Source organism: Pseudomonas sp. B10 (assembly GCF_900156235.1).
GTDB classification, from domain to species: domain Bacteria; phylum Pseudomonadota; class Gammaproteobacteria; order Pseudomonadales; family Pseudomonadaceae; genus Aquipseudomonas; species Aquipseudomonas siliginis.
Genome location: NZ_LT707063.1, coordinates 4,330,001 through 4,441,740, shown reverse-complemented (window position 1 = coordinate 4,441,740; position 111,740 = coordinate 4,330,001). Strand labels below are relative to the sequence as shown.

Below are 111,740 nucleotides of genomic sequence, written 5' to 3'. Positions count from 1 at the left end.
GTCGGAAAAGGAATCAGGAGTGACATTGAGAATGCCCATGACATGCGTCTGGGCCAAATCAAGAACCCGGTTGCCGCAAGGCAACCGGGTCAGGGACTGTACAGAAGTCATTTCAAGCCTTAAACGTCAGCAGCCGGACCGCCAATCGGTTTCTCCGGACGCTCGTCCTGCACGACAGGCGGCGGAGGCGTACCGGTGCCACCCGACCAGTCGCGAGGTTCTCGAGGTGTGCGGCCGGCCATGATGTCGTCAATCTGCTCGGCATCGATGGTTTCGTACTTCATCAGCGCATCAGCCATGGCATCCAGTTTGTCACGGTTATCCGTGAGGATCTGCTTGGCGGTGCCGTAGCACTGATCGATGATGCTGCGCACTTCGGAGTCGATCAGCTTGGCTGTCTCACCGGAGAAGCTGGCAGCCTGACCACCACCACCGCGACCGAGGAACACTTCGCCCTCTTCTTCGGCATACATCAGCGGACCGAGTTTTTCCGACAGGCCCCATTTCGTCACCATGTTCCGGGCAATCTGACTTGCACGCATGATGTCGTTGGACGCACCGGTGGTTACACCATCGAAGCCCAGGGTCATTTCTTCAGCGATACGGCCACCGTACAACGAGCAGATCTGGCTGATCAGCGCACGCTTGGACAGGCTGTAGCGGTCTTCTTCCGGCAGGAACATGGTCACACCCAGCGCACGACCGCGCGGGATGATCGACACCTTGTAGACCGGATCATGCTCAGGCACGACGCGACCAACGATGGCGTGGCCGGCTTCGTGGTAGGCCGTGTTCTGTTTTTCTTTCTCGGACATGACCATGGATTTGCGCTCGGCGCCCATCATGATCTTGTCTTTCGCCAGTTCGAACTCTTTCATCTCGACGATGCGTTTGCCGCTACGTGCAGCGAACAACGACGCTTCGTTGACCAGGTTGGCCAAGTCAGCACCGGAGAAGCCCGGAGTACCTCGTGCGATCACTGCCGGAGCAACGTCGTCGCCCATTGGCACTTTGCGCATGTGCACTTTCAGAATCTGCTCACGACCGCGAATGTCCGGCAAGCCAACCACTACCTGACGATCGAAACGGCCCGGACGCAGCAGCGCAGGGTCGAGTACGTCCGGACGGTTGGTCGCAGCAATAACAATGATGCCGTCATTCATTTCAAAGCCGTCCATCTCCACCAGCAACTGGTTGAGAGTCTGCTCACGCTCGTCGTGGCCGCCACCCATGCCGGCGCCACGATGGCGACCTACGGCATCGATTTCGTCGATGAAGATGATGCAAGGGGCGTGCTTCTTGGCCTGCTCGAACATGTCACGGACGCGGCTCGCGCCGACACCCACGAACATTTCAACGAAGTCAGAACCGGAAATGGTGAAGAACGGCACTTTCGCTTCGCCGGCAATCGCCTTGGCCAGCAAGGTTTTACCGGTACCCGGCGGGCCGACCATCAGCACGCCGCGCGGGATACGACCGCCCAGACGCTGGAACTTGCCCGGATCACGCAGGAACTCGACCAGCTCGCCGACTTCTTCCTTGGCTTCGTCGCAACCGGCAACGTCAGCCAAAGTGGTTTTCACCTGATCTTCGGAGAGCAGGCGTGCCTTGCTCTTGCCGAAGCTCATCGGCCCGCCCTTGCCCCCGGCACCACCCTGCATCTGGCGCATGAAGAACATGAACACCGCGATGATCACTAGGATCGGGAAGCTGGCCACCAGGAGCTGAGTCCAGATGCTTTGCTGTTCAGGCTGCTTGCCTTCAACCACAACGTGATTGTCGACCAGATCGCCGATCAGGCCATTGTCCTGAATTGCCGGACGAATGGTCTTGAAGCTGTCGCCATCGGTGCGCTTGCCGGTAATCACATAGCCGTCAACGGCTACGCGCTCGACCTTGCCATCCTTGACCTGCTGGATGAAGTCGGAATAGTTGAGGGTCTGCGGCTCGTTAGGGCTGGAGAAGTTGTTCATCACCGTCACCAGGACTGCCGCGATGATCAACCACAGGATCAGATTCTTTGCCATATCGTTCAATTAACTACCCTCTGAAGCAAGCTCCGCTACTGGCGCGCGCTTCGCATGATATTCACCGGCCTAACTTACTACATTACCTACAACTCTGGCAGGCGCCGTCTGTAACCCTTTGTGAAACACTTTCTACACAATATTCGCTTATGCCCGCAGAGCGAAATATGAAAAACCTATCGCCCTGCCGAAAAACCTCGTTTTACGCATCACCGCCGCGATAACCCCAGGCCAGCATGTACTGCTCACGGGAGCTGCCACGGGAAGAGTCTGGCTTGATCATCTGGATCTTGTCGAATTTCTTCCGAGCGTCCTTCAGATAAACGTCAAACCCTTCGCCCTGAAAAATCTTGATGACGAAATTGCCACCGGGCTTGAGGATCCGTTCCGCCAGGTCCAGCGCCAGCTCACAGAGGAACATGGCCTTGGGCATGTCCACTTCGGGCGTACCACTCATATTGGGGGCCATATCGGAAATCACAAGGTCCACCTGCGAATTACCCACAGCCTCAAGGATTTCAGCGAGCACCGAGTCCTCCGTGAAGTCGCCCTGGATAAAATGCACGTCCGGAATGCTGTCCATTTCCAGGATGTCCGAAGCGATCAGACGACCCTGACCGCCGATCAACCGACTGGTCACCTGGGACCAGCCACCCGGCGCCGCGCCGAGGTCGACCACGCTCATGCCCGGACGGATGAGTTTGTATTTTTCCTGGATCTCCAGAAGTTTGTAACTTGCACGCGAGCGGTAGCCATCCTTCTGCGCCTGCTTCACATAAGGATCGTTGACATGTCTTTTCAGCCAACCAAGGCTTGTCTTGGAACGCGCCATTGGGCACCTCGATGATTAGGGTCGTGATTAGTTGGGCGGATCCACGAACCCTCGGGTAAAATGGCCGCCATTTTACAGAATCCAGACGAAAGGGTCAGATTATGCCGCTCACTCCAGAGCAGAAGAAACAGTACAAATCCATCGGCCACCACCTCAAACCAGTGTTGACGGTAGCGGACAACGGTTTGACTGAAGGTGTTTTAGCCGAACTTGAACGCGCCTTGGCCGATCACGAGCTGATCAAGATCAAGCTCAATATCCTCGATCGCGAGTCGCGCTTGGCGCACATCGCCGAACTGTGCAAGGTCGGCAAAGCGGACCTGGTTCAGGTCATCGGCAAGATGGCTCTGGTCTACCGCAAGAACTTCAGCGCCAACAAGCAGCTGTCGAACGTTCATCGCTTCAAGTGATGCGCAGGGTCAAGGGTGTGCTTCGCGCACCCTGCCACTCCATCCCGGCACCGGCTGCATGACCAGCACCAGCCCGGAAAATCCCAGCACCAGATAACTGAATACCTGCCAGCGCTGCGCATCCGGCCAGCCGACACGCACAGCGACATACATCGCGCACGCGTACAACGCCATCAACAGCACCTGCCCGCGAAAATCCCGCCATAGACTGGCAAGGCCCTCGGCCTGTACCAGCACCAAAGCCTGAAAGATCACGCACAGAGCGGCGAACCCCACCACCAGCACTTCGAATGCACTGGCGACTTCGTCGATCAACAGCGGCGCCAGGCCGATCCGACCCAGCGCCGGCTGCAAACCGATATGAATCAACCATAGGCCACCGACCCAAAGCATCTGGGTCAGTTGCCAAAGCATGGCGCCCGCATGCAGCGGGCGCCTTCTTTCAGATGTGACGAACTTCGACAATCTCGTACTCGATCACGCCGCTTGGCGTTTTGACGGCGACCACGTCACCCTCTTCCTTGCCAATCAAGGCGCGGGCCAGCGGCGAACCGACGGAGATCTTGCCGAGTTTGAAGTCAGCCTCATCCTCACCCACGATGTGGTAAGTGACGCTTTCATCAGTCTCGACGTTGGCGATCTCGACGGTGGTACCGAAAATCACTTTGCCGGTATGAGGAATGGTCGTGACATCGATGATGACCTGATTCTGAATCCGGCCCTCGATATCACGAATACGCGCTTCGACCATGCCTTGCTGTTCGCGGGCAGCATGGTATTCAGCGTTTTCCTTCAAGTCACCCAACTCGCGGGCCGTACCGATGTCCTGGCTGAGCTTCGGACGGACGACCTTGGTCAGGTGAGCATGCTCCTCTTCCAGGGCGCGAGCGCCCTGAACAGTCATTGGGTACTTGGTTATGCTCATGCCTTCAATCCTGCGTGTAGATCCTGCAAGCGGCGCACGGTCTTTTCCGGACCGAACTTCAGCGCTTCGCAGATCGCTTCGCCCGCAGCGATAGTGGTGGTGCAGTAGATCTTGTGCTGCAGGGCGTTGCGACGAATGGAGTACGAATCGGCGATCGACTGACGACCTTCGGTGGTGTTGATGATCAGCGTGACTTCGTCATTCTTGATCATGTCGACCACGTGCGGACGACCCTCGGTCACCTTGTTCACGCGGCGCACTTTCAGGCCTGCGGCTTCGATCAGCTTGGCAGTGCCGGCAGTGGCGACCACTTCGAAGCCCAAGTTGATCAGATCACGGGCCACGCCTGCAACCAGTGGCTTGTCGTCATCGCGCACGCTGATGAACGCGGTACCGCCGGTCGGCAGCACTTCACTGGCGCCCATCTGCGCCTTGGCGAATGCTTCACCGAAGGTGTCGCCGACGCCCATCACTTCACCAGTCGACTTCATCTCTGGGCCGAGAATCGGGTCAACACCAGGGAACTTAGCGAACGGGAACACCGCCTCTTTCACGCTGTAGAAGTTCGGGATGATTTCTTTGGTGAAGCCGATTTCCTTCAGGGTCTTACCGGCCATCACGCGCGCAGCGATCATCGCCAGGGAGACACCGATGCACTTGGAAACGAACGGCACGGTACGCGAGGCGCGCGGGTTGACTTCGATGACGTAGATGTCTTCGCCCTGCAAAGCCAATTGCACGTTCATCAGGCCGACAACGCCCAGCTCCAGGGCCATTTTCTTGACCTGTTCGCGCATCTCGTCCTGGATGTGCGCCGGCAGCGAGTACGGCGGCAGCGAGCACGCGGAGTCACCGGAGTGAACGCCCGCCTGTTCGATGTGCTGCATGATCGCGCCGATCACTACATCTTTGCCGTCGCAGACCGCATCCACGTCCATTTCGATGGCGCAGTTGAGGAAGTGGTCGAGCAGCACCGGGCTGTCGTTGGACACTTGCACCGCGTCACGCAGATAGCGCTTGAGTTCGTCTTCCTTGTATACGATTTCCATCGCACGGCCGCCCAACACGTAGGACGGGCGCACCACCAGCGGATAACCGATCTTCGCCGCAGCACGAACGGCTTCGTCTTCGCTGCGCACAGTGGCGTTTGGCGGCTGACGCAGGTTCAGACGCTCGACCATTTGCTGGAAGCGCTCGCGGTCTTCGGCACGATCGATGGCGTCAGGGCTGGTGCCGATGATCGGCACGCCAGCAGCTTCCAGGGCGCGAGCCAGTTTCAGCGGAGTCTGGCCGCCGTACTGGACGATCACGCCTTTCGGCTTCTCGACGCGGCAGATTTCCAGCACGTCTTCCAGGGTTACCGGCTCGAAGTACAGACGGTCGGAAGTATCGTAGTCGGTGGAAACGGTTTCCGGGTTGCAGTTGACCATGATGGTTTCGTAGCCGTCTTCGCGCAGGGCGAGCGCAGCGTGAACGCAGCAGTAGTCGAACTCGATGCCCTGGCCGATACGGTTCGGACCGCCGCCCAGAATCATGATCTTGTCGCGACCCGACGGCGCTGCCTCGCACTCTTCCTCGTAGGTCGAGTAGAGGTAAGCGGTGTCGGTGGCGAATTCGGCGGCGCAGGTGTCAACGCGCTTGTAGACCGGGAATACTTCCAGCTTCTGACGATGCGTGCGCAGGTTTTTCTCGGTGACGCCCAGCAGCTTGGCCAGACGCTGATCGGAGAAGCCTTTGCGCTTGAGCTTGAACATCAGGTCGCGGTCGATCGAGGACAGACCGAGGGTCTTGACCTTCTCTTCGTCCTTGATCAGGTCTTCGATCTGCACCAGGAACCAAGGGTCAATCATGTTCATGCCGAAGATGTCTTCGACCGACAGACCGGCGCGGAAGGCGTCAGCCACGTACCAGATACGCTCGGCGCCCGGCACGGTCAGTTCGCGCTTGAGCACGCTCATGCTGTCCGGGTTGCTCAGATCGAGCTTCTCGTCCAGACCGCAAACGCCGACTTCCAGACCGCGCAGGGCTTTCTGCAGGGATTCCTGGAAGGTCCGGCCGATGGCCATGACTTCACCGACCGACTTCATTTGCGTGGTCAGGCGAGCGTCAGCCTTGGCGAATTTCTCGAAGGCGAAGCGTGGCAGCTTGGTGACGACGTAGTCGATCGACGGTTCGAAGGACGCCGGGGTCTTGCCGCCGGTGATGTCGTTCGACAGCTCATCAAGGGTGTAACCCACAGCCAGTTTGGCCGCGACCTTGGCAATCGGGAAACCGGTGGCTTTCGAAGCCAGTGCCGAGGAGCGCGAAACACGTGGGTTCATTTCGATCACGACCATGCGGCCAGTGTTCGGGCAGATACCGAACTGCACGTTCGAACCACCGGTCTCGACGCCGATCTCGCGCAATACCGCCAGCGAGGCGTTACGCAGGATCTGGTATTCCTTGTCGGTCAGGGTTTGCGCAGGAGCTACGGTGATCGAGTCACCGGTGTGCACGCCCATCGGGTCGAAGTTTTCGATCGAGCAGACGATGATGCAGTTGTCCTTTTTGTCGCGGACAACTTCCATTTCATATTCTTTCCAGCCGATCAGCGATTCGTCGATCAGCAGCTCTTTGGTCGGCGACAGGTCCAGACCACGGGCGCAGATTTCTTCGAACTCTTCACGGTTGTAAGCGATACCGCCACCGGTGCCGCCCATGGTGAAGGACGGACGGATGATGCACGGGAAACCGAGGGTTTCGAGGACCGCGTTGGCCTCTTCCATGCTGTGGGCGATGCCGGAACGCGGGCAGGCCAGGCCGATGGATTTCATCGCCTTGTCGAAACGCGAGCGGTCTTCAGCCTTGTCGATGGTGTCGGCATTGGCACCGATCATCTCTACGCCGAACTTCTCCAGAACGCCTTCGCGCTCCAGATCCAGGGCGCAGTTCAGAGCGGTCTGGCCGCCCATGGTTGGCAGTACGGCGTCCGGACGCTCTTTTTCGATGATCTTGGCCACGGTCTGCCACTTGATCGGCTCGATATAGGTGGCGTCGGCCATGTCCGGGTCGGTCATGATGGTGGCCGGGTTGGAGTTCACCAGGATGACGCGGTAACCCTCTTCGCGCAGGGCTTTGCAGGCCTGGGCGCCGGAGTAGTCGAATTCGCAGGCCTGGCCGATCACGATCGGGCCAGCGCCGAGAATCAGGATGCTTTTAATGTCTGTACGTTTTGGCATGGTTTGTCACTCAAATCCGCAGGTCAGTCGGCAAGCCGTCTTGATCGATTTCTGAAGTCCCGAAGGGGCCGCCGGAACCGGGGCCGCCCTCGAGGCCTTCTCTCTACAGTCTCAAGGCGAACGCTTAGCGTCGCTTGGCCATCTCGTTGATGAAGCGGTCGAACAGTGGCGCGACATCGTTCGGGCCCGGGCTCGCTTCAGGGTGACCCTGGAAGCTGAACGCGCTCTTGTCGGTGCGCTCGATGCCTTGCAGGGTGCCGTCGAACAGCGATTTGTGGATCGCGCGCACGTTGGCTGGCAGGGTGGCTTCGTCTACCGCAAAACCGTGGTTCTGGCTGGTGATCATCACCACGCCTGTGTCCAGATCCTGCACCGGGTGGTTGGCACCGTGGTGGCCGTGGCCCATTTTCAGGGTCTTGGCGCCGGAGGCCAGAGCCAGCAACTGGTGGCCGAGGCAGATGCCGAATACCGGCGTCTCGGTTTCCAGGACTTCCTTGATCGCCTGGATCGCGTAGTCGCATGGCTCCGGATCACCAGGGCCGTTGGACAGGAACACGCCGTCCGGCTTCAGCGCCAGCACATCGGCGGCTGGAGTCTGCGCAGGCACTACGGTGACGCGGCAGCCGCGCTCGACCAGCATGCGCAGGATGTTGACCTTGACGCCGTAGTCGTAGGCGACCACGTGATATGGCAACTCGGAGGCTTCGATGGTCGCGTGGCTGTCGGTTTTCAGATCCCAGACAGTCGAGCGCCATTCGTACTGGGTCTTGGTGCTGACGACTTTCGCCAAGTCCATGCCCTTCAGGCCCGGGAAGCCCTGCGCAGCGGCGATGGCCGCTTCTTCGGAGATGTTGTCGCCGGCCATGATGCAGCCGTTCTGAGCGCCTTTTTCACGCAGGATGCGGGTCAGGCGACGGGTGTCGATACCGGCGATTGCCACCACGTTGTTGGCTTTCAGGTAATCGGACAGGGACATCGTGTTACGCCAGTTGCTCGCTACCAGCGGCAGGTCACGGATGACCAGGCCAGCGGACCAGACGCGGTCGGACTCGGCGTCTTCCGGCGTGGTGCCGGTGTTGCCGATGTGCGGATAAGTCAGGGTAACGATCTGCTGGGCGTAGGAAGGATCGGTAAGGATTTCCTGATAGCCGGTCATTGCGGTGTTGAACACCACCTCACCAACGGTCTGACCGTCGGCTCCAATGGCTTCGCCGCGAAAAATGCTGCCATCAGCAAGGGCGAGTATGGCTGGCTTAGTCAAGAAGACCTCCCGTAAATAACGCATGAAAGGGCAATCGCAGGTTGTAAAAAAGCGGAGTGACGTATGGACACGTCACCCCGCTTCTTCACTGAAATTATTCTGCGCGCTTTTAGTGGACACACTAAAGCTGTAGCTTACAGAAAAGGGCGTTTTTGGTCCACCGCTAAAGAGCCTTAAAGGCCGGAGAATGCGACAGGTCGTCGCCAAGCGGTAAAAACCGGCGCAAAACGGGACATTTGCGCCGGGTTCAGCAACGACTCAACGCAGGTCGAGTACGTCTTGCATGTCGTACAGGCCCGGCTCGCGACCGTCCAGCCACAGCGCCGCACGCACCGCGCCCTTGGCAAAGGTCATGCGGCTCGATGCCTTGTGGGTGATCTCGACGCGCTCGCCATCGGCAGCGAACAGCACGGTGTGATCACCGACGATATCGCCAGCACGCACGGTGGCGAAACCAATGGTTTCACGCTCACGCGCACCGGTCTGGCCTTCCCGACCGTAGACCGCGACCTTCTTCAGATCACGCCCCAGCGCATCGGCAATCACTTCACCCATGCGCACCGCCGTGCCGGACGGAGCATCGACCTTGTGGCGGTGATGGGCTTCCATGATCTCGATATCGACATCGTCGCCCAGCACGCGCGCAGCGGTGTCGAGCAATTTCAGGCACAGGTTGACGCCAACGCTGAAGTTGGCGGCGAAGACGATCGGAATGTCCTTGCCCGCCTCGGCCAGCAATTGCTTCTCTTCAACACTGAAACCGGTGGTGCCGATGATCATCGCTTTGCCGTGCTTGCGGCAGAACGCGAGATTTTTCAGGGTCACGGTCGGGTGAGTGAAGTCGATCAGCACATCGAACTCTTCAACCACACGATCCAGATCACCGGACAGCGGCACGCCGATACGGCCCAGCGCTGCCAGCTCACCGGCATCCGCGCCGACCAGCGTGCTGTCGGGACGATCGACCGCCGCCGTCAGACCGGCGCCCGGCGTCTGCTGCACCGCTTCAATCAGGGTCTTGCCCATGCGCCCGGCGGCGCCCATCACTGCAATACGTCGCATGCCGACTCCTTACAAATCGCCGAAGAAACGCTTCACACCGTCGAACCAACCGGTGGTTTTCGGCGAGTGGCTGTTGTCGTCGGCCAGGGAGCTGCGAAATTCTTCCAGCAGTTCACGCTGACGACGGTTGAGGTTGACTGGCGTTTCCACAGCGACACGGCACATCAGGTCGCCGGCACCGCCGCCACGCACCGGCGCAACGCCTTTACCGCGTACGCGGAATTGCTTGCCGGTCTGCGTGCCTTCAGGGATTTTCAGCTTGACGCGACCGTCGAGGGTTGGAATCTCCAACTCGCCGCCCAATGCAGCGTCGACGAAGCTGATCGGCACTTCGCAGAACAGATGCTTGCCGTCACGCTGGAAGATGTCGTGTTCGCGCACATTGATCACAACGTACAGGTCGCCAGTCGGCCCGCCCTGAGTACCCGCCTCGCCTTCGCCGGACAGACGAATACGGTCGCCAGTATCAACACCGGCAGGCACTTTGACCGACAGGGTTTTGTACTCTTCGACACGACCGTCGCCGTGGCAGGAGTCGCACGGATCGGAAATGATCTTGCCCTGGCCATGGCAGCGCGGGCAGGTCTGCTGCACCGAGAAGAAGCCCTGCTGCATGCGCACCTGGCCGATGCCGCCGCAGGTCGGGCACGTCGTCGGCGAAGAGCCTTTCTTGGCGCCGGAACCATCGCACGGCTTGCAGTTGACCAGTGTCGGAACGCGGATATTCACCGACGTGCCGCGCACCGCTTCTTCCAGATTCAGTTCCAGGGTGTAGCGCAGATCGCTGCCACGCTGAGCGCCGCCACGGGCACCGCCGCGACCGCCACCGAAGAAATCACTGAAGACATCGCCGAAGATGTCCGAGAAGTTCTGACCACCGAAACCGGCACCGCCGCCGCCCATGCTCGGATCAACGCCGGCATGACCGTATTGATCGTATGCCGCGCGTTTGCTGGCGTCGGACAACACTTCATAGGCCTCGTTGGCCTCTTTGAATGCTTCTTCGGAAGCTTTGTCGCCGGGATTACGGTCGGGGTGGTGCTTCATGGCCAGACGGCGATAGGCCTTCTTCAGGTCCGCTTCGCTCGTGCCCCGCTCGACACCCAATACTTCGTAATAGTCACGCTTTGCCATAAGTTCTTTGCACTCTTAAGGACGTTCGGCAAACCCCTCCTGAGCCTCGCCAAACTCGTTGAGCCCCCATTAAGGCCCGGACCCAACTCACGTCAATTCAACGATCCTGGTCTTGATTGATGCGGTATCTGCGGCGCGAAAAGCAGGAGCATTCCCGGCCATACCGCCAGCATCCGAACGGTGTCGCATGCTGTAAAAATTCGCGTATTCCAGATACGCCAACGCGGGAGGCAAGCTCCCGCGCGGCGACATCCTACCAGTCACCGCCGCAAGGCAGTCAACCGGGCGACCAACAACTTACTTGTGGTCTTTGACTTCTTCGAACTCGGCGTCGACAACGTCGTCAGCCTTCTCAGCCGATTCGCCTTGCGGGGCTGCGCCATCAGCTGGCTGAGCCTGTTCGGCGTACATCTTCTGAGCAACCGGAGCGGAGACTTTCGACAGCTCTTCAACCTTGGCTTCGATGGCAGCCTTGTCGTCGCCTTTGACGGCGGCTTCCAGCGCAACCACTGCAGCTTCGATTGCAGTCTTCTCTTCGGCGGTGACCTTGTCGCCCGCGTCAGCGACCATCTTGCGAGTCGAGTGCACCAGTGCGTCACCCTGGTTACGGGCAGCGGCCAGTTCTTCGAACTTGCGGTCTTCCTCGGCATTCGCTTCGGCGTCACGCACCATGCGCTCGATTTCTTCGTCGGACAGACCGGAGTTGGCCTTGATCACGATCGACTGGGTCTTGCCGGTAGCCTTGTCTTTCGCGCCGACGTGCAGGATGCCGTTGGCGTCGATGTCGAAGGTCACTTCGATCTGGGGCACGCCACGTGGAGCTGGTGGAATGTCGGCCAGGTCGAACTTGCCCAGCGATTTGTTCTGGGCAGCTTGCTTGCGCTCACCCTGCAGAACGTGAATGGTAACAGCACCCTGGTTGTCGTCGGCAGTCGAGAACACTTGCGATTTCTTGGTAGGAATCGTGGTGTTTTTCTCGATCAGCGCGGTCATCACGCCACCCATGGTTTCGATACCCAGGGTCAGCGGGCTGACGTCGAGCAGCAGCACGTCTTTCACGTCACCGGCCAGAACAGCGCCCTGAATCGCAGCACCCATGGCAACAGCTTCGTCCGGGTTGACGTCTTTACGCGCTTCTTTACCGAAGAAATCGGTAACCAGCTTCTGCACCAGCGGCATACGAGTCTGACCACCGACCAGAATCACGTCGTTGATCGCGCTGACGTCGATACCGGCGTCTTTCATGGCAATGCGGCAAGGTTCGATGGTGCGCTGAACCAGGTCTTCAACCAGTGCTTCGAGCTTGGCACGGGAGATTTTCACGTTCAGGTGCTTAGGACCGGTCGCGTCTGCAGTGATGTACGGCAGGTTGACGTCGGTCGACTGAGCGGACGACAGCTCGATCTTGGCTTTCTCAGCGGCTTCTTTCAGACGCTGCATCGCCAGCGGGTCACCTTTGAGGTTCATGCCGCTTTCTTTCTTGAATTCGTCAACGAGGTAGTCGATCAGACGAATGTCGAAGTCTTCACCGCCGAGGAAGGTGTCACCGTTGGTGGCCAACACTTCGAACTGGTGCTCGCCGTCAACTTCAGCGATTTCGATAACGGATACGTCGAAGGTACCGCCACCCAGGTCATAAACGATCACGGTGTGATCGCCCTTGGCCTTGTCCATACCGTAAGCCAGAGCAGCTGCGGTTGGCTCGTTGATGATACGTTTTACGTCCAGACCAGCAATGCGGCCGGCGTCTTTGGTGGCCTGACGCTGGCTGTCGTTGAAGTAGGCCGGAACGGTGATCACCGCTTCGGTCACTGCCTCGCCGAGGTAGTCTTCGGCGGTCTTCTTCATCTTCTTCAGAATTTCAGCCGAGATTTGTGGCGGTGCCATTTTCTGGCCGTTCACTTCTACCCAGGCGTCGTTGTTGTCAGCCTTGACGATCTTGTAAGGGACCATCTGGATGTCTTTCTGCACAACTTCTTCGTCGAAACGACGACCGATCAGACGCTTTACTGCGTACAGGGTGTTGTGCGGGTTGGTTACAGCCTGACGCTTGGCCGACTGACCTACCAGAATTTCGCCATCGTTGGCGTAAGCGATGATCGACGGCGTGGTACGCGCGCCTTCAGCGTTTTCAATAACTTTGGCTTTGCCGTTTTCCAGCACGGAGACGCAGGAGTTGGTAGTCCCCAGGTCGATACCGATAATTTTGCCCATGTTCACTCTCCCGAAACTTTGGATTTTGTTGCCGCAGCAGTGGTGGCTGACTGCGGTAGCACTTAAACGCTTGACTTCTAAATGGGGGCCTTGCGGCTAATTTCAAGCCTGCTCGTCAATCGAAGGCGAAACCGGTGCCGGCGCCTTGCTGACCACGACCATCGCCGGGCGCAGCAGGCGACCATTGAGCTGGTAGCCCTTCTGGAAAACCTTCAACACGCTGTTCGGCTCGACGTCGGCACTTTCCTGCATGGCCATCGCCTGATGGTGAACGGCGTTGAACGGTTCGCCATGCGGATCGATCGCTTCAAGCTGGTAGCGCTTGAGGGTGTCGTGGAACATTTTCAGGGTCAGCTCGATGCCTTCGCGCATCGGGCGGATGCTTTCGTCGTCCGGGCTCGACAGCTCGAGGCCGCGCTCCAGGCTGTCGACGATCGGCAGCAGGTCGCTGGCGAATTTTTCCAGGGCGAACTTGTGCGCCTTCTCGACGTCCTGCTCGGCACGGCGGCGAACGTTCTGCAGATCGGCAGCAACACGCAGAGACTGATCCTGCGCGGCGGCCAATTGCTCTTCGAGCACTTGCACACGGGTCGCCAGGTCGTCACCCGAACCTTCGGGCGCCTGATTGGCATCTGGGTTTTGCGTATCTACTGTCTGTTCGTCAGCCATAGAATTCTCCTTTCAATTTCGTCCGCGAGCCTGACTCGCGCTTCTGCCCCGATATATGGGGCCGCAAAATCAGGCTTCAAGGGCTGAAAACAATTGTCCCTACAAAAAAGTGCTGAATACTCATTCTTGAATGCGCTAAGAAAACTCTCTGATCAAGCAAATCGAGCTAAGAGCGGGCATTGTCAGGCCTGAACAAAACACTGTATAAATAACCAGACATCAAGCCTGGGAGCTGCCTTTATGCTGGTGCACCTGTCCGTACACAACTACGCCATCGTTGAACATCTCGATCTCGAACTTGATCGCGGGATGAGCGTGATCACAGGGGAAACCGGCGCCGGCAAATCGATCATGCTCGACGCCCTAGGCCTGACTTTGGGCGATCGCGCCGACAGCGGCGTGGTTCGCCCGGGCGCCGACAAGGCCGACATTCTCGCCACCTTCGATCTCGCTGATATCCCTGAAGCCAGCGCTTGGCTGGCCGAGCGCGATCTGGAAAACGACGGGCCTTGCATTCTGCGCCGGGTAATCACCTCGGAAGGTCGTTCGCGCGGTTATATCAACGGCACGCCCTGCCCGCTTGGCGACCTCAAAGCCCTCGGCGAGCTGCTGATCGATATCCACAGCCAGCACGAACATCAGTCGCTGTTGAAGACCGACACCCATCGCCGCCTGCTTGACGAGTACGCCGGTGCCACCGATCTGGCGCGTCAGGTGCAGCTTGCCGCTCAACGCTGGCGTCAGACCCGCCAGGAACTGGAGCGGCTCTCCAACTCCGGCGACGAACAGCGCGCACGTCATCAACTGCTCAGCTATCAGCTCGAAGAACTGGAAAACCTCGGTCTCGGCGAAAATGAACTGGAGCAACTGGAGCAGGAACACAAGAACCTGACCAACGCCGAAACCTTGCTGGACATTTGCCGGCAAGTGGTCGAGCAATGCAGCGAAAGCGACTCCGGCAATGTGCTGAATGCGCTGACCGCCAGCCTCAATCGACTCTCCAGCGTGAACAGTTCGGTGGGTGCGCTGGGTGAAGCCAGCAGCCTGCTGACCAGCGCGCAGATTCAGGTGGAAGAAGCAGTCGGCGAGCTCAATCGCTTCCTCGACAATTTCGATGCCGACCCGGCTCGCCTGCAATACCTCGAAGAGCGTCTCGACGCGATCTACACCTTGGCGCGCAAACACCGGATTCAACCGACCGAAGTCGGCGAGATGCAGCAAAAGCTGCTCGATGAAATCGAAACTCTCAACGCCAACGATGAATCCATTGAACGCCTGGGCGAAGAACTGGCGTCCTACGCCCGCCACTATCAAGAGAAAGCGCGCGAGCTGAGCGACCTTCGTCATCAGGCGGCCGGCAGCCTCGCCAGTGCAGTGGAGCAGGAAATCCAGCGCCTGGGCATGCCCGGCGGCCGATTCACCATCGAACTGAAAGCCAACAGCAGCGACGAACTGCTGCCAAACGGGCTGGAACAGGTCGAACTGCTGGTCAGCGCCAACCCCGGCCAACCGCTCAAGGCGCTGGCAAAAGTCGCCTCCGGCGGTGAGCTGTCGCGGATCAGTCTGGCGATTCAGGTCATTACCGCCCAGACCTCCCGCGTGCCGACGCTGGTGTTCGACGAAGTGGACGTAGGTATTGGCGGTCCGACTGCCGAGATTGTCGGCCAGTTACTGCGCCGTCTCGGTGATCGCGGCCAGGTCCTGACCGTGACGCACTTGCCGCAAGTGGCGGCGCAAGGGCATCAGCATCTGTTCGTGCACAAGGTCCGCGACGAGAAGGCGACTCACACCGCTGTCGCGAAGCTCACGAAGAACGAGCGAATCGAAGAAGTCGCGCGCATGCTCGGCGGCATCGATCTGACCAAGGAATCTCTGGCTCACGCGAAAAAAATGGTGGTGACCGCCAAGGCATAACAAATAGCAGAAAGCACGAAGGCGACCCTTGGGTCGCCTTCGTTCGTTTCGCGAATGTGAAATTCGCGCGACATGCTTACTTTTTCTTGCGTACGTACAGCACCAGGTTGTGATCAACCATCTCGAAGCCATGCTTCTCGACGATCGATTTCTGAAGCTTTTCGATTTCTTCGTCGAAGAATTCGATCACTTCACCCGATTCCACGTTGACCATATGGTCGTGGTGGCCACCGTCAGCCAGTTCGAAGACCGCGTGGCCGCCGTCGAAGTTGTGGCGGACCACGAGGCCGGCCGCTTCGAACTGGGTCAGAACACGGTAAACCGTGGCCAGACCAACGTCCTCACCAGCTTCCATCAACGCCTTGTAGACGTCCTCGGCACTCATGTGGCGCTGCTCGGTAGAGTCGAGCATTTGCAGGATCTTGACCCGTGGCAGGGTCACTTTGAGGCCGGCTTTGCGTAGTTCGCTATTTTCAACCATGGTCAGCTTTCTCGCGATGCTGCTTCGCAGCTTCTCTTAATGCGGGTATGATCGGCGTTTACGTTGTCCCAGCCAAGATAGTGGAAGTCGCCCACCGATGCAAAACACCAAGCTCTTGCTAACCAGTTTCACCTTTGTGGGACTGCTCGCACTCGCCGGTTGTTCATTCCCCGGGGTTTACAAAATCGACATCCAGCAGGGCAATGTCGTCACGCAGGACATGATAGACCAGTTACGCCCGGGAATGACCCGGCCGCAAGTACGGTTTATCATGGGCAACCCTCTGCTTGCCGACACGTTCCATGCCGATCGCTGGGATTATCTGTACAGCCTGCAACCGGGTGGCGGTGAACGCCAGCAGGAACGAATCAGCGTTATCTTCAATTCCAACGACCAGCTTGTCAGCCTGTCCGGTGACTTCATGCCCGGCGTGAGCCGTGACGAAGCCATTCTCGGCAAGGACAGCGGCACGACCGTGACCGCGCCTGCTGAAAACGCCGACAAGCCAGAAGCTGAAAAACCAGCCAAACCAGGCTCCTTGCTGGATCAGATCCAGAAGGACGTCGATGGTGTGGAAACCGTACCGGTTCCGACACCAGAGCCGCTGGACACCTCGCCGCAGTAATAGGCGAGGCAATAAAAAACCCGGACATTCCGGGTTTTTTATTGCCTGCCGTTTGGCCTGATCAAATATTCCGCGCTTTGGCCTCGGCAGCCTTCGCCGCACGCAAACGTCGAACTTCTTTGGGATCAGCCAGCAGCGGTCGATAAATTTCGATCCGGTCGCCCGCCTGAACAGGGCGAGAATCCGCGTCAGCCACGACCTTGCCAAAAATCCCCAGCGGGCACTCCGCCAGATTCAACTCAGGAAACTCTGCCGCGATGCCCGATGCGTGCACCGCAGCCCGAACGCTAACGCCTTCAGCCACACTGATCGCACGCAGAACCTGGCGATCAACCGCTGCATACACCACTTCTATCTCGATCACCGGCTCAACCATGCATCTGCTTGGCGCGCTGGCAGAAAGCATCCACCAATTGATTGGCCGCCTGATTGAACAACGGCCCCAGAGTTGCGCGCACCAGCGGCCCGGCATAATCGAACGACAGATCCAGACTGATCTTGCAGGCCTTTTCGTTCAGCGCCTTGAATACCCAGATGCCGTGCAACTGAGTGAACGGGCCTTCTTCAAGATTCATCTCGATCGACTGTCCCGGCACCAGCGTATTGCGCGTGACGAAATGCTGACTGAGGCCGCCCTTCGCTACGCCGACACTGGCACGCATGTGTTCCGGGGAGCTTTCCAGCACTTCAGCCTCCGAGCACCACGGCAGAAACTCCGGGTAACGCGCGACGTCGTTGACCAGGTCGTAGAGAAACTGCGCCGGGTACGGCAGGAGCGCGGATCGTTGGATATGTGTCGTCATGTAAGCGTTACTTCCAGAGCTGAGCGGCAAAGACTACAAGAATGCCGATAGGCGCCACGTAGCGCATCAAGAACAGGGACAGAGCAAACAGAACCGGGTTACGGATGGACAATTCATCCCGTACCGCTTCACGCCCCATCACCCATCCCGCGAACAGCACGAAACACAAGCCACCGAGGGGCAACATGATCCGCGAGGTGAAGAAATCGATCACGCCAAAGAAGTCGAGACCGCTCTGCGCACCCCATTGATAGAGGCTGAACGCCCCGCCTTCGTTCACGAAAAACTTGGCTTCCTTCCAGATATTGAAAGAAAACACGGTGCCCAGACCAACAAACCAGCAGGTGAATGCGAGCCAGAAAGTTACCCAGATGCGGCTGATTTTAGTGCGTTCAACCAGGTAAGCCACCATTGGCTCAAGCAGCGAAATCGCCGAACTCCACGCTGCCACCGCGACCAACACGAAGAACACCACACCCATCAACTGGCCGAAAAATACATTACCAAAAGCAAATGGCAGGCTGACGAACATCAGCCCTGGGCCTTCGCTTGGGTTCAGGCCAGCGGCGAACACAATCGGAAACAGCGCCAGACCGGCCACTAGCGATACGAAAGTATCCAGCAGCGCGACACCGACCACCGTGCCCGACAGCGAGGTGTTCTTCGGCATGTAGGCGCCGTAGATCATGATGGAGCCGACGCCGACGCTCAGCGAGAAGAACGCGTGCCCCATCGCTGGCAGCAGACCGTCGAGGACTTTTTCCGGGTGGAAGTCGAACATGAAATGCACGCCTTCCATGAAATGCCCGGTGGTCATGCTGTAGCCCAGCAGCACCAGAATCATCACGAACAGCAGCGGCATCATGATTCGCAGGCTGCGCTCAAGCCCGGCGACCACGCCTTTGGCGATCACGAAGGCCGACAGCAGCATGAAAATCGTGTGCCAAAGTGTCAGGCGCCATGGATTGGAGATGACATTGCCGAAATAGGCGCCGACCTGATCGGCCGTCGCGCCCTGGAAATCGCCACGGCCCATGTCGACGATGTAATCCAGCGACCAGCCGCCGACCACACTGTAGAAAGACAGAATCAGCAGGGCCGTGATCATCCCGGCAAACGCGCCCCACGACCATTTCGCCGAGTGCCCGGCTTCCAGCGCCAGCACCTTCAGGGCGTTCGCCGGACTTTGCCGGGCGCGCCGGCCGATCAGGGTTTCCGCGAGCATGACCGGGACACCGATAAGCGCGATGCACGCCAGGAACATCAGCACAAAGGCGCCGCCGCCGTAGACCCCGACCATGTAGGGGAACTTCCAGATACTACCCAGTCCCACGGCCGAACCGGTCGCGGCGAGTATGAATACCCAGCGGCTAGCCCAACTGCCGTGGACAGAAACCTTGTCTGTCGACATCGTTTATCACGCCCAAGCGTTAGAAAAAGAGGCCGCATTGTCCGGGATTCACTCAACCTGCTCAAGCGCGCAGCAACACCGTAGCCGACAGCCGAACAACTCCATATAATGCCGCCCCTATGGCTAAACAGAAGAAACACCCAACAGGGACCATCGCGCAGAACAAAAAGGCGCGACACGATTACTTCATCGAGCACAAGTTCGAGGCTGGTCTGGTCCTGGCCGGCTGGGAAGTAAAAAGTCTGCGGGCGAGCAAGTTGCAGCTGGTCGACAGCTATGTGCTGCTCAAGGACGGCGAAGCATGGTTGCTCGGCAGCCACATCACGCCGTTGATGACCGCAAGCACTCACGTCATCGCCGACCCGGTGCGCACGCGCAAACTACTGCTCAACCGCCGCGAGCTGGACAAGCTTGCCGCCGCCGTGCAGCAAAAGGGTTACGCCTGCGTCTGCCTGTCCTGGTACTGGAGCAAGCACATGGTCAAGTGCGAAATCGCTCTGGGCAAGGGCAAGAAGGAATACGACAAGCGCGACACCGAGCGCGAGCGCGACGCCGGTCGTGAGTTGCAGCGTGCGGTGCGCAACAAGGGCAAGGAAGATTAGTTTTCCACCCTGATCGTTCCCACGCTCTGCGTGGGAATGCATCCCGTGACGCTCTGCGTCACAACGCGGACGCAGAGCGTCCATTGCTGTATTCCCACGCAGAGCGTGGGAACGATCGTTTGCAGAACTAACTGACTACATCCCCTTGCGCCGCTCTGCCCGAGCCATGCGCTGCACCTCCTGACGCACCTCTTCCAGCACTTCCTGCACATACAAAATATGTCGGCTGGACACTTCTCGCGCCTGCTCGGCACGCCCTTCGATAATCGCCAGATACAATTCCCGGTGCTGCGAGATCAGCATGTCGCGGGTTTCCGTACGCTGCTTGTACATGCCGCCGATGTTGGTCACGACGTTGCGCTTGAGCAGATCGAATAGTCCGCGAATCGTATGCAGCAACACCGCGTTATGGCTGGCCTCGGCAATCGCCAGATGAAACTTGGCATCCGCCGCGCCCTCTTCCGCCCGGCTGACTTCTTCGTGACGCGAGTAGCAATCCTGCAGCTCTTCGAACGCAGCGGTCAGGCGCTCGCGATCGACATCGGTGGCGCGCAATGCGGCGTAGTAGGCACACGATGCCTCCAGGGTGTGCCGGAATTCGAGCAAATCACGTTGCGCTTCGGGATTGCTTTCAAGCAATTGCAGCAGCGGATCGCTGAACGTCGAACCCAGGCCCTCCACCACATAATTGCCGCCGCCCTGGCGACTGACCAACAAGCCTTTGGCTGCCAGTTTCTGAATCGCCTCGCGCAACGACGGGCGTGATACGCCAAATTGCTCGGCCAGCGTGCGCTCGGCCGGCAGACGTTCGCCCGACTTCAGCGTGCCCTCAAGGATCATCCCCTCGAGGCGCTCGACAATATCGTCAGACAAACGGCGCTGACGTATCTGATCAAAGCCCATAACTCATTTCTCCACGATCCCGACCGCTCGCCGGGGTGTCTATTCTGGCCTATCCGCGCGCCGCCGACACCTGCCAGACGCCACTTCGCCAAAGCGGATCAGTTGCCCTCTGCACCGCATCTTCGACGAAAGTTTCAGAGCGGCAAATTGACACACCGCTACCAAGGCTTTTACCCTAGCCAACAGCGCTTGTAAATTGGTCTTACCAATTATCCAAGATTGCTCACAGTGCCTGACCAACAACAATTAGGGGCCACCCCACCATGCAAACCTGGCAACAGCTCTACAGTCCGCTCGGCAGTCTTGGCGTCTCCGCTCTCGCGGCCGTCATTCCCATCGTGTTCTTCTTTCTCGCCCTGGCGGTGTTCCGTCTCAAAGGCCATGTGGCCGGCAGCATCACCCTCGCGCTTTCGATTGCCGTGGCGATTTTCGCCTTCCAGATGCCAGTGGACATGGCGTTCGCCGCCGCTGGTTATGGTTTCGCTTACGGTCTGTGGCCGATTGCCTGGATCATTGTCGCGGCAGTGTTCCTCTACAAGCTGACGGTGAAGAGCGGTCAGTTCGAGGTCATCCGCAGCTCGGTTCTGTCGATTACCGATGACCAGCGCTTGCAGGTGTTGCTGATCGGTTTCTGCTTCGGCGCATTTCTGGAAGGTGCCGCCGGATTCGGCGCGCCGGTCGCGATTACTGCCGCACTCCTTGTAGGACTCGGCTTCAACCCGCTGTACGCCGCCGGCCTGTGCCTGATCGCCAACACCGCACCGGTGGCGTTCGGCGCGCTAGGGATTCCGATCATCGTGGCGGGCCAGGTCACTGGCATCGACGCCTTCAAGATCGGCGCCATGACAGGTCGCCAGCTGCCACTGCTGTCGCTGTTCGTGCCGTTCTGGCTGGTGTTCATGATGGACGGCCTGCGCGGTGTGCGCGAAACCTGGCCGGCCGCGCTGGTGGCAGGTTTGAGTTTCGCCATCACCCAATACTTCACCTCCAACTTCATCGGCCCGGAACTGCCGGACATCACTTCGGCGTTGGCCAGCCTGATTTCCCTGACCCTGTTCCTCAAGGTCTGGCAACCACGTCGCGCCGCCGGCCAGCACATCGTTGGCGCCGTATCCGCTTCAGTGGTCAGCGCCAGCGTCGGCGGTTTCGGCCAGAAGCGCACCACCGTGGCTTCGCCCTACAGCCTCGGGGAAATTTTCAAGGCGTGGTCGCCGTTCCTGATCCTTACCGTGCTAGTGACCATCTGGACGCTGAAGCCTTTCAAAGCGATGTTCGCCGCCGGTGGTTCGATGTACAGCTGGGTGTTCAACTTCGCGATCCCGCACCTTGATCAACTGGTGATCAAGACTGCGCCGATCGTGGCCAACCCGACCGCGATTCCAGCGGTGTTCAAACTCGACCCGATTTCCGCCACCGGAACGGCGATTTTCTTCTCCGCGCTGATTTCGATGCTGGTACTGAAGATCAATTTCAAAACTGGTCTTACCACTTTGAAAGAGACCTTCTACGAACTGCGCTGGCCAATCCTGTCGATCGGCATGGTGCTGGCGTTCGCCTTTGTCACCAACTACTCCGGCATGTCCTCGACCATGGCCCTGGTGCTGGCGGGTACTGGCGCGGCGTTCCCGTTCTTCTCGCCGTTCCTCGGTTGGCTGGGCGTGTTCCTCACCGGTTCGGATACTTCGTCGAACGCGCTGTTCAGTTCGTTGCAAGCGACCACCGCCCACCAGATCGGCGTCAACGACACCTTGCTGGTGGCGGCCAATACCAGCGGCGGCGTGACTGGCAAGATGATCTCGCCGCAATCGATCGCCGTGGCCTGCGCCGCGACCGGTCTGGTCGGCAAGGAATCGGATCTGTTCCGCTTCACCCTCAAGCACAGCCTATTCTTTGCAACGATCGTCGGTTTGATCACCTTGGCTCAGGCCTACTGGTTCACCGGCATGCTGGTGCACTAAACCTACAAGACGCCTACAAGAAAGACGGAAATAACCGACGCCGGCCCGTGATCCGGCGTCAGCAATTCACCACCGGGTCTGTAAGGCTGCTGAAAGCAATGCGCTTTATATTCGGCAGCCGCAGCAGACGGATAACCGGGCCTACCCGGAGACACGCCTGATGAGCGAGCTTTTTTACAACGCTGTGCCGAACGCGACCCGCGTGGCACCGCCACTGCCCGAACCTCGGCAATACCCCAGCGAGAAACCGTCGCGGGTCTACCTGTTCGGCACGTGTGTGGTCGACCTGTTCTACCCCGAAGCCGGGATGGACGCGATCCATCTGCTGGAGCGCGAAGGGATCCGGGTCGAGTATCCGCAAGGGCAGAGTTGCTGCGGCCAACCGGCCTACACCTCGGGTTACACCGAGCAGGCGCGGACGGTAGCGCGCTCGCAACTGGCGTTGTTTGCCGGGGATTATCCGGTGGTGGTGCCGTCGGGTTCCTGCGCCGGCATGCTGCGCGAGCATTACGCCGACTTGTTCAAGGACGAGCCGGAAACGTTGAAACAGGTGCAGGCCCTTGCGGCTCGCACTTATGAACTGGCCGAATTTCTGCTGTTCGTCTGCAAGGTGCAGCTCAAGGACAGCGGCGAACCGGTGAAAGTCGCGCTGCATACCTCGTGTTCGGCACGCCGCGAAATGAACACCCACCTGCACGGCCGCGAGTTGTTGGCGCAGTTGAGCAACGTGGAGCGGGTCAATCACGACCACGAAAGCGAATGCTGTGGCTTCGGTGGGACATTCAGCGTCCGTATGCCAGACATTTCCGGCGCGATGGTGGCTGACAAGACCCGCGCGCTGAAGGAGTCCGGTGCGCACAAGGTACTGAGTGCCGACTGCGGCTGTTTGATGAACATCAACGGCGCGCTGGAGAAACAGCAGCAAGCGTTGCGCGGGCAACATCTGGCGAGCTTCCTCTGGCAGCGAACCGGAGGTGCGCAATGAGCACCTCAACGATTATTCCTACGGTCGCCGTAGAAGAAGATTTCCGCACCCGGGCACACAACGCCTTGGGTGATCAGCAGCTGCGGAACAACTTCCGCACTGCCATGGATTCACTGATGACCAAGCGGGCAGCGGCTTTCAGCGATGCCCACGAAAGAGAACACTTGCGCGCACTGGGCAATTCGATCAAGGCCCGCGCGCTGTCCAGGTTGCCCGACCTGCTCGAGCAACTGGAACAGAACCTGACCCGCAACGGTGTGACAGTGCACTGGGCGGAAACGGTGGACGAAGCCAATGGCATCGTCCTGTCGATCATCCGCGCTCACGAGGCGCGGCAAGTGATCAAGGGCAAATCGATGGTCAGCGAAGAGATGGAGATGAACCATTTCCTCGAGGCTCGGGACATTGAATGTCTGGAGTCCGACATGGGGGAGTACATCGTCCAGCTCGACCACGAGAAGCCTTCACACATCATTATGCCGGCGATCCACAAGAATGCCGGTCAGGTCGCGTCCTTGTTCCACGACAAACTTGGCGTGGAATACACCAAGGACGTTGACCAACTCATTCAGATCGGTCGCAGGGTCCTGCGGCAGAAATTCTTCGAAGCCGACATCGGCGTCTCCGGCGTCAACTTCGCCGTCGCCGAAACCGGCACCCTGCTGCTGGTGGAAAACGAAGGCAACGGGCGCATGACCACCACCGTGCCGCCGGTGCATATCGCCGTCACCGGCATCGAAAAAGTCGTGGAAAACCTGCGCGACGTGGTGCCGCTGCTGTCACTGCTGACGCGCTCGGCGCTGGGCATTCCGATCACCACTTACGTCAACATGATCTCCGGCCCGCGCAAAGAACACGAACTCGATGGCCCGCAGGAAGTGCATCTGGTGCTGCTCGACAACGGTCGCAGCCAGGCTTTCGCCGACAGTGAATTGCGCCAGACCCTGAACTGCATCCGCTGCGGCGCCTGCATGAATCATTGCCCGGTGTATACCCGAGTGGGCGGCCACACTTATGGCGAGGTCTATCCGGGGCCGATCGGCAAAATCATTACCCCACACATGGTCGGCCTGGCCAAGGTTCCGGACCACCCGAGCGCGTCCTCACTGTGCGGCGCCTGCGGTGAAGTCTGCCCGGTGAAGATTCCGATCCCCGCCATCCTGCGCCGTCTGCGCGAGGAAAACGTCAAAGCCCCGGACGCACCGAATCAGGTGATGCGTGGCCAAGGCAGCAAGTATTCGCGCAAGGAGCGCTTCATCTGGAACGCTTGGGCCAGACTCAACAGCTCGCCGACGCTGTACCGCTTGTTCGCTTTTTTCGCCACGCGCCTGCGCGCCCTTACGCCGAGCAATGTCGGCCCATGGACGCAAAACCACAGCGCACCAAAACCGGCCGCGCGTTCGTTGCATGACATGGCCCGCGAGCATCTGGCCAAACAGGGAGAGCGTCGATGAGCGCCAAGCAAAATATCCTCGGCAAGCTGCGGAAAAGTCTAACCGGCACCACGCCAATTGCCGACAACTTCGACGTCGATCTGGTCACCCAGCTCTACACCTACAGCGCCGAGCAACGAATCCCGCAACTGCGCAAACTGATGGAGGCGGTGCACACCGAAATCCACCTGACCTCGGGCGCCGAGTGGCCGGCATTACTGGCGCAACTGCTGCGCGACCGCCAATTGCCGAGCCTGCTGATCGCACCGAATACGCCGCACGGGCAACGCATCGCACAGCACTGGGCGAACAATCCCGAGCTGCCAGAACTGAAGTCCTACGACCGGCCGATGGAAGCGTGGAAAGCCGAACTGTTCAACGACACCCCGGCCAGCCTCACCGGCACCCTCGGTGCCATCGCCGCGACCGGCAGCCTGATCATCTGGCCAACCCGTGAAGAACCGCGCTTGATGAGTCTGGTGCCGCCGGTGCATTTCGCCCTGCTCAAGGCCAGCGAAATCCGCGACAACTTCTATCAGGTGCAAGAGGAATTCGAATGGGCGCAAGGCATGCCGACCAACGCGCTGCTGGTGTCCGGCCCGTCGAAGACTGCCGATATTGAACAGGTCCTGGCGTATGGCGCGCATGGCCCGAAAGATCTGGTCGTGCTGATTCTGGAGGATCAATGAGTCTTCCTGCTGCTTTCCTGCGTGATGCCGAGCGACTGATTCCAGCAGACCGGCGCTTCGACGATCCGCTGTCGACCCTGGCCTTCGGCACCGACGCCAGTTTCTATCGACTGATCCCGAAACTGGTGATCCGCGTCGAGTCTGAAGACGAAGTCGTGGCGCTGCTGCAACTGGCCCAGCGCGACAAGGTGCCGGTGACCTTCCGCGCCGCCGGCACCAGCCTGTCCGGGCAGGCGATCAGCGATTCCGTGCTGATCGTACTTGGGGATAACTGGAATGCCCGCGAGATTCGCGGCCAAGGCACGCAGATCCGCCTGCAACCGGGCGTGATCGGCGCGCAGGCCAACGCATGGCTGGCGCCGTTCGGACGCAAGATCGGCCCGGATCCGGCGTCGATCAATGCCTGCAAGATCGGCGGCATCGTCGCCAACAACGCCAGCGGCATGTGCTGCGGCACCGCGCAAAACACCTATCACACGCTGGCCGGGATTCGCTTGGTGCTGGCCGACGGCACGCGCCTCGACAGCGAAGACCCTGCCAGCGTCGCGGCATTTCGCTCCAGCCACGGCGACCTGCTCGAACGCTTGGCGACATTAGGCCGCGAGACCCGCGCCAACGCTGCACTGGCCGCAAGAATCCGCCACAAATACCGTCTGAAAAATACCACCGGCCTGTCGCTCAACGCCCTGGTGGATTTCGACGAGCCTGTGGATATCCTGAGCCACCTGCTGGTCGGCTCCGAAGGCACGCTCGGCTTCATCAGCGCGGTGACTTACGACACCGTCATCGATCACCCGAACAAGGCCTCGGCGCTGATCGTGTTCCCCGATGTCGAGACCTGCTGCAACGCGGTGACCGTGCTGAAAAGCCAACCGGTATCCGCAGTGGAACTGCTCGACCGACGCAGTCTGCGCTCGGTACAGGACAAAAAAGGCATGCCCGCTTTCGTACAGCTGCTGTCGGAAAATGCCTGCGCGCTGCTCATCGAATCCCGCGCCGCTTCGTCGACATTGCTGCAGGAACAACTGGCGCAAATCATGGCGTCCCTGCGCGATTTCCCCGTAGAGAAGCAGGTCGACTTCACCGAAGACCCGGTGGAAAACGCCCGCCTCTGGGCCATCCGCAAAGACACCTTCCCCGCCGTCGGCGCCGTGCGCAAAACCGGCACCACAGTGATCATCGAAGACGTGACCTTCCCGGTCGAACAACTGGCGATCGGCGTCAATCGCCTGATCGAGTTGTTCGACAAACATGCCTACGACGAAGCGATCCTTTTCGGACACGCACTGGAAGGCAATCTGCACTTCGTCTTCACCCAAGGCTTCAACAGCCCGGAAGAAATCGCACGCTACCAAGCGTTCATGGACGACGTCGCGCAACTGGTTGCAGTGGAATTCGGCGGCTCGCTGAAGGCCGAACACGGCACCGGTCGCAACATGGCGCCCTTCGTGGAACTGGAATGGGGCAGCGACGCCTATCAACTGATGTGGCAGCTTAAACGCCTGCTCGACCCCAACGGCATTCTCAATCCCGACGTGGTACTCAGCGAAGATCCGCAGATCCACCTCAAGCACCTGAAACCGCTGCCGGCGGCGGACGAGATTGTGGACAAGTGCATCGAGTGCGGTTTTTGCGAACCAGTCTGCCCATCGAAGGGCCTGACCCTGAGCCCGCGCCAGCGCATCGTGATCTGGCGCGATATCCAGGCGAAAAAACGCGCCGGCGTCGACACCACCGAACTGGAAAAAGCCTACGACTACCAAGGCATCGACACCTGCGCCGCGACCGGCCTGTGTGCGCAACGCTGTCCTGTAGGCATCAACACCGGCGAACTGGTGAAAAAACTCCGTGGCCGACACGCCAAGCATCAGAAAACCGCAGACTGGATCGAAGGAAATTTCGCCAAAACCCTGCAAGGCGCACGCTTCACCCTGCATGTCGCCAACGGCGCGCGAATGATGCTCGGTGCGCCGCGTCTGGCAAAGTTGTCGGCGACGCTGACGCGCTTGTCCAAAGGCCAGGTACCGTTGTGGACCAACGCCATGCCCCAACCGGAAAAAGCCATTCGCTTCAGCCCGAGCGTGGCCGACGAGCGCCCGCGCGTGGTTTATCTGGCGGCGTGCGTCTCGCGGGTCATGGGTCCGGCGGCGGGTGATAAAGAACAAATGTCGCTGTACGACAAAACCCGTGGCCTGCTGGAAAAGGCCGGTTACCAGGTCGTCTTTCCCGACAACCAGGACAACCTCTGCTGCGGCCAGCCGTTCGCCTCCAAAGGCTACGCCGAACAGGCCGAGCACAAACGTCAGGAGCTGATCAGCGCACTGCTCCACGCCAGTCGCGGCGGCCTCGACCCGATCTATTGCGACACGAGCCCATGTACGTTGCGGCTGGTCCAAGACATCGGCGAAACACGACTGGATCTGTACGATCCGGTGCGCTTCATCCGTACGCATCTGCTGGATCGTCTGGACTTCACACCGCAGGAAGCGCCGATTGCCGTCCACGTGACCTGCAGCACTCAGCACTTGGGCGAAAGCCAGGCGCTGATCGATCTGGCGCGCAAATGCAGCAACTCTGTGGTGATTCCCGAAGGCATACATTGCTGCGGATTTGCCGGCGACAAAGGCTTCACCACACCGGAGCTGAACAGCCATTCGCTGCGTACGCTCAAGGACGCCGTGCAGCACTGCAGCGAGGGCATTTCCACCAGCCGCACCTGCGAAATCGGCCTGACCCAGCACGGTGGCATCGACTACCACGGACTGGTTTATCTCGTGGATCGGGTGACACGCGCGAAGGCTGTCTGAAAAAAAATAGAACTCTTGAGCGTGACGGCAATCCACAGAACAGGCCCCGACAAATCGGGGCTTTTCCTCCATTCGGTGGCTCGCCCAGCGGTCAGCGAAGCCTGGATCCCTCAGTTCAAGGAGATACACATGAAGCGTTCTGTACTGTTAGGTCTGTTCGTTACTGCCTCGATGATGGCGTCCACTTCGTTCGCCGCAGACAAACCTGCCGATCTGTGCGATGCCAACATCCAGACTATCAACAACGCCAAAGGGCAGTTGTCGGCGAATCCGGAATTGAGCCAGCGCGCCGAAACCAGCGTGAGCAAGGCCCAAGCGCTGAAAGCGGAAGGCAAAATCGACGACTGCGTTGCCGAAACCTCGCAAACCATCGTAGAGCTGCGTAAATCGACCGGTACCAACAACTGATACATGCTGACGAGCCAACCTGCGGGTTGGCCTCGTCGGCAGATTGACGTACACTGTGCACGCTTGTTGCCCGATCAGATTCACCGGGCAATGAGTTCGGGGCCGTTTAGGATTCGACGCCGGTTGCGAAACTCTAGGTGCATGCCGACTTGGTAACAGAAGTCGTAAATCCACTGTTGCAACTACTTATAGTTGCCAATGACGACCAATACGGTGTTGCTCTCGCTGCTTAATTGCAGCTGACAATGCTCCTGGTACCTTCGGGTCCAGCAATCATCAGGGGATGTCTGTAAACCCGAAATGATTGTCATATAGAACAGAATCGCCGTGCAGTACGTTGTGGACGAAGCGGCTAAAACTTACACAACTCGCCCAAAGCACCCTGCCCGTCGGGTCGCTGAGGGTTAACTTAATAGACACGGCTACGCATGTAGTACCGACAGCGGAGTACTGGCGGACGGGGGTTCAAATCCCCCCGGCTCCACCAAATAAGCGTTACAAATCAGGCACTTAGCGTTTATCGCAAGTGCCTTTTTTGTGTCTGAATGGGTGGTTTTGGCTCAGTTATGCCAGCTTAATGACAGCCTTAGGCACAACTCCAAGGGGAAATATCATGGTCTCGGCAAGCATCAAGGTCTCTTTTGAATTTCCAGAGGATGAGGCAGTTCAAACAGGCCTTCGTCCTTTCATCTATCTGGACACATTGGATCTGGTAGACGCGGCAATTGAGGGCGGCGTACCTGACCACTCACCAGTGATCGGCCTCATTCACCAGGCAGGGGAATGTTTCGATGTCCAAAGTCTGCTGGAGGGCTACGTTATGTCACACGTTGCCGAGAGCCGATCGGCTGCCGCTTATGAGATCGCTGAATGGCTAGAGGCGCTAGCGAAAATGTTTCGCAAAGGTGGTGAGGATCTCGAGTTGAGTCTAAAGCCTCGCTCGAGTCCGAGTCCGAGATTTTGAATTCAGGACGTATCAGCCGCCCAAACATACGAACGTCGACTGATCACGTTCATACACGAAACCGGAAATCGATCCTTCAGAAATGATGGATGGGGTCGATAAAAAAAAGAAATCATACGGAGTGGGAGCAGAGGCTAGACTCCCATCACACAGCGGAACCATCAAGCGGATGGATCCAAAGTTAAAGCGAACCTTCGGATTCGCCCACTGGTCGGATGGTGTAAGCGATGCATTGTGTTTACTAGTGTTGACACAATTTGTTAATTGACAAGCAGGTTAGCTTGCTCATAATCGCCATCCGGAGTTATCCACAGGTACGTGGGTACTTTGTCGTATCAATTAGAGGAATAGCGCCATGTCTAGCAACCCATTCGTTCTCCTGTGCTACGCGCAGAAGAAAGGCGGTTTGTGGATTGCCGCGTGCCCACAGTTCACCTTAGCGGCACAGGGAGTCGACTTTGATGAAGCCAAAGGCAAACTGGAAGCACAAATCAAGTCGTACATTGTCGAAGCGTTGACAGTGGATCGCGAGCACGCTGCTCAACTTCTTGGCCGCCAGGCCCCCCTGCTGATGCGCCTTCAATATCGTGTTCAAGCCTTCTGGTCGTCGATTCGGCACGGGCGTAGCAAGCGGGTACGATTCTTTGAAGAGCCAGCTCTACAGTACGTCGGCTGCTAAGGATCCAGAATGTTCGCAGGGAGGCACAGGCCGCTCACCTATAGAGAGGTGATAGCGGTGTTGAAGGAGCTAGGATTCTCCTTCCGAAATCAAGAAGGCAGTCACGAGCAATGGGTACGAGAAGGTGATCCTTTCCGCAAAGTTACCGTCGACAAGCCAAAACAGCCGTTTCATGGCGACTTGATCAAATATATGTGCCTCCAAGCAGGCGTATCCAAGAAAAAATTCTACTCCCTTGTGAAATAGCCCGGCTCTGGCCGGGCTTTTTACATTCCCCCAATTGATTTTGCATACGCCTGACACGCCTGTAGCGCGATCAGTCCACGGTCGCCGGTGTCGGTGATGGCGATAATTCGTTGAGCATGCGCTGGGTCAAGTCGGGCGCGTATGGCTGCATGATCCACGCCGCTGGCGCCGGTGGCTTTTGGCACGTCACAGCCACTGGCTGAATCCGCGTCGATGAGGACTGACAGCCGCAGATCAGCAGTGGCAAGGCGATCGCGCAGGCGATCCTGGTCACGTTGGGCATCGCTCAATTTCCTGTAATGGGTTTGCTCACTGGTCGCCAGCTTCTGCTCGAGCGCCAGGCGCTTGTCCTGCTCGGCCTTCTGCGCATCGGCGCCCGCCGTCGCGAGCCGATTCAGCGTCTCGCCATTGAGCTTGGCCTGCTCGGCGAGCTGCCGGCCGTAGCGCCAGTCCTGAAACTGCCAGGCGCTGCCGAAGCCGGCGAGCACCAGCGCCAGCACGCCGACCAACCGCCACGGGGCGGTCACGCCAGCACCTCGAGCGCCTTCTTCCAGAGCGCCAGACGATCCTGCAAGCCGTTCAACCCGCCATTGATACGCCGAGTGATGGTGTTGAACTCGTCCCGATCGGCCAAATCGTTCAGTCCCTTCTGCTTCCAGAACCACGCCGCCGACATCGCGGCATGCTGCGGCAGCTCGAGCAGCTCAGGGTGATTGATCAGGTCCAGGCCCAACGCCTCTCCGCACTTGGCATAGTTCGCCCGCCCGGTGATCTGGACCAGCCCCCGACCGCAATACTTCCGACCATCGCCCAGCACGGTATTGCCCAGGTCTTCACGCCCCTCGTACCCACGCTGGGCAACGGTCGGCCCCCAGATCTCGCGGACGTAGCGCAGCTGGCCAGACTCATGACCGACCTGCGCAATGAACGCGGCCGCGCGCTTCGGCCCGACGATCTGGTAATGCTGCATCGCGGTGTTTAGTGCGGAAACAAAAACGCCCGCTTGAGTGCGGGCGTTCGGCAGGATCTGCAGCAACTGCTGCTGGGTGATCGGCATGGCTTTCTCCAGGCAAAAAAATACCCGCTCGATGGCGGGCTCTGCGACTCAGCTTGCTTTATAGCGCGTTCGACTTCAGGACTTCGATTTCGGCCTTCAGGGTTTTTATCGCGGACACCAAATACGGAATCAGCCCCGTGTAATTGACTCGCCAGATATCCTGCTCATTTTCCGGGTCTGCGGGAGTAACCAGCAATGGCGTGACCTCAAAAAGCTCTTGGGCAATTACACCTACTTCATGGTGCGGATAGTCCTCCGAGTCGAGAAAGTCCCGACGGTCGAACTCGACAGGGCGAATCCGCATGATCCGTTCAAGGCCATCGACAATGTCGACATCGTTCTTTTTCAGCCTCCGGTCAGAACCCTGCGAAACCGCACCCGGCACGTTCAAATTACCCGAGTACGTGTAGTACATCGTCGGGCCGCCGACGGTGTTGTTGATGTTTACGGATCGCCACGTAAACCCGCCATTACCTCCCCCTTGGTTGCATATAAAGTCGGCCGTACCGGAAGCCCCCACGATTCCGGTATTCCACATGAGCCATAACCCTTGGGCATTAGCGTTGTTCGAACCGTTGATTTTCGCCGAATTCAAACCGGTGATATTTATGATGTCGGAATTGTTTCCGGCTGATGCAGCCCCGATATTTGAACGAGCTCCTGCAGCAGTGTTAGCGCCAGTACCACCCTGCCCAATAGAAAGTGCAGTCGTTAGACCCGAAAGCGATGTGATGTCGCTGTTGGTTCCCTTCAATGCACGGCCGGTGATTTGCGCCTGGAGCTTGCCCATCGCCGCCAGAACAGTGTCTGTCGAAGCAATGACCGCCGAGGTTGCAGTGGTCAGGCCGGTCAGCACCGACTGCAGTACTCTGGCCCCGGTGAAATATTTGTTCGTTGCGCCTTCTGGTACCACATCCGAATTCAGCGTTTCCGACCCCGTGCCACCTTTGGCAACCGGCAAAATGTCGTAATTGCCGGTGGTACCGAGCAAGGCCAGCTTTTCGCCGTAGTCGTTGAGAATGGCGCGCACCTGGTCGGATAGATCCTTCTGGTAGCCCTGCACCGGCATGATCGAGTAGAAGCCACCGGTAGCTGTAGGACCTTCGTAGTCAGGCGCGATCGACAACGCGGTGTTGCTGGCGATATTGGTCACCTCGTACCAGCGCCCGTCCGGGCCGCGAAATCCGTCGCCGACACGGCTGTTGGCAATAAATGCCGTGCCTGCGCCGATCACTGCATTGGAATTTTGGGTGACAGAGACCGTTCCCGTCTTGTACCAGGGCATTGTGTATCTCCAGAAATAAAAGGGTCAGGCCAGCAATTTGGCGCAGAGGAATGGGCGATGGCCCTGATTGGTCCAAGCGTTGGAGGCCAGGCTGTACATCAGGATTCGGCCGTTGGCGTAGTCAACGCCGAGTGCGCATGCACCACCCGACGAGTTGTTATGGCAGGTCATGGTGAATGGATTGATGGAAACGTATTCACCGACGCCAAGCGCCTTGGTGATGCCCCAGATGTACCGCTGCCCCACGCTCAGTTGCTCGGCGCCGAGATAAGTCCAGTCACCCGCGGCGAAGGTCACAACCACAGCGGGCGCGCCGCTGTCGTAACAAAGCGTTCCGCTCGCATCCCATAGACGCAGACCGTAAGCGGCCGTACCCATCGAAGCCCATGCTGCGACGAAATACTGGCCGCTCAAGGACTCATTGACCTTCGAGGCGTTCATCGAAAAGCCAGTCCAGTTACCCGGACCACCGGTGAACCACACCGAATACGGCACCTGAATCAATCCGGTCTGATCCGGCCGGATGAAGACCAGTGGCGGGTCTTGGCTGGTCACCGCGCGCGGGAATGTGGCCGTTGCGGCGGCCACCCCTGAATAAGATCCTCGCGTCAGCATGCAAAGCCGCGGCGCCTCCGAGTCGATCTGAACGAAAGCGTTATCATTGATGCTCTGGAATCCGAAGCTCATGTCGCGAACCTTATGGCGTAGGCCTTCGAAACGATCCGCGACTGCAATGTCGAGGCGCTGGATGACGGGTTTTTCGGGAGCACAACCACCTGGCCTACCGCGGTGGTCACGAAAGGGTACGAGCGAATGTTTCCCGACGAGTCGTTCTCCGAAGGCTGCACGTCCTGTGCCCTCGTCGGGATGATCATGAACACACAATTGGCTGGATTGAAGCCGGGGATATTCAGCGTGTAGCTGGGCACGGTCCCGCTGAAATCAATCACGCCTTGCCAGATCACCTGGTAGGTGAAGCTGTTGGTGTCCATAGCGAGCTGACCGCTCTCGTTAAAGACACGCAGTCCAAATAGCGCCATTGATTACCCCAGATAGCCGAGACGAACACGCAGGACGTTGTTGGCGTCGTAGACCGAGACGTTCAGTGAGTTGATCACCAAGCGCCCCTGCCCTGGAACGATGCCGTTAATTTCAAGCGTGCCGTCTTTGTTCAGAATCCAGCCTTGCTGGCCGGCGATGTAGTTCGTGGAGCTGATGTAGCTGCCGATCTTGGCGTTGGTAATCGTTCCATCCTGGATGAACGCCGAGTTCATGAACACCTGTCCACCCTGCACTGCGAACGGCACCGCAATGGCGCCGCCGGCGATGGTGTTGACGATGGCGAAGCGGTCGGCGCTGACCAGGAACTGGCTTTGCAAGCCGGCTGGTCCGTTTTCAATTCCAAGGCCAACGCCGGCCGCGATGTACTGCCCTGTGCCTGAGTTGTATTGCATCTTCACCGACCAGCTCGCAGTGATTTTCCCATTCACGTCATTGACGATCGACGTGTTCTGTTCAATCGCCGTTTGCTGGTTGCCGACCGTTGTGCTCAGCTGAATCAGTTGCTGTGCTGTTGCCTGCTGGTTAGTAACAACAACCTGCTCAAGCTCGGTGATGTTCGCCGCGTTCGCTCCGATTTTGGCGTCGAAGGTTGTCAGGCGTCCCGCCATTGCCTCGTTTTGGGAGGCTCGAACCTTCGATTCGGATGCGAGCGACGCGGTGCTGGTGTGGCTTTTGATCGCGTCTGCGAGATCGCCAGCCCCGTCATCGTCCCGAGAGGAGGCGCGAAGGGCTTCGAACGCTGTGGCTTGAGCGGTGACCACGCCGTCGAGTTCGGAGATCTCCGTGGTGTTGGTCGCTACCTGCAGCGCAAGACCATTCGCCGTTTCCACTGTCTGCCCAACGTCGAGCCAGTAGAGCGGGTTTGGCGGTGGCGTTTTGGTGGGTACCGGGCCGGTGGCTTGATAGATCCGCTTGCCCTGCACCACCAGGTCGTACTCTTCGTAAGTGTCATCAGGGTTGTAGCCCTTGAGCCCGTCGAGCGCGTCGATCTGCTCCTGCAGCCCTGGGATCAGATCTATTTTGTCGACGATGTCCTGCCCGAGCTCGGTCTCTCCGATCTGCCCTTTGATCAGTTCAAGGATAGGACCGGCGTTGGAGCTGGCCTGCCCCATCACGCCAATCCCTTCTGGGTACCACGGACCGACGTTGCCGGTACGATCCACCAGCCGCGCCCAGAAGAAGAACGTGGCGCCCGCCAGCAGGCTTTGCATGCTGTAGTCGCTCTGCGGGTAGGCCAAATCAGCAAGCTTCGTCGCAGCCTCTCGAGACGGCGAGGGGCCATACCAGATCTCGGTGCGCTGGGTGTCTTCTGCGCCAGCGGGGAAACCCCACTTGAGTTCGATCCCGAACAACAAAGATGTCGCAGTCAGGTGCGTGACCGCCGGCGGCAAGCCGGTTTTACCCAGCAGATCCGTCAGCACCGAGTTGGTCGGCACCGACGAGACATTCATGGCGCTGACCGCACGAACTCGCGCCAGATACTGCCCTGAATAGATCCCGCGAACATCGACCATCAGCTCACCGGTACGCGGAACCTTGATCCACTCTCGAGCGCCCCACCGCCATTCGACGTCATAACCCACCGCGCCCGGTGCGGCGTCCCATGCGATGCTCATGCTGGTGACGGCAATGCCCTGCTCAACCACCACGTTCTGGCTGATCAGCACTCGCGCCGGGGCTTCCTGCGTGCCGATCGGAATGCCACTGATTGGTCGGGTGTCGACGACGGCGCCGTTGTCGATGAACGCGAACTTGCTCGGCTCATGCTGGATGACCTCGAGCTGATACTGTTGCCACTCAGGACGCGTAACGTTGCGGACGTAGAACTGCATCACCTTCAGGTCGTCGAAGTCGATCACCCAGCCGCACTCCGGCTCTGGCACTTCGCTGTAATTCGCGGCCACGGTGACGGCCCGGCCGTTGACCGAGCTGATTACCCGCGCTTCGGACTTTCCGCTGGGCAGGTTGAGGTAGAGCCTGGCGCCCGTCGGCATCGTCAGATCGCGATCGAGGGTGATAACGCGTCCGGCCGCAGAAGATACTCGCCCGCCATTCGCCCGCCCCGCCAGCATCGGATCGCCAACGGAAATGATTTGGCCGGGCTTGGGAATGCCGCCATCAAGTCCCACACGAAACGTCGCGCCCCTTGTCTGCAACTGCTCGGTTACCAGCGCCCACTGGCCCGCGCGTTGCGCCTGGCCAAGAGACGTGCACCCGAACGCGTCCACGCTGAGTTCGCGAACGGAGCCGAGCTCACTCATCGCTTCGTTATCGAATACCGGCTCCTTGTCGGTTTCGAAGCCCTGCGCAGGGTTGTCCCAGGACACCATTGCCGTGGTGTGCCGATCGCGCCAGCGGGTGCCGTCGTATTTGATGGCGCCGTTGTTGAGGATCTGCGACGGGCTGTAGCTGAAAACGGGGTCGCCTGGCATATCCGCATTGACGACGATCTGACTGCCGTCCCAGTACGCCATGCCGTGGAAGATCGAAGCCAAATCCTGCAGCACTGCGTAGGCTTCGGCCTGCTTTTGGAAATACAGGTTGCAGGTGAAACGCGGCTCCTGTCCGCCCTTTCCGTCCGGCACCATCTGATCGCAGTATTGAGCGATCCGGTACAGCGACCAGCGGTCTACCATCGTGGCGTCAATGCGTTCGCCGAGCCCGTAATACGGATGCAGTACCAGGTCGTAGAAAACCCAGGCCGGGTTGTTGGTATAGGCCTCTTTGAAAGTCCCGTCCCAGATACCGCCGCTGGTACCGGTGCCGCCGGTGGCGTAGGTACGCGTGACCGGGTCATAGTTCGAAGGCACGCGCACGATGCGGCCGCGCATCAGCACGGCGATCTTTGCGATATCGCCGCCGAACTGTTGGGCGTCGTACTCAATACAGCCGACGGACGTGAGCGGGTATTCCTGATCACTGTCGACCAGCTCGGCGACAGCCTCGATGAACATGCTGTCCTGCACCAGCGAACTGTTGGCTTCCGGAGTGAGCCGGCGCGCCCGCAGCGTCCACTGGTTGCCGTCCGGCAGCTCAATCCGGTGGGAGCGCTCGTACTTGGTGACGTTCTTGCGATCGACAAAGGAGGTCAGCACCGTCACGTAGGGGCCGTTGTCGGTTGAAACATCGATGGCGTAGTCGATCCGCACGCCGTTGATGTTGCCGCTGGCGTCCTGAGATTGAAGCGTCGGCCAGCTCAGGCGCACGCGCGCGGCGTCGATCATGGAGTTGTTGATGCTGTACAGCCAAGGCGTCGACGTGCGCAGCTCTTGGCCGACGGCTATTTCATTGCTGGACTCGGTGACCCCTGCCAAGCGCTCTTGGTGAAGCTCGCCGGAGCGGAACTGCCATTTCACGCCGGGATAGTTGATCGTCCCGTCTTGCGCCTGGATCGGCGTCCCGTCCAGCCGCACGGAGCGCAGGCCGTCGACCGGCCCAACAATCGGTCCCCAGCTCCAGATGTACACCAGCCGGGCGGTGGCCAGCGACGGAACGCTGTTCGACGCAATGCTTGGCTGCTTTGGCTTGGACTGACCGCCCTTTGCCCCGCTGACGGCTCTCCGCTTCTTCGCAACTGCGCTCATGCGCTTCTCCAAAAATGCAAAAACCCGCCGAAGCGGGTTGGTTGTTCCTGATGATTCAGACGTTGTCTTGGGTGTAAATGCCCCCGGACTCTACGGCGCCGCCGATCTCTCGCTCGCCGTACAGCAGCGGATAAGGATTCCCCTGGGCGATCGTGGTCACTGCTGAGCCGAAGCCATAGCTTGGATTGTTGCCGTCTTCGTTCTTGTCGGCGGTGTTGGCTTTGGTAGTCGGTGACAGCATCTGCACTACGCCGCCCAAGCCGACCGCCGCACCGGTGGCGAGCAGCCCCATGCCGAGCGCGGAGGTGGTGCCGCCGGTGAACAAGCCGGCCACGATCAGCGCCACACCCAAGATCGTTTGGAACACTCCGGCCGACTTGCTGCCCTGAATGATCGGCATGATGCGGATAACTTTCGCGCCAGCACCGCGCAAGTCGAGCTCCTCTTCGCCAATGTTTCGTTCGTCGAGGAACACGGCAAACACCAGCCCTCGCTCCTCGGCGGTGCGCAGAAACTTCTCGAACCCCGGCTTCATTTGGCACAGCGCGCTCATCGCGTCCCGGAACCCGAAGAGATCCAGCCGGTACTCGCGGCCGAAGCGCTTGCCCAGAACGCCGCCGAGTTTGATGGTCGTCATGGTCATGGTCGGTAGTCCCTGTGTCGCAAGATCAGTTTTACGCGGTTGGCCATCGACCAGCCGTAAACCTCCCGGCTGGCGGGCCGGCCAGGCATGTGGTGGTAAATGAATGGCCCTGACCCGCCGAGCGCGGGTGCTTGCTCACTGGCAAAGTGCGGGTTGTCACCGAGATAGATGGCAGCGTGATTTGGGTGAAAACACGGTCGCCCGATCGTCGGCACCTGCAGCACCAGCATGTCGCCCCGCCGCGCCTCTTCAACTTCATAAAAGCCGGCGGCCTTGAAGTTGTCCTCGTACAGGCTCGGCCCGTTCTCGTCTTCCCACCAAAGGTCGTGGCGTTCGAAATTCGGAAGCTGCAACCTGCCCTCGCGCGCATACCAGTCGCGGCAGGCGCCCCAGCAGTCGAGCAGTCCGTGGGAGAAATCGCGGCCCAGCAACGGCGCTTCGAAGCCCGACGGCTTGAACCATTCGAACTCGCCGCCCGGCCATCCGACGATGCCCCACGGCAGTTCGTGCAACTCACAGCTGACACGGTCGGCCATGCTCGGCGCCGGCGACTTGTCCGGGTGGCTGTGGATGATGGCCAGCACCTCGCCCAAGTCCTCGGCGGCAGCCTGGTCGCGCTCGTCGATCTGGAAATTCTCCCGATCCGACTTAGCGCGATTGGTGCACGGCACGTACTGGCGACCGGTCGAGGTTTTCACCAGCAGCCCGCAAGCCTCGCCCGGGTAAGCGCGCTCCGCATGGGCGCGGATTTCGTCCTGCAGCTTTTGATTGATGCGCATTGGTTACCTCGAACTTGCAATAAGGCTTGCACCCATGGAGCCGCCGAAGCGACGCGTGTTGCCACGCAGCTTGCAGCTGCTCCACCAACCGCCGCACTGGTCGAGCGCGGGGTTGTCGGTGGGTTCGTTTTTCTTGGTGAACATCGCGGCACCGGTGTAAGCGCAGGCCTCGCCGCGGTAACCACCACGGCATGCCCACCGGCAAAGCTTGGTGATCTGCTGGGACGGCAACATCTGCCCTTCCATGTCGGTAGGACTGGACATCGAGAACGTCAGCGAGTCGAACGTCTCCTCGGTCTTCTGCTCGATGTACCAGATGTTTTTCCGGCTCTGGTTGCTTGCGGTGGGGTTGCCGTCGGGGAAGTTGGCGGCGTCCAGGTAATGGCGGAAGGTTTCGATGACCGTGAACTTCGCGCCCGCGAGGTCGCGGAACTGCAAGCACAGGGCAGTGATCGCGCCGCGCACGCCGCCAAGCTCGTTGGCGATTTGCAACGTCGGCGCCGCGGGCCGCCCGTCCCCACGAATGTCGAATCCTTTCGCTGTGATCTGCAACGGCGAGTAGAGCTGCCCTTGCCAGACAATGTCGCCCTCCTGTGCATGGCCGTGGAACCGCCAGAGGTTGGCGCCCAGGCGTGTAGCGTCGAGCTCGAACAGCCGGATCTGGTTGCCCGGTTCGAGCTTTTGAATATCGGCGTTGTAATTCATGGGGCTCCAGAAACAACAAACCCCGCACTCGGCGGGGTCGGTCATTGCTTTCAGTCAGGGCGTGTAGACCTGCTTGAAGGCGAAAGTGAGAGTGAATAGTCCGGGGCCAACAGCGCGTGGCTTGTATCCGTTGCACCGGTACCGCCCACGGACGCCGCCTGGTGGCGTCCAGAGGAACGACTTGTAGCCTTCATGCCGATCGAGGAAAGCCCAGATCAGCGGCAGCTCCTCCCCCTGTTCTATGGAGCCGGTGTGCGTGAGATTCCAGACCTGGCTTTTCGTGTTGATGCCGATGCCGCCGGCCTGCACGTAACCGTCGCCAAACTCGTTTTCCCAAGTCCGCTGGGAAACGTCGCCATCGGCGCCCACCTCAACATCGTAGATAAATTCCTCGGCCATCAGCCTCGCCTCCAGAGTCGCCCGCCTTGGCGCATCTCCCGATCAAGAAACTGCCCCATCCGAGCCTCAAGCGCAGCACCAATCGAATCGCCCTGCGCCTGTGCTTCCTGATTGCTCATGCCTGGCTGAGCCTGAACGGTCACTGGCGCGTTGAAAATGATGGGCGCCGGCGCCGACGCGGGCGAACCACTACCGGCGCTCGAGCCGGATTGCCCGACCAAAGCGGCCTTCCCGTTGCTCAACGCTTCCAGGGTGCCCACTCCAATACGCGCTGTCGCGTCTGCGTTGAACACGTATTCGCCACGGTGAACCGGGCCGGCGATCTCGTCTCGACGACCGTCACCGGTGTAGCCGCCCTCCATGAAGCCAGCGCCAGCCATTGCGGTCATGCCAACGGCGGAAGCAAGCGGACCCGTTACTGTCAGAGCCGTAGCCATCGCCGCCGGCGCAGCGGCCGGGCCGATGATCGGGATTGCGGCTGTCGCGGCGTAAGCATTCAACCCCGCCTGCAACGACATAGCCGCGGCGTTCGCGCCGAGCGTGCCTGCGGCACTCGCCTGCGTGGTTTTACCGACAAGCATTTGCACGCCCTGGTAAATCAGCCACTGCGCCGCCATGTCACCCAGCGCCTTCAGCATCGACTTCGCGAAGTTGCCGACCATATCCCCCAGCGCATCGCCGGCATCCTCGGCACCGCTCGCCACATCGGCGAGGAAGGTGCCCAGCTCACTGGTGCCAGTGTTCAGCGCGGTCGAGGTCACATCGGCAGCGATCTGCGAGTAGTTCCTGGCCGCGTCCGCGTAGTTCGCCCAGGCCTCGTTGACGCCATTCATCCAGTTCGCTTGCTGCTCATCGGTAGCGGCGTAGAAGTCCTGCTGGTATTGCAATCGCTTGTCGTACTCGGCCTGCAACACTGCCGTTTCATCCCTGTACAGCTGGGGGGTGATTTCCCCACTGTTGCGCTGTTTTACCAGTTCGTTGACATCAGCCGCATACTTTTGGCGCATTGCCAGGTCGGCACGCATCCGATCACGCGCCTTGTCGCCCATTCCAACCCCGGCAAGCTCCTGCTCGTAGCCGTCCTTCGATGTACGAGTTGTCAGCGCCTGCGCATTCTTGAACGCCGTCAGCTTCAGGTCGTCTTCGTTGGCCTTCTTCAGCTTGTTCAGCGCGTCCAGCTCGGCGGCCATTCCCATCAGCCGCTTCTTTTGCGCCTCACTGAGCTTGCCCAGCTTTCCTTCTTGGAGTTCGAACGAAAGCTTCTGAACCTCGGTGGCGTCCTTCTGTTTGTCACCGGTGGTGTTGATCAGCTCGATCTGGCGCTTGTAGCCTTCCTCGGCGGACTCGAACGATTTGAGCTGTTGCTTGGCGGCGGAGGTGCCCTCGGTGGCGTTCTTCCGCGCGGCTTTGGCGGCCGCATCATCGGATGCTTTCTGGGCGTCCTTCGCAGCTGCGGCTGATCGGATGGCAACGACCATTTCTTTTGTGAGCAGACTGTTCTCGGCGATATACCGATTTGCCGCTTCCAAGCTGGTCTTGTCCTGAGCGGACGCAAGTTGCTTAAGCAACTGGTCCAAATACTTCTGCCCGGCTTCGTTTGCGCCAGCCCGGGCCGCAGCATTTTCACGCTCCGCCCGGGTATTGGCGTCCGTCTCACCGGTGAGCTGCGCAATTACCTCACTCAGGCGCTGAACTGTCTTCGCCTTTTCCGTTACCGCGCCGCCGCTATCTGTCAGAGCGTCTGCCATCTCAGCAGTGATGCCAGGAATCACACGCAACTGATCCGCGACAGCCTTCCAGTCAACAATCTGGCCTGCCGCCTGGTCAGCTGAAGCCTTCTTGATTATCTCCATGGCCGACTGAAACTCAGCCGGCAAAGGCGCGATGCCCGCCATGAAGCCGGACGCACCAGCAAGACCGGCGTTTGTCAGATTGCTCTGAAACTCAAATGCGATAGAACCAGACGCGTCGGCCAGTTCCTTCTTGGCCTCCTCTAACTCAGACTTCAGCCCTCGAAGGGCGGTCGATTGTGAGGCACGGTCAAGCTCGTTGAACTTCTCTATGAGCTTATCAATCGGGCTGGAAAGATCTCCGAGCTTCTTTTCGAGAAAGCTGGTGTTGTCGCGCAACGTGAGAAACGCGGTGGCGGCTCCAATCGCCAACGCCGCTATACCCGCTGGCCCGCCAAGGACTCCCATTACACCAAGCGAGGCACGACTGGCGGCAGCTTGAGCCGCGGCCACCGCATTGGTCGCTCGGGTTTCCACCATTCTTGCTTCGGCGAGCTGCAACGACATCTGCGCTTGCACGGCTGTGCCACGCGCGGCTATTGCCTCTTTCTCAGCAAGGAAAACAGAAGTTTGTGCTTTTTGTTGGTCGGCTTGAGCCGCCAGCAAAACAGCGGCTGCTTGGGCCTTACGGGCTACCGCATCAGCAACGGCAGCCTTGGTCGCAGAAATTGAGGCTGCTGCCGATCCAGCGAGTTGACGTAGATAACCCGCCAGAGCACCAACCGCGACAACACCAGCGATGTCCGCGAGAATTTCGAAATTATCCCCAAGCGCGCCGATACCTTTTGCCAGAACACCAGTGCCGTCAGTGGTCTCGTTCAGCCGGCCCACGTATACCGAAAACGCGTTGTTGAGGTTTTGCATTGCATCGCGCACAGCTACGCCCATGCTGTCAGCCAGCAAGCCGTTGGCGTGAGCCGATTTCTGCAATCCCTCGGTTAGTATGTCGAGTGCCAACTTACCCTGAGCACCCAAACTGCGAATTTCTTCTGCTGTTTTCCCCGTCGATTTAGCAATGGTGTCGACCACGGTCGGCATAGCGGCGAGGATTGCCTGCCATCCATCAGCTTCGACCTTGCCGGTCTGAAGTGCTTTCGAGTAAGCATCAATTGCCGAGCTGGCTTTGTCCGCCGATGCGGAGTTCGTTACCAGCAGGAAGCTGAAGCTGTCCATCACGTCCAGAGCTTGGCTGGTGCTGTAACCCATCGATTTCAGGCTATCCGCCGTTCGGATGTAGAGCTCTTGGGCTTCAGCCAACGGCCGATAGGTACGCTTGGCCGTTTCGAGAAGACGATCCTGTACCAAGTTGTATTCATTGACGCTGCCAGTGGCCATGCCGATGCGATCGGACATCTGACTGAATGAGTCGGCAGTCTCAATAATCTTCCCGACGGAGGCAGCACCTACTGCGATCGTCAGGGCGTTCTTGATCACGCCCGCGGCGCTCTGGGCGCTCTCTCCCGCGCGATCAAATGCTGTATCGATACGTCCCAAGCTCTTGTCGATCTTGCCAGCAGACTGACCGACGGTGGAATCCGCCCGAGCCATCTCCTGACGCAGCTGCGCCGTGGTGGCCTCAATGCGAACAAGCATTCCGTGTACGTCGGTATCTGCCATGCTTTTCTCCAGGCAATAAAAAACCCGCCGTGGCGGGTTCTATCAAGTAATGAGTTTGGAATTCATCGCTGATTGGAATTCTTCCTGTTGGCTGCATCGGTGATCTTTCGGATCCGGCGCTCCTCTTTCGCCTGTAGCCTGGCTGGATCGTTCGAGCGCCTTTCCCAAACGTAGACGGCCACCAGAATGATCACGACCGAAGTCAGCGAAAATAGAACTACGTTGCCAGCGGACAACACCATCGCGACAAGTCCAAGGAAAAAGCCCGGAGCCAGCGCTACGGCTATGACTAAGAGCAGCAAGACAATCAGAACTTGCATCAGGTTTGCCTCCATTCAAACCGGTAGCCTATCAAATAAGCTCTTGATACCAAATCATGCCGCCTGACGCCCAGTCAGCGCCTGGCGCAACTTCGCCGCAACGGTCGATGGCTTCGGCTTCTCCTTCTTCCCGGCAGCCTTGCCGCCGAAGGGGTTGGTCATTTGCGTCCATTCGAGTTTGGCGTCCATGGCCAGGAACAGCTCCGGCATGGGCGTGCGCCAGGCCAGATCCGGCGACCAGCCGAGCCAGCCAGTGGCTACCGCATACAGCCGGTCGACGTAGCTGCCATCCTCGACAGCACTTACGCCGCCGCCGGCTTCGGCTTTCCCGGAGCGGTACCGCGCGGGTTGTACAGCGCCACCAGGTAAGCGTTGAGCTGCACAGATACTTCCAGAACGCCAGCCTGCCAGACCTGTTCGGCGACAGCCTCTGCGGCCTTGCCCTTCAAGCCAGCGCCGCCGGCGATGATCACCGCGCACCCGTCGACGCTCAGCGCGTTGATTGCCTGGGACGCGCCGCGCAGACCGCCGAAGTGCGCCTCGATCGCGCGAACGGCCTCAAGCGTGGGTTTCAGTGTGTAGGTCTCACCATCCAGCTCGACTTCAACGGTACCGTAGAGGGTTTTGCTCATGCGTCAGATCCTTGGAAAGCGGGGCCGAAGCCCCTCAGGTTACGGCGCAACGGCCGCCGGGAGGATTTCGAGGATGTCGGAGTTGATGCCGATCGTGACGTTGCGGCGAACCACGTTGTCAGCGGCGCCAGCGGCGACGGTGTTGTTCATGACCTTGCCACGCATGTAGAAGGTGGTCGGCAGCACCGCTGGCGTTGCGTCGGGGTCGCCGTCGTTCAGGGTGATCTTGATGTTGTAATCGCCCTTGCTGCGGTCCTTGTGCGCTACCTTCAGCGCAGCCTGGCCGGCGTCGCCATTGTCGAGGCCTACGGTCAGCGTCATGTCGCCGGCGTCAGCGGTGCCCTTGTACTTGCGTACCCGACCGTCGCGCAGCGAGGTGAAGGTCACCGAGCTGAAGGTGTCGCCGAACTCGCCGAGGTCTTCGATCTCGCCCACTTCGACGTAGGTGTCAGCTTTGTAATCCGTCTCGGTCGCAGCGCCGGACTTGGTGCCCAGCGAGAATCGGCAGCCGGCGGCTGTGTTGAGGTTGTCATCGGCCATGGGTAATCCTCCAAAGGCACATTGGATAAAGCCGCGGTGCGGCCGGTGTTGGGTTTAATGGGTGGTGATGACGCGGACCGTGATCGATCCCTGGTACGTAACGCCGTCGGCGTCACGCTGCGCATCTGCTTGCTCAACCCTGACCGATACTGCCCGGCCAACAGCCAGAGGCAGGCGGCGCTCGTCCAGTGCTGAAACGACCTCGCCGATGATCCGCTTTACCTCGGCCTGGCCATGCGCGTCTGACCAGACCGAAAGGTAGATCAGTCGTTGCTCGCGCTTGCGGCCGGCGATCGGAGAAGTGTTGGTCCAGATCTCGCGGTCGATCGAGACATACGGCATATCAGTGTCCATTGGCGCGCCGTCGTAGACCGGGCATGAAACTTCAGCCTCAAGCCTGGCGAATACCGCTTCTTGCAGAGCAACAGACGGATCACTCATTTCCCGCTCCCATGCTGGCTTTGCGCAGCGTCCTGGCTACCGCGGCACGGATGTTGGCCAGGACGAACTCGCGATTCACGTCCTTGGCGGGTCGCAACCATGGGTGTGCTGGCCGGGCTGGAATGTCCGGGTACTTGCCGTAGAAAGTGGAGCCGTCGGACTTGTTCTTCGTGTCGCGGGCGCGCAGTGCGTTGCGTCGGCCGGACAGCTTGGACTTGTCGCGGTTGTTGGTGTGCTCGCCGCCCACGGCATTACTGTCTGCTCGACGGTATAGCGTGCCGCTGTACCCCTTCGTCCCGTACTCCAAGAAGCGAAGGTAGAAGAAGCGCTGCGTGTCCCGCTTGCCCCGGATGCCGATCTCGGCGTTCAGACCGCTCTTGGAGACGAACACCCTCAATGCAGCAGCAGCGGCGCCGGTGTCCTTCGGGATGAGCTGCCTCATCGTTGCCAGGATCTGGTCGGCGCCTTCCCGCATCACGCCGACCAGTTCGTTATCCATCGTGGCGTGTATGTTGCGCAGCGTTTTGCGCAACTTGAAATCGCCAGACATGCGCGACCGGCGGGCAGCCATGGGTTACTCCTTGGCCTTGGCCGGTTTATCTGCTGGAGCAGCATCAGCCACTGGCTTCACCGCCCCGCGCTGAATGAGCGCGGCGCCGAGCTTGGCGTCGACCACAAACTCTTCGCCTTTTTCCCGATCGCCAGTGGCGCCTGACAAGGCACCCAGTGCAATAACTTTCATAAATTCACCCTCAAGGGTTGGGGACGTTTGAGCAGAGCAGCCTGAGCATGCTGTGCTCGTTGTCGATCAGCGCGGCGCCGATCAGGTAGGTGGTGGTGATTCCTTTCGCCGTGTGCACGATGCGATTTCCTGCGACGGCATCGGCCCTTGGCCGGACGCGGATCTCGGCGGTGACCACAGCCTTCAGCTGCTCGGCCACCGGCGCAATTCGCCCGGTCGGGATGGTTATCTCAGCCCACAGTTTCCCAACTTCAGTCCAGACGACTTTGAATCCGCCGGAACCGTTCGGGGTGCGCACCTCTTTATGGATGGCGCACCGGTGACGCATCGGGCCTGCTCTCATCAGAAACGCTTCCTTGGCCAGAGAAGTCGGTCAACGGCCAGCGGAACAGCCGATGAGATAGTGCCGATCACCACGGCCTCGCGGTTGGCGTACCAGTGCCCAACGAGCAGCAGTACCGCCTGCTCGACGTCAGGGGTGAACGCCATTTGCTCAGGCCCGGTCGGCACCGATTCGACGAGCTCGCGATCACAGTGCATGGCTACGTGCGCCTTTGCGGCCTCGAGGTAACCGGTGATGATCGAGTCCTCGTCGTCGCCGTCCACTCGCAGGTGGAGCTTCACGCGTGCCAGATCGATCATTTAGGTTGCCTTCGCTTTCTTGACCGAGGTCGGCTTCTCTTTTGGAACGCCGTCGGCTTCGACTTCCTCGGCCAAATCCATACTGATCAAAGCCTCGGCGATGTCATCCGTTACCGGGCGCTCCTCGAATTGATCGAAGTGGCCGGCGTGATAGTGCGAGAACTGACGCAGAGCGCGAATCGTCTTCATGCTGTGATCGGGGCAGTTACCTGCCCCGCTCCCGTGGTTATGCTGCAGGGGTGAAAGTGCCTTTGATGATCGCGGTCGGACGATAGTGAGTCACCGCCAAACGCTCTTCGCACAGGATGGTCAGCATGTTCTTCACGAAGTTGTCGCGATCCTGGTTGCTGATCTCGATAGTCGCGTCCATGCGGTCCCAGATTTGCGATGCCAGGTCGAAGCCGCCGACGGTGAATGTGCCTTGTGCCTGAGCCTTGGTTGCCACCACCGGCAGCCCCCACATGACCTTGGCCGCGAAAGCCGCCGGGCCACCGAAGATGTAGCGACCGTCGGCGTCTTTCAACAGCGCGATCGCGTGCCAATCACGCGGGTTCAAAATCAGGCCGGACGCTTCAAACTCGGACTCGCTTGTCTGGAAGATAGCGTGGGCGATCTGGTCTGCGCGGGTGTCACCGGCGGCATTGAGCGCAACGTCGTAGGCGCTGGCCACCTGGTTCAAGCCGATCAGGTTATCGCCGGTACCGTCACCGTTGAGCAGCTGGCCTTCTTCGACCAGGTCCAAGCCGAACAGCAAGCGACCGTTCACGTAGGACTCGAGCATCGGCGCATCGTCCATGATCTGGCGCGAGGCTTGAATCCAGTGGGCGATGGTTTTGACGTTGGCCGTTTCCTTCGTGAAGGTCAGCTGAGATTCCGGCTTGAGGTTTCCCTCGGCCACCGGCGCGGCGCTGTTGGTGAAAACGTTTTCGCGCACGTACTCGATGGCATTGGAGGTGGTTCGGCCCTGCGCCAGCAAGTCACGGATAGTGAGACGACGCAGGCCTGGCATCAGGATGCCGGCGTTTTGCTGCGGCTGAACCAGTGCGCCTGCCGAAGCAGCGCCAGCGCCCAGGGCTTTGCTGAAGCTTTTCACGTCAACCTTGCCGGACGTGGAACCGTTCCAGCCTTTTTTGAGGTCTTCGGCGGCACGTTCGGCAAACGACTTTTTGGTTTCCGGGTTGTCGAGGTTGCCGGTTGCGAGCTTCGATTCGAGATCGAACAAACGAGTGCCGGCAGTTTTCAGTTCGTCTTGGACGGTCTGCAAATCGGTCTGCAGCTTTTTGCTGATCTCGCCGGTGCTGCTGATTTCTTTCTTCTGCGCATCGAACAGTTCGGTCATGTTCTTCTGCGCGTCTTCGATCGCCTTTTGGATTTGGGCCAACTCGGACATGGTTTATTTTCCTACAGATGGGAAGGACTTGATGCGCTGCAAGAGCGCGGTGATTTCGCCACCTTCGGAATCACTCCGAACTGCGGACTTGAACCGGGCGATGAAGCCCAGGGCTTGCGACTTCGATAGCCCAGCCGAATCCCTCAGCCAGTGCTCTACGTCGCGAATCGTGGTGATCGACTCCATGCTTTTCATGGACTCGATGGTCGCCTGCTCATTTGCAGGGAAAGTGCAGATGCTGATCTCCCGCAGAGCCTGCACATTGTTGAAGGCCCGGCCGGTATCGATGATGGTGTAATCGTCCTTCATCACAGTGAAGCCAACCGAAAGGCCTTCAACCGTCTTGTGCTCCATTGCGGCGCGCAAGTCGTTGGATACGGAAAGGCCTGGCGTCAATTCGCCAATAACGATGAGGCCCTTGCTGTCCTCTTCCAGGCTCTGCCACTTGCCGACGGGCATCCCCCACGTCTGGTGATTGAAGAACATTCCTACCTGTCGGCTTTGAGAAGACAGAGCCTTCTTGTAGGCCCCGGGCTTGATGATGTCGCCGTCAGAGTCGATCACATCAAAGACACTGGCGTATCCCTCGAACACCCCAACTTTGCCGTCGGAGGAAAACTTTATTTCGGTCTCGGTAAAGGCCAGAGTCTTTTGAATATTTGACATTGGGTAGCTCCAGAAAAACTAAACCCCGCTAGGTGCGGGGTTCGTTTGGCCAAGTTGGGTAAGCGGCACGTTCTGAGACTGCCGGGTTGCGACATCACCACCAGGCAGTGGTGGCCGGTTATCAATGCGGCGTCCTTCGTTGATCGTTAGAAGCCCCGTGTCCACTTTGGTCTTCATGTAATTGGCCCGCGCAGTCGAGTCACCACTCAACAATCCGTCGCGGTTGTGCTCGGCGTGGATTCGCCCAAGGTCTGCCGGTTTGACAAGCCATCGTAGGATGCACCCCTCCCAGATCTCGAGGTATGCGTCGAGGCTGTACTGGAGGAATCCAAGGTTCTGCTGCTCAATGCCAGAGCCCCAGCTTGTAGACTTTTCAACGTCGCCCACCAGGTGCGGTGGCACGCCGAAGAAACGGGCCAACTCGCTGACCTGGAACTTGCGGGCGGCCATCGTTTCGGCGTCTTGAGGGCTCACGCCGATGGGCTGGGTCGTAAACCCGCCCTCCAAGATCCATAGGCGTTTCTTTACCGGGCCACCGGCGATCTCCTTGAAGTTGGCCTCCGTCTGGTTGCGCTGCTCAGAGGTGAGCAACTTCCCATCGCCCGTCATGAGCAACTGAGGCGATTTCGCGCCATTGGCGTAGAAGTCGCGCTGCTGATCCTCCATCGCTACAGCGACGCTCGCTGTCTTGGCGGCGAAGGCGATCGGCGAGAGGCCGACCAGACCGTTGAAGCCGAAGCCCTTGAGATGGAATATCTCGGCTTGCTTGAAGTCGGCGTACTCGGTATCCCTTCGATACCGGTAAAGGATTCGCTTCCCCTCAAGGCGAACGTCCATGTTCACCGACATCAAAGGCACAAGGCTGATGACATCACCGACGCCGTTGCGCTCGATCAGGGCATACGCGTTGCCGTAATAGCAAAGCTGCATGGTCATCGCGACGCGAAAGTCGAAGGCCGTCATGAAATCGTTTGGTCGGTACTTCAACAGTCTGGCCAGCGGATGGTCCAATCCGACCTTGGTCCGGTCCTCCCCTTTCGTTTCGAACACGTCCAACGGCATGCACGCCGTGACGCTGGAGATAAGCCGAACACAGGCGAAGACTGTAGCAATTTGCAAGGAGCGCTCGTCCGTTACAGCCGAGTCGCCGACCTGGCCTGTGGCGGATACTGGCCCCGTTTGCGATCCCTTGTCTGGAGTCGACAAGCGACCGCCGACAAAGAAGCTCGCCAAGCGCGCCCAGAATGGGCTGCGGGTGCGCAGGTCAATGCTGTAGTCGGTATCTGCCATTACATGCTCATCGGTCGATTGAGGAAGTCATCAAGGTTTTGCGTCAAGGTTCTTTGCTCTGCTGCGCCCACGGCCATAGCCAAGGCAACTGCGCCGTCGATCCGGCCAGTTCGTTTTCGCTTCGAAAAGCATCTGTTTTCCTGAGCGTCGGCCTCCATTACGGCAGACGCGATGTTCCAGGTAAGGCATGGATTCGCCAGCACCTGAATCTGTCCGGTGAGGATCAAGTCCTCCACCAGATCAATTGAGTGAGTCATCCAGAGGTTCGACTCGCGCGCCGGGCGGAAGCCTTGGCCGTGCGGAACCAGCGTCAGCTCTATGCCTTGGGCCTCAAGCTCAATCTCCAGATAGCTCATGTGGAATGGATCGAAGGCGATCGCCTGAATGTCGAACTTCGCGGCGAGCTCGCCCAAGCGCTTGGCGACGAACGCGTAGTTGATCGCCTTCCCTGGCGGCGCGTGAATGTGTCCATCCTCGAGCCAGACGTCATACGGAACGCCATCGATCGCGGCGCGGTCGAGCATCGTGTCCTTGGGCGTCCAGAACTCGGCGATTGATTTACCGTCTTCCGGGAAATACAGATTCAGCGCCGTGAGATCGCGCTTGCCTGAAAGATCGAGCCCCCCATAGCAAACCTTGCCCGCCAGTTTCTCGGGGTCGAAGCTCGCACAGCAGGACAGCCATGTGTCGATGTCCACCCATGGGTTCGCAGCATCCACCCACTGACAAAAGTTCAGGCGGCGGACAGTGCTCGCTTTGGCCGGCATACCCTTCGCATCGGTCACCTGCTCGCGCAGATACTTCGGCTGAAATGTGTGGCCCAGCGATGGGTTGGCCTTGCCCCAGCACTTCTCATCCTTGAACGGATCGTCGCCTTTATCCAGCGAACAGATGAAGGCAAAGAAACCGTCGTTGAAGTGCCGGTGCCGCTTGGTCACACCCTTGGCACCAGCCTCACAGACGTTCACGCCGAGCTGGTGATAGCTGTAGCAAACCGAGTTCCGGTCGTGCCCACTGTTGGTGATCATCAAGATCAAAGCTTGGCGTCGGCCCTTGGTGCCCGCCCGCATGAATTCGACGGTCTTGTTGTTCTTGTGTTCGTGGACCTCGTCGATCAGCGCGCAGTGCGGACGCGGACCAGACTGCCCATCGTCGGAGCTGATCGGGCGAAAGAACGATCCGGTTGCCAAGTAGGCCAAGTTCCAGACCTTTTCATCTCGGCCCGACTTCTTGATTTTTTTCATCAGCGCGGGCGACTGATCAACCATCGCCACCGCATCACGGAACAGGATCATTGCCTGGTCGCGCTTTGTCGCTGCGGCATACACCTCGGCGCGCGGCTCGTTGTCTGAGGTCAGGCAGTAGAGCCCGATGCCTGCTGCCAAGGGCGACTTTCCAGAGCCTTTTCCCGACTCGATGTACACGGTGCGGAATCGCCGGAAGCCGTCGGGAGCCATCCAGCCAAAGATCGAGCCGACGATGAACGCCTGCCAAGGCAGCAAAACGAACGGCAAACCTTCGTGCTCACCGCCGTTGAGCTTCAGCACTGTCTTGAAATAGCGGATAGCCCGGTTGGCTTTTTCGAGATCCCAGGTCAGACCGCGTTTCGGCCCGTCTTCAAGGTCTCGCAAGTGGCGACCACAGGCATTTCGAATATCTGGGCCAGCCAACACCTTGCCGGTGCAAACCTCCTGAGCCCAGGCCGTTACAGGGTCGACCGCATAGGAAACCTTCTTGACCTCAATTGAAGAACTCGTCTTCCGGGTCTTTGCTTGGAGGTTCGCCAATGGCCTGGACCTTGGATCGGGCGGCGGGTGTCATGCCGAAATGGGTAAGGTAAGAGAGCAGCCGGCGGTCGGCGTCAGCCGCCATCGCGACAGCCGGGTGCGCTTTTATCAGCCCGGCATCGGTCGAATAGGTATGGCCCTCTTCGGAAATAACTTTGGTCAAGCGGCGAACCTCGGCGGCGACTTCGCATAGCCGCTCAAGCGTTTGCAGATCGGCTTCAGTGAGCACGCCCATCGACGCGGCGAGCGGGCAGAATATTTTCCAAACCGCCTGGCCCTCGGCCGTCATCGAGGCGGGCGCCGACTGATATGATGCGACCGCGAGCTGAGGCTCCCGCTTGTTTTCCCGACTGGCACGCAAAGTCCCGGTGACCTTTTTCTGGGTCGTCGGGGCGGGGGTTCTTCCCTTCAAAAAAACTCTCCAATTCTGGCTTTTTGCGTAAAGAGGGTCGAGGGCGGTCCTATGTGGGGAAATCCTGAACTTTATCCCTCCCCCCTTGGGGCAGTGACGTGCTGCACCATTCCGAGGCGCTATCGGCAAGATTCATTCTCGTTTCAGCGCTTCGACCGGTTCCAATGATGGTTAGGGTCGATGGGCAATCCGTTCACGTCACAGCCGACCACAACACCTGACTTCTCTTCTCTCTGCTTGGCGCTGTCGTGGCAGAGCTTGCACAGGCTTTGCAGGTTGGTCCCATCGAAGAACAGAGTGACATCGCCACGGTGCGGCTTGACGTGGTCGGCGATGATTGCGGCGACAGTCCTTCCCTGCGATGCGCAGCGACGACACAACGGCTCAGCCTGAAGCTGTGCCCAACGGAGCCTGAACCACTCTTTGGTCTTGTACAGGTGGTGCCACGGTGAGGTATTAGCCACTACCAGCCTCCTGTCATCTTGGCGCCTACCGCTACACCAATGAGGAAAACCAGCCCGGCCCACAATGACCCAGCACTCGGCATCACCGGTGCGTTAGGATTGCGCAGCGGTGGCGGTGGCGGTGGAGGCATCAGCGACCGTCGGCAGGATTCCCACATCAGGCCGCTACCGTAGTACGGCACCGCCTCTGTCTTGATGTGATGACACCCGGCACATTCGAAGGTGTGCCCCATAGTCAGCAACCGTCCGGCTTTGCCTTCTTCACCAGCATGATGTCCGCACCACCTTCCAGCAGCAGGAACTTGCAACCGAATGGTTCAAACGCTGGCTGCAGCTTTTCGGTAAACATCTCGCGCTGAGACACAGTGAGAAGATGGCTTACCTTGACGACAATCAAATCGCCAGGGGCTGGCTGAATAACGTTGGTGCTGAGGTTGAAGCCGAGTTCAAGCGTTTGGTCTTCGATATTCATGGGGATCAATCCTCGCCGCGTGTCGCGACACAATTTGCACTCTCGCGAAACGTGTCGCGACCTATGGTGTTTGCCGTTCGACGGCTTCGTTGACCTTCTCCGCTGCCTTGCTGGCGGTGTCGGCGGCCTGTACCGCTGAGTTCGAGGCTTCCTGCACTTTCACGGCTGCATCCTGCGTCTTCTCGGCCAGGCTGTTGAGGCGAACGTCACGCTTGCCCAGCGCAGCGTCGTAGGCGGCGCGCACCTCGGCGAGCTGCTTGGTCTGCTCACTGCTGGCTGACCACACGCCGGCCTGGTAGCCGAGGATCAGTCCGCCGGCGAGCAACAACGCGGCGATCACCCAGATCTCAGCCCGGCGCCACCAGCGGCGAGCAATGAACTCCATTGCGCATCTGTCCATCAGTTGATGCCTCCCAGCTTGGTACGCAGACTGGCGATTTCTTCGCTCTGCGAGGTTACCGTTGCGGTGAGCTGTGCGACGTGACTGGTGAGGGCTTCAATCTTGCCCTCCATCCGACCTACCGCAGCGGCGAGCTCGTTGCGCTCTTTGGCGAACTGATCGGCACGGGCCTCCGCTTCCTTCCGGGCGGTGCGCTCTGAGTCGAGGAGTTCATTGAGGCGGCGGACGGTGCCGATATCGGCGTTGTCCATGGCCCGGTCTGCAGCATCCTTCGAGAGGAACTTGCGCAGCCAAAGGAAGGCGCCCAGCAATACGGTTCCGGTACCGCCCAGCCAGGTAGCTGTGCCTGGGCCGAGGTCAGTAGGGTCCATCCGATACTCCAGAAACGAAAAACCCCGGCAATCGGCCGGGGTCAGGAATGGTGAGCAACAATAAATGTTTAAACGGTTTCAGCCTTGCTTTTGAGAACGTTTGCAATTTTGTCCATCGAACTGCGGTATGCGATGGGGTCATAACGAATAATACGCTCGCCACCGACAAACTCACTGCTGTGAATAGTAGGATTGCCATCCACTGAACTCAGAGCGAGATCAACTGATACCTCACGAACAATTCCCTGTGAAGCGTCAGGTAGCGCCACGGTGATCGTGAAGGGAATCGAGCGCTCCTTCTTCTCGTAATCCGATGGATCAAAAGCCGAATTAGTGCCTATAGATTTTCTCTGAGTGACTGTCACGTAGTGACACTCGCGGCCTTCCAGAACGTAGGTTGGCGACGGCAGCTCCAAATATTCAACAAACTGCTCACCAAACTTCTCAAGGAGCTTAACAAGGTTGCTCCAGTAGATACGTTCTCGACTTACTGCCGAACTGGAAGCGGCCTGGAGATCGGAAAAATTAGGCATCATGTGATCCTTCTGTGATGGCCAAATAGCATGTCACGAATCCAGGGCACAAAAAAGCCCGACGCAATGGTCGGGCTTTCTCTATTGTGTCGCGCTTGAAAAGCTGAACACGGTGCCATGAAAACAGGTGTTTATCCGCGTGGAAAGACTTTTTTACGCAGCCTCTCTAACTCGTTCCAGCGCGCAGTCAACCCAGGCAACACCGGCCTTGATCACTTCCCGCGCTTTGGCTTCACCGATGCCAGCCGCCCGGGCAATTCGCAGCGCAGGCCACTTGGCTCCGAAGTAAAGCCAGATGAAGTCGCCCATCTGCGTATCTCGATTGATCAGGCGGGCAACCGCGCCGTCGACAATCAGCGCCAGGTCATCGGTCAGGCTGTACTCCTTGACCCCGCCAGTGCACGGAGTGTTGTCTCGAATCAGCGCATACAGCGGCGACACGTAGCTTGGCACGCCCATGCCATCCATGCGCCAAAAGCCCCACTGTTCCAGCAGCCACTCAGTGTCGCCCAGAGCCTTGCCCACATACGTTCGTTTTTTCATGCTGCCTTCCTCGGATTTGGCTCATCCATGCCGAACAGCTCCCGCAGCAGCTTGTCAGCGATCTTGTTTTTTGCGTTGCCTTCGGTGATCCAGCGCCGGGCGAAGTCCTCGAAGCCCAAGTTGGCGCGGGACGCGTGCCAGTCGGCAATGACGTCCATGAACGCCGCCGAGCCGATTCGGCCATTGGTCTTTTCCAGCAGCAGACGATTCCCTTGTTTCAGGAACTGGCACTCGACTGGGGTCAAGCTCTTGCGCGGCAGCGCCGCCGTTACGTTACTCATCGAGATTTTCCTCTGTACTGACTGGCGAACGAGCGGCCCATTTCGACCTCCTCGTTGCTCGGCTCACGGTTGCCGGCGAAGTTGACGAAGCGGGCGTACTGGCCCTGCTGCTGAACGAGACACGAACCGACTGGCGCGTGCCTGCACTTGGGCATGATCAGCTCGGTAACGCCGTTCTGGCCCTCCTCCGAGTCCGCGTCACGATGAACGAGGATGATGCAGTGGGCGTCCGCCTCGATCTGTCCGGAGTCGCGCAGATCCGAGGCGATCGGCTTCTTGCCCGGGCGCTTCGTCGAGTCGCGGTTGAGTTGCGCCAGCAGAATCACCGGCACTTCCAGCTCCTTGGCGATGTTCACGATGCCGGTCGAGATCTTGCCAAGCTCCGAGGTGCGGTTGAACGACTTACCGTCAGAACCGATCAGGCCGATGTAGTCGATCACCACCACATCAAGGCCGTGCGTGCGTTGCACTTGGCGCGCGATGCTGCGGATTCGTGCCACCGTGAGCCCGGACTTGTCGCTGATGAAGAGCGGTTTATCCATGATCTTGCTCACCGCCGAGGTCAGTCGGGGCCAGTCATCGTCCTGCAACTGGCCGTCGTCAAGCTTCCGCAGATCAACCCCGCCGATTGACGCCAGCACACGGTTCCCCAATTCCTCCTCGGGCATTTCCAGGGAGAACACCATGCCTACACCGGCGCCGCTGCACGCAACGTGCTGTGCGATCTGCAGCCCAAGCGTGGTTTTGCCGCTCCCCGGCAGCCCGGCCACGATGGTGACGGTTTTCTTTCGCAAACCGCGGATCAGCTTGTCGAGATCAACCAGCCCAGTCGAAAGACCAGACTCCAGTTGACCATTGAACTTGGAGTCGATCACGTCGATGTTGCGCTGGATTACCTCATCCAACCGTTTGTAATCCGGTTCTCCTGTCTGCAGGTCTCGCAGATCCGCCATTGCCTGCTGTGCGCTGGCGATGATTTCGGCGACAGGCCGATTCTCGGTTGCCAACTCCCGCACCGCGTCGGCAGCGTCCACCAAGCGGCGCAGCACGGCGCGCTCGGTCACAACCTTGGCATAGGCCTTCCAGTTGGCGGTACTGGGTGTGTTGCGCGCCAGCTCGGCGGCGTAGGCCAGTGTTCGGGCGCCGCTTGGGAGATATTCGGCGAAGTCGTGCAGCGTTACCGGGTCGACTGGGCTGCCGGCCGCATGACAGCCAATCATCGTTTGGAACAGCGCAGCATTCTCCGGATCATGAAAGTCCGCCGCCGAGACCTGGCTGGTGATGGCGTCGAACAGCTCGCCATCCAGCAGCATCGCCCCCAGCAGAGCGTGTTCAGCCTCATCGCTGAACAGTTCGCGATATTCACTCATGCGGTGGCCCTCATCGAAGACCAGCTGAAGCCGACGGCCTGACCACCGTTCTGGCGCAGGCGATCGAGCGCGCGGTCGCCGATGAACTGGTCGAGAGCGTTTGCCGGCAGGTTGGACACCACCACAGTGGGCAGGACAAGCTGATACCGGCGATCGATGACTTCGTGGAGCAATCCCAGTTCGTACTCGCTCCCCTTTTGCGCGCCGATTTCGTCGATCGCCAGCAGGTCCAAACTCGCCAGTTCGTTGATCACGTCGCGCTCGGTGTAGTCAGCGCCGCGCACCATCGCGCCCTTGGCGATGCGGATGATCTCTGCGGCCGAGACGATCAAAGCTGCGGCGCTGAACTTCCGGATGACCTGCTGAACGATCCCACTGGCCAGATGCGTTTTCCCGGTGCCGACGTTGCCGGACAGGATCAGCGAGCGGCCGGCGCGGTAGTTCTCTTCGAACTGATCAATGTAGGACTGGCAGGTCGACAAAGCGCGGACCTTTTCCAGCACCGCACCAGTGGTGAAGTTATCCAGCGTGCACTCGGCAAACCGCGGCGTAATGCCCGACCCAATCAGCAGCTCGTTCAGCGTCGTTGCTTTACGGCGGGCCAGCGCCTCGGTGTGAGCTTCGCTGCGTTTGTCGGCGGTGTTCATCGCCTCCCACTGGCACCGACGGCAAGCGCGCACCAGATAGGTGCCGTCGAACTGCTCGACCTCAGCACCATCGACCGTGCCATGCACCGGGCACTGCGCCTCGAAGAAACGAACATCCGGCACGCGGCTGAATTTAGAAATTGGTTTGGCCATGTGGCACCTCCGGATAAGCGTTTGCTTCGTGTTGCGGCAGGTTGGTGAAGGTCGATGTTTTCCCAGTCGCCGGAGCGAGCTCGTCATGCCAGCGCTCGCCGTTGAGCCAGGTCGAGGCCATCGGCACGTACTGCCCGTCGTCCTTCGTCCAATCTCGGGAAAGGCGGTGACTGCCCAATGCGCTCATCAAGGTTTGTCGCAGTTCGGTGCTTGGTTTGAGCTTGTCCCATGCCTTGCGAGCGTTCGTCTTGGCTTTTTTGTTCGGGTACAGCTTCCAGAACACTTCGAAGGCCTCAGCCAATTCCACTCCCGATGTGCACAAGGTTTTAGGTTCTTTGACTGGTTCAGAAGAGTGACTGGTTCTGGTGCTTTCTGGGCCTACACCCCCTGTAGGCTGTGTGCCTACACCTGTGCTTTCTGGGCCTACAGGGGTGCTTTTTTGGCCTACAGCCCAAAGGTTGAGGAAATACAGATTCGTTGAGTTGCCTTTCGGGCCTTCCCGGTTCTCGATACGCAGCAGCCCCTGCGCCTCAAGCTGCTTGATGTGCTTGCGTACCGTGCTCCTGTCGATCTCGCACTGGTCGGCGATGTGCTGATAGGACGGCCAGCACTCGCCTTGATCGCTGGCGTTGTCGGCCAGCTTGACCAGCACCAGCTTGCGCAGCGGGTTTCCGACTTTCGTTTTCATGGCCTTAACCATCAGATCCATGCTCATAGTCAGATCTCCAACTCGGCGCATACGCGGCGAATAAAGGAGTCGTACCCCTCTGCCATCACGAGCCCCTGATCTTCCAGCGCTTGGCGGTAGGCCTTGGCCGATCCATACAGAACCCAGCGATCGCGTTCTGGCAGCCCCCTGAATTGGCTGTAGCTCGGCCACGGCCCGGCGATTACCGACACGGGGCCTTTCTCGGCGGTTGTGGTTTGCGGGAGGCGGTTCATTGCAGCGTCTCCCCTGGCTTGCGGCCGATATGGGCTGCCATGGTTTCCATTGAGCCGCCAGACAGACGCAGGACCAGAAGGCGAAGCACGGTAGTCGCGTTGATGGCCTCCACTGCTACGGTGGCTGAAATCGCCGCGTTGGAAGCTGCAATTGTCGCGTTTGTCCCAAGCCTGATCTGGTCGCTCGAATTGAAAGCAGTGCAGGCCAGAGCGAGGTCGCTATGCTCCGCGAAGAATTCTGGCGGTAATGGTTCGATCAACGATTTTCGGGTCGGGATCATCATGGGCGGAGCCTCCTTCCCAGCCAGCAGATATTTGCTCGCGGATTTCCAGTGATCATCGGAAACCTTTTTGGCATCCGCGCCTGTCCTGCGCTCGAAGAGAACCTTGAGCGCCCAGTAAGCTTCGATCAGGCCCAAGTACACATCGTCCCGCTCTTCGATCTTTCCGCCCTCCTCGACAAACTCGGTGGCGTCTTTCACGCTTTCGAAACATTTCAGCAGCAGTGCCGCATCGGCGAACTTCTCGAAGTACTTCTGATCGATTGTTTCGGACTGCGCGGGCTTGGGAAAATCAATAACTTTGCTCATGCGGAAGTCCTCTGGCGCAGCTTGAACCGGCCTTGCTGAATATCGGGATGGGTGGCTCGCTCGGCCGTGACGAAAGTGCACTCGGCAGCAAACCGGTCGAAGCGACGGGTGATGTCGGCTGTTGGCCAGATCGCGTATGGCTGGGCGCCGTCGTCGGCGTGGGCACTGCGCACCATGGCGAACGGCAGTGGCGCGCCGGGGACATCGCGCATCACGGCGTTGACCACCCACGGCGGGATGCCATGGCGCAAGTTGATGCGCTCGCGGATGGTGGTCATGGATTCGAAGCCGGCCGGGCGCGAGTCGAGGTAGCGAACCTGCTCTACGTTGGCCACGCGCGTCTCGATCCCGGCCACGGCCTGCTCGGTCTGGTCTTGGCGGCGCTCCATGTCCACCAGCAGTTGGGCGTTGGCGAGCAGTTGCTCGGCCGGGCTCAATTTCCGTTGGTAGCCGCCCGTCTTGCGAATGCTCGGCAGCACTTCTCCCACCACCCACTCTTCGAAAGCCTCAGCCGCTGGCATTTGCGAGCGCATCACCAGTCGATAGAGATCACGCTCGGGGATGACCTTGACGTTCCTGACCTGACCCGCCATTTCGGCGGGGTAGGTTTTGGCGGCCTTGCAGTGCGTCCGAACTGCCTTATCGGTATCTACATATTCGAGAAGCTCGGCCACGTCCTTGGCGACAAACCAAGGTTCACCCTGGGCATCGGTGATTACGCGGATCTCAGCGCCACTGAAATTGAAGGGGGTCAGGTTCATTGGGCACCTCCCGCGGAATGCCCGCGCGGGAAGAGGCACTCCTCAACGGCGGTCGCACTGCCATCCGCGTTCGTAGTGACAAAGACTTTTCGCTTGAGGCCTAATGCCTTACTGATGGTCGTCGGAGAAACGCCAAGCAGGCGCGCTGCATCTCGCTGGCGGCCCTTGGCGAATGACTCCAGTGACACTCGGGACGGAACCAAGTGATCAATGAGTGAAGCGGGCGTGCTGTTCGCGAACGCTTTTTCAGTGCGTTCTTCCAGCGTCTTGACCTCGCAGTCGAGCTGGTTATGCCAGTCATCCGCGTTGTACAGGGCCAAGTCCGCTACCTTGGAATATTGCTGGTCATTACGGCGATCGAGCTGATCTCGAAGCACGTAGAGAACCCCGCGCAGCCAGTCAATTTGCTCCATAGCGCAAGCGATCTGAAAAATGGCGTCCTGAGCAATCTGCTTTTGCTCGTTCATGCTGCACCGCCTTGGCCCTGCGCGGCCTCGATTCCGGCGTGCGAGGCATAGACGAGCGCCAGCGCAGCATCAGCCGCCAGATAGACAAGAGTCGCTTCGTGCGTGCACTCCGAGACATTCATGAGCGACCGCAAACCCGCGCAAACCGATTCCAAATAGCTGCTCGCTGCGTCGAGAGAGTCAACTACCGGAACCCCACCAACGGCTGCCAGAACAGCGTGATTGCCGCTCACACAGTGCTCATGCTCGAGCGTAAGGATTGGAGTCTTCATTGTGCGACCTCGCCATCAGCTTCCGCGCCCTTTTGAACTGACCAAACCAGCGCGCTGACCGTCTCGGCGAGGAACCCCAGCGCGGCCATGCCATCGCAATACGCCAGTTCGCCGATGTTCAAGCTGTCGTGCATGTGGCGGCAGATCTGGCCCAAGCCGGAAGAAAGCACCTTCGCGGTTTGGAGTGCATCCTCCGCGTTCGTGCCAGGTGCAACGTTGAGCAATTGAATACCCCGGTTATCGATTGGGGTGTCACAGAAGCCGACAAGGGCCGTGACCAGCTCTTGCGATGCGAGTGGGTTGGTGCTATTTTTTGGGTGCATTGATTCGCCTCCTAAAGACGAAGTAGTACGAAGACCCCCGTGAAGGGTCTGGTTAAGAAGCCCGCCTGCGAAGCGGGCTTTTTTGTGCCTGGCGTTTAGGTTTCCCCATCATCCACGACACAAAATTAATGCAACCCCCTCCCCTGAGAGGGTCGTCACCTACCCGGGACGGGCTGGCGGAATAGTTGTTCGAGCGCGCATATCACATCTCCAAAAATTGCAACTCACACCTACTAGTGCGAAGGCAGAGGGGCCCTATAACGATTAAAATTTTCGCGACCCCCCCGCATGTCGCCCATAAGCACAAAGTTGTCGCATTTTCGGAAAATCCGCGCATGCGCAGAATTTCGTCAGCTCCATATCCAGTTCTAGGAAGTGAGCGTTGCTTTTAATTGAGCAGGTAAAAACGAACCTTTGGAAGTCGCTGAGGAGTCCCTGGCGAGGGACTTCCTTTATCACTGAAAACGTGCAGACCCTGAAGATATCCATCAACCGAGGGCCTCAGGAGGGGCGAGTTCTTTGGCGAGCCGCGAACTGGATGGATTCACAGGTACATCAGCCCCTGACGCGGCAGAGCCTGCGGGTTTATCATTTGCGCATTGGCTGGACGCGCTACGCCGCTTCTGTCCAGGGAAGGGCTTTTCTTCAAGAGCGGACAAGCTGCCGTCATCGGACACGGTCACAAAAATGGACCGCCCTTCACGGATAGCTTTACTCAGAGAGCCCTGACTCATTCCGAGCTTTTCGGCCGTCCCTGCGTGTCGCTTTGCTGCGTATTCAGCAAGAGGAATTCGTTTCACCGAAATGACTCCACAATTTTGGTTCTATTTAAATAGTGCTGGCGGGATTTTTTAAAGTCAATGCTTGCGGCATTTGAATTTCAATGCCGCCGGCCATAGGGTGCTCGGATGAAAAAGAAAGATCTCAGCGATGTTGCTCAGCAGGAGTGCGCCGCGCTTAAAGCCATCTTCATGGCGAAGCGTAAGGACCTTGGCTTGACGCAAGAAAAGGCGGCCGCGGCCCTTGGTATGAACCAAGGATCGTTCAGTCACTATTTGAACGGGCGCAATGCCCTAAACACGCCGTTTGCCGTGCAGGTTTCTCAGTTACTTCAGGTGCCGGTGGAAGCCTTTAGCCCACGAATTGCCAAGCAAATTGCAATGATGACCGCAGCGGTATCGGGTGAAGGGCTTTACGAAAAACACAAAGGGGAAAGGTCAGAGCACGCCAATTTAGAGCTTGCAGTACAACCGTGGCGAGCCCCAAGGAGATATCCATTGATTAGCTGGATAGCAGCGGGAACCAGGGCGGAATCACCAGACACTTTTGCCACAGGGAGCACTGAGGAGTATTTGGCTTCAACCGAAAACGCAGGGAACCACGGTTATTGGTTGGACGTGCGCGGCCCATCAATGACCTCGACGACAGTTCCTAGCTTTCCGGAAGGCACAAAAATATTAGTGCAGCCAGAAGGCTTCGATCTGATAAGCGGTAAGTTCTACGTGGCTCGCCATCGCGACGGTGAAACCACTTTCAAGCAGTACCTGAACGACGCTGGTTGCGGATATCTGATGCCGCTAAATCCGACGTTCAAACCCTTAGAAATTGACGGAGACTGGGAAATCATCGGGCGAGTAATAGACGCAAAAATCCCTGGCCTGTAAAAAATAATCCCGCAAGGATTGACACCGTTAAATCCCGCCAGCACTATAGCCACCAGAAACCAACTTTGGTCATGGGTGGCCCATCATGCAATTCATCAGCAACGGTACTTGGAAAGGAAACCTCGGGCTTGGCCTCGCTGAACGCGAGTTGTCCTGCCTACTTGCCGTTGCTGCTGGGCATACCGACAAAGAAATCGCACAGAAAGACGGCCTCTCCCCTCGTTCAATTAAAGGCCGCATCGAATCCTGCATGCATAAGCTTGGCGTATACAAGCGCCCAGCTCTCGTGGCGGAAGCATTCCGCCGAGGGCTGATCAGCCCGATGATCATCGCCTTGTGCGCAGTTCTTGTTGGCCAGTCGGCCACCAATGACAATTCATTTAATCGAATCCGTCGCCCAGGTGAGCGCCGCATCGAAACCCGCGTGGCTGTGCGCCGCATTGAGGTCGCCCTCTCCGCTTAACCCAATCTGATTTTTCGCGAAAGCCAACAACGCGGCCGGGATTCGCTCGGCCTTGAAAAAGCTTCTCCCAACTCAAGGAGCAGGACCATGTTGATTCTTACCCGCCGATCTGGCGAGACGATCCGTATTGGCAATGACGTCAGCGTCACTGTTTTGGGTATCACTGGCCAGCAAGCGCGCATCGGGATATCCGCGCCGGAGTCGGTCGCAGTACACCGTGAGGAAATTCACCAACGCACTCAGGCAGGCATCCCGAAGGATCAACAGCTGATGCACATCGATGATCGCGTCCGGATGGTCAACGCCGAACCGGCCTTCCTCACGGTCGTGTTCAAGCTGCCGAGTCTGAGCGAAGCGAAAGCCCTGCTCGAACACTTGCCTTTCCGTGAAAAAGCCCTGGGCACCGAAGCAGAAGTATTCGGGTACTCGGCCGGCAATCTGATGGAGAGCACCCCATGCGAGCAATGATCATCGCCGCCCTGCTGCTGATTGCCGGCCAAGCCGGCGCCAGCGAACAAGTCATCAGCGTCCAGCACGACAGCGAACGCGGCGTTACCTGCTGGATTCTGAACAACACGGGCATCAGCTGCTTGCCGGATAGTTCGCTCCCACAGAGCGGCTCTGCCGAGCGTGAGGCAGGCAGGGCGTCTCAGGCCAGTTCAGTGACTGAGAAAGGGCTTTCGGTGGCCACTCCGCTCCCACAGGATGAGAGGTTCAAACTATGAACAGCCCGAACAGTTTCCTGGAACGTGACCGTGAGAGCGTCACAGCGGGAAACGAGTTTGCAAGCCTGGGCGCCCGCCTCGTTCGTTTCGGCCAGGCCCTTCAAGAGCCCAGCACCACAGTCAGCGAGCTGGCCAAGTTAGCTGGCGCCTGCGGGATCTCGCTCAAGCTGCGCGCGGTAGGTGAATCGGGAGATGGTAAATGACCAAGCATCTGGCAATTTCCCCAGCGGCACTGCCCGCAATCGGCCAGCCATTCGCCGGCGGCTTCTTCGCTGGACGCCTGTTCTTTGGTGGCGCTGAGCACGCGCTCATCGACGCCGGTCGCGAGTTCGAAATGCCCGCGCAATGGTGGGACCGGATAGGCCCGCGACTGAGCGTTCGCGGCAGCAAGTCGTACCACGACGGTTTGGCTAACACCCGGGCAATGGCCGAGGCCGGAAGCGCGATCGCGCAGAAGGTGCTGAACATGTCGATCCGTGGGCACCGGGGCTGGCACATCCCGGCGATTGAAGAGCTGCAGGTGATGCGCGCCAACCTGCTGCAACTCGATCCGTGGGGCAAGCACTGGCCTGCAGATGGTGCGGGCGGGCCAGCTCAGGCATTCGCATTGCGCGAGTACTGGTCGAGCACGCAGAAGTCATCCGCCGGCAGTGCTTGGTGTCTCCACATGCTGCCCTGGTGCACACCGGACACGAACTGGACGAGCAAAGAAAAGGCTGTGCGGCCGGTGCGCACGCTGCAAATCAAGGCCGGCGCCTTCGTGCACGCGCCATCGACAGACGCGCCAACAGCAGACACGGATCTGCGCGGGCTTTCCAACTCGGCGGCGGTGGCCAGCGTGATCGAGCGATTCGTGAACGAGGATGCTGGCAAATTCTACGGGCGCACCGATGCGCTGGTGGCAGAGCTGGCAGCAATTGCAGGAGCTGGCGCATGAGCAGCCTGGGGAATTGCAACAACATGGCGACACGAATCGCGAAGGATGGAAACGTGTCGCGACACGATGAGCGGTGAAGCTATGCGCTACGTGACTGTCAGGAAATTTGCCAGCGAATCTGGCTACACAGAAGACGCGATCCGCTCAAAGATCCGTGACGGGATCTGGCGGCTCGGTGAGATATGGATCAAAGCGCCGGATGGCCGGACGCTTCTCGACATAGAAGGATATGAGTCATGGGTAGAGGCGGGCGGGGAGTTCGGGCAGTCTCCGATTCGAGCATCGAAATCACGTTCATGTATCGGGGCGTCCGGTGCCGCGAGCGGATCACGCTCAAGCCCACCGCCACTAATCTGAAGAAAGCCGAGCAGCACAAGGCCGCGATCGAGCATGCGATATCGATCGGCACCTTCGACTACTCGGTAACCTTCCCTGGCTCGGCCCGGGCGGCGAAGTTCGCGCCCGAGGCGTCGCGCGAAACCATGAACGGCTTTTTGACCAGGTGGCTCGAGGCGAAGAAGAAGCACGTCGCGAGCAGCACGTTCGATGGTTATCGAAAGCTGGTCACCCTCCGCCTGATCCCGGCGCTGGGCGACACTATGCTCGTGGATCTGAAGCGCAAGGCGGTGAGGGACTGGCTGGACACACTGGAGGTGGGCAACAAGACGCTCAGCAACATCCAGAGCTGTCTCCGCTCCGCGCTAAACGATGCGACTGAGGAGGAATTGATCGAGCAGAACCCACTGGCGGGTTGGACCTATACGCGCAAGGCTGCGCCGCCGAAAGAGGACGATGTCGATCCGTTCAGTCCCGAGGAGCAACAGGCGGTGCTGGGCGCCCTCACCGGCCAGGCGCGCAACATGATGCAGTTCGCCTTATGGACAGGCCTGCGCACTAGCGAGCTCGTTGCACTGGACTGGGGCGATATCGATTGGCTGCGGGAAGAGGTCATGGTGAGTCGCGCAATGACCCAAGCTGGAAAAGGAAAGGCCGAGACAACGAAGACTGCTGCAGGTAGGCGCAGCGTGAAACTGCTTCGTCCTGCGATGGAAGCGTTGAAAGCGCAGAAGGCGTACACGTTCCTTGCGGACGCTGAGGTGTTTCAGAATCCCCGCACGCTTGAACGATGGGCGGGAGACGGCCCGATCCGTAAAACAATGTGGGTGCCGGCGATGAGGAAAGCTGGGGTTCGGTACCGCCGGCCGTACCAGACTCGCCACACCTACGCCTCGATGATGCTGTCGGCTGGTGAGCATCCGATGTGGGTCGCCAAGCAAATGGGACATACCGACTGGACAATGATTGCAAGGGTTTATGGCAGATGGATGCCAGCGTCAGATACAGATGCCGGGGCGAAAGCAGAAGCTATATTCTCTGCCTCACCCAAGATGGAAAGATCCAGTTCAAATTAGCTATCGCCGGAATCTTTCGATCCTTTGGTTTTGCCGTAATGGAACCCCCCAAAAGCGCCGACAGCCACACCACCGACAAGCTTGGCAAGATCCATAACCAGCTCTTTGGCGCCAGCCCATATCGCAAAGCCAGAAAAAGTCAGAACGAGCAGCATGACCACGCCCACAAACCAGTAACGATGGATTAGATGGTCGTTGAATCGACTAAATCGCTCCTTATGAAATTCGCGCTGTGCTTCGATCGTCGCCAGCGCGATTTTTTCGCGAGAAGCAATTTCTTCACGCTTGACGTCTTGCTCGCCCCGACGAACGTCTATCTCCTGCTGGCCTGCTTCAACCATCTGCTTTACTGCAACCATGAGCGCTTTCAGCTCTGGTTTTTCTGGTAACTGATCCTTGTTATCTTCGCTCATCCCAGACTGACCTCATAAGTCGGCGTTCGTAGCTCGACTTCAAATTCACCGAAGCTATCAGATCCGATCCGTGGCAGGATGAATTCAGCAGAGATGATCTCGTCTGCATGGCAAGTTGCCAGGTCTACGTACTCTTCTGCCGAAATCCTTTTCTTTCCATCTAGGAGAAAGGCGTCATAGAGCGATCCGTGCCTGTTGGTCGAACGCATTTTGTAGCACCTCCTTGACACAGAAACCCGAGGTCAAGATGACTTTCGGGCCCGTAATTATTTCATGCTCAATATTGGTAGAACTGCAGTGGCCTGTCAATGCAACCACGTGCGTACGCAGCGCAATGACAGCAGAATGACAGCTTGGCGGCTCAAGGCCACGGTTTACGGTTAGAAGACGGGGGTTCAAATCCCCCGGCCCACCAACTCGATGAAGAAGACGCCTTAGGGCGTCTTTTTTTGTGGCTGTGATTTGGTGCAATCAAGGAGACGGCCAAGCAACCAACAGTCGATAAGTATTCAGCGGTGACAATAGCGACCAAGCCCGAGCCAAGGAAAAATGACTCGATGAGGTAGGGTTCCAGCTAGCGCGAGAGCCCAATACCTCGAATGACCGTGTTAGCCTTAACCCAACTTTGCCGCAACAGCCTGATGGGTAGTCTCGCCATGATTAACGAACACCCGCATGCACACGACCTCGATTTTTCAGAGATGATGAGAATCAAAAGGCTTTCACGTAACCGGCAGGTTGAGGCTGTCTATTCAGCTAGCCCACAATCCCTAGACTTAGCATCTGAAAGTGCAAAAGCAATCCTTCGTGGAAAGACTGGCTCAATCGCCCGCCCAAAACGTTTCACTGACATGAGCGATTGTTGAACGTCGGCAAGCCTTCGCTATCAATTGGGATAGGAGCTGTAGCAGGCCACGTTAAGCGCGGCCCTAGCCTTGAAAAATGTCCCGCACGTTGACTGCCCCTGCCAGCGACGTTGCAAGTCATTCGCCCGCGAAGTAGTCACTGTCGAGTTGCTTCACTTCGTAAACTTGCTTGATGCTCACGCCCAGGTTGTTTTCTACCATCAGGCGCGCCAGTTCAACACCGTCGATCAATACCACTTTGATATCCAGCCCGAGCGCTGCTGTGCGAGCCCCTTCAGAAAAGTCCGAGGTGGTAATAAACACGCCCTTTCGTGCACGCTGTCGAGTCAGGGCGCCTATAAACTTGTCGATTTCGGGGCGATGAACAGTGTTGGCCCAGCGCTTGGCCTGCAGATAAATCACATCAAGGCCTAGCTTGTCTTCTTTGATGATGCCGTCAATGCCGTCATCATTGGTCGCTTGGGTCGCCTTACCAGCCTCTTTGCGCGAGCCGCCATATCCCATGGCGATCATGAGATCGACGACCAACTGTTCAAAGAAGCTAGGGCTGGCCAGCCTAACTTGCGTCAGCAGCTCATCTGCCAAAGACTGCACCAGTGCCTGATGCGCCTCTGCTAGTTGCTCGTCTGGAGTGGTTTCGGCAACACCAACGTTCAGCACAGCGGGGACATCATCTGCTTGCGCTTTGGCAGTATGAAATTCTGCGAATTCGGGATACTGCTTCAGCCAGCTAACCGTGATGCGCTGCGGGCCATTGGCTAAGGCGTCAAGGCCTCGCGGAGTAATTTGCACCATGCCCTTGGTCGGAATGCAAAGCAGCCCAGCTTTATTCAAATAGGTACGAGCCCAGCCCACTCGATTGTTGATCACCGTCTGATAACCGGAAGGCAGGCGCTCCTTGCGTTCGTCCTCGGTCAGCTGAAACTGATCGGCTACACGCTCGCGCAACTCATTTAGCGGCAGCGTCGCACCGTTCTGTACAGTGCTCAACACAGGGCGCATCACACTTTGAAAATCCGGAATAGCCACTGTTGCTCCTTAATTTACCGCCTGCTTCAGACACCGCCCGTACGACTCTCATCGAGAGTAGCGACCGTTTTGAGCATCTTCAAAATTACTAGCGCAAACGCCCGGCTCTTCAGAAAAAAGGTGACAGCTTTATTTTCTTCAAATAAGTCTGTCACCTTTTCCATACCTACTGCGCTCAACAAAAACGCGCCTATGCGATTGAGTTCACGTATATCAGTGAACGCCAGACCGTTACATCGGTACCGTGGCTTTCTGGTTGCCTAGTCGGCTGTACACGTCCCGTTTTCTCAATGAGCCCCTCTCCGCGAGCCCGGCGCATCACTCCACCTAGAGCGCGCGCTTCACTTGGTTTCTGAAGTCCAGTTGCCCATATGTCGTCGGGTGTGAATTCTGGCTGCCTCTGAGCGACCTGACGCACTGCCGCGTATGCCATTTCGTTCCAATCGTTATCCGCCATATCAACCCCTAGACACCTTCCGAAAGAATATCCACAGCTCTTCAAGTAATCGCATGATGAATTATTCGCAGCATGCCTACCTATGAAATCACTCCGGTCCAACAAAATCCTTTTTAAACGGAGCAAGAGATTGGTCCATTAAAGGGTATTTTTTTGAGCCTAGCTAACACTCAATCGCGCCAAGCCCTAAGGACCTAGCAGCTGGTTCAAGCCAGACAGAGGACCCACTCCGTTACGGAGCATGAGAATTTTATCGGGCTCACTCATGAACCAGGCAAAAGACCCCCAAGCCAATCCTGTGGCGGTCTTCTTGAAGCCTGCCGACTCCCGATCCGCATATGCCGTGACAAAAGCGACTTGCGAGCGCTTGAAGCCGCCATTGTCCGTCAGGTCAAAAAGGGCATCTTGGCGGCGAGCGGTAATTGCGCCATCGGTAGCAACCACCTCAATAAAGACGATCAGGGGATTGGTCGGTCCGAGATCCACCAAAATCAAATCGGGTAGATTTTTATGCGCCTGAATGTCGAGTCCGATGGTCGAAGCCATGCGCAGGTCCTGCATGGCAACCTTGTTGCTCGACTCACTGAGCCAAAGCACAGCAGGTTTCTCCAGAAACTGCTTGGCAAATACCTCGACGACCGCCCTAGAAATCAACGAGCTAGGGCCATAGGACAATATGCGCGTTTCGCCATTAGGGAACTTTACAAGCACGCCTTCCTGGTCCGCAGCTCCCATGCGCATCAGAGAAATCCGCGCAAGCGCACCTTTATTCAGGTGCTCATCTTGCCACTTGAAAATAGCCTCCTCTAAATTCTCGTCTTGGAGTGCAGGGTCGAACAAGGCAGCCAGATCAGTTTTGAGAGCATAGCGAGGCTTACCGGATGTGGTGGGAACATCCTTGTCTTCCATGACGGCACCAACTGCTACAAGACCCTCGCGGAGGGTCTCGTCACGAATAGGCTCACGGGTGTTATCGGCGTACCACCGCTTGCCGGGAACCTCGTACGACTTCTTGCGCAAGTTAGATCTATAGCTGAGGCGCTCTTCATCGCTATCATTGGCCGCCTGTACATCGGTCATGCGATACACATGCACAGGCCCCAACCTAACGCTGGAGTGCTCCACAGCCCCGATATACAACATCGCAAATACAGCGCTTGCAGCTAACTCGCGAGTGCAGTAAATCCGATTCGGAGTGCCTTCCGGGAAGATAAGCGGGAGCCTTTCAGCGACCAGTTCCCTTGGTACGTAAGGTGGCAGCACTATATATCCCCTTCAAACAATCGATTGCATGCACTCTCAATGGATTCGCGATCAGCACCGGCATCGACCAGCCGAGCCAGCTCTACAAGTTCGTCGGGGCATGGCAGCGGCAGAGACTCCAGCTCGTAGGCAGAGACGGCGACGGACCCACTTACGCAGCGAAAAGCGCGGTCTGCAGCCGAGCTGTTGATAAATGCACCCAGCACATCGGCGCGAATCCTTGGTGATTCGATGATCGGCCGAATCATATTGACGTGATTCTCGATGACGACGCCGCCATGCTTTTCTAGGAACTCGGCAGGCAGCGCTGTGGCTATGAGGCGCCGACTTTGCTCCTTGGCCGTGGTGCGCTGCAGCAGAACGCAGGGCTTAGTGGTCACCAGCCAATTGTCCCCGGCCTTCAGCTCGAAGTATGGGGCATGATTTTTTTTATCCGCGCGGAATATGAAACGGCCATCGGCGGTGATTGCTTCAGCCCAGATCAGTGGCAGGCGCTTGCTGCTTGGGCGATGCGCAAGCTGACTCTTGAAACGGTTCCACACCAACGGTCCAGTACTTACGCCATAGCCCCAGTCGGCGAGACGGTAGGGCATGCGCGTCAGCCGTTGTACCAGAGCGCTCTGCTCAGTCGTACGCGGCAAGAGCCAAGGAAGCGATGAGTCGGCGGGGAGGACTATCTTGCCCGTCTGCTGGACATCCAACCCGTTCATGGATGGGGCAATTTCGGCAACAACGACTGGAGCACTGTCCGCGCCTTTTCGATATGTCGCCAGAGCTGTCTCCTGCAGCACGTCGTCAAAAACGCCCTTTCGAGCGGTAACGAAATCGATGGTCAGCGGCGGCGCTGAGCGCCCCAACAAGGCCCGTAGATTTTTAAAGTAGACGCCGGCTAGAAATGAGGTCGGGGTAACGTAGGCAATAACGCCGCCCAACTTGGTGTGACGTAGCGCCAGATCGGTAAACAGCCCATACAGGTTCGCGTGGCCATACAGCGAGCGCTTGTAACGGTCGCGAGTCTCGGCGTCGAGCTTGGCTCGGCCATATGGAGGATTGCCGATCACCAAATCGAAACGGTCTTTCGGCTGGCTGCGGCGAAGCGAGTCACAGACGGTAACCATAACGGGCAGCTTACGGCCCGCCAGCCGGCTAATCGGCAGTACCACAGCATCCAAGGTGACTTGGCTAAGCCAAGCCCCGAATGGATCAATTTCATAGCCGCGCAAGCGGTTGCCGATGCTCTGCATTAGAAACTTTGGGCTGCAATGCTTCTGTTCGTCCATGATCCGCTGGGCGATGGGTGCCAAAAAGGCTCCTCCTCCGCAAGCAGGATCAAGCACGCGACACTTCGCCCAGTCAACATTAGCTAACGTTACTTGGTCGAGCAGACGGGCAGTCAAGACAGGTGGAGTGTAGAAAATACCGTACTCCCCACGATGTACAGCTGGGAGCATACCGGTATAGGTGAGGCCAATTTGATAGGCGGCGGTCTCTGCATTAAATTTTGCGGCAGTGCGACCAATTGTTTCCGCGAGTGCGGCGGCAGCCTCTGGCAGCGGCTCGGTAGGGAATGGATGGAGCGGTGAACGTAGCTCTTGGGGGACGATGTCGACGCTGGTCAAACCACACCACCAAGCCTCGATCAGGCGCACACCAAATGCACGCGCAAGGGCTAGTTGGTGATCCACCGGGAAAGTGGCAACCAGGGCGCGAGCCATGACTCTAGCAGAGGCCAGCACCTGGCTGGGGGATTCCGCAGCCGTTTGGTCCGCTTGCTGTGCCTGTTTCGTCTGTGCCGTGTGAGCCATATTTCCCCCTTTTTCGCGGGCTGGGATTCTACAGGACTCAGCGTCCTACCAACCGCTTTTGTGCAAATTGCGTGATAAGTGACACCCAACGGATGCAGAAGAGCCATTACGCAACCATCTTCCAGTCGGAGTCAGGTCAAATGGTATGTAGCTTGTTCAGCGAGTTTCTGGTGGTGGCGTACCTATGGCGCTGTAAGTGTCTGCCATGAGTGAAATTGATGACATGGCGAAGAAGCTGACTTTAGACCGCATAAAGCCATAACTTAGGGGATAAGCCAACAGGAAATACTGGTTAAATATACAGCCATGCTGAGATGGCGCTTTTCCCCTAGGCCTGATAGCGAATCACTCGCAAACTACGGTTATCATTTTTTTGAAATCGGGCTAACACGCCCCGATGCGCACGACGTGAACTTTTCTTCACCACGCCCACCCGAGCAATCCCATAAAATCCCCCCGCTCATTCAAGAAACTACGGTTCGCCCGCGCTTCTAGCGGGCTTTTTTTCGCCTCGGCTTCTCCATATCTTGCCGCTCCCCACCATATGCGCGACTCTGCCTGCAGATCCCTCGCCAAGGAGCGCTCGATGCCGCTGTTATCCCTGCCCTGCCCGCGCCTGACGCTGGCGATCCTCTCCCCCGATCAAGCCGAGCTCGAAAGCGCGTTCTACCAGCGCAACCTCCGCCACCTGGCGCCGTGGTCGCCCATCCGCACCACCGACTACTTCTCCACCGCCAACATCCGTCGTCGCTTGGAGATCCAGGCCAGTGCTTTCGAAGCCGGGTTAGCCATGCATTTCGCGCTGCTGTCGGCGGACGGTCAGCAGATGATCGGGGCGTGCAATTTCAGCGGGATTATTCGGGGGGCGTTTCAGGCGTGTTATTTGGGTTATCACATTGATGAGGCGCATCAGGGGCAGGGTTTGATGCAGGAGGGGCTGGAGGCGGGGATTGGTTATATGTTCGATGTGCAGAATCTGCATCGGATCATGGCCAATTACATTCCCGGCAATGAGCGCAGTGCGCGGTTGCTTGAGCGCTTGGGTTTTGAGCGTGAGGGCTATGCGAAGGCGTATCTGAACATTGCCGGGCGTTGGCAGGATCATGTGCTGACGGCGCTGGTCAATCCGGGGTTCGAGGCGCCGGATCAGCGCTGGTCGCGGCGCCTGGGTTGAGTTGCGCGAAATCTGTAGGACAAAAATCCTTTCAGCTCTCGGGTTTGCGGCCGATACAGACCTGCTAACACCCCTGCTGGCTCAAAAGAACAACAATCTTCCAGCTTAACTGACGACCAAGAAACCCAACGTTTCTGGAGGATTTGCATGAATAGCTGGTTCGGTAACATCAGCGTGAACATGAAACTCGGCCTGGGCTTCGGCCTGGTGCTGGCCCTGACCTGCGTTCTGGCGCTGACCGGCTGGACCAGCCTCGGCGGCCTGATCGACCGCAGCAACTGGATGAGCGACATCACCCAGCTCAACGCCGGCCTGACCAAACTGCGCGTGGTGCGCCTGCAGTACATGCTGACCAACGGCGACGAAACCGCCGCGCAGAATGTGCAGACCACCCTGGAAAGCTTCGCCGCACAGCAACAGGCGTTGATCAGCAAATTCAAGAGTCCGGAGAACGTCAAACTGCTCAAGCAGCAGGCCGCGACCATCGCTGAATACCAGACCTCGCTGAACAAAATGCGCAACGCCTATCGCACCGGCAACAGTGCGCGCGACACCATGAGCGTCAACGCCCAGAACGCCTACAACCTGATCGAATCGATCAGCCAGCGCGTGCAGCAGTCGGAGATGAGCGATCAGCGTTTCGAGCAGTTCCAGGCTGTTACTGCGGCGAAGGAAGCGTTCATCCTCGCGCGCTATGAAGTGCGTGGCTACACCGCGACCAGCAATGCCGAGACCGAGCAGAAAGCCGTTGGCCAGATCGATGCGGCCATCGCCAGCCTCAAGCCGCTGAACGCGCAATTTGCCGCGACTCAGCAGGATGCCCTGCGCCAATTGGAAACCGCGCTGAGCAGCTATCGCAGCGCGTTGATGGCGTACAAGAACGCCAACACCGATGCCGTGCAGGCGCGGAAGGAAATGACCGATCAGGGCACCACCATCGTCGCCCTGAGCGAGCAGCTGTACCAGATCCAGCTTGATCGCCGTGACGCTGAAAGCGCCCAGGCGCGCACCTTCCAGTTGATCAGCACGTTGCTGGCGCTGCTGGTTGGCGTGATTGCAGCAGTGATCATCACCCGTCAGATCACCCGTCCGTTGCAGGAAACCCTGGCCGTAGTCGAGCGCATCGCCAGCGGCGACCTGACTCAGAACGTCAACGTCACTCGCCGCGACGAACTCGGCGTGTTGCAGCAAGGCATCGCGCGCATGGGCGTGACCCTGCGTGACTTGATCAGCGGCATCCGCGACGGCGTCACGCAGATTGCCAGCGCCGCCGAAGAGTTGTCGGCTGTAACCGAACAGACCAGCGCCGGTGTGAATAGCCAGAAAGTCGAGACCGATCAGGTCGCCACGGCCATGCACGAAATGACTGCCACCGTGCAGGAAGTTGCGCGCAATGCTGAGGAAGCGTCGCAAGCTGCCGCTGCTGCGGACGGCGAGGCCCGTGATGGCGACAAGGTGGTGAATGAGGCCATCGCACAGATCGAGCGTCTGGCCAGCGAAGTGGTGCGTTCGACCGAAGCGATGAGCGTGCTGCAACAGGAAAGCGACAAGATCGGCAGCGTCATGGACGTGATCAAGGCGGTCGCCGAACAGACCAACCTGCTCGCGCTCAACGCCGCGATCGAGGCAGCACGTGCCGGTGAAGCCGGGCGTGGTTTTGCCGTGGTGGCCGATGAGGTGCGCGGTTTGGCTCAACGCACGCAGAAATCCACCGAGGAAATCGAAGGTCTGGTCGCCGGTCTGCAGAACGGCACCCAGCAGGTTTCGGCAGTGATGAACAACAGCCGCGCGCTGACCGACAGCAGCGTCGCCCTGACGCGCAAGGCCGGCGCCTCGCTGGAAAACATCACCCGCACGGTGTCGAACATCCAGTCGATGAACCAGCAGATCGCTGCGGCGGCCGAACAGCAAAGCGCCGTGGCCGAAGAGATCAGCCGCAGCATCATCAACGTGCGCGACGTGTCCGAGCAGACCGCCGCAGCGAGTGATGAGACGGCAGCGTCGAGTGTTGAACTGGCGCGGTTGGGTGGTCAGTTGCAGCAGATGGTCAGCCACTTCCGCGTATGACGTTCGTTTTGCGCTGAGGCTGAAATCGAATCGCGGGCAAGCCCGCTCCCTCAGGTTTTCGTGGTCGAGCACTGTTGATGTGTTCATCTCGATAACTGTGGTAGCGGGCTTGCCCGCGATGGCGGTGGGTCAATCAAATCAACAGTGCCTGACGCTGCGCCTTCGCGAGCAGGCTCGCTCCCACATTTGGATTTGTGTGACTCACCGGATTTTGAGCAGACCACAGATTTCTTGTGGGAGCGAGCTTGCCCGCGATGGCGGTGGGTCAATCAAATCCATGTTGCCTGACACTCCGCATTCGCGAGCAGGCTCGCTCCCACATTGGATTTGTGTGCCACGCTGGATTTTGATCCCGTCGCATAATCCCTGTGGGAGCGAGCCTGCTCGCGAAGGCGGTTTAAATGACAGAGCAGATTTTCAGACCTGCCACGGATTGATCACTTCAATCCCGGAAAACTCGAAATCCCGGACATTGCGTGTAGCAATCGCGGCTCCACGACCTCGGCAGATCGCTGCGATTTGCGCATCGGCCATTGCAGTCCCCCGCCCCTTCGCCTCTGCATCGGCTACCAGCGTCGCGTACTCAACGGCTGCGTGGGCATCGAATGGCAAAATCCGCCCGGCAAAATCCTCTTCAAACATTGCCAAAGCGTGGGCCTGGAGTTTTTGTTTGCGCTTGCCGGAAGGTAATCGAGCGATGCCGTGCAGTATCTCCGCCACGGTGATTGCGCTGATGGCCAGGTCCATGGCTGGTTGCGCATCCACCCAAGCCAACACTTGAGCCTCGGGTTCGATACGCATGAATTCGGATAGAACGTTGGTATCGAGCACTATCATTCAGAAAAGTCCACCCCGAGCGGTTTTTCTGCACGCGCAGGCAGATCGAGCTCGGCTCCGCCCTCGGCGCTGAAACGCTGGTGGATCCGACTGCCCAGCCCTCCGGCACGATCAACCGTGGTGAGCGCTCGGCCCAGAATCAGCCGAGCCTCTTCTTCCATGGAATGTCCGTTGTGTGCAGCGGTAATGCGCAACTGCTCCTTGAGCTTCTCGTCAAGGTTTCGAATGGTGATGCTGGCCATGTCGCCCTCCTGCAATCAATGAACTCATTGATTGCAGGCTAGCATATTCAGGTTTGATTGGAGTCCGGCCCGCCGAGCGGCATCGTCGGCACTGGCACACCGCAATACCCCTGTGGGAGCGAGCCTGCTCGCGAAAGCGGTGGGTCAATCAAATCAACAGTGCCTGACACTCCGCCTTCGCGAGCAGGCTCGCTCCCACAGGGGTGTATGGTGTCAGGACTATTCGGGATACCCGGTGATTTTGCGGATGCTTTGGTACAGCGGTTTGAGCTGCCGGTACATGCGCAAATACACCTCTCTGTACAACTGCTCATAAACCTTCTGCGCCTCAGGCTGCGGTGTGAAAACCGCTCCAACCCGTGTCATCGCCGCAATGGCCGCTGGAAAATCCCTGTGCAACCCCAACCCCACCGCACAGCAAATCGCCGCCCCTAACCCGGACGCTTCATACACATGCGGGCGTTCTGCCGGCAGGCCGAAGATGTTGGCGGTCAGTTGCATGGCGGCGTCGCTTTGTGAGCCGCCGCCGGCTACGCGCAGGCGTTTGATCGAGACTTTTGAGCGTCGCTCGATGTTCTCCATGCCCTGGCGCAACGCGTAGGCCAGGCCTTCGAGAATCGCCCGGTAGATGTGCGCGCGGGTGTGTACGTCGCCGAAGCCGATCATCGCGCCTTTGGCTTCCACGCCCGGTTCGCGGATGCCCGGTGACCAGTACGGTTGCAGCATCAAACCCATCGAGCCCGGCGGCACCGCGTCGACCAGTGCGTCGAACAGTTGCTCCGGCTCGATGCCCTGTTCTTTTGCCTGTTGCATCTCGCGCAGGCCGAATTCGTTCTTGAACCAGCTGACCATCCAGTAGCCGCGATAGATCATCACTTCGCAGTTGTACTGATCGGGCACGGCCGAGGGGTACGGTGGGATCAGCGGTACGATTTCCAAATAGCGCGAGCGGGTGCTGGTGATGGTCGCGGTGGTGCCGTAGGACAGGCACACCGTGCGCGCATCGACCACGCCGGAGCCGATCACTTCGCAGGCCTTGTCTGCGCCCGCCGCGATCAGCGGCAGGCCTTCGGGAATGCCGGTGTGGCGGGCAGCTTCGGCGCTGATGTAGCCGAGGGTTTCGCCGGGTTTGTGCAGGCTCGGCAACTGCTCCGGGCGCACTGCCAGTGCCTGCCATTTCCAGTCGCGCGGCGCCGCCCATTTAAGCCGTTTGAAGTCGAAGGGCAGATAACCGACGCAGCAGCCGACCGAATCGACGAAGCGTCCGCACAGGCGATGAGTAAGAAAACCCGAGAGCAGCAGAAACTTGTCGGTCGCCGCCCACACCTCGGGCTGATGCCGGGCGATCCAGTTGGCCTCGGCCTGGGCGCGAAAATAATCCACCGTTGCTTGGGCGCCGACCAGTTTGAACAGCCAGCCCCACGGCCCTTTGATGCCGCCCTTGACCTCGGCCTGACGTTGATCGAGCCAGACAATCGCCGGGCGCAGCGGTTTGCCCTCGGCGTCGACATTGATCACTGTGCCGCGCTGGGTGGTCAGGGACACGCCGGCAATCTGCGCACGGTCGATGCCGGTCTGCTGCCAGAGTTGCTGGCAGGCCTCGCCGAGTTTCGCCCAGTAATATTCCGGATCCTGCTCGGCCCAACCGGGTTGCGTCGAGTAGTACGCCTGCAGATCGACTTTGCCTTTGCCGAGCAGATTGCCCTGCAGATCGAAGAGCAACGCGCGCACGCTCTGGGTGCCGTTGTCGATCGCCAACAGGTATTTTTTCTGCGTCATGGCGTGATCTCCGGCAAGCCGTGATCGCGCAGCCACAACAATCGATAACGCTGAATTTCCGACTGCCAGCGCTCATCGTCCCAGGCCAATCGTGGCTGGCAGAGCGTGCGAATCGCAGGCAGATAGTCCTCGCCACCGCGCGGCAGCAACAGGCCCAAACGGGTGCGGCGCAGCAGCAAATCATCCAGGTGCAGAATCATTTCCGCCTCGCAGGCGAACGCCAGCTCTGCCCACAACGTATCGGTGGCGCCAACCGTTTCCAGACCGAGTTCGCCGAGCAATTGCGCCAGCCTCGGCAGGTCTCGACCGTGACGTCCGGCCAGGCGTCGCCATTGATTGCCGCTCAGTCCCGAGATTGTCAGCGGCGGCACAGCGGCGAACACCGGCGCGCCGTCATCGACAAAAGAGCGCCCGAGCATCGCCGCACACGCCTTGAGCACTTCGATCGCTTGCGGCCGAAATGTGGTCAGTTTGCCGCCGGCCAACGTCACACAACCGGGCTCCTGCCACAGCACATGTTCGCGGGTCTCGTTGGATGGTTTGCCCTGCTGCGCACCCGTCGCGCTGCCGACCACCGGACGCACGCCTGACCAGGTCGACAGCACGTCGTCGACGCCCACTTCGGCGCCGGGAAATTGCTGCTGGCACGCGGCGAGCAGATAGTCGAGTTCGTCGCTGGAAATGCGCGCGCTGTGGTCGAGGTCCTCGCGGTGATCGAGGTCCGTGGTGCCGACCACCGTCGCGCCTTCCCACGGAAACACGAACACCGGGCGCCGGTCGCGCTGATGCAGAAAAGTGAACGCCTGCGCCACTGGCAGACGCCAGCCCGGCAGCAACAGATGACTGCCGCGCAACGGTCGCAATTGCTTCGCTGACTCAACGGGACGCAAGCGCTCAGCCCAAGCGCCCGTAGCCACGGTCAGCACGCCAGAGCGCAATTGCAGCGTCGCCCCGCCCTCGCCATCTTCGATCTGAACCCCGCACACCCGCCCGCCTTCACGCAGCAGTTGCGTGACCCGCACACCGCTGACAATCACCGCGCCGTCAGCCCGAGCCTCGCGCAGTACGCGCATCACCAGCCGCGCATCATCCGTCAGTGCATCGACAAAACAGCTGCCGCCGAGCAGGCCGTTTTCCTTCACCCCCGGGGCGAGAAAACGCAGTTGCTCGGCGTCATGAAAAGCATGGTTGCGCCGCCCCGCCAGCGCGTCGTACACCGAGAGCAGGCCGCCCATGACGCGCGGCCCGGGAAAGCCGCCGCGATAGTGCGGCATCATGAAACTCATCGGCTCGACCAGCCCCGGCGCTTCGTCGAGCAGGCGCTGACGCTCGCGCACCGAATCGCGGGTCAGGCGCCACTGGCCCTTGGCGATGTACCGCAAACCGCCGTGGACCATTTTCGATGATCGGCTGGACGTACCCCAGGCAAAATCACGCTGTTCCAGCAGCAGACAGCGCCAGCCCCGGCGCGCGGCTTCGCGGACGATTCCGGCGCCGCTGATGCCGCCACCGATGACGATCAGGTCCCAGGTTTCATCCGCCAGCGTCGGCAGAATCTGCTCGCGCCACTGCGCGTTCCAGTTCGCCGTCATGGCCGCGACTCTGGCAACAGCGTGCCCGGGTTGAGGCGCCCCTCCGGGTCGAAGTGTTCGCTCAGCGCCTGCAACGTCTGCATCGCCAGCGGGCCTTTTTCGCGCAGCAGATAGGGCGCGTGATCCTTGCCGACGCCATGCTGATGGCTGATGGTGCCGTGGTTGTCGACGATGGTCTGGCTGGCCGCGTGCTTGAGCATCCGCCAGCGCGCCAGCGTCGCGGCATAGTCCGCTGCCGGGCGAAATACGTAGGTGGTGTAAATGCTCGAGCCTTCGCCGTAAACGTGCGAGAGATGAGTGAACACATGCACCCGTTCGCCTTCGGCGGCCAGGGCATCGCGCAGGCTGTTTTCGATCAGGCTGAGCAAGTGGTCGACGTTGCTCCAGTCGGTGGCGGTTTCAAGGGTGTCGACCACGTAGCCGGCGTTCCACAGGTTCTCGCGCAGGTAGGGAAAGCGGAAGCGGTTCTGCGCCCACTTCTTGCCCAGCAGGGTGCCGGTGAACACGCCGCCGAAGGCTTTCAGATGCTGGCGCGCGTGTTTCAGCGACAGTGCGTTTTGCTGGCGATTGCCGGTGACGCCGAAGGTCAGCAGGCATTTGCCGGCGCCGGCGCCGCGCAGCTTGAGGTACTTTTCCAGCCAGGCGATCTGCTGCGGATGGCCGGCCAGCGCCAGTTGTGTTTCGGTTTCCACCGCGTTCGACAGACGCAGCATCGACAGCGGTACGCGCGCCTGCGCCAGTTGCCGGATTGCTTGCAGCGCGTGCGGCCAGTCGGGCAGAAACACGCCGTAGAAACGCTCGTCCGCCGGCAACGCGCTGACTCGCACTTTGACCTCGGAAATGATCCCGAAACGGCCCTCGCAACCGAGCACCATTTCACGCAGATCGGGACCTGCCGCCGACGCGGGAAAGGTTGCGATCTGCAGAGGCCCGGCAAATGTTTCCAGGGTGCCGCCAGCGAACAATTGCTCAATCCGCCCGTAGCGCAACGACTGCTGGCCACTGGAACGACTGGCCACCCAACCGCCCAGCGTCGACAGCTCCCATGACTGCGGGAAATGTCCCAGCGTGTAGCCGCGCGCGCGCAATTGGCTTTCGACTTGCGGCCCGCTGGCGCCGGGGCCGAACGTCGCCAGCAGGCTCTGTTCGTCGAGGTCGGTCAGACGATTCATCCGCGCCAGCGACACCGTCAGCACCGGCCGCGTGGAGTTCGGCGGATTGATGTGCCCGGCCACCGATGTGCCGCCGCCATAGGGAATCAGACAGAGGTCCTGATCATGGGCGAGGGCCAGCAATTGGCGGATTTGCTCAGCGGTTTCGGGAAACGCCACGGCATCGGGATACGTGCCCAGTGCGCCTTCGCGCAACGCCAGCCAGTCCGGCAGGCTCTGGCCGCGCGCGTGCAGCAGGCGATCGTGAGTATCGATGCTGTACAAGCGATGACGCACCAGACGCGAGGTCGGCACTTGCGCCAACGCCGCTGCCAGGGTCGCATCGGGCAATGCCCGGCCAGCGCCCAAGCGTTCGTGGAGAAATGTCGCACCCTGGGCCGGCAGTTCGACCACCGTGCCTGCCTCTCCCCAGCCGTTCCAGCGTCGCATGCGTGTGTCCTTTTTCTGCCGTTGGATCAAGCTTGCATACTAGTCAGCGCTGGAGATCTGTCACGGTCGCATCCGGCCAGAACCTGTAGCGAATGGCGCCAAACGTCCGGGCATTTACTTTCGCCGGGCAATCCACTTACCTTGCGGCATTCATTCGCTCACGCGCCGTCGATCAAAGGACCGCGACCATGCCATCGCTCGGCTTCACTTCCGTTCCGCCGCTGCTCAAATACCTGCGTCATGCCGAACAGTTGGGCATGGCCATCGAGCCTGCGTTGGCGGCGGCCGGGTTGCAGGCGCAGCAGTTGAGCGACAACACCTTGCGCCTGCCGGGTGAGGTTCACGAGCGCTTGCTGGATTATTTCTGCGAGCACTCCGGCGATGGGTTGTTCGGCCTGCATGCGGCGAATTTCGTCCTGCCCAATTCGTGGAGCGTGCTTGGTTACATCACCATGAATTGCGCGACGTTGGGCGATGCCATGAGCCGGATCATGCCGTTCGAAAAACTCGTCGGCGACATGGGCGTCAGCCGCGCCGAGGTGCAGGGCGAGCACGTGCATCTGATCTGGACCTGCCGTTACCAGCGGCCACGGATTCGTCGGCATCTGGTGGAAAACGTGCTCGGTTCCTGGCTGCACTACGCGCGCTGGATCGCCGACACGCAGCTGTCGCCGGCCTGCGTATGGCTGGAGCATGCGCGGCCGGATGCAGTAACGCAGGCCGAGTACGAGGCGTTTTTTGGTTGCCCGGTGCTATTCGATCAGGCGTATTCGGCGCTGGTGGTGCCGCTGGCTTATTTGCAGTTGCCGCTGCGCCAGGCCGATGCGCAATTGCTGCGAACCCTGGAAGAACACGCGATGGGTTTGCTGGCGACGCTGGAAGATGCGTCGCTGGCGCAGCAGGTGAAAAACATCCTGCGCGGTTTGCTCAAGGAGGGCCTGCCGCGCAAGGAGCAAGTGGCGGAGCAGCTCAGCGTCTCGGTGCGCACGTTGCAGCGGCAGTTGCAGCAGGCGGGGACGTCGTATCAGCAGATTCTTGATGAGCTGCGTAAGGAACTGGCCGAGCATTATTTGCTCAACAGTACGTTGCCGATTCAGGACATTGCGCAGTATCTGGGCTTCACCGAACCGCGCTCGTTTCATCGCACCTTCAAGAGCTGGCGCGGGATGCCGCCGGGGGAGTTTCGGCTGCGGAATCGGCGGTGATGCTGATGGCCCTATCGCTGGCAAGCCAGCTCCCACAGGTTCGGTGCAAGCCACAGATATAGTGATCAACTCGGACACTGTGGGAGCTGGCTTGCCAGCGATGGCGTCATCGGCAGCGCCGTAAATTTCCGCCATATAAATCGCGCAATAAACACGATTCCCCTCAACTGTTTAAAACCGCCAGACATTCAGCGAAACCACCCACAATTCCTTGCGCCGCTGCCTACGCCTGCGCCAGAATCCGCCGGCTTGTGCGCCCCAGACCTCATCGCTACTGTGATTGCGTCACTGCCTATCAGTGATCGGGTTTAGTAGCCCGGAGTATTTGGGGTGCATCGTTCATCAGACAGTCAGGTCTCGCCTGAGCTTTATGGTGGCTGTGCGCAGGGCGCTCTCGGGCGCGCCGGTTTCCCAGATCCCCGGTCTACTAACCTGCACACAGCTGCCTCCACTTTCTTTAGTAGGAAAGCGGTGGCCAGCCAAATGAGGATCTGGATATGTTCAAAGTAACCCCAAACCCGCCCCCCACCGACTCGGCATCCCCCTACGAATCCGCCGACTCGAAGAAATTCCACGAAGCCGCCGACCGCGCCCTCGACCATTACCTCGGCCCGTCCAGCGCCGAATTCATGGCCCCGCCCTACAAGTCCAACACGCTGTATATGGCCAATCCCGAGGCTGACAACGAATCGCTATTGGCCGACGCCTGCGAAACACTAGGGTCGGCGACGGTGATGCTCAACGATCAGGCGGGGCTGGTGAACGGTTCGCAACGCAAGACCCTGCAGGGCATCGCGCAGATTGTGATGGTCGCGGAGATGGCGGTGAATCGGGTGCTGGATCGGTTGGTGCCGACGGAATGAGGTGAGCGCCCGCAAGTATTACTGATGCCTGCGGGCAATCCCAAGAGGTCAGGTCGCGCTAGGCGTTCAAGTCAAAGACTGATCGCATTGGTAAACACCAACCGATTACCAAACGGATCAGCAATGGTCATGTCCTGACTGCCCCACGGCATCGCCTGAATCTGCGGATGGGAAAACTTATAGTCCTTGGCCATCAACTGCTGCTGAAACGCCTCCAGCTCATCGGTCTCGATACGCAGCGCCGAACCCGGGCAGGCATCGCCGTGATGCTCGGACAGATGCAGCACACACTCGCCCCGCGATACCTGCAGATACAGCGGAAAATTCGCTTCGAAGCGATGCTGCCAGTCGATCTTGAAACCGAGAAAATCGACGTAAAACTCGACAGCCTTGGCCTCATCGAAGATCCGCAGGATCGGGGTGGTTTTGCCGAAGCTCATGGGGTGCTCCCTGACTGATTGGCCCCACAGTGCAGACGGGGAGGATGTCAGCACATCGGCTTGTGGATGGCTTTCTTTAATCGCAATGTGCCATCACTGTGACGCACACCACGAATCCTTAACGAAAGTGGTCGCGCAGGTCACCCTGTCGCGCAAGAAACCGCCCTGCCCTCGCCCCATTCGCCTGCCCGTCGCGATAGCTCAACACGCCGTTGATCCAAACCCCGTCGATCCCCTGCGCCGCCCGTTGCGGATCGTTGAAATCGGCCACGTCACGCACGGTCGCCGGATCAAACAACACCAGATCCGCCCAATGTCCTTCTCGAATCTGGCCCCTTTCCTGCAAGCCAAAACGCGCCGCCGACAGGCCGGTCATCTTGTGCACGGCGGTGTGCAGCGGAAACAACCCGACGTCGCGACTGAAATGGCCCAGCACCCGTGGGAAAGCGCCCCACAGGCGCGGATGCGGGAACGGGTCTTCGGGCAGTCCGTCAGAGCCGACCATCGAAAGTGGATGGGCAAGGATTCTTCTGACGTCGGCCTCGTCCATGCCGTAGTACACCGCGCCCGCCGGTTGCAGACGTTTCGCGGTTTCTTCCAGCGACAGTTTCCATTCGCCAGCAATGTCGATCAGGTCGCGCCCGCTGACTTCCGGGTGCGGTGTCGACCAGGTGATCGTGATGCGGTGGGCGTCGGTGACTTGCTTCAAATCCAGAGTCGAGGAACTCGCCGCATAGGGATAGCAATCGCAGCCGACCGGATGGGTTTTCGCTGCCTCTTCCAGCGCTGCGAGCAAGTTCGGACTGCGTCCCCAGTTACCGACGCCGGCGCATTTGAGGTGAGAAATGATCACCGGCGATTGCGCGTGTCGGCCGATCTGAAATGCTTCGTCCATCGCCTCCAGCACCGGGGCGAATTCGCTGCGCAGATGGGTGGTGTACACCGCGCCGAACGCCGTCAGTTCTTCGGTCAGTTGCATGACTTCATCGGTCGAGGCGTTGAAGGCGCTGGCGTAGGCCAGGCCTGTGGATAAACCCAACGCGCCAGCCTCGAGACTGTCGCGCAACTGCTCGCGCATGCCGGTGATTTCGTCGGGGGTCGCGGTGCGGAACAGGTCGTCGAGGTGATTGCTGCGCAGCGCCGTGTGGCCAACCAGCGCGGCGACATTCAGCGCGGTATTGGCCGCTTCGACGGCGGCGCGGTAGTCGCTGAAACGCGGATAGACGAACGCCGCTGCGCTGCCGAGCAGGTTCATCGGGTCCGGCGGATTGCCCTTCAAAGTGACCGGCGAAGCGCTGATGCCGCAGTTGCCGACAATCACCGTGGTCACGCCCTGGCTGAGCTTGGGCAGCATCTCGGGTTGGCGGATGACCACGGTGTCGTCGTGGGTGTGCACGTCGATGAAACCCGGCGCCAGCACCCGGCCGGCGGCGTCGATTTCTTCGCTGGCGCGGGCGTCAGGCAGATCGCCGATGCGCTCGATGCGGCCATTGAGAATTGCCACGTCGGCCTTATAGCCGGGCGTGTTGCTGCCGTCGATGACCAGCGCGTTGCGGATCAGGGTGTCGTACTGCATGTCAGTCTCCCAGCGGCAGGTGATCGTCGCCGCCACGGTATTCGTCGAGGGCGAGTTTGATTCGCCGCAGACGTTCTTGATTGTCTTCAGGGCTGGCCAGCGCCAGCTCGGTGGCGAGCACGTCGATGGCCAGCAGCATGCCGTAGCGCGCCGCCGTCGGTTTGTAGATGAACGAGGTTTCCGCGCCTTGCAGCGGCAGGACGACGTCGGCCAGTTCGGCCAGCGGTGAATCGCCGCGAGTGATGGCGAGGATGCGCGCGCCGTAGTTGCGCGCCAGCTCCACGGTTTCCAAAAGCTCCGGGGTGATGCCGGTCAGCGAGCAGGCGATCAGCACTTGCTCGGCGTTCAGACTGGCGGCGGTCACGCGCATCATCACCGCGTCATGACACACCGCAATCGGGTAACCGAGGCGCACCAGGCGCACCTGCAATTCATCGCTGCACAGGGTCGAGCAACCGCCCATGCCGAACGCGTGAATCATCCGCGCCTGACTGAGCAATTTCACTGCGTCGGCGAAGCGCGATTCATCGAAACCGGCCAGATGCTGGCGCAGCGTGGTTTCGATGTCGCCAACGATCTGCCCGTAGAACGCCGACTGCTCGGGTGTGCCCGCCGGGTCAAGAAACCGGCTGCCAACGCCGCTGGCCTGGGCCAGTTGCAGGCGCAGATCACGCAGGTCACGGCAGCCGACCGTGCGGGCAAAGCGCGACAGCGTGGCGGTGCTGACCTCGGCGCGTTGTGCGAGGTCTTCGAGGCTGGCGCTGGCGGCAAACCCGACATCGTCGAGCATCAACCGCGCAATGCGCCCCTCGCCGGCGCTGAAGGAATCCTGGCGGGCGCGGATCTGGTAGAGGATGTCCATGGGCGGCGGGCTCCGGTTACAGCAGGTAGGAAAGGCCGACGGTCAGCGCGAAAGCGACCAGCGAAATCAGCGTCTCGAGCACGGTCCAGGTCTTGAACGTCTGCGCGACCGTCATGTTGAAGTATTCCTTGATCAACCAGAAGCCGCCGTCGTTGACGTGGGAAAAGATAACCGAGCCGGCGCCGGTCGCCAGCACTAAAAGCTCAGGATGTGGATAACCCAGACCGATAGCCACCGGTGCGACAACGCCTGATGCGGTGGTCATCGCCACGGTGGCCGAGCCAGTGGCAACGCGCATCAGCGCAGCGAACAACCAGCCCATGATCAGCGGCGACAGGTGAAATTCGTGAGCGAGGCCGACGATCTGATCGGTTACGCCGGCATCCACCAGTATCCGGTTCAAGCCGCCACCAGCGCCGACCAGCAAGGTGATGCTGGCGGTGGGCGCGAGGCATTCGTTGGTGAATTTGAGGATCGATTCGCGGTTGAAACCTTGGGCAACCCCTAGCGTCCAGAAGCTCAGCAAAGTCGCCAGCAACAGAGCGATCACCGAGTTGCCGATGAACAGCAGAAACTGGTTGAAGGCGCTGCCGGGGGTGGAAATCAGGTTAGCCCAGCCGCCGATCAGCATCAGCACCACCGGCAGCAGAATGGTCGCCATGGTGATGCCGAAACCCGGCAATCTGTCGCGCGGCTCGCGCTCGAGAAATTGCTTTTCCAGCGGATTGTCCGCCGGCAATTGAATGCGCGGCACGATGAATTTCGCGTACAGCGGGCCGGCAATGATTGCGGTCGGAATGCCGATCGCGATCGCGTACAACAAGGTCTGCCCGACCGAGGCCTGATAGGCCTGCACCGCGAGCATCGCCGCCGGGTGCGGCGGCACCAGCGCATGCACCACCGAGAGGCCGGCCACCATCGGCAGCCCGACCATCAGAATCGACACGCCAACCCGGCGCGCCACGGTGAAAGCGATCGGCACCAGCAAGACGAAACCGACTTCAAAGAACAGCGGCAAGCCGACCAGAAATGCGATGCAGACCATCGCCCAGTGCGCGTTCTTTTCGCCGAATCGCTCGATCAGCGTGCGCGCCATCTGCTCGGCGCCGCCGGACTCGGCCATCATCTTGCCGAGCATCGTCCCCAACGCCACCACCAGCGCAATATGCCCCAATGTCTTGCCGACGCCGGCCTCATACGCACCGACCACCGCCGACGGCGGCATCCCGGCCACCAGCGCCAGGCCCAGGGAGATCAGGGTGATGACAATGAACGGATTGAGCCGGTAACGGGCGATCAACACGATCAGCGCAATGATGGCCACGGCGGCGTAGACCAGCAGCCAATAGCCGAAGGAAGGCGTCATGCGGTACTCCTCGAAAGGGTCACGTTCGAATGGGTTGTGAAACTCATAAATCATTTCGAGATAGAGATTTCAAACCGCATGAAAGTAATTTTCGTGGAGAGACAAGAGGTGTCGCTGGTGGGTATGGGGTGTCGTGATTAATGAAAATTGCGGGTCTATATTTTCATGGCTTCCTGGCACCACAAAGTCCCTGTGGGAGCTGGCTTGCCAGCGATGACGGCGCCACGTTCACCATGGGTGGCGACTGATCCACCGCTATCGCTGGCAAGCCAGCTCCCACAGGAATTACATTTCTCCAGTCAGAACGCAGTCAATCTGTAGGACTGAGCCTGGTCGCGATTGCGGTGGGTCTAAACAGGTTTTTTTGACTGACACGACGCTATCGCGAGCAGGCTCGCTCCCACAGTTTTTCATCGCATTCCTCCAGTCAGAACGCGGTCAAGTTGTAGGAGTGAGCCTGCTCGCGATTGCGGTGGGTCAAAACATGATTCTCTGACTGACCCAACGCTATCGCGAGCAGGCTCACTCCTAAAGTTTTTGATCACATTCCTTCAGGCAGAACGCGGCCACCTGTGGGAGCGAGCCTGCTCGCGATTGCGGTGGGTCAAAACAAGATCATTTGACTGACTCGACGCTATCGCGAGCAGGCTCACTCCTACAGTTTTTGATCACATTCCTTCAGGCAGAACGCGGTCACCTGTGGGAGCGAGCCTGCTCGCGAATGGCTTCACCCGGTGCGCGCTGGACTCACACCATTTCGTTACGAATCCATTCCACCACCGACGTGCGCTTCGGCGTCCAGCCCAGCAGTTCGCGGGCGTGTTTGCCGCGTACGCGGCTGTTGGAACCGAGGCCGTAGTTGGCCATTTCGTAGCCCCATTCGGCTTCGGCGTCTTGCAATGGCCAGTCTTGCGGTTCGCCCAGATTGAGGGCTTCGGCCATGGCGGTGGTCATGTCGATGAACGAGGCTTCACCGCTCTCGACGAAGTAGAAAGTGCCGGGCACGTTTTGGGTCAGCGCCAGCCGATACAGGGCGACGACGTCTTCGATGTGCACGTTGGACCAGATGTTCCGCCCTGTTCCGACGTGGCGAACGACGCCGCTTTTGCGCGCCTGTTTCAGCAGTCGCGGCAGTTGCACGCTGTCGCGGTTGACGCCCAGGCTGTGGCCGTAGATCAGGGTGTTGCAGATCACCGCCGAGTTCACGCCATCCTTCGCCGCCGCGAGCACGAGGTTGTCGATGGCTACGCGATCGGCCTTGTCGACAGTCGGCTCCGGCAGGTTGTCCTCGTAGTAAATGTCATCGCTGGATTTGCCGCCGGAAGCGTCGCCGACAATGCTCGAACCGCTGGTGTGCAGAAAGACTTTGTTCGAGCCACGCAAAGCGTCGAGTAACGCTTCCACCGCACCGCGATGGTCGCTGCTGGCAGCGTTGATGACGGCATCGGCAGCACGGGCCTGTTGCGCCAGCAATTGGCTGTCATCGAGGGTGCCGATTACCGCGTTCATGCCCAATGCTTTCAGCTCGTCAGCCTGCTCGGCGCTGCGCACCAGGCCGGTGACGTTGTGCCCGGCCTGCACCAGACCGGTTGCGATGGAACCGCCGATAAAACCAGCCGCGCCGGTAACGAATACGTTCATGGAGTAACTCCCTGCGTGAATAACTGATGCAGCGAGTATCAGCCGATGAAACCAGGCGAAAAACCCGCCCTCGGCCAATTCACTCTTGCGCAGGGATCACGAATCAGCCTTTGAATTCGGCGCTGGCGTAGGCGGCGAGTTTGCTCTGGATAAAGTCGAGGAAGCACTGGATGCGCAACGCCAGTTGCGAGTTGCGGTAGTACACGGCGTTGATCGGCTGGCGGTAGCCGCTGTTGAATTCGCCGAGCAGGACTTTCAGGCGCCCGGCACGGATGTCGTCGATGGTCATGAAGTGCGACAGGCAGGCGATGCCCTGCCCTTCCAGCGCGAGATGGCGCACGGTCTCGCCGCTGGAAGCGCTGATCGCCGGGTTGATCGGCCAGCGGTCGCCGTGCACATAGCGCAGCGGCCATTGGTTGAGGCCTTCGTTCTGGGTGAAGCCGAGCAGCGTGTGTTCGCTGAGGTCTGCGACCTGCCGGGGCGCGCCGTGTTTTTTCAGGTAAGCAGGGCTGGCAACGATCATCAACGGACTGCAACCGAGCGAACGCGCATGCAGCGTCGAATCGGCGAGGGTGCCGATGCGGATGGCGACGTCGGTGCTTTGTTCCAGCAGGTCAATGATCAGGTCATTGCTGTTGAGTTCGAGCAGGATGTCCGGGTACAGCTGCCGGAATTCGTCGATGTAGGGAACGATGGCGTGGAGCATGAACGGCGAGGCGGCGTTGATGCGCAGGCGCCCGGAGGGAGTTTGCTGGCGCGAAGACAGGCGTTCTTCGAGTTGATCCATCTGGTCGAGAATCAGCTTGGCCTGTTCGAAGAAATACTTGCCCTCCTCGGTCAGGTCCATGCGTCGCGTGGTGCGGTTGATCAGCGTGGTGTCGAGCTTGGCTTCGAGCTTCGACAGCGTGCGACTGACGGCCGACGGCGTCTGGCCGACCTGCTCGGCGGCGGCAGAAATCGAACCGCACTCGATCACGCAGACGAAAATCTGCAACTCATCGGATCTGGCTTTCACGGGTGTCCTCGCTGGAATCGCCAAGATCGCAGCCAATCGCCATGCCCCCCTGCAGGAGCTGCCGAAGGCCGCGATCTTTTGCTGTACCCGGATAGTAGCCCGAAACCCATCAAACCTTGAGGCCAAACACCTCAGTCAGATGCTGCTCATAACGCGCCACATCATTCTCGATATTCGGACGCTTCATCACGTCGACGCAGAGGAAGGTCGGCAGCGCGGTCATGCCCAGAAACTCGTTGGCCTTGTGGAACGGGAAGTACACGGCGTCCACGCCTTTGGCTTCGAAGAAATCAGTCGGGTCATCGAAGGCTTGCTGCGGCGCGTTCCAGGTCAGCGACAGCATGTATTGCTTGCCCTGAATCAGACCGCCACTGCCGTACTTCTGCGAAGCATCGGAACGGGTGCGACCGTCGCTGGCGTAGAGGCTGCCGTGGCCTTCGGTGAAGACTTCGTCGAGGTACTTTTTCACCGTCCACGGCGCGCCCATCCACCAGCCCGGCATCTGATAAATGATCACGTCGGCCCAGAGGAATTTCGCCACTTCTTCGGCAACGTCGTAGCCTTCATCAATGAAGGTGGTCTTGACGTCGACACCGCCGCGATCGAGCACGCTCAGCGCGGTTTCGTGCAGGGTGGTGTTATAGCGGCCATCGGAGTGGGCGAATTTTTTACCGCCATTGAGCAACAGCACTTTCTTCATCGGAAAACCTCGGCGCAGCCTTCAAGGCTGGATTGAAACAGGAACTGGAATGGCGGCAGATTAACCATCGATCTCGCGCGGAAACAGCCACATCGACGCAAAATACATTTGATCAAAACGCACGAATCGGTCGGCAATTGTTGCCGTAGCATCGCCGCTTTCTGCTTTTGAGGAAGTTGTGATGAGTGAACGCCAGGGTTTCATCCTGCACGCCAAGACCCACCCGGAAAAAGCCGCCGAATTCGAAGCGCTGTTCCGCGCTTACGTCGAACCAAGCCGCGCCGAACCGGGCTGCATCGAGTACCACATGCTGCGCGACAAGGAAGATCCGACGCTGTTTATCTTCTACGAGATCTGGGCCAGCCAGGCGCACTTGGATGTGCACTCGGCTTTGCCGCACATGAAAGCGTTTTTCGCCAGGCGCATGGACTATCTGGAGCGCGATTTCGATATCCGCCCGATCGACATGCTCAGCGAATCGTCGGCTAGCCGCTGATCAGCAAATGGGCGCCGAGCGCGCCCAGTCCGATAAAGAACACCCGCTTGAACAGCACCGCACTGATGCGCTGACGCAACCACTGACCGAGCCACATGCCAAGCATGGCCGGGATCAGCGCCAGCAGCGAGGCGCTCAATTCGCCACCGCCGAGTGCGCCGTGCCAGAGCAGCCCAGCGGCCAGCGCCAGGGTCGAGACGGTGAAGGACAGGCCGAGCGCCTGCACCAGCTCATCGCGGCTCAGCCCCAGCGCTTGCAGGTACGGCACCGCCGGAATCACGAAGACGCCGGTGGCGGAGGTGATGACGCCGGTGATCAGGCCACACAGCGGGCCGAGCCACGATTCATGCCCGGATTTGACGTGTAGCGTAGGCAAGAGCAATCCGCTCAATGCATACAGCAGCAGCGCCGCGCCAAGTCCGCGCACCACCCAATGGCCGCCGGCCATCCCGATCCACAGGGTGCCGATGCCGGTGCCGAGGAAGATCATCAGCAGCATCGGCCAGAGGCGTTTGATCAAGCTTTTCAGATGGCCACCGAAGGCCAGTTGCCAAAGGTTGGTCAAAGTCGCGGGGATTATCAACAAAGCAGCTGCCTGCGCCGGCGCCATAGCCAGACCGAGCAGACCCATCGCAACGGTGGGCAGGCCGAGGCCGATCACGCCTTTGACCGTGCCGGCGAGGAGGAAGGTGGCGATGACCAGTAGGGACAGGGTCAGGCCGAGGGCTTGGTAGAAGTCGGTGAGTGTGTGCATTGGGGTAATGTGCACTGATCCGGGCTGGGGGAAAATCTGCCATATACTGAGTCAGCCTCTTCCTTTGCAAGAGGCTGATCTTTGTAGTGAGGCATCTGGCCTCATCGCTGGCAAGCCAGCTCCCACAGAATCTCGGTTGTTCATCCATTTAGAGATCAACAAGAAACCTGTGGGAGCTGGCTTGCCAGCGAAAGGGCCAGCCCACACACCATAAAAATCAGAGGCAAACCCCATGCACTTCGACCTCACCGACCTGCGCCTCTACCTGCACATTCTCGACACCGGCAACATCACTGCCGGTGCCGCCCGCAGCCACTTATCCCTCGCCGCCGCCAGCGCTCGAGTCCGCGCGATGGAAGCCTCGCTGGGCGCCGAATTCCTCGAACGTGGTCGGCGTGGCGTCACCCCGACGCCCGCCGGCAAAGCCCTCGCCCGCCATGCGCGTATCCTTTTGCAACAGGCCGAACGCATGCAGCAGGACCTTGCCGATTATGCGCAAGGCGTCAAAGGCGAGGTGCGGCTGTTGTGCAACACCACGGCGATCACCGAGTACCTGCCGGAAGTGCTCGCGGATTTCCTGCGCAGCCATCCCAATCTCGACATCGATCTACAGGAACTGCCCAGTGCGCGAATTACCCATGCCTTGCGTGAAGGCGCAGCGGATCTGGGCATCGTGTCCGACGCGGTCGACACCAACGGCCTGCAGACCCAGGCGTTTCGTGATGATCCGCTGGTGCTGATTCTGCCGCTCGATCACCCGTTGTCTGACGTCGCCGAGGTCAGTTTCAGCGACGCGTTGCAGCACGACTTTGTCGGACTCAGCGCCGACAGCGCATTGGCGATCTATCTGGAAGAACAGGCGCTGCACAGCGGCGCGCGGATGCAGGTGCGCATTCGCGCCGATGGCTTTGATGGCGCGATGCGTATGGTCGCCCGAGGGGCGGGACTGGCCATCGTGCCGTTGGCCGCTGTCGAACGTACGGCGCTCAAACGGTTTCAGTGCGTGACCCTGAATGAGCCGTGGGCGCGCCGCAGGTTATTGCTCTGCGCGAGAGACTTCGCCGCGCTGCCGGGTTATGCCAAAGCGTTGTTACAAGCGCTCAGCGCTGCGCGCGTTTCTGAGCACTCCGATGTCGACCCCAGACAACTGAGCGACAACCGGGCGCTATAGGGTGCGACTTCAATTCTCAAGTCCACCTGCCCGGAGTCCCTCATGACCGCGACCGCCCCTATCACCGTTCTGCGCGACACCCACCCGCTGCCGGTACTCGACGCATGCAAGTGGGAAAAACTCGAAGGCGACCCGCACACCGTCAACCTCAACGCCTACACCAGCGAAGACGGCAGCAAGATCATGGGCACCTGGATCTGCACGCCGGGCAAGTGGCGCGTCGATTATGTGAAGTGGGAGTACTGCCATTTCCAGGAAGGCTACTGCGTGATCACCCCGGACGGCATGGCGCCGATCCACCTGCGCGCCGGCGATATCTTCGTGGTTGAGCCGGGCATGAAGGGCACGTGGGAAGTGGTCGAGACCGTGCGCAAATATTTCGTCTTCGCCTGATGCAAAAAAGCCGGGAAATCACCCGACGTGATTTCCCGGCAAATGTCCCGGCGTTGCTAAAACCTGTGGCGAGGGGATTCATCCCCGCTCGACTGCGCAGCAGTCGCAAAACCTGAGCACCCGGTTTACTTGACACGATCCAGGGGGCTGCTGCGCGACCCAACGGGGATGAATCCCCTCGCCACAAAGGGCTGATCGCGATTATTGCGGCTTGCGATAGCTGTTGATGATCGCCGAGAAGTCTTTCCCACCGTCACCGCGCTGGCTCATCGCCTGATACAACTGCTGCGCCACCGCGCCGAGCACCACCGGTTGATGCGCCTGCCGCGCCGCTTCCGTCGCCAGCCCAAGATCCTTGAGCATCAGCTCCGCGCCGAAACCACCGGTATAACCGCGCGAGGCCGGCGCCGTTTCGACGATGCCCGGCCACGGGTTGTACATCTCCGAACTCCAGCAACGGCCGGTCGAGCTGTTGATGATCCCGGCCAAAACGCCGGTGTCGATCCCCAGCGCATCGCCCAACGCCATCGCCTCACTGACGCCAACCATCGAGATCGCCAGCAGCAGGTTGTTGCAGATCTTGGCGATCTGGCCGGTGCCGACTTCACCGCAATGCACGATGTTGCGGCCCATCTGCGCCAGCACCGGTTGCAGGGTCGCGAACAGTTCCGGCGTTGCGCCGACCATGAAGGTCAGCGTGCCGGCGGTCGCGCCGCCAGTGCCGCCGGAGACTGGCGCATCGGCCATGGCCACGCCGTGTTTGGCGGCGGCCGCTGCGACGTCGCGGGCGGTCTGCGGATCGATGGTGCTGCAATCCACCGCCGGCACGCCTTGGCGAATGCCGGCGAGCACGCCCTCTTCACCCAGCCAGACACTGCGCACATGCACCGCGGCCGGGAGCATCGTGATCACCAGTTCGGCATCTTCCGCCGCCTCGCGGGCCGAAGCGCGGATGGTGCCGCCCAGTTGCTCGAGTTCCGCCAGCACGGTTTTGTTCAGGTCGACCAGATTCAGCGAGTGGCCGGCCTTGATCAGGTTGCGCGCCATCGGCGCGCCCATGTTGCCCAGCCCGATAAATGCGATTTTCATGATCGAATCCTCAGCGCAGGTTGATGGTGGTGTTCACGCCGTCGTTGACGCTGTCGTCGTCGAACCAGCGCGCCGTGACCGTTTTGGTCTGCGTGTAGAACTGCACCACTTGCTTGCCGTACGGGCCGAGGTCGCCGAGTTTCGAACCGCGCGAGCCGGTGAAGCTGAAGAACGGCACCGGCACTGGAATCGGGATGTTGATGCCGACCTGACCGACATCGATTTCAGTCTGAAATTTACGCGCCGCCGCACCGCTCTGGGTGAACAGGCCAGTGCCGTTGCCGAAAGGATTGGCGTTGACCAGCGCAATCGCCTGGTCGAGGGTGTCGACTTCCAGCACCACCAGCACCGGGCCGAAGATTTCCTGGGTGTAGATCTGCATGTCGGTGGTCACACCGGAGAACAGGGTCGGGCCGACAAAGTTGCCTTGCTCGTAGCCCGGCACGCTGATGTCGCGACCGTCCAGTTCAAGCTTGGCACCTTCCTTGATGCCGCTTTCGATCAGTTCGAGAATCCGCGCCTTGGCCTTTTTCGAAATCACCGGACCGACATCGGTGCCCGGCTCGCTGCCGGCGTTGACCTTGAGCTTCTGCGCCAGCGCTTTCAGATCCGGCAGCCATTGTTTCGCCGCGCCCACAAGCACTACCACCGAGGTGGCCATGCAGCGTTGCCCGGCGGCACCGAAACCAGCACCGACCAAGGCATTCAGCGCTTGCTCGCGATTGGCATCCGGCAGCACCACAGCGTGGTTTTTTGCGCCCATCATCGACTGCACGCGTTTGCCGTGTTTGCCGGCCAGGTCATAAACGTGGGTGCCGACAGCGGTCGAACCGACGAACGACACGGCTTTGATGTCCTTGTGCGTGCACAGGCCATCGACCACATCCTTGCCGCCGTGAACGACGTTGAGCACGCCAGCAGGGACGCCCGCTTCGATCGCCAGCTCCACCAGCAACATGGTCGACAGCGGATCCTGTTCCGACGGCTTGAGCACGAAGGTGTTGCCGCAGGCGATCGCCATCGGGAACATCCACAGCGGAATCATCGCCGGGAAGTTGAACGGCGTGATGCCGGCGCACACGCCTATTGGCTGGCGCAGGGTGTAAGTGTCGACGCCGCCAGCGACGTTCTCGGCGAACTCGCCCATTTGCAGGGTGCCGATCGAGCACGCGTGCTCGACCACTTCCAGGCCACGGAAAATATCGCCTTCGGCATCAGCAATGGTCTTGCCCTGCTCGGCGCTGAGGACCACGGCGATGCGTTTGGAATGCTCACGGATCAGCGCTTGCAGCTTGAGCATGATGCGCATCCGCGCGCCGATCGGGGTCAGTTTCCAGGTCTGGAAGGCACGCTGCGCGGCGCTGACAGCGGCATCGACCTCTGCCGCGGTGGCGAACGGAACCTTGGCCAGCACTTGCTGGGTGGCCGGGTTGACGATGTCGTGCCACTCGGTGGTCTGCGACTCGACCCATTCGCCGTCTATCAGCAGTTTGACCTTTTGCAGCGTGGTGTCGTTGGGCGTAAGCGATGCGTTCATGCTGGTCTCCAGAACTTGTTTTTATCGTAGGAGCCAAGGCGAAAGGTTCGCCTTGAGATGAGGCGTGTGTCACGAATTGGTTGTCGGACTGTTTTTGGAGTATAGATGTGCAAACTTCTAATAAGAACGCACATATAAGCCCGACCATCATGCAAAAAAACATCACCTCGCTAGGCTCGCTGAACTGGGACGACCTGAAGTTTTTCCTCGAAGTCGCCCGCACCCGCAAGGCCAGCACCGCCGCCAAACGCCTGGCTGTCGACTACACCACGGTGTCGCGACGGATCAGCTCGCTGGAAGCGGCGCTCGGTACATTACTGTTCGAGAAATCCCGCACCAGCGGTTTCGTCCTGACCACTGAAGGCCAGCGCTTGCTCGGTTATGCCGAGTCGATCGAAAGCACGTTGCACATGGCCTGCGAACAGGTTTCCGGCTCTGGCGTGGCCCTGTCCGGCCATGTGCGCATGGGCTGCACCGAAGGCTTCGGCAGTTTTTTCATCACCCCGCAACTGAGCCATTTCGTCGACGCCTACCCGGCAATCTCGGTGGACATCCTGCCGCTGCCGCACTTCATCAGCCTGTCCAAGCGCGAGGCCGACATCGTCATCGCCCTCGAGCGGCCGGAGCACGGGCCGTACGTCTGCTGCAAACTCTGCGACTACCGTTTGCAGCTGTACGCAACCCAGGACTATCTGGACAAACACCCACCGATCCGCCGCCCGGCCGATTTGAGCAAGCATCAATTCATCAGTTATGTGGATGATCTGGCGTTCAGCTCAGAGCTGCTTTACCTGGCCAATGTGCTGCCCGGCGCCAGCGCACATTTGCGCAGCACCAGCGTGATCGCGCAATACGTTGCCGCGCAGCAGGGCCGCTCGCTGGCGATCCTGCCGTGCTTCCTCGCCGCGCAGGATCCGCGATTGCTGCCGGTGCTGCCGGAGGAAATCGACATCACCCGGCAGTTCTGGATGTACTGCCGGGAGGATCTGCGCAAGCTCAAGCGGATCACCCTGTTGTGGGATTACATTCGTGAGGTGACTGAGCGTAATCAGGCGTTGTTGATGGGGGAAACGCGGGAGATGCGCTTTGCCGATTAGTCGGCGCTGACCACGATCGACACCCGGCGATTTTCCGTGCGCCCCGCTGCGGTGTCGTTGGAAGCCACCGGTTCGCTGCTGCCCAGGCCTTGCAGCTGAATGTTCTCCGGCTTCATGCCGACCGTGCCGAGGACGTTGGCAACGCTCTTGGCCCGACGCAGCGACAGTTGCTGATTGTAGGTTTCCTTGCCCGACGCATCGGTGTGGCCATCGACGCGCACCCGCTCGATTCCCACGCCGAGCAGCGCCTTGCCGATGCGTTCGACGATTTCCGTGCTGGCTGCGTTCAGGCTTTCAACATCGCTACCAAACAGCACTTTGCCCGACAGGCCGAATTCCCAACCGTCGTCGGTCAATTCGAAACCCTGCTGTTTGAGCACGGCGACCTGCGCCGGTGTCAGGCCTTTCTGCGGGGCGGTCTGGCAACCGATCAGGGTCAGCGCGGTGATCAGCAGCAATGCGGAAAAAAGTCGAACGGGAAGAGTGAACACGGGCATCAGCTCCTGGTGTGAACGGAATCGACCGGGCGCTCCGACCCGGCGGTGAATTGCGCGCCGCGCGACAGGCGCTTGGCCTGATACATCGCCGCGTCGGCTGCATTGAGCAAGGCACCCGGCGTGGCGCCATGATCGGGGTAAACGGCGATGCCGATACTGAGCGAGGTCACCACACTGCTGTCGCCAGGCAGGGTGATCGGCATGTCCATGCTGGCGAGAATCTTGTCAGCGATGTGCTCAGCGTCTTCGACCGTGTGCAGCGGCGCGAGCAGCACGGCGAACTCGTCGCCGCCCAGCCGCGCGACCAGATCATCCTCGCGCAATTGCGCTCGCACGCGATTGGCGATGGCCACCAGTACTGCGTCGCCCGAGGCGTGGCCGAAGTTATCGTTGATGCCTTTGAAGCGGTCGCTGTCGAGAAACAGCACGGCGACCCGCTCATCGTGTTTTTTGCCGTTGCGCAAGGCGCGGATCAAGCGGCCTTCGAAAAACGCGCGGTTGGGCAAACCGGTGAGGCTGTCGTGGGTCGCTTGGTGAGCGAGAGTTTCGTTTTCGTTTTGCAGATGGGTTTGCCACGACTCGAGTTCGCCGAGCAAGGCATTGAAGTCGTTGCCCAGATTATCCAGTTCAGCGATTTGCGCCGGCGGCACGCGCCGATCCAGCGCTCGCTCACTGCGCGCGGCGTGGGCGACGGCGGCGAGGCTGTGCAACGGGCCGATGATCGCGCGCAACTGCCGCCGCGCCAGATAGAGCGCGACCCAGGCGCTGATCGCGGTGCAGAGCACAATCCCGGCCAGGCCGCTGAGCAGGAAGCGCATCAGACTGCCGCCGTGACCGATGAGCAGGACCCGACCGATTTCGCGGTCCTGATGCTCGATCGGCAGGCTGACCGGTTTTTCCAGAAGAGCGCGGGTGATCTGCATTTCCAGCTCGGAGAACAAGCCGGTCTCGACGCGCTGCCATTGCGCGATCAATTGGCCTTGCGCGTCGAGCACTCGGGCATCCGCAACTTCCTCGGTGGCGGCGATGATCGCCAGCGCCTCGGTTGCCGCCGCTTTGTCATTGAACACGACGGCTGCCTCGACCGTGTAGCTGATCGAACGGGCGATCAAGTGCAGGTTGTGATCGGCATACACCCGCAGCGCGAGCACGCCCAGCAAGGTCAGCGAAACACTGGCCATCGCCACCGCCACCAGCGCGACAATCAAATGCCCACGGCCAATGACCGAACCAAGGGTGGGGCGAGCCTTCCAACTGAATAGCTTCATGGCGCCGCCGCTTTGCGACGGGACAACTGCAACACGCTGGGGTGAATGCGCACACCACTGCGAGCCACGGAGTCGAGATTGACCTCGAACGACACTTGTTCATCGCCAACGCGCAGGCAGAACAGACTGCCGACGGTGCATTGATCGTCTGCTTCGCTGATGCTCAGCACCGGATGCCCGATCAACGATGCGAACAGGCGACTGCGTTCATCGGCGGTGAGCTTGCCGATGTACACCGCGTCGCATTCGCTGACGATGGCCGGGTTGTCCGCCAGCAGACGCCGCACGGCCACTGGCCGACCCGTGGCTTGGGTGGTGCCTTTGACCAGGTCATCGGTGTATTCGGTGGGGCCGACGATGCACAGACGCAACTGCGCCGGTTCCACCGGCCAGCGTGCATAGCTGAGGATGCCAAGAACCACTTGCGTGACCGCTTTGGCCCGTTGCTCGGCCGGCCCGGTTTGCGCTTGGGCGATGCCGCTGCCCGTGAACAACCAGAGCAAAACGATCAGCAATGCGTGCTGGCAGGCCACCACACGCTGTGTCGCCCAGACGGCCACCTTCATGGAGGGATTCTCTTGGAGCGTAACGAAATGATGCCGCAACGATAGCACAGCGCCAGAACACCAGCGAGGCGCCTGCCTCTGACCGGTTGGTCAGTACTCGTTGTCGGTCATTCAGCGCTTCATCCCGGAGGCTCGGTGCCCTCTTCCAGTTCCAGCATCAGCCCGCTCAGACGCTTGACCTTGCGCAGCACCGCCTCTTCAAACACGCCGGCACGCGGCTCGATCAAGGTGAACCAGTGCCGGGCGCGAGTAATCCCGGTGTAGATCAACTCTTTGGTCAGTACCGGATTCAGCGCATCCGGCAGGATCAGCGCCGTGTGGGCGAACTCCGAACCCTGGGACTTGTGCACCGTCATGGCGTACACGGTTTCGACATCATTGAGTCGACTCGGCAACACGAAGCGCACGCCGCCCTGACCATCGTTACGCGGAAAGGCCACGCGCAGAACCGTTTTGCCGATTTCTGCGCCTTCACGCTCGGGCAGTTTCAGGGCGATACCGATGTCGCCGTTCATCAGGCCCAGACCATAGTCGTTGCGTGTCATCAGCACCGGCCGACCTTCATACCACTGCTGGTCGCTCTCGATCAGACGCGCCTTGAGCAATGCAGCGGTAATGCGCTGATTCAGACCTTCAACGCCCCATGGCCCTTTGCGCACCGCGCACAGCAACTGGAATGTGTCGAACGCCTGCAAGACTTCCCGCGCCCAATCGGTCCAGTCCGCATGCTCAAGGGGCCGCGTTGACGGTGGACGCTGATCGCGCAATACGCTCAGGTAATGGCGGTAACCTTGCGGGCCGTTGCCGTGACCTTCAAGCAGCAGGCGTTCGAGCTTGTGATCGTGCTCGCCTTTGAGCGGCAGCGAATACACGTCGTCGTAGCCGCCAGCGGCGAGCAACTGTCGCGCCTCATCGGCCAATTGCTGATTGACCCGGCGCGCGAGCTGACCGATACCGCTGCCCTCGCCGAAGCGGCGCGAGTGACGCAGCATCACCACTTGCTGCGCCAGCGGGTGGGTGCCGTCGCGATCTTCATGCAAACCGCTGCCCTGCAACGACTCGCCACTGACTGACTCCAGCCATTGTCGCGTTTGCGGGCTGTACCAACCGCCCTCGGCGTCACGGCACAGATCGCCCAGTACCGCGCCAGCCTCGACCGAGGCCAGTTGATCCTTGTCGCCCAGCAGTACCAGCCGCGCATGGGCCGGCATGGCGTCGAGCAAGTTCGCCATCATTTCCAGGTCGATCATCGACGCTTCGTCGACCACCAGCACATCCAGCGGCAGGCGGTTGCCGGCATGGTGACGGAAATGCCGGGTGCCCGGTCGACTGCCGAGCAGACGGTGCACGGTGGTCACATCGCTGGGGATCGCCGCGCGCACCGCTTCGGCGACTTGCAGTGATTGCACTTGCTGACTGATCGACTCGGTCAAACGCGCAGCGGCCTTGCCGGTCGGTGCCGCCAGACGAATGCGCAGCGGATGGCCAGCCTCGACGGCTGGTGCCTGCAGCAACGCGAGCAAGCGCACCACCGTAGTGGTTTTCCCGGTGCCCGGGCCGCCAGTGATGATGCTGAAGGCGCTGCGCGTAGCGATGGCGCAGGCGAGTTTTTGCCAATCGATGACTGCTGCGGATTCCGCGCCGCCGAACAATTCGTTCAGACGCTGCGGCAGATCATCCGGCGTCGGCTCCTGCTGCATCAAGCGTTGGCGCAACGCTGCATCGATGCGGCGTTCGTAGGTCCAGTAGCGGCGCAGGTACAGGCGTTTCGAGGACAGCACCAGCGGACGTGTCTGCGCTGTTTCACTCGGGTCAGCGGCCAGGGCCACCAATGGACTACTTGCCAGCACTTTGCACCAATGGGCTCCATCGAGCGTTTCGAGCAATTGCGAGGGCAGCAACAACACACCGCCCTGTACATCGCCTTCGGGCGGCAATGACAGTGCAAAATCCGGCGCCTTGAGGGTTTCAAACAGGTCCAGACACACATGACCATGGCCGAGTTGGTGACTGGTCAACGCCGCCGCCAGCAGCACCAACGGGTCGGTCTCGGGCTCGAGTTCATGCAGGAACGCGACAAAGGCGCGGTCCAGCGCGCGCAGCCAGCCGCGCTCGACCCAACGGCTCAGCAACAACAGCAAATCATCGGCGCGGGTCAGCGGCGAGAGTTTCGACAGGCTGTCCGCTTCCAGCGGCGTCGGCAGCAGATCGGCGAATGTGCGGCTCATAGCAGGACTCCCTGTTCCCAGGCGGGTTCGGACTTGGGTTCGGGTTTGCCCTGGAACATCCGGTCGAGGCGTTCGATCAATTCCCGTGGCGGACGCACGAAGTACACGCCGCGACTATCCGCACGCGTACCGCGTAGAAACAGATACAGCGCCCCGCCGATGTGACGGTCGTAATCGTAATCCGCCAGCCGCGCCTTCAACTGGCGATGCAGTGCCAGCAGATACAGCACGTATTGCAGGTCGTAACGATTGTCGAGGATCGACTGCTCCATCGCCTGGACGGTGTAGGCCTGATCATCCACGCCGAGCCAATTGGATTTGTAATCGGCGACGTAATAGCGGCCAGCGTGCTCGAAGGTCAGGTCGATAAAGCCCTTGAACATGCCGTTGAGTTGAACCGGTTCTGCCGCAACACGAGCCACGCCATTGTGGGTGTGCTGGCGCACCTGCTCGTCGAGCTTGAGCACGTCGACTTTGTGACTGGCGAACCAGAACTCCATCTCGACGCGATATTGCTTCAGCTGCTCAAGAACCACCGGCGGTTGCCCGCCCGCGACCGGCAACGGCGACTCGAGCAAATGTTGCAGCCAGTCCGTCAGGGTAGTAATCCAGCCTTGCCAGCCGCGCAGGTTGCAGCGTCGGGCAATTGCATCTTCCAGCGCTTCGCGAGTAACGGCGAAACCTTCAGCGCCCGCCCATTCGAGCAAGCCATGCAAAAACGTGCCCGGGTTAGGGCCACGCGGGAAGCGGTGGATATCGGCGCCACCACTGCTGATTTCATGTGGCGCGTCGGGATCGAGGCGCTCGTCGTCGAAGAGCTTTTGCGCCTGCGGACTGTCCGGTGCTTCATCGCTGCCGACGCTCAATATGTCGCTGATGCGCAAGGCGCTGTACGACGCGATCCACCAGTTTTCACTGGCTTTGCGCTTGGGCCGTAGCGTCCCTCGCAGCACTGCTTCATTGCGCGGCGGCTGGTAATGCTCATCAGTGGGCTGAGGCATTTCGCCGATGCCGATGGCCGGGCAGTCTTGCTGCAGATCCCGCAGCCAGCGATTCAGTTCGCTGGACTCGCCCAAAGCGGCACCGCCACCGAGCAAATAACCCAACGCCGACAGGTGCAGCACCGAGCTGTTGTTATTGCCGCGCTTGAGATCAGTGACGCCCAGCCAACAGGCATGCTGCGCGCGCGTTAACGCGACATACAAAAGACGCAGATCTTCGGCCAGACGCTCATCGTCAGCCAGGGCGATCAACTCGGGGGTCGGCTTGAGGCTGATCTGCGCCTTGCCCGCATCGTCGTGGTAATGCAGCGGCAAACGGCTGCCATCCACCGGTTTCGCCGAGCAAATGAATGGCAGGAACACCAGCGGATATTCCAGGCCCTTGGATTTGTGGATGGTCACCACTTTGACCAGTTGCTCGTCGCTTTCCAGACGCAGAATCTGCTCTTCACCGGCCTGACCGGACAGTGCCAGCAGCTCGGCCAGATGGCGGATCAGCGCTTGCTCGCCGTCCAGTTCAGCAGCGGCTTGCTGCATCAGCTCCGACAGGTGCAAAAGGTTGGTCAGCACGCGCTCGCCGTCACTGCGCTGCATCAGGGTTTGCGGCAGGTGGAAGTCGTGAAGCAGGCGTCGCAACATTGGCAACACGCCCTGTTTGCGCCAGAGCTCTCGATAGCCGCGGAACTGCATGACCCGGGCTTCCCAGACCATTTCATCCTGGTTCAGGCGCTCCAGTTCGATCAGCGGCAGGTTCAATGTGGTGCAAGCCAGCGCAGCCTTGAGCGAGCGTTCGACATCGGGTTCGGCGCAAGCTTTCAGCCAGGCCAGCAGATCGTGCGCCTCTTGGGCGGCAAACACGGAATCCTTGTCTGACAGATAAACACTGCGCACCCCTCTGGCGGCGAGTTCGGCGCGTACGGCCTGGGCCTCTTTACCGTCGCGGACGAGGATCGCGATGTCAGAAGGACGCAGACCTCTGAAGTCATCTGCCTGAACAAAACCAGCGCTACCGTTTTGCCCGCCATTGAGCAGTGCGGTGATTTGACTGGCGCAGGCGGCGGCCATTTGCTGGCGATAGACCGCGCCGGACAGCGGCTGATCGCTGGGCAGTAGCCAGACATTCAGTGCCGCGACGTCTTGCCCGGCAATCCGCAGCGTTTCCTTGCGTCCCTGAGACTCGACCGGGAGGAACGGTACCGGGTTCTCGCCATTTCTTTCGCGAAACAAAAACGCGCCGCGTCCCTGCTCTCGGGACTCGGCGCGTTCGAATACGTGATTGACCGCTGTCACCATGCCGTGGCTGGAGCGGAAGTTGGTGCCTAGTGTATGCAAACGGCCGGTAGTGGCCTGACGTGCGCGCAGATAGGTGTAGATGTCGGCACCACGAAAGGCATAGATCGCCTGCTTGGGGTCGCCGATCAGGAACAGGCCGGTGTCAGGGTGATTGTCTTCGATGCGGTAAATGCTCTCGACGATGCGGTACTGAACCGGGTCGGTGTCCTGGAATTCGTCGATCAGCGCGACCGGGAACTGCTCGCGGATCAGCGTTGCCAGACGCTCGCCGCCCTCCGATTGCAGCGCGGCATCCAGACGCAGCAACATGTCGTCGAACCCCATTTCCGCGCGGCGACGCTTCTCTTCTTCAAAACGCGCGCCGACCCACTTGGCAGCGTGTTGCAGAACAGCAGCATCGGGCGTCGGCAAGGCATCCAGGCTCGACTTGAGTCCGGACATGGCGTCCAGCCCGGGATGACTGGGAGCCTGGCCTTTCCAGGCCTCGGCCATGCCTTCGGGTGTCAATCGGGTGAAGCCGGTGCCAATGTCCAGTTGCTCAAGCGACTCGTCTTCGGCCCAGGTCTTGAGTTTCTCGAACCAGGGCTCGAAATAACGCGCCTGCATCTTGCGGCCATCGACGGTTTTGCTGGCGACTCCTTCATGGCAGAGAGCAAGCAGCTCGTCTGCCCAGTCATGCCAAGGCATTTTCAGTTCGACCAACGCCGCTCGCCGCTCCAGCAAGCACTCCTCGATCAGCTCCGCAGGCGCCTTGCCTTCATCGGTGTCACGCTCGCTGGCAAACAAGCCACGTACCCGAGGCAACAACGCGGCAGGGCCACCCCAATTGCTGCGCACCCAGTTCAGCGCATCGCCCTGCATCGGGTAGCAGAACAGTCGCCAGTAATCGCGCAACACTTCGCCAAGCAGATCGCTGTGATCGGTTTCCAGGGATTGCGTGAAGAGGCTGCCGCTGTCGAACGCATGCTCGCGCAGCATGCGCTGACACCAACTGTGAATGGTCGAGACAGCGGCTTCGTCCATCCACTGCGCGGCGATATCGAGGCGGTTGGCGCAGCCCGGCCATTGCTGCGGATCGAACTGATCGCGCAGCTCGGCAATCAGTCCGTCAGGGGCAACAATTTCGTCGCGAAAGAACCGCGCGGCCTCAGCCAAGCGTGTCCGAATGCGTTCACGCAGCTCTTTGGTAGCAGCGTCGGTAAACGTCACTACGAGGATTTGCGGCGGCAGTAATTCGCGTGCAAAACCGCTTGTCTCGCCGCCATGGCCGAGAATCAACCGCAGATAAAGTGCCGAAATCGTGAAGGTTTTGCCGGTGCCTGCACTTGCTTCGATCAACTGACTGCCGCGTAGCGGGAAGGCCAGAGCCAACGGTGTTTTGGTAATCATGCGCGCGCACCTTCGCTGGACAAGGAACGCCACGGCGCTTCGAATAATGGGCGGTACAACGCGTCGCACCAGCCGGTGAAGGTTTCGTCTGCCAACAATGCATCGAAGTCGGGATATTGCCGGAGCAGTGCCGGGCTTTCACGCCGCTCGCCGTTGCTGGTCTGGCCATCACCGTCATAGGCTTTTCGCGCAGTTGCTTCGGCTTTGACCGGGTCAGTTTGAGACAACCAGGCGAACGCGGTTTTTATCGCAATCGGCAGGGGTTGGCGCATGCCTGATTGCCAGGCAAGAAGCAGGTCACCGAGCAAACGCAACGCTCGGTCTCGCTCCATTGGCTCAAGCAACAACGTGTCGTCACTGGCGACCAATGCCGTGGTCAGCGCATGCTCGCTGGCGCAGGCGACCAGATGGGTAACCCACGATTTGGTCAGCCGATGCCACTTGCGAGTTTTGATCGAGCCGATGCTATTGGGAATGGTCGTGACCGACAGCAGGCCGCCATCGGCGCGTTGATGCAGGTTTGCGAGCCAGCCCTCCAGCCGCAAACCCTGCAAGTCGAGACTGACCGGGATTGCACTACTCAATGGCGTCGGCCATAACGTCAGCAACTGTTGATAACGCTGCAGAAGATCCGGCAGCGGTTCGATCAACTCTCGCTGCAGACATTCGCCGAAGCCAGCCATCGGCAACAAACCACTGTTTTGCAGGCGCAGCGCCCGGGCGTGCAGTGCCTGATCGACATCGTCCGGCTGACTGAGTGCGGCCTCCAGCAAACTGTCGCTCAGCGTGTAGCGCTGTAGAGCGTCCAGCACGAAAGGTTCTTCATCTGCCAACGGCGCTTGCGCCGCCTCGAAATAGACCTTGAGACGCTGGGTGAAAAAATGCCGAACCGGATTACGCAGAAAATCCTGCAGCAATGCCAGCGTCAACGGTTCCTCTTGAACATATGGCGCGAGTAACGGCGCTTCGCTTTGCTGCGCTTTTTCTTGATGTAACACCTGCCACTCGCTGGCGTAGCTGAACAGTTGCTCGCCTTCGTGGAAATAGCGGGCACTGAAAGGTTGCAGGGGGTGTTCTTCGGTCAGCGCTTCCAATAGATCTTGGGTAGGGTCGATTGAACGCCAGCCGCTGGCGAGGTGATCGCGCAACTGGCCGATGAGCACCGAGGCGGGTCGTTCGCTGTTGTCGCGAATGCTGCGACCGACCCAACTGATATAGAGCTGAGTGCGTGCGGATAACAGCGCTTCGAGTAACAGGTAACGGTCGTCTTCACGTCGTGAGCGGTCGCCTGGGCGGTAATCACTGCCCATCAGATCGAAGTCCAGCGGCGGCTGCGCGCGCGGATAATCGCCGTCGTTCATGCCCAGCAGACAAACCAGTTTGAAAGGAATGGCACGCATCGGCATCAAGGTGCAGAAATTCACCGCACCGGCGAGGAATCGTTGCGACAATCGGCCCTGATCGAGCCCGGCGAGCCAGGCTTCGCGCACGACAGTCAGCGGCAGTTCGTCAGTCAGGCCGACCGCCTCGCAGGTTTCCAGCCAGGTCTCGCGAAGCTCTTCGAGCTGGGTCAGCAGGTAGTCGTCGTGCTCGTTGCTCGCCTGAAAGAACACCTGCATCAGCGCCTGCAAGCGCAGCCCCCACTCTTTCGGTTGAGCCGGTTGCGTGAGTTGCTGATGAGCGATTTCCAAGGCATCCAGCAGCGCAACCAATGGCCCGATCAGGGCAGCATCAAGTCCACCAATTTCGTCGTAAGGCTCAATACCTGCACATGCATCGGCACTACCGACGGCGTAGCCCAGCAGCATTCGGCGTAGACCGAAATGCCAGCTGTTCTGCTCCAGTTCCTCAGGCAATCCGAGACCGGCCCGTTGTTCGGCACTCATGCCCCAACGCACGCCGGCGCCCTCGATCCAGCGGTGCAGAGTTGGCAGGTCACGTTCCTCTACGCCAAAGCGAGTACGCAGAGCTGGAACATCGAGCAGGTCGAGGAGCTCGCTGACCGGGAAACGGCTGTCCGGCAGCTTGAGCAGGTGCTCGACGGCGATCAGTAATGGATCACGTCCTCGCTGGCCCTGGTCCGCCAAAGTGAACGGAATGAAGCGCGGGTCAAATCGATCGAGCTGACCGAAAACCGCGCGGATATGCGGGGCGTAGCTGTCGATATCAGGAACCATCACGATCACGTCCCGTGGGCGTAGAGCCGGGTCGGCGCTGAAACGCGCCAGGAGTTGATCGTGCAGGATTTCGACTTCGCGCTGGGCACTGTGGGCGATGTGAAAACGGATCGATTGGTCCTGCGTCAGGTCGACAGCGGGCCAGAGCTCACGAGTCTCGTTGAGGGGGCGCAATTCGAGGATGTCGTCCTGAAGCTGGTTAAGCATGTTGTGCGGCTGGGCTTCGCTGAACAGGTCGATGCGGCCGTCACGAAAGGCTGCGCGGTAGCTGTTGGGATCGTCGTAGCTGTCGAGCAGGTTGATATAGTCGCGACCTTGCTTGCCCCAAGCGGCCAGCAACGGATGCGCGTGCTGATGCAGGGTTTCGGCATCAAGTACAACGGGCATCCCGCTTTTGCGTTGTTGGCGCTTGTATTGATGTCGCAGCAGATCCTTGTCGGCAACGATATCGGCCCAGTGATGGCGACAGGGGTTGTGTACGCAAAGCAGAACCTGACTGAAGCGCGCCAGACCGGCGAGCGCTTCAAGAACTTGTGCGGGCAATGAAGAAATGCCAAAGACGATAACGCGCGGCGGCAGTGAAGCCGGAGCCTCATCAAGGGTGTTGATGCGTTCCATGAAACGTTGATGGACGCCGGCACGGCTCTGCGCCATGCCTTGTTCGCCGACATCATCCAGCAGCGCTCGCCACAACTCGGCCTGCCAGCAACTGGTCGGTGGCAGCGGTTTTATTTCACCTCTGACATTGCGCAGTTGATGATGCCCTTCAGCCCAGTCCTCGAGCCAGTCGGCCCGATAAACTTGATATTGGTCGAACAGGTCAGCGAGGCGCTCTGACAATTGGTAGCGCTTACGCAGATCGCTGTCGTGGGTAAGGAAGCGTTGCAGCGGCTCGAAATGGGGGCGATCGATTACCTGTGGCAAGAGGCGCATCAGGCGCCAGGTCAGCGGAGCCTTATCGAGCAGGGATTTAGGCGGAATCTCTTCTCGTCCCAATACCAGGCGATACAGCTGCCACATGAAACTGCCGGGTAGTTGAACGTCAATCGCCGCAGCGATCCCGCAACCGCCAAGGTCATCGTCTTCAGGATCTTCGGCCAATGCCAGTTTGAGCCATTGGGCGATGCCGTTGCTTTGCACCAAAGCGATTTCGTTTTCCAGGGGTGCCAGTGGGTAGCGCCGCATGATGCTGACCACAAGACTGCGCAGCTCATCGAGACTGTTGCTCTGAACCACCATGAATGCAGCGTTGAGGGACTGGGCGTCCGACATATGGATTCCTTGGAAAATCGCTAAAGCCGAGGCAGAACCTTAGCATTGTCGGCCGGCTGTGACAGCCGGACGAGGTCTGCGAAGGCTGTAAGAACTTTCTCGCAGGCAAAACAAAACCCCAACTGCTTTCGCAATTGGGGTTTCGGAATTTAATCTTGACGATGACCTACTCTCACATGGGGAAACCCCACACTACCATCGGCGATGCATCGTTTCACTGCTGAGTTCGGGATGGGATCAGGTGGTTCCAACGCTCTATGGTCGTCAAGAAATTCGGGTACTGACTCGTGACCAGATGGTCTCGCTTCAGCAAATTGGGTATGTGACAGCTAGGTGTTTGTGAACTTCGAACTTTCGGTTCGTTTCGTCTTCACACACCGCAATCTGGTGCCTTTTCAGGTCAGCAAATTGCTTGGGTGTTATATGGTCAAGCCTCACGGGCAATTAGTATTGGTTAGCTCAACGCCTCACAGCGCTTACACACCCAACCTATCAACGTCGTAGTCTTCGACGGCCCTTCAGGGAACTCAAGGTTCCAGTGAGATCTCATCTTGAGGCAAGTTTCCCGCTTAGATGCTTTCAGCGGTTATCTTTCCCGAACATAGCTACCCGGCAATGCCACTGGCGTGACAACCGGAACACCAGAGGTTCGTCCACTCCGGTCCTCTCGTACTAGGAGCAGCCCCTCTCAAATCTCAAACGTCCACGGCAGATAGGGACCGAACTGTCTCACGACGTTCTAAACCCAGCTCGCGTACCACTTTAAATGGCGAACAGCCATACCCTTGGGACCGGCTTCAGCCCCAGGATGTGATGAGCCGACATCGAGGTGCCAAACACCGCCGTCGATATGAACTCTTGGGCGGTATCAGCCTGTTATCCCCGGAGTACCTTTTATCCGTTGAGCGATGGCCCTTCCATACAGAACCACCGGATCACTAAGACCTACTTTCGTACCTGCTCGACGTGTCTGTCTCGCAGTCAAGCGCGCTTTTGCCTTTATACTCTACGACCGATTTCCGACCGGTCTGAGCGCACCTTCGTACTCCTCCGTTACTCTTTAGGAGGAGACCGCCCCAGTCAAACTACCCACCATACACTGTCCTCGATCCGGATAACGGACCTGAGTTAGAACCTCAAAGTTGCCAGGGTGGTATTTCAAGGATGGCTCCACGCGAACTGGCGTCCACGCTTCAAAGCCTCCCACCTATCCTACACAAGCAAATTCAAAGTCCAGTGCAAAGCTATAGTAAAGGTTCACGGGGTCTTTCCGTCTAGCCGCGGATACACTGCATCTTCACAGCGATTTCAATTTCACTGAGTCTCGGGTGGAGACAGCGCCGCCATCGTTACGCCATTCGTGCAGGTCGGAACTTACCCGACAAGGAATTTCGCTACCTTAGGACCGTTATAGTTACGGCCGCCGTTTACCGGGGCTTCGATCAAGAGCTTCGCGTTAGCTAACCCCATCAATTAACCTTCCGGCACCGGGCAGGCGTCACACCCTATACGTCCACTTTCGTGTTTGCAGAGTGCTGTGTTTTTAATAAACAGTCGCAGCGGCCTGGTATCTTCGACCGGCATGAGCTTACGGAGCAAGTCCTTCACCCTCACCGGCGCACCTTCTCCCGAAGTTACGGTGCCATTTTGCCTAGTTCCTTCACCCGAGTTCTCTCAAGCGCCTTGGTATTCTCTACCCAACCACCTGTGTCGGTTTGGGGTACGGTTCCTGGTTACCTGAAGCTTAGAAGCTTTTCTTGGAAGCATGGCATCAACCACTTCGTGTTCTAAAAGAACACTCGTCATCAGCTCTCGGCCTTAAGATCCCGGATTTACCTAAGATCTCAGCCTACCACCTTAAACTTGGACAACCAACGCCAAGCTGGCCTAGCCTTCTCCGTCCCTCCATCGCAATAACCAGAAGTACAGGAATATTAACCTGTTTTCCATCGACTACGCTTTTCAGCCTCGCCTTAGGGACCGACTAACCCTGCGTCGATTAACGTTGCGCAGGAAACCTTGGTCTTTCGGCGTGGGTGTTTTTCACACCCATTGTCGTTACTCATGTCAGCATTCGCACTTCTGATACCTCCAGCAAGCTTCTCAACTCACCTTCACAGGCTTACAGAACGCTCCTCTACCGCATCATCCGAAGATGATACCCGTAGCTTCGGTGTATGGTTTGAGCCCCGTTACATCTTCCGCGCAGGCCGACTCGACTAGTGAGCTATTACGCTTTCTTTAAAGGGTGGCTGCTTCTAAGCCAACCTCCTAGCTGTCTAAGCCTTCCCACATCGTTTCCCACTTAACCATAACTTTGGGACCTTAGCTGACGGTCTGGGTTGTTTCCCTTTTCACGACGGACGTTAGCACCCGCCGTGTGTCTCCCATGCTCGGCACTTGTAGGTATTCGGAGTTTGCATCGGTTTGGTAAGTCGGGATGACCCCCTAGCCGAAACAGTGCTCTACCCCCTACAGTGATACAT

112 protein-coding genes, 2 rRNA genes, 1 other RNA gene and 2 pseudogenes (2 of these 117 running past the window's edge) are annotated in these 111,740 nt (G+C 59.5%); 30 read left to right on the top strand and 87 right to left on the bottom strand.

What is annotated here, in order from left to right; translation table 11 throughout:
* From folP to rlmE, 3 genes are all read right to left on the bottom strand, one after another.
* Positions 1-111, bottom strand: the 5' end (the start) of a protein-coding gene (folP, locus tag BXA01_RS20100) for a dihydropteroate synthase (RefSeq protein ID WP_076565786.1). 741 nt of this gene lie to the left of the window's left edge; only the first 111 of its 852 coding nucleotides appear in the window; the start codon lies at positions 109-111; its stop codon lies beyond the left edge, outside the window.
* A gap of 8 nt (positions 112-119) precedes the next feature.
* Entirely contained in the window at positions 120-2,027 is a 1,908-nt protein-coding gene (gene ftsH / locus BXA01_RS20095) for an ATP-dependent zinc metalloprotease FtsH (protein WP_016771759.1), read from the bottom strand.
* A 202-nt stretch (positions 2,028-2,229) separates the two neighbouring features.
* The gene (gene rlmE, locus BXA01_RS20090) at positions 2,230-2,859 is read right to left on the bottom strand and encodes a 23S rRNA (uridine(2552)-2'-O)-methyltransferase RlmE (protein WP_016771760.1); all 630 of its coding nucleotides are present in this window, start codon (positions 2,857-2,859) and stop codon (positions 2,230-2,232) included.
* 101 nt (positions 2,860-2,960) lie between these two features.
* Between rlmE and BXA01_RS20085 the strand changes: the two genes are divergently transcribed.
* Positions 2,961-3,269, top strand: coding sequence for a YhbY family RNA-binding protein (locus BXA01_RS20085; protein ID WP_016771761.1), 309 nt, complete (start codon positions 2,961-2,963; stop codon positions 3,267-3,269).
* Between the two features lie 9 nt (positions 3,270-3,278).
* Here the strand turns inward: BXA01_RS20085 and BXA01_RS20080 are convergent, their stop codons facing one another.
* The 8 genes from BXA01_RS20080 to grpE all read right to left on the bottom strand — a co-directional run bounded on the left by BXA01_RS20080 (position 3,279) and on the right by grpE (position 13,752).
* Positions 3,279-3,683 (bottom strand): MFS transporter, encoded by a 405-nt coding sequence (locus tag BXA01_RS20080; RefSeq protein ID WP_076565784.1) that lies wholly within the window; start codon positions 3,681-3,683, stop codon positions 3,279-3,281.
* Positions 3,684-3,711: 28 nt separating this feature from the next.
* Entirely contained in the window at positions 3,712-4,188 is a 477-nt protein-coding gene (gene greA / locus BXA01_RS20075) for a transcription elongation factor GreA (protein WP_038861135.1), read from the bottom strand.
* Positions 4,189-4,190: 2 nt separating this feature from the next.
* Complete coding sequence (gene carB, locus BXA01_RS20070; RefSeq protein WP_016771764.1) at positions 4,191-7,412, bottom strand: carbamoyl-phosphate synthase large subunit; 3,222 nt, start codon at positions 7,410-7,412, stop codon at positions 4,191-4,193.
* Positions 7,413-7,536: 124 nt separating this feature from the next.
* Positions 7,537-8,673, bottom strand: a complete 1,137-nt coding sequence (gene carA, locus BXA01_RS20065) for a glutamine-hydrolyzing carbamoyl-phosphate synthase small subunit (RefSeq protein WP_016771765.1) — start codon at positions 8,671-8,673, stop codon at positions 7,537-7,539.
* Between the two features lie 258 nt (positions 8,674-8,931).
* The gene (gene dapB / locus BXA01_RS20060; RefSeq protein WP_016771766.1) at positions 8,932-9,735 is read right to left on the bottom strand and encodes a 4-hydroxy-tetrahydrodipicolinate reductase; all 804 of its coding nucleotides are present in this window, start codon (positions 9,733-9,735) and stop codon (positions 8,932-8,934) included.
* A 9-nt stretch (positions 9,736-9,744) separates the two neighbouring features.
* Complete coding sequence (gene dnaJ, locus BXA01_RS20055; RefSeq protein WP_016771767.1) at positions 9,745-10,869, bottom strand: molecular chaperone DnaJ; 1,125 nt, start codon at positions 10,867-10,869, stop codon at positions 9,745-9,747.
* A 297-nt stretch (positions 10,870-11,166) separates the two neighbouring features.
* A complete protein-coding gene (gene dnaK / locus BXA01_RS20050) occupies positions 11,167-13,083 on the bottom strand; it encodes a molecular chaperone DnaK (protein ID WP_024011565.1) in 1,917 nt (638 codons plus the stop codon).
* A gap of 102 nt (positions 13,084-13,185) precedes the next feature.
* Positions 13,186-13,752 (bottom strand): nucleotide exchange factor GrpE, encoded by a 567-nt coding sequence (gene grpE / locus BXA01_RS20045; protein WP_039759570.1) that lies wholly within the window; start codon positions 13,750-13,752, stop codon positions 13,186-13,188.
* Positions 13,753-13,992: 240 nt separating this feature from the next.
* Here grpE and recN point away from each other — a divergent pair, with 240 nt between their 5' ends.
* Positions 13,993-15,666: a DNA repair protein RecN gene (gene recN / locus BXA01_RS20040; protein WP_076565783.1), complete on the top strand. Its 1,674-nt coding sequence runs from the start codon at positions 13,993-13,995 to the stop codon at positions 15,664-15,666.
* Positions 15,667-15,742: 76 nt separating this feature from the next.
* On the opposite strand, the gene fur is transcribed toward recN, so the two are convergent.
* Positions 15,743-16,147 carry a ferric iron uptake transcriptional regulator gene (gene fur / locus BXA01_RS20035; protein ID WP_016771770.1) on the bottom strand — a complete coding sequence of 135 codons (405 nt, stop codon included), beginning with the start codon at positions 16,145-16,147 and terminating at the stop codon, positions 15,743-15,745.
* A 97-nt stretch (positions 16,148-16,244) separates the two neighbouring features.
* Here fur and BXA01_RS20030 point away from each other — a divergent pair, with 97 nt between their 5' ends.
* Complete coding sequence (locus tag BXA01_RS20030; protein WP_016771771.1) at positions 16,245-16,772, top strand: outer membrane protein assembly factor BamE; 528 nt, start codon at positions 16,245-16,247, stop codon at positions 16,770-16,772.
* Between the two features lie 61 nt (positions 16,773-16,833).
* On the opposite strand, the gene BXA01_RS20025 is transcribed toward BXA01_RS20030, so the two are convergent.
* From BXA01_RS20025 to BXA01_RS20015, 3 genes are read right to left on the bottom strand one after another with little or no spacing between them, the layout of a single operon-like run.
* A complete protein-coding gene (locus BXA01_RS20025) occupies positions 16,834-17,148 on the bottom strand; it encodes an RnfH family protein (RefSeq protein WP_076565781.1) in 315 nt (104 codons plus the stop codon).
* Positions 17,141-17,575, bottom strand: coding sequence for a type II toxin-antitoxin system RatA family toxin (locus BXA01_RS20020; RefSeq protein WP_016771773.1), 435 nt, complete (start codon positions 17,573-17,575; stop codon positions 17,141-17,143). Before BXA01_RS20020 ends, BXA01_RS20025 begins: the two co-directional genes overlap by 8 nt.
* 7 nt (positions 17,576-17,582) lie before the next feature.
* Positions 17,583-18,986, bottom strand: a complete 1,404-nt coding sequence (locus tag BXA01_RS20015; RefSeq protein WP_016771774.1) for a sodium-dependent transporter — start codon at positions 18,984-18,986, stop codon at positions 17,583-17,585.
* A 119-nt stretch (positions 18,987-19,105) separates the two neighbouring features.
* Between BXA01_RS20015 and smpB the strand changes: the two genes are divergently transcribed.
* Positions 19,106-19,588 carry an SsrA-binding protein SmpB gene (smpB, locus tag BXA01_RS20010; protein WP_007953781.1) on the top strand — a complete coding sequence of 161 codons (483 nt, stop codon included), beginning with the start codon at positions 19,106-19,108 and terminating at the stop codon, positions 19,586-19,588.
* Between the two features lie 135 nt (positions 19,589-19,723).
* Here the strand turns inward: smpB and BXA01_RS20005 are convergent, their stop codons facing one another.
* The gene (locus BXA01_RS20005; RefSeq protein WP_016771775.1) at positions 19,724-20,491 is read right to left on the bottom strand and encodes an FCD domain-containing protein; all 768 of its coding nucleotides are present in this window, start codon (positions 20,489-20,491) and stop codon (positions 19,724-19,726) included.
* A 263-nt stretch (positions 20,492-20,754) separates the two neighbouring features.
* Between BXA01_RS20005 and BXA01_RS20000 the strand changes: the two genes are divergently transcribed.
* The 10 genes from BXA01_RS20000 to BXA01_RS27765 all read left to right on the top strand — a co-directional run bounded on the left by BXA01_RS20000 (position 20,755) and on the right by BXA01_RS27765 (position 30,660).
* Positions 20,755-22,449, top strand: a complete 1,695-nt coding sequence (locus BXA01_RS20000; RefSeq protein WP_016771776.1) for a lactate permease LctP family transporter — start codon at positions 20,755-20,757, stop codon at positions 22,447-22,449.
* A gap of 160 nt (positions 22,450-22,609) precedes the next feature.
* A complete protein-coding gene (locus BXA01_RS19995; RefSeq protein WP_016771777.1) occupies positions 22,610-23,434 on the top strand; it encodes a (Fe-S)-binding protein in 825 nt (274 codons plus the stop codon).
* Positions 23,431-24,888 carry a LutB/LldF family L-lactate oxidation iron-sulfur protein gene (locus BXA01_RS19990; RefSeq protein ID WP_076565779.1) on the top strand — a complete coding sequence of 486 codons (1,458 nt, stop codon included), beginning with the start codon at positions 23,431-23,433 and terminating at the stop codon, positions 24,886-24,888. Before BXA01_RS19995 ends, BXA01_RS19990 begins: the two co-directional genes overlap by 4 nt.
* Entirely contained in the window at positions 24,885-25,556 is a 672-nt protein-coding gene (locus BXA01_RS19985; RefSeq protein WP_076565777.1) for a LutC/YkgG family protein, read from the top strand. Before BXA01_RS19990 ends, BXA01_RS19985 begins: the two co-directional genes overlap by 4 nt.
* Positions 25,553-28,363, top strand: coding sequence for an FAD-binding and (Fe-S)-binding domain-containing protein (locus tag BXA01_RS19980; RefSeq protein ID WP_076565775.1), 2,811 nt, complete (start codon positions 25,553-25,555; stop codon positions 28,361-28,363). Before BXA01_RS19985 ends, BXA01_RS19980 begins: the two co-directional genes overlap by 4 nt.
* A 129-nt stretch (positions 28,364-28,492) precedes the next feature.
* Positions 28,493-28,771: a hypothetical protein gene (locus BXA01_RS19975; protein WP_076565773.1), complete on the top strand. Its 279-nt coding sequence runs from the start codon at positions 28,493-28,495 to the stop codon at positions 28,769-28,771.
* 98 nt (positions 28,772-28,869) lie between these two features.
* Positions 28,870-29,258: a transfer-messenger RNA gene (gene ssrA / locus BXA01_RS19970) on the top strand.
* Positions 29,259-29,384: 126 nt separating this feature from the next.
* Positions 29,385-29,735 carry a hypothetical protein gene (locus BXA01_RS19965; protein ID WP_076565772.1) on the top strand — a complete coding sequence of 117 codons (351 nt, stop codon included), beginning with the start codon at positions 29,385-29,387 and terminating at the stop codon, positions 29,733-29,735.
* A gap of 355 nt (positions 29,736-30,090) precedes the next feature.
* Positions 30,091-30,414, top strand: a complete 324-nt coding sequence (locus tag BXA01_RS19960; protein ID WP_076565770.1) for a hypothetical protein — start codon at positions 30,091-30,093, stop codon at positions 30,412-30,414.
* A gap of 9 nt (positions 30,415-30,423) precedes the next feature.
* Positions 30,424-30,660, top strand: a complete 237-nt coding sequence (locus BXA01_RS27765) for a type II toxin-antitoxin system HicA family toxin (RefSeq protein ID WP_076565769.1) — start codon at positions 30,424-30,426, stop codon at positions 30,658-30,660.
* 20 nt (positions 30,661-30,680) lie between these two features.
* On the opposite strand, the gene BXA01_RS19950 is transcribed toward BXA01_RS27765, so the two are convergent.
* From BXA01_RS19950 to BXA01_RS19730, 43 genes are all read right to left on the bottom strand, one after another.
* Positions 30,681-31,187, bottom strand: coding sequence for a lysis system i-spanin subunit Rz (locus BXA01_RS19950; RefSeq protein ID WP_076565767.1), 507 nt, complete (start codon positions 31,185-31,187; stop codon positions 30,681-30,683).
* Positions 31,184-31,717, bottom strand: coding sequence for a glycoside hydrolase family 19 protein (locus tag BXA01_RS19945; RefSeq protein WP_076565766.1), 534 nt, complete (start codon positions 31,715-31,717; stop codon positions 31,184-31,186). The genes BXA01_RS19950 and BXA01_RS19945 overlap by 4 nt, the downstream gene beginning before the upstream one ends.
* 58 nt (positions 31,718-31,775) lie before the next feature.
* Positions 31,776-33,002 carry a tail fiber domain-containing protein gene (locus BXA01_RS26865; protein WP_083957563.1) on the bottom strand — a complete coding sequence of 409 codons (1,227 nt, stop codon included), beginning with the start codon at positions 33,000-33,002 and terminating at the stop codon, positions 31,776-31,778.
* A gap of 24 nt (positions 33,003-33,026) precedes the next feature.
* Entirely contained in the window at positions 33,027-33,689 is a 663-nt protein-coding gene (locus BXA01_RS19930; protein ID WP_076565764.1) for a hypothetical protein, read from the bottom strand.
* Positions 33,686-33,994 (bottom strand): hypothetical protein, encoded by a 309-nt coding sequence (locus tag BXA01_RS19925; RefSeq protein WP_231990992.1) that lies wholly within the window; start codon positions 33,992-33,994, stop codon positions 33,686-33,688. Before BXA01_RS19925 ends, BXA01_RS19930 begins: the two co-directional genes overlap by 4 nt.
* Positions 33,995-34,045: 51 nt before the next feature.
* Entirely contained in the window at positions 34,046-37,648 is a 3,603-nt protein-coding gene (locus BXA01_RS19920; protein ID WP_076565761.1) for a phage tail protein, read from the bottom strand.
* Positions 37,649-37,703: 55 nt separating this feature from the next.
* Positions 37,704-38,291, bottom strand: a complete 588-nt coding sequence (locus BXA01_RS19915; protein ID WP_076565759.1) for a tail assembly protein — start codon at positions 38,289-38,291, stop codon at positions 37,704-37,706.
* Complete coding sequence (locus BXA01_RS19910; RefSeq protein ID WP_076565757.1) at positions 38,288-39,070, bottom strand: C40 family peptidase; 783 nt, start codon at positions 39,068-39,070, stop codon at positions 38,288-38,290. Before BXA01_RS19910 ends, BXA01_RS19915 begins: the two co-directional genes overlap by 4 nt.
* 3 nt (positions 39,071-39,073) lie before the next feature.
* Complete coding sequence (locus BXA01_RS19905) at positions 39,074-39,775, bottom strand: phage minor tail protein L (RefSeq protein ID WP_076565755.1); 702 nt, start codon at positions 39,773-39,775, stop codon at positions 39,074-39,076.
* 54 nt (positions 39,776-39,829) lie between these two features.
* Positions 39,830-40,174 carry a phage tail protein gene (locus BXA01_RS19900; RefSeq protein ID WP_076565753.1) on the bottom strand — a complete coding sequence of 115 codons (345 nt, stop codon included), beginning with the start codon at positions 40,172-40,174 and terminating at the stop codon, positions 39,830-39,832.
* Positions 40,174-43,581: a phage tail tape measure protein gene (locus BXA01_RS19895; RefSeq protein ID WP_076565751.1), complete on the bottom strand. Its 3,408-nt coding sequence runs from the start codon at positions 43,579-43,581 to the stop codon at positions 40,174-40,176. Before BXA01_RS19895 ends, BXA01_RS19900 begins: the two co-directional genes overlap by 1 nt.
* Positions 43,582-43,643: 62 nt before the next feature.
* The gene (locus tag BXA01_RS19890; protein ID WP_076565749.1) at positions 43,644-43,901 is read right to left on the bottom strand and encodes a hypothetical protein; all 258 of its coding nucleotides are present in this window, start codon (positions 43,899-43,901) and stop codon (positions 43,644-43,646) included.
* Between the two features lie 54 nt (positions 43,902-43,955).
* A complete protein-coding gene (locus tag BXA01_RS27140) occupies positions 43,956-44,111 on the bottom strand; it encodes a hypothetical protein (RefSeq protein WP_258450318.1) in 156 nt (51 codons plus the stop codon).
* A 92-nt stretch (positions 44,112-44,203) separates the two neighbouring features.
* Positions 44,204-44,533, bottom strand: coding sequence for a hypothetical protein (locus BXA01_RS19880; protein ID WP_076565747.1), 330 nt, complete (start codon positions 44,531-44,533; stop codon positions 44,204-44,206).
* A 39-nt stretch (positions 44,534-44,572) separates the two neighbouring features.
* A complete protein-coding gene (locus BXA01_RS19875; RefSeq protein ID WP_076565745.1) occupies positions 44,573-45,073 on the bottom strand; it encodes a hypothetical protein in 501 nt (166 codons plus the stop codon).
* Between the two features lie 54 nt (positions 45,074-45,127).
* The gene (locus BXA01_RS19870) at positions 45,128-45,514 is read right to left on the bottom strand and encodes a DUF3168 domain-containing protein (protein WP_076565743.1); all 387 of its coding nucleotides are present in this window, start codon (positions 45,512-45,514) and stop codon (positions 45,128-45,130) included.
* A complete protein-coding gene (locus tag BXA01_RS19865; RefSeq protein WP_076565742.1) occupies positions 45,507-46,085 on the bottom strand; it encodes an HK97-gp10 family putative phage morphogenesis protein in 579 nt (192 codons plus the stop codon). Before BXA01_RS19865 ends, BXA01_RS19870 begins: the two co-directional genes overlap by 8 nt.
* 3 nt (positions 46,086-46,088) lie before the next feature.
* Positions 46,089-46,256: a hypothetical protein gene (locus BXA01_RS27135; protein WP_172834014.1), complete on the bottom strand. Its 168-nt coding sequence runs from the start codon at positions 46,254-46,256 to the stop codon at positions 46,089-46,091.
* Between the two features lie 10 nt (positions 46,257-46,266).
* Positions 46,267-46,599: a head-tail adaptor protein gene (locus tag BXA01_RS19860; protein WP_076565740.1), complete on the bottom strand. Its 333-nt coding sequence runs from the start codon at positions 46,597-46,599 to the stop codon at positions 46,267-46,269.
* On the bottom strand, positions 46,599-46,898 hold the full coding sequence (locus BXA01_RS19855; RefSeq protein WP_076565738.1) for a head-tail connector protein: 300 nt from the start codon (positions 46,896-46,898) through the stop codon (positions 46,599-46,601). The genes BXA01_RS19860 and BXA01_RS19855 overlap by 1 nt, the downstream gene beginning before the upstream one ends.
* Positions 46,899-47,087 (bottom strand): hypothetical protein, encoded by a 189-nt coding sequence (locus BXA01_RS19850; RefSeq protein WP_076565736.1) that lies wholly within the window; start codon positions 47,085-47,087, stop codon positions 46,899-46,901.
* 37 nt (positions 47,088-47,124) lie between these two features.
* Positions 47,125-48,288 (bottom strand): phage major capsid protein, encoded by a 1,164-nt coding sequence (locus BXA01_RS19845; RefSeq protein WP_076565734.1) that lies wholly within the window; start codon positions 48,286-48,288, stop codon positions 47,125-47,127.
* A 3-nt stretch (positions 48,289-48,291) separates the two neighbouring features.
* The gene (locus tag BXA01_RS19840; RefSeq protein WP_076565732.1) at positions 48,292-48,954 is read right to left on the bottom strand and encodes an HK97 family phage prohead protease; all 663 of its coding nucleotides are present in this window, start codon (positions 48,952-48,954) and stop codon (positions 48,292-48,294) included.
* An 18-nt stretch (positions 48,955-48,972) separates the two neighbouring features.
* The gene (locus BXA01_RS19835) at positions 48,973-50,244 is read right to left on the bottom strand and encodes a phage portal protein (RefSeq protein ID WP_076565729.1); all 1,272 of its coding nucleotides are present in this window, start codon (positions 50,242-50,244) and stop codon (positions 48,973-48,975) included.
* Complete coding sequence (locus tag BXA01_RS19830; RefSeq protein ID WP_076565726.1) at positions 50,244-52,031, bottom strand: terminase large subunit; 1,788 nt, start codon at positions 52,029-52,031, stop codon at positions 50,244-50,246. Before BXA01_RS19830 ends, BXA01_RS19835 begins: the two co-directional genes overlap by 1 nt.
* On the bottom strand, positions 51,985-52,443 hold the full coding sequence (locus BXA01_RS19825; protein ID WP_076565723.1) for a phage terminase small subunit P27 family: 459 nt from the start codon (positions 52,441-52,443) through the stop codon (positions 51,985-51,987). The genes BXA01_RS19830 and BXA01_RS19825 overlap by 47 nt, the downstream gene beginning before the upstream one ends.
* A 143-nt stretch (positions 52,444-52,586) precedes the next feature.
* Entirely contained in the window at positions 52,587-52,907 is a 321-nt protein-coding gene (locus BXA01_RS19820) for an HNH endonuclease (protein WP_076565720.1), read from the bottom strand.
* Between the two features lie 235 nt (positions 52,908-53,142).
* Positions 53,143-53,379 carry a hypothetical protein gene (locus BXA01_RS19810; RefSeq protein WP_076565717.1) on the bottom strand — a complete coding sequence of 79 codons (237 nt, stop codon included), beginning with the start codon at positions 53,377-53,379 and terminating at the stop codon, positions 53,143-53,145.
* A 61-nt stretch (positions 53,380-53,440) separates the two neighbouring features.
* Entirely contained in the window at positions 53,441-53,779 is a 339-nt protein-coding gene (locus BXA01_RS19805; protein ID WP_076565716.1) for a hypothetical protein, read from the bottom strand.
* The gene (locus BXA01_RS19800; protein WP_076565713.1) at positions 53,779-54,150 is read right to left on the bottom strand and encodes a chemotaxis protein; all 372 of its coding nucleotides are present in this window, start codon (positions 54,148-54,150) and stop codon (positions 53,779-53,781) included. Before BXA01_RS19800 ends, BXA01_RS19805 begins: the two co-directional genes overlap by 1 nt.
* 68 nt (positions 54,151-54,218) lie before the next feature.
* Complete coding sequence (locus BXA01_RS19795; RefSeq protein ID WP_076565711.1) at positions 54,219-54,683, bottom strand: hypothetical protein; 465 nt, start codon at positions 54,681-54,683, stop codon at positions 54,219-54,221.
* A 153-nt stretch (positions 54,684-54,836) separates the two neighbouring features.
* On the bottom strand, positions 54,837-55,226 hold the full coding sequence (locus tag BXA01_RS19790) for an antiterminator Q family protein (RefSeq protein WP_076565708.1): 390 nt from the start codon (positions 55,224-55,226) through the stop codon (positions 54,837-54,839).
* The gene (locus BXA01_RS19785) at positions 55,223-55,507 is read right to left on the bottom strand and encodes a hypothetical protein (RefSeq protein WP_076565706.1); all 285 of its coding nucleotides are present in this window, start codon (positions 55,505-55,507) and stop codon (positions 55,223-55,225) included. Before BXA01_RS19785 ends, BXA01_RS19790 begins: the two co-directional genes overlap by 4 nt.
* Positions 55,504-56,877 (bottom strand): replicative DNA helicase, encoded by a 1,374-nt coding sequence (locus tag BXA01_RS19780; protein ID WP_076565703.1) that lies wholly within the window; start codon positions 56,875-56,877, stop codon positions 55,504-55,506. Before BXA01_RS19780 ends, BXA01_RS19785 begins: the two co-directional genes overlap by 4 nt.
* Positions 56,874-57,677: an ATP-binding protein gene (locus BXA01_RS19775; RefSeq protein WP_076565701.1), complete on the bottom strand. Its 804-nt coding sequence runs from the start codon at positions 57,675-57,677 to the stop codon at positions 56,874-56,876. Before BXA01_RS19775 ends, BXA01_RS19780 begins: the two co-directional genes overlap by 4 nt.
* Positions 57,658-58,392, bottom strand: a complete 735-nt coding sequence (locus tag BXA01_RS19770) for a helix-turn-helix domain-containing protein (protein WP_076565699.1) — start codon at positions 58,390-58,392, stop codon at positions 57,658-57,660. The genes BXA01_RS19775 and BXA01_RS19770 overlap by 20 nt, the downstream gene beginning before the upstream one ends.
* A 2-nt stretch (positions 58,393-58,394) precedes the next feature.
* Positions 58,395-58,619 (bottom strand): hypothetical protein, encoded by a 225-nt coding sequence (locus BXA01_RS19765; RefSeq protein ID WP_076565697.1) that lies wholly within the window; start codon positions 58,617-58,619, stop codon positions 58,395-58,397.
* The gene (locus BXA01_RS19760) at positions 58,616-59,209 is read right to left on the bottom strand and encodes a hypothetical protein (protein ID WP_076565695.1); all 594 of its coding nucleotides are present in this window, start codon (positions 59,207-59,209) and stop codon (positions 58,616-58,618) included. The genes BXA01_RS19765 and BXA01_RS19760 overlap by 4 nt, the downstream gene beginning before the upstream one ends.
* Positions 59,206-59,970 (bottom strand): BRO-N domain-containing protein, encoded by a 765-nt coding sequence (locus BXA01_RS19755; RefSeq protein WP_076565693.1) that lies wholly within the window; start codon positions 59,968-59,970, stop codon positions 59,206-59,208. The genes BXA01_RS19760 and BXA01_RS19755 overlap by 4 nt, the downstream gene beginning before the upstream one ends.
* Positions 59,967-60,437: a Cro/CI family transcriptional regulator gene (locus tag BXA01_RS26990; RefSeq protein WP_231990991.1), complete on the bottom strand. Its 471-nt coding sequence runs from the start codon at positions 60,435-60,437 to the stop codon at positions 59,967-59,969. Before BXA01_RS26990 ends, BXA01_RS19755 begins: the two co-directional genes overlap by 4 nt.
* Positions 60,434-60,709, bottom strand: coding sequence for a hypothetical protein (locus BXA01_RS19745; RefSeq protein ID WP_076565691.1), 276 nt, complete (start codon positions 60,707-60,709; stop codon positions 60,434-60,436). Before BXA01_RS19745 ends, BXA01_RS26990 begins: the two co-directional genes overlap by 4 nt.
* Positions 60,706-61,032 (bottom strand): hypothetical protein, encoded by a 327-nt coding sequence (locus BXA01_RS19740; protein WP_076565688.1) that lies wholly within the window; start codon positions 61,030-61,032, stop codon positions 60,706-60,708. Before BXA01_RS19740 ends, BXA01_RS19745 begins: the two co-directional genes overlap by 4 nt.
* Before the next feature lie 488 nt (positions 61,033-61,520).
* On the bottom strand, positions 61,521-61,832 hold the full coding sequence (locus BXA01_RS19730) for a Cro/CI family transcriptional regulator (RefSeq protein ID WP_076565683.1): 312 nt from the start codon (positions 61,830-61,832) through the stop codon (positions 61,521-61,523).
* Positions 61,833-61,940: 108 nt separating this feature from the next.
* Between BXA01_RS19730 and BXA01_RS19725 the strand changes: the two genes are divergently transcribed.
* The 7 genes and pseudogenes from BXA01_RS19725 (at position 61,941) to BXA01_RS19695 (ending at position 66,233) form a co-directional block, all read left to right on the top strand.
* Entirely contained in the window at positions 61,941-62,696 is a 756-nt protein-coding gene (locus BXA01_RS19725) for a LexA family transcriptional regulator (RefSeq protein WP_076565681.1), read from the top strand.
* 85 nt (positions 62,697-62,781) lie between these two features.
* Positions 62,782-63,159 (top strand): LuxR C-terminal-related transcriptional regulator, encoded by a 378-nt coding sequence (locus tag BXA01_RS19720; protein ID WP_076565679.1) that lies wholly within the window; start codon positions 62,782-62,784, stop codon positions 63,157-63,159.
* Between the two features lie 87 nt (positions 63,160-63,246).
* A pseudogene (csrA, locus tag BXA01_RS27340) lies at positions 63,247-63,411 on the top strand (carbon storage regulator CsrA); the annotation flags it as partial.
* A gap of 203 nt (positions 63,412-63,614) precedes the next feature.
* Positions 63,615-63,884, top strand: a complete 270-nt coding sequence (locus BXA01_RS19710; protein WP_076565675.1) for a hypothetical protein — start codon at positions 63,615-63,617, stop codon at positions 63,882-63,884.
* A complete protein-coding gene (locus BXA01_RS19705) occupies positions 63,881-64,087 on the top strand; it encodes a hypothetical protein (RefSeq protein ID WP_076565673.1) in 207 nt (68 codons plus the stop codon). The genes BXA01_RS19710 and BXA01_RS19705 overlap by 4 nt, the downstream gene beginning before the upstream one ends.
* A complete protein-coding gene (locus BXA01_RS19700; RefSeq protein WP_076565671.1) occupies positions 64,084-64,821 on the top strand; it encodes a DUF1566 domain-containing protein in 738 nt (245 codons plus the stop codon). Before BXA01_RS19705 ends, BXA01_RS19700 begins: the two co-directional genes overlap by 4 nt.
* Before the next feature lie 236 nt (positions 64,822-65,057).
* Entirely contained in the window at positions 65,058-66,233 is a 1,176-nt protein-coding gene (locus BXA01_RS19695) for an Arm DNA-binding domain-containing protein (RefSeq protein ID WP_076565669.1), read from the top strand.
* Here BXA01_RS19695 and BXA01_RS19690 read toward each other — a convergent pair.
* The 5 genes from BXA01_RS19690 to BXA01_RS19670 all read right to left on the bottom strand — a co-directional run bounded on the left by BXA01_RS19690 (position 66,230) and on the right by BXA01_RS19670 (position 71,880).
* Positions 66,230-66,646 carry a hypothetical protein gene (locus BXA01_RS19690; RefSeq protein ID WP_076565667.1) on the bottom strand — a complete coding sequence of 139 codons (417 nt, stop codon included), beginning with the start codon at positions 66,644-66,646 and terminating at the stop codon, positions 66,230-66,232. The two genes, BXA01_RS19695 and BXA01_RS19690, sit on opposite strands and share 4 nt — an antisense overlap.
* Positions 66,643-66,855 (bottom strand): hypothetical protein, encoded by a 213-nt coding sequence (locus tag BXA01_RS19685; protein WP_076565665.1) that lies wholly within the window; start codon positions 66,853-66,855, stop codon positions 66,643-66,645. Before BXA01_RS19685 ends, BXA01_RS19690 begins: the two co-directional genes overlap by 4 nt.
* Positions 66,856-67,629: 774 nt before the next feature.
* On the bottom strand, positions 67,630-68,541 hold the full coding sequence (locus BXA01_RS19680) for a restriction endonuclease (protein WP_083957561.1): 912 nt from the start codon (positions 68,539-68,541) through the stop codon (positions 67,630-67,632).
* A gap of 643 nt (positions 68,542-69,184) precedes the next feature.
* Complete coding sequence (locus BXA01_RS19675; RefSeq protein ID WP_083957560.1) at positions 69,185-70,261, bottom strand: BsuBI/PstI family type II restriction endonuclease; 1,077 nt, start codon at positions 70,259-70,261, stop codon at positions 69,185-69,187.
* A complete protein-coding gene (locus BXA01_RS19670; protein ID WP_231990989.1) occupies positions 70,261-71,880 on the bottom strand; it encodes an HsdM family class I SAM-dependent methyltransferase in 1,620 nt (539 codons plus the stop codon). The genes BXA01_RS19675 and BXA01_RS19670 overlap by 1 nt, the downstream gene beginning before the upstream one ends.
* 772 nt (positions 71,881-72,652) lie before the next feature.
* Here BXA01_RS19670 and BXA01_RS19665 point away from each other — a divergent pair.
* The 3 genes and pseudogenes from BXA01_RS19665 to BXA01_RS27755 all read left to right on the top strand — a co-directional run bounded on the left by BXA01_RS19665 (position 72,653) and on the right by BXA01_RS27755 (position 75,307).
* Positions 72,653-73,240, top strand: coding sequence for a GNAT family N-acetyltransferase (locus BXA01_RS19665; RefSeq protein ID WP_076565657.1), 588 nt, complete (start codon positions 72,653-72,655; stop codon positions 73,238-73,240).
* A gap of 147 nt (positions 73,241-73,387) precedes the next feature.
* Positions 73,388-74,401, top strand: a pseudogene (locus BXA01_RS27760) (methyl-accepting chemotaxis protein); the annotation flags it as partial.
* A 42-nt stretch (positions 74,402-74,443) separates the two neighbouring features.
* The gene (locus BXA01_RS27755; RefSeq protein ID WP_442961920.1) at positions 74,444-75,307 is read left to right on the top strand and encodes a methyl-accepting chemotaxis protein; all 864 of its coding nucleotides are present in this window, start codon (positions 74,444-74,446) and stop codon (positions 75,305-75,307) included.
* Positions 75,308-75,724: 417 nt separating this feature from the next.
* On the opposite strand, the gene BXA01_RS19655 is transcribed toward BXA01_RS27755, so the two are convergent.
* From BXA01_RS19655 to BXA01_RS19635, 5 genes are all read right to left on the bottom strand, one after another.
* The gene (locus BXA01_RS19655) at positions 75,725-76,144 is read right to left on the bottom strand and encodes a type II toxin-antitoxin system VapC family toxin (protein ID WP_076565653.1); all 420 of its coding nucleotides are present in this window, start codon (positions 76,142-76,144) and stop codon (positions 75,725-75,727) included.
* On the bottom strand, positions 76,141-76,386 hold the full coding sequence (locus tag BXA01_RS19650; RefSeq protein ID WP_076565651.1) for a FitA-like ribbon-helix-helix domain-containing protein: 246 nt from the start codon (positions 76,384-76,386) through the stop codon (positions 76,141-76,143). The genes BXA01_RS19655 and BXA01_RS19650 overlap by 4 nt, the downstream gene beginning before the upstream one ends.
* 219 nt (positions 76,387-76,605) lie before the next feature.
* Positions 76,606-78,165 carry an FGGY-family carbohydrate kinase gene (locus BXA01_RS19645; RefSeq protein WP_076565649.1) on the bottom strand — a complete coding sequence of 520 codons (1,560 nt, stop codon included), beginning with the start codon at positions 78,163-78,165 and terminating at the stop codon, positions 76,606-76,608.
* The gene (locus BXA01_RS19640) at positions 78,162-79,757 is read right to left on the bottom strand and encodes a glycerol-3-phosphate dehydrogenase/oxidase (RefSeq protein WP_076565647.1); all 1,596 of its coding nucleotides are present in this window, start codon (positions 79,755-79,757) and stop codon (positions 78,162-78,164) included. Before BXA01_RS19640 ends, BXA01_RS19645 begins: the two co-directional genes overlap by 4 nt.
* Entirely contained in the window at positions 79,754-81,358 is a 1,605-nt protein-coding gene (locus BXA01_RS19635) for an FAD-binding oxidoreductase (protein ID WP_076565645.1), read from the bottom strand. Before BXA01_RS19635 ends, BXA01_RS19640 begins: the two co-directional genes overlap by 4 nt.
* 188 nt (positions 81,359-81,546) lie before the next feature.
* Here BXA01_RS19635 and gliR point away from each other — a divergent pair, with 188 nt between their 5' ends.
* Both gliR and BXA01_RS19625 read left to right on the top strand, forming a co-directional pair.
* Complete coding sequence (gliR, locus tag BXA01_RS19630) at positions 81,547-82,563, top strand: AraC family transcriptional regulator GliR (RefSeq protein ID WP_076565643.1); 1,017 nt, start codon at positions 81,547-81,549, stop codon at positions 82,561-82,563.
* 497 nt (positions 82,564-83,060) lie between these two features.
* Positions 83,061-83,426 carry a DUF6124 family protein gene (locus tag BXA01_RS19625; RefSeq protein WP_039759636.1) on the top strand — a complete coding sequence of 122 codons (366 nt, stop codon included), beginning with the start codon at positions 83,061-83,063 and terminating at the stop codon, positions 83,424-83,426.
* A 71-nt stretch (positions 83,427-83,497) separates the two neighbouring features.
* On the opposite strand, the gene BXA01_RS19620 is transcribed toward BXA01_RS19625, so the two are convergent.
* The 7 genes from BXA01_RS19620 to BXA01_RS19590 all read right to left on the bottom strand — a co-directional run bounded on the left by BXA01_RS19620 (position 83,498) and on the right by BXA01_RS19590 (position 91,026).
* Complete coding sequence (locus tag BXA01_RS19620; protein WP_016771789.1) at positions 83,498-83,866, bottom strand: glyoxalase superfamily protein; 369 nt, start codon at positions 83,864-83,866, stop codon at positions 83,498-83,500.
* A gap of 118 nt (positions 83,867-83,984) precedes the next feature.
* Positions 83,985-85,442: an N-acyl-D-amino-acid deacylase family protein gene (locus BXA01_RS19615; RefSeq protein ID WP_076565641.1), complete on the bottom strand. Its 1,458-nt coding sequence runs from the start codon at positions 85,440-85,442 to the stop codon at positions 83,985-83,987.
* A gap of 1 nt (position 85,443) precedes the next feature.
* Entirely contained in the window at positions 85,444-86,304 is an 861-nt protein-coding gene (locus BXA01_RS19610) for a MurR/RpiR family transcriptional regulator (RefSeq protein WP_024011492.1), read from the bottom strand.
* Positions 86,305-86,320: 16 nt separating this feature from the next.
* On the bottom strand, positions 86,321-87,670 hold the full coding sequence (locus tag BXA01_RS19605; protein ID WP_076565639.1) for a GntP family permease: 1,350 nt from the start codon (positions 87,668-87,670) through the stop codon (positions 86,321-86,323).
* Between the two features lie 747 nt (positions 87,671-88,417).
* Positions 88,418-89,311 carry an NAD-dependent epimerase/dehydratase family protein gene (locus tag BXA01_RS19600; RefSeq protein ID WP_076565637.1) on the bottom strand — a complete coding sequence of 298 codons (894 nt, stop codon included), beginning with the start codon at positions 89,309-89,311 and terminating at the stop codon, positions 88,418-88,420.
* A gap of 103 nt (positions 89,312-89,414) precedes the next feature.
* Positions 89,415-90,326 (bottom strand): LysR family transcriptional regulator, encoded by a 912-nt coding sequence (locus BXA01_RS19595; RefSeq protein ID WP_076565635.1) that lies wholly within the window; start codon positions 90,324-90,326, stop codon positions 89,415-89,417.
* A 109-nt stretch (positions 90,327-90,435) separates the two neighbouring features.
* On the bottom strand, positions 90,436-91,026 hold the full coding sequence (locus tag BXA01_RS19590) for an NAD(P)H-dependent oxidoreductase (protein ID WP_076565633.1): 591 nt from the start codon (positions 91,024-91,026) through the stop codon (positions 90,436-90,438).
* A 181-nt stretch (positions 91,027-91,207) separates the two neighbouring features.
* Here BXA01_RS19590 and BXA01_RS19585 point away from each other — a divergent pair, with 181 nt between their 5' ends.
* The gene (locus BXA01_RS19585; protein WP_076565630.1) at positions 91,208-91,522 is read left to right on the top strand and encodes a putative quinol monooxygenase; all 315 of its coding nucleotides are present in this window, start codon (positions 91,208-91,210) and stop codon (positions 91,520-91,522) included.
* On the opposite strand, the gene BXA01_RS19580 is transcribed toward BXA01_RS19585, so the two are convergent.
* Positions 91,512-92,276, bottom strand: coding sequence for a sulfite exporter TauE/SafE family protein (locus tag BXA01_RS19580; protein ID WP_076565628.1), 765 nt, complete (start codon positions 92,274-92,276; stop codon positions 91,512-91,514). The two genes, BXA01_RS19585 and BXA01_RS19580, sit on opposite strands and share 11 nt — an antisense overlap.
* A gap of 232 nt (positions 92,277-92,508) precedes the next feature.
* Here BXA01_RS19580 and BXA01_RS19575 point away from each other — a divergent pair, with 232 nt between their 5' ends.
* Both BXA01_RS19575 and BXA01_RS19570 read left to right on the top strand, forming a co-directional pair.
* Positions 92,509-93,447 carry a LysR substrate-binding domain-containing protein gene (locus BXA01_RS19575; RefSeq protein ID WP_076565626.1) on the top strand — a complete coding sequence of 313 codons (939 nt, stop codon included), beginning with the start codon at positions 92,509-92,511 and terminating at the stop codon, positions 93,445-93,447.
* Positions 93,448-93,489: 42 nt separating this feature from the next.
* A complete protein-coding gene (locus BXA01_RS19570) occupies positions 93,490-93,840 on the top strand; it encodes a cupin domain-containing protein (RefSeq protein ID WP_016770579.1) in 351 nt (116 codons plus the stop codon).
* 201 nt (positions 93,841-94,041) lie between these two features.
* Here BXA01_RS19570 and mmsB read toward each other — a convergent pair whose 3' ends face one another.
* Both mmsB and BXA01_RS19560 read right to left on the bottom strand, forming a co-directional pair.
* The gene (mmsB, locus tag BXA01_RS19565; protein ID WP_016770578.1) at positions 94,042-94,929 is read right to left on the bottom strand and encodes a 3-hydroxyisobutyrate dehydrogenase; all 888 of its coding nucleotides are present in this window, start codon (positions 94,927-94,929) and stop codon (positions 94,042-94,044) included.
* 10 nt (positions 94,930-94,939) lie between these two features.
* The gene (locus tag BXA01_RS19560; protein ID WP_024011486.1) at positions 94,940-96,466 is read right to left on the bottom strand and encodes a CoA-acylating methylmalonate-semialdehyde dehydrogenase; all 1,527 of its coding nucleotides are present in this window, start codon (positions 96,464-96,466) and stop codon (positions 94,940-94,942) included.
* Positions 96,467-96,615: 149 nt separating this feature from the next.
* Here BXA01_RS19560 and BXA01_RS19555 point away from each other — a divergent pair, with 149 nt between their 5' ends.
* The gene (locus BXA01_RS19555; RefSeq protein ID WP_076565624.1) at positions 96,616-97,563 is read left to right on the top strand and encodes a LysR family transcriptional regulator; all 948 of its coding nucleotides are present in this window, start codon (positions 96,616-96,618) and stop codon (positions 97,561-97,563) included.
* Here the strand turns inward: BXA01_RS19555 and BXA01_RS19550 are convergent.
* The 8 genes from BXA01_RS19550 to BXA01_RS19515 form a co-directional block, all read right to left on the bottom strand.
* A complete protein-coding gene (locus tag BXA01_RS19550) occupies positions 97,560-98,060 on the bottom strand; it encodes an OmpA family protein (protein WP_172834013.1) in 501 nt (166 codons plus the stop codon). The genes BXA01_RS19555 and BXA01_RS19550 overlap by 4 nt on opposite strands.
* Entirely contained in the window at positions 98,060-99,328 is a 1,269-nt protein-coding gene (locus tag BXA01_RS19545) for a diguanylate cyclase domain-containing protein (protein WP_076565622.1), read from the bottom strand. The genes BXA01_RS19550 and BXA01_RS19545 overlap by 1 nt, the downstream gene beginning before the upstream one ends.
* Positions 99,325-99,894, bottom strand: coding sequence for a YfiR family protein (locus tag BXA01_RS19540; RefSeq protein ID WP_076565620.1), 570 nt, complete (start codon positions 99,892-99,894; stop codon positions 99,325-99,327). The genes BXA01_RS19545 and BXA01_RS19540 overlap by 4 nt, the downstream gene beginning before the upstream one ends.
* 119 nt (positions 99,895-100,013) lie before the next feature.
* Positions 100,014-102,122, bottom strand: coding sequence for an exodeoxyribonuclease V subunit alpha (gene recD, locus BXA01_RS19535; protein WP_076565618.1), 2,109 nt, complete (start codon positions 102,120-102,122; stop codon positions 100,014-100,016).
* Positions 102,119-105,805 (bottom strand): exodeoxyribonuclease V subunit beta, encoded by a 3,687-nt coding sequence (gene recB, locus BXA01_RS19530; protein ID WP_076565616.1) that lies wholly within the window; start codon positions 105,803-105,805, stop codon positions 102,119-102,121. Before recB ends, recD begins: the two co-directional genes overlap by 4 nt.
* A complete protein-coding gene (gene recC / locus BXA01_RS19525) occupies positions 105,802-109,254 on the bottom strand; it encodes an exodeoxyribonuclease V subunit gamma (RefSeq protein WP_076565613.1) in 3,453 nt (1,150 codons plus the stop codon). The genes recB and recC overlap by 4 nt, the downstream gene beginning before the upstream one ends.
* A gap of 153 nt (positions 109,255-109,407) precedes the next feature.
* Positions 109,408-109,523, bottom strand: a 5S ribosomal RNA gene (rrf, locus tag BXA01_RS19520).
* Between the two features lie 154 nt (positions 109,524-109,677).
* Positions 109,678-111,740 (bottom strand): 23S ribosomal RNA (locus BXA01_RS19515); it runs 831 nt beyond the window's last position.

What these genes read in the sequence shown, in the direction of transcription:
- ftsH (WP_016771759.1), bottom strand. Translation starts at nt 2,027, where the DNA reads ATGGCAAAGAATCTGATCCTGTGGTTGATCATCGCGGCAGTCCTGGTG.
- rlmE (WP_016771760.1), bottom strand. Translation starts at nt 2,859, where the DNA reads ATGGCGCGTTCCAAGACAAGCCTTGGTTGGCTGAAAAGACATGTCAAC.
- BXA01_RS20085 (WP_016771761.1), top strand. Translation starts at nt 2,961, where the DNA reads ATGCCGCTCACTCCAGAGCAGAAGAAACAGTACAAATCCATCGGCCAC.
- BXA01_RS20080 (WP_076565784.1), bottom strand. Translation starts at nt 3,683, where the DNA reads ATGCTTTGGCAACTGACCCAGATGCTTTGGGTCGGTGGCCTATGGTTG.
- carB (WP_016771764.1), bottom strand. Translation starts at nt 7,412, where the DNA reads ATGCCAAAACGTACAGACATTAAAAGCATCCTGATTCTCGGCGCTGGC.
- dapB (WP_016771766.1), bottom strand. Translation starts at nt 9,735, where the DNA reads ATGCGACGTATTGCAGTGATGGGCGCCGCCGGGCGCATGGGCAAGACC.
- dnaJ (WP_016771767.1), bottom strand. Translation starts at nt 10,869, where the DNA reads ATGGCAAAGCGTGACTATTACGAAGTATTGGGTGTCGAGCGGGGCACG.
- dnaK (WP_024011565.1), bottom strand. Translation starts at nt 13,083, where the DNA reads ATGGGCAAAATTATCGGTATCGACCTGGGGACTACCAACTCCTGCGTC.
- grpE (WP_039759570.1), bottom strand. Translation starts at nt 13,752, where the DNA reads ATGGCTGACGAACAGACAGTAGATACGCAAAACCCAGATGCCAATCAG.
- recN (WP_076565783.1), top strand. Translation starts at nt 13,993, where the DNA reads ATGCTGGTGCACCTGTCCGTACACAACTACGCCATCGTTGAACATCTC.
- fur (WP_016771770.1), bottom strand. Translation starts at nt 16,147, where the DNA reads ATGGTTGAAAATAGCGAACTACGCAAAGCCGGCCTCAAAGTGACCCTG.
- BXA01_RS20030 (WP_016771771.1), top strand. Translation starts at nt 16,245, where the DNA reads ATGCAAAACACCAAGCTCTTGCTAACCAGTTTCACCTTTGTGGGACTG.
- BXA01_RS20025 (WP_076565781.1), bottom strand. Translation starts at nt 17,148, where the DNA reads ATGGTTGAGCCGGTGATCGAGATAGAAGTGGTGTATGCAGCGGTTGAT.
- BXA01_RS20020 (WP_016771773.1), bottom strand. Translation starts at nt 17,575, where the DNA reads ATGACGACACATATCCAACGATCCGCGCTCCTGCCGTACCCGGCGCAG.
- BXA01_RS20015 (WP_016771774.1), bottom strand. Translation starts at nt 18,986, where the DNA reads ATGTCGACAGACAAGGTTTCTGTCCACGGCAGTTGGGCTAGCCGCTGG.
- smpB (WP_007953781.1), top strand. Translation starts at nt 19,106, where the DNA reads ATGGCTAAACAGAAGAAACACCCAACAGGGACCATCGCGCAGAACAAA.
- BXA01_RS20005 (WP_016771775.1), bottom strand. Translation starts at nt 20,491, where the DNA reads ATGGGCTTTGATCAGATACGTCAGCGCCGTTTGTCTGACGATATTGTC.
- BXA01_RS20000 (WP_016771776.1), top strand. Translation starts at nt 20,755, where the DNA reads ATGCAAACCTGGCAACAGCTCTACAGTCCGCTCGGCAGTCTTGGCGTC.
- BXA01_RS19995 (WP_016771777.1), top strand. Translation starts at nt 22,610, where the DNA reads ATGAGCGAGCTTTTTTACAACGCTGTGCCGAACGCGACCCGCGTGGCA.
- BXA01_RS19990 (WP_076565779.1), top strand. Translation starts at nt 23,431, where the DNA reads ATGAGCACCTCAACGATTATTCCTACGGTCGCCGTAGAAGAAGATTTC.
- BXA01_RS19985 (WP_076565777.1), top strand. Translation starts at nt 24,885, where the DNA reads ATGAGCGCCAAGCAAAATATCCTCGGCAAGCTGCGGAAAAGTCTAACC.
- BXA01_RS19980 (WP_076565775.1), top strand. Translation starts at nt 25,553, where the DNA reads ATGAGTCTTCCTGCTGCTTTCCTGCGTGATGCCGAGCGACTGATTCCA.
- BXA01_RS19975 (WP_076565773.1), top strand. Translation starts at nt 28,493, where the DNA reads ATGAAGCGTTCTGTACTGTTAGGTCTGTTCGTTACTGCCTCGATGATG.
- BXA01_RS19965 (WP_076565772.1), top strand. Translation starts at nt 29,385, where the DNA reads ATGGTCTCGGCAAGCATCAAGGTCTCTTTTGAATTTCCAGAGGATGAG.
- BXA01_RS19960 (WP_076565770.1), top strand. Translation starts at nt 30,091, where the DNA reads ATGTCTAGCAACCCATTCGTTCTCCTGTGCTACGCGCAGAAGAAAGGC.
- BXA01_RS27765 (WP_076565769.1), top strand. Translation starts at nt 30,424, where the DNA reads ATGTTCGCAGGGAGGCACAGGCCGCTCACCTATAGAGAGGTGATAGCG.
- BXA01_RS19945 (WP_076565766.1), bottom strand. Translation starts at nt 31,717, where the DNA reads ATGCCGATCACCCAGCAGCAGTTGCTGCAGATCCTGCCGAACGCCCGC.
- BXA01_RS26865 (WP_083957563.1), bottom strand. Translation starts at nt 33,002, where the DNA reads ATGCCCTGGTACAAGACGGGAACGGTCTCTGTCACCCAAAATTCCAAT.
- BXA01_RS19930 (WP_076565764.1), bottom strand. Translation starts at nt 33,689, where the DNA reads ATGAGCTTCGGATTCCAGAGCATCAATGATAACGCTTTCGTTCAGATC.
- BXA01_RS19925 (WP_231990992.1), bottom strand. Translation starts at nt 33,994, where the DNA reads ATGGACACCAACAGCTTCACCTACCAGGTGATCTGGCAAGGCGTGATT.
- BXA01_RS19920 (WP_076565761.1), bottom strand. Translation starts at nt 37,648, where the DNA reads ATGAGCGCAGTTGCGAAGAAGCGGAGAGCCGTCAGCGGGGCAAAGGGC.
- BXA01_RS19915 (WP_076565759.1), bottom strand. Translation starts at nt 38,291, where the DNA reads ATGACCATGACGACCATCAAACTCGGCGGCGTTCTGGGCAAGCGCTTC.
- BXA01_RS19910 (WP_076565757.1), bottom strand. Translation starts at nt 39,070, where the DNA reads ATGCGCATCAATCAAAAGCTGCAGGACGAAATCCGCGCCCATGCGGAG.
- BXA01_RS19905 (WP_076565755.1), bottom strand. Translation starts at nt 39,775, where the DNA reads ATGAATTACAACGCCGATATTCAAAAGCTCGAACCGGGCAACCAGATC.
- BXA01_RS19900 (WP_076565753.1), bottom strand. Translation starts at nt 40,174, where the DNA reads ATGGCCGAGGAATTTATCTACGATGTTGAGGTGGGCGCCGATGGCGAC.
- BXA01_RS19895 (WP_076565751.1), bottom strand. Translation starts at nt 43,581, where the DNA reads ATGGCAGATACCGACGTACACGGAATGCTTGTTCGCATTGAGGCCACC.
- BXA01_RS19890 (WP_076565749.1), bottom strand. Translation starts at nt 43,901, where the DNA reads ATGCAAGTTCTGATTGTCTTGCTGCTCTTAGTCATAGCCGTAGCGCTG.
- BXA01_RS27140 (WP_258450318.1), bottom strand. Translation starts at nt 44,111, where the DNA reads ATGCCGGAGCTGTTCCTGGCCATGGACGCCAAACTCGAATGGACGCAA.
- BXA01_RS19880 (WP_076565747.1), bottom strand. Translation starts at nt 44,533, where the DNA reads ATGAGCAAAACCCTCTACGGTACCGTTGAAGTCGAGCTGGATGGTGAG.
- BXA01_RS19875 (WP_076565745.1), bottom strand. Translation starts at nt 45,073, where the DNA reads ATGGCCGATGACAACCTCAACACAGCCGCCGGCTGCCGATTCTCGCTG.
- BXA01_RS19870 (WP_076565743.1), bottom strand. Translation starts at nt 45,514, where the DNA reads ATGAGTGATCCGTCTGTTGCTCTGCAAGAAGCGGTATTCGCCAGGCTT.
- BXA01_RS19865 (WP_076565742.1), bottom strand. Translation starts at nt 46,085, where the DNA reads ATGGCTGCCCGCCGGTCGCGCATGTCTGGCGATTTCAAGTTGCGCAAA.
- BXA01_RS27135 (WP_172834014.1), bottom strand. Translation starts at nt 46,256, where the DNA reads ATGAAAGTTATTGCACTGGGTGCCTTGTCAGGCGCCACTGGCGATCGG.
- BXA01_RS19860 (WP_076565740.1), bottom strand. Translation starts at nt 46,599, where the DNA reads ATGAGAGCAGGCCCGATGCGTCACCGGTGCGCCATCCATAAAGAGGTG.
- BXA01_RS19855 (WP_076565738.1), bottom strand. Translation starts at nt 46,898, where the DNA reads ATGATCGATCTGGCACGCGTGAAGCTCCACCTGCGAGTGGACGGCGAC.
- BXA01_RS19850 (WP_076565736.1), bottom strand. Translation starts at nt 47,087, where the DNA reads ATGAAGACGATTCGCGCTCTGCGTCAGTTCTCGCACTATCACGCCGGC.
- BXA01_RS19845 (WP_076565734.1), bottom strand. Translation starts at nt 48,288, where the DNA reads ATGTCCGAGTTGGCCCAAATCCAAAAGGCGATCGAAGACGCGCAGAAG.
- BXA01_RS19840 (WP_076565732.1), bottom strand. Translation starts at nt 48,954, where the DNA reads ATGTCAAATATTCAAAAGACTCTGGCCTTTACCGAGACCGAAATAAAG.
- BXA01_RS19835 (WP_076565729.1), bottom strand. Translation starts at nt 50,244, where the DNA reads ATGGCAGATACCGACTACAGCATTGACCTGCGCACCCGCAGCCCATTC.
- BXA01_RS19810 (WP_076565717.1), bottom strand. Translation starts at nt 53,379, where the DNA reads ATGAATATCGAAGACCAAACGCTTGAACTCGGCTTCAACCTCAGCACC.
- BXA01_RS19805 (WP_076565716.1), bottom strand. Translation starts at nt 53,779, where the DNA reads ATGGACAGATGCGCAATGGAGTTCATTGCTCGCCGCTGGTGGCGCCGG.
- BXA01_RS19800 (WP_076565713.1), bottom strand. Translation starts at nt 54,150, where the DNA reads ATGGACCCTACTGACCTCGGCCCAGGCACAGCTACCTGGCTGGGCGGT.
- BXA01_RS19795 (WP_076565711.1), bottom strand. Translation starts at nt 54,683, where the DNA reads ATGCCTAATTTTTCCGATCTCCAGGCCGCTTCCAGTTCGGCAGTAAGT.
- BXA01_RS19790 (WP_076565708.1), bottom strand. Translation starts at nt 55,226, where the DNA reads ATGAAAAAACGAACGTATGTGGGCAAGGCTCTGGGCGACACTGAGTGG.
- BXA01_RS19785 (WP_076565706.1), bottom strand. Translation starts at nt 55,507, where the DNA reads ATGAGTAACGTAACGGCGGCGCTGCCGCGCAAGAGCTTGACCCCAGTC.
- BXA01_RS19780 (WP_076565703.1), bottom strand. Translation starts at nt 56,877, where the DNA reads ATGAGTGAATATCGCGAACTGTTCAGCGATGAGGCTGAACACGCTCTG.
- BXA01_RS19775 (WP_076565701.1), bottom strand. Translation starts at nt 57,677, where the DNA reads ATGGCCAAACCAATTTCTAAATTCAGCCGCGTGCCGGATGTTCGTTTC.
- BXA01_RS19770 (WP_076565699.1), bottom strand. Translation starts at nt 58,392, where the DNA reads ATGAGCATGGATCTGATGGTTAAGGCCATGAAAACGAAAGTCGGAAAC.
- BXA01_RS19765 (WP_076565697.1), bottom strand. Translation starts at nt 58,619, where the DNA reads ATGAACCGCCTCCCGCAAACCACAACCGCCGAGAAAGGCCCCGTGTCG.
- BXA01_RS19760 (WP_076565695.1), bottom strand. Translation starts at nt 59,209, where the DNA reads ATGAGCAAAGTTATTGATTTTCCCAAGCCCGCGCAGTCCGAAACAATC.
- BXA01_RS19755 (WP_076565693.1), bottom strand. Translation starts at nt 59,970, where the DNA reads ATGAACCTGACCCCCTTCAATTTCAGTGGCGCTGAGATCCGCGTAATC.
- BXA01_RS26990 (WP_231990991.1), bottom strand. Translation starts at nt 60,437, where the DNA reads ATGAACGAGCAAAAGCAGATTGCTCAGGACGCCATTTTTCAGATCGCT.
- BXA01_RS19745 (WP_076565691.1), bottom strand. Translation starts at nt 60,709, where the DNA reads ATGAAGACTCCAATCCTTACGCTCGAGCATGAGCACTGTGTGAGCGGC.
- BXA01_RS19740 (WP_076565688.1), bottom strand. Translation starts at nt 61,032, where the DNA reads ATGCACCCAAAAAATAGCACCAACCCACTCGCATCGCAAGAGCTGGTC.
- BXA01_RS19725 (WP_076565681.1), top strand. Translation starts at nt 61,941, where the DNA reads ATGAAAAAGAAAGATCTCAGCGATGTTGCTCAGCAGGAGTGCGCCGCG.
- BXA01_RS19720 (WP_076565679.1), top strand. Translation starts at nt 62,782, where the DNA reads ATGCAATTCATCAGCAACGGTACTTGGAAAGGAAACCTCGGGCTTGGC.
- BXA01_RS19710 (WP_076565675.1), top strand. Translation starts at nt 63,615, where the DNA reads ATGCGAGCAATGATCATCGCCGCCCTGCTGCTGATTGCCGGCCAAGCC.
- BXA01_RS19705 (WP_076565673.1), top strand. Translation starts at nt 63,881, where the DNA reads ATGAACAGCCCGAACAGTTTCCTGGAACGTGACCGTGAGAGCGTCACA.
- BXA01_RS19700 (WP_076565671.1), top strand. Translation starts at nt 64,084, where the DNA reads ATGACCAAGCATCTGGCAATTTCCCCAGCGGCACTGCCCGCAATCGGC.
- BXA01_RS19695 (WP_076565669.1), top strand. Translation starts at nt 65,058, where the DNA reads ATGGGTAGAGGCGGGCGGGGAGTTCGGGCAGTCTCCGATTCGAGCATC.
- BXA01_RS19690 (WP_076565667.1), bottom strand. Translation starts at nt 66,646, where the DNA reads ATGAGCGAAGATAACAAGGATCAGTTACCAGAAAAACCAGAGCTGAAA.
- BXA01_RS19685 (WP_076565665.1), bottom strand. Translation starts at nt 66,855, where the DNA reads ATGCGTTCGACCAACAGGCACGGATCGCTCTATGACGCCTTTCTCCTA.
- BXA01_RS19665 (WP_076565657.1), top strand. Translation starts at nt 72,653, where the DNA reads ATGCCGCTGTTATCCCTGCCCTGCCCGCGCCTGACGCTGGCGATCCTC.
- BXA01_RS27755 (WP_442961920.1), top strand. Translation starts at nt 74,444, where the DNA reads ATGGGCGTGACCCTGCGTGACTTGATCAGCGGCATCCGCGACGGCGTC.
- BXA01_RS19655 (WP_076565653.1), bottom strand. Translation starts at nt 76,144, where the DNA reads ATGATAGTGCTCGATACCAACGTTCTATCCGAATTCATGCGTATCGAA.
- BXA01_RS19650 (WP_076565651.1), bottom strand. Translation starts at nt 76,386, where the DNA reads ATGGCCAGCATCACCATTCGAAACCTTGACGAGAAGCTCAAGGAGCAG.
- BXA01_RS19645 (WP_076565649.1), bottom strand. Translation starts at nt 78,165, where the DNA reads ATGACGCAGAAAAAATACCTGTTGGCGATCGACAACGGCACCCAGAGC.
- BXA01_RS19640 (WP_076565647.1), bottom strand. Translation starts at nt 79,757, where the DNA reads ATGACGGCGAACTGGAACGCGCAGTGGCGCGAGCAGATTCTGCCGACG.
- BXA01_RS19635 (WP_076565645.1), bottom strand. Translation starts at nt 81,358, where the DNA reads ATGCGACGCTGGAACGGCTGGGGAGAGGCAGGCACGGTGGTCGAACTG.
- gliR (WP_076565643.1), top strand. Translation starts at nt 81,547, where the DNA reads ATGCCATCGCTCGGCTTCACTTCCGTTCCGCCGCTGCTCAAATACCTG.
- BXA01_RS19625 (WP_039759636.1), top strand. Translation starts at nt 83,061, where the DNA reads ATGTTCAAAGTAACCCCAAACCCGCCCCCCACCGACTCGGCATCCCCC.
- BXA01_RS19620 (WP_016771789.1), bottom strand. Translation starts at nt 83,866, where the DNA reads ATGAGCTTCGGCAAAACCACCCCGATCCTGCGGATCTTCGATGAGGCC.
- BXA01_RS19615 (WP_076565641.1), bottom strand. Translation starts at nt 85,442, where the DNA reads ATGCAGTACGACACCCTGATCCGCAACGCGCTGGTCATCGACGGCAGC.
- BXA01_RS19610 (WP_024011492.1), bottom strand. Translation starts at nt 86,304, where the DNA reads ATGGACATCCTCTACCAGATCCGCGCCCGCCAGGATTCCTTCAGCGCC.
- BXA01_RS19605 (WP_076565639.1), bottom strand. Translation starts at nt 87,670, where the DNA reads ATGACGCCTTCCTTCGGCTATTGGCTGCTGGTCTACGCCGCCGTGGCC.
- BXA01_RS19600 (WP_076565637.1), bottom strand. Translation starts at nt 89,311, where the DNA reads ATGAACGTATTCGTTACCGGCGCGGCTGGTTTTATCGGCGGTTCCATC.
- BXA01_RS19590 (WP_076565633.1), bottom strand. Translation starts at nt 91,026, where the DNA reads ATGAAGAAAGTGCTGTTGCTCAATGGCGGTAAAAAATTCGCCCACTCC.
- BXA01_RS19585 (WP_076565630.1), top strand. Translation starts at nt 91,208, where the DNA reads ATGAGTGAACGCCAGGGTTTCATCCTGCACGCCAAGACCCACCCGGAA.
- BXA01_RS19580 (WP_076565628.1), bottom strand. Translation starts at nt 92,276, where the DNA reads ATGCACACACTCACCGACTTCTACCAAGCCCTCGGCCTGACCCTGTCC.
- BXA01_RS19575 (WP_076565626.1), top strand. Translation starts at nt 92,509, where the DNA reads ATGCACTTCGACCTCACCGACCTGCGCCTCTACCTGCACATTCTCGAC.
- BXA01_RS19570 (WP_016770579.1), top strand. Translation starts at nt 93,490, where the DNA reads ATGACCGCGACCGCCCCTATCACCGTTCTGCGCGACACCCACCCGCTG.
- mmsB (WP_016770578.1), bottom strand. Translation starts at nt 94,929, where the DNA reads ATGAAAATCGCATTTATCGGGCTGGGCAACATGGGCGCGCCGATGGCG.
- BXA01_RS19560 (WP_024011486.1), bottom strand. Translation starts at nt 96,466, where the DNA reads ATGAACGCATCGCTTACGCCCAACGACACCACGCTGCAAAAGGTCAAA.
- BXA01_RS19555 (WP_076565624.1), top strand. Translation starts at nt 96,616, where the DNA reads ATGCAAAAAAACATCACCTCGCTAGGCTCGCTGAACTGGGACGACCTG.
- BXA01_RS19550 (WP_172834013.1), bottom strand. Translation starts at nt 98,060, where the DNA reads ATGCCCGTGTTCACTCTTCCCGTTCGACTTTTTTCCGCATTGCTGCTG.
- BXA01_RS19545 (WP_076565622.1), bottom strand. Translation starts at nt 99,328, where the DNA reads ATGAAGCTATTCAGTTGGAAGGCTCGCCCCACCCTTGGTTCGGTCATT.
- BXA01_RS19540 (WP_076565620.1), bottom strand. Translation starts at nt 99,894, where the DNA reads ATGAAGGTGGCCGTCTGGGCGACACAGCGTGTGGTGGCCTGCCAGCAC.
- recD (WP_076565618.1), bottom strand. Translation starts at nt 102,122, where the DNA reads ATGAGCCGCACATTCGCCGATCTGCTGCCGACGCCGCTGGAAGCGGAC.
- recB (WP_076565616.1), bottom strand. Translation starts at nt 105,805, where the DNA reads ATGATTACCAAAACACCGTTGGCTCTGGCCTTCCCGCTACGCGGCAGT.
- recC (WP_076565613.1), bottom strand. Translation starts at nt 109,254, where the DNA reads ATGTCGGACGCCCAGTCCCTCAACGCTGCATTCATGGTGGTTCAGAGC.